The following is a 115,343-nucleotide window of genomic DNA, read 5'->3' on the forward strand; positions in this document are numbered from 1 at the left end:
TAATATATGACTCATAATCTAAAAGGAATACAAAACTACCATACCTTAGTAATACATAGTACAGACAATTCTTTTGGCTTTGGATATAGAAAAAATAACAACATTGATTCTGATAAATTTTTTATAAAACAATTTGATAATGACTTGTGCAACAACTTGATTGTTGAATTAAACAAATTCATTTCAAAAAAAAATTTACAAAAAGTAAACAAGATATCCGTCAGTATAGGGCCAGCAAATTTTAATGCTTCAAGACTTATTGTAGTTTTAGCTAGAACTATCTCACAACAAATAAATTGCCCTCTAGACAGTTTTAGTGCATTTCAAATAATGGCAAAAAGGATTGCATCAAAAAATAATGTTAATGCAAACAGAAAATCATTCTGGATTTACAAAAGATTAAAAAGAAAGGGTTTTATTGCAGGTAAATATGAGATTTGCAATATCGAAGGAAACAATGCAAACCTAGTCATTCGAGAAACAATTTTACCAAAAGTTATTAAAGAATTAAAAAGTAAAGAACTTTTTTTTGAGGCTGATTATAAGGATGAAGAAGATTTAATAGAATTATTAGATTTATCAAATAAAAATTTATTAAATGCAAATGTTGATTCATGGCAAAAAGTTCTGCCACTTTACCCTATTTCTCCAATTAACTAAGTATTCACCCAATCAAATTATTAATATTCTCTTGAAGTTCCTTTGTTAAAGAATTTAAATCATCTTTTAATGAGCTTTGTGGCGGTTGAATAGGTTTTCCAACTTTAATAATTATTTTTGAAAAGAAAGGTATAAAAAATTTAAATCTTATAAGTTTGTGTGAATTAACTATTGCAACAGGCAATAATAATTTTTGATTTTTAAATGCTAATAAAGCAGCACCTTGCTTTGGCTTATTAACTCTCCCATTTTTTTGACGGGTGCCATCAATAAAAATTCCAATGCAATTATTATTTGATAATTTATTACATGCAGTTTTAATTGTATTTTTATCAACAATTCCTCTCTTAACAGGATAAGCTCCACAAGCCTTTATAACGAAGCCAAGAAAAGGTATTTGAAAAAGTTCTGCCTTTGCCATAAAAGATATATTGCGTCCAAGAGCATGTCCTAATAAAGGGGGATCTAGTAAAGAACCATGATTAGAAACCATTATAAAACAATCTTTTTGGGGAATATTTTCTCTGCCTATTAAATGCCCTTTAAAAACAAATCTATAAATAGGTAGTACAAAAAATTTGCTAACTAATTGATATATTAATTTTTGAAAAAAATTATTTTTCATAATAATTAATAGGTTATTTGATCAGCAGATGAAACTTGAGAAATTTTTACATTCTTAAGATGTCTTTTTCCTAAACCGCTAAGTACATTAGAAGGGCCAATTTCTACAATATGAAGATCACTATCTTTTGCCATTAAATCCATTGTTTCGCGCCACCTTACCCCATTACACATTTGTTTTTCAAGTCTAATTTTAAGCTCATTTGGATCACTACAAAGTGAAGGTTCATAGTTACTTATGACTGGAAAAGAAGGATTTTTAAACTTAATTTGTTTTAAATACTCAGAGAATTGTGTTGAAGGCTCATCCATAAATGGTGAGTGAAATGCACCCGAAACATTTAATTTCAGGAATCTTTTACAAGAAATTTGATTCGATATATTATCTAACCCTTCATTAGAACCTGATAAGACAACTTGAGAGGAACTATTATCATTCGCAATTACAATATCATCAATTTTTTGTACTAATAATTCAAGTTGATCCCTATCAAAACCAATTACTGCTGCCATAGATCCTTTCCCAGCATGTACCATTAATTGAGATCTTACTTTTATAAGTGATACACAATCTTCAAATGAAAAAACATCAGCACAATAAAGTGCAGTGATTTCTCCAAGACTATGACCAGCAACATAGGTAGGCTTAAAACCATTATCTTTGAGTGCGTCCAGTAAAATCGATTCAACTAAAAAAAGACAAATTTGTGTATTGCTTGTATTGTTTAAATCACTAAGAGGATTTTCTGGTTCAGAGTTTAACTCACAAATTTCAAATAAATTTCTCTCAAATACCTCAGAAGCATAACTAAACCTCTCCTTTGTATTAGGTAAATTTTCAACTTGTTTTGCCATCCCAATTTTTTGCGAACCCTGTCCAGGGAATACCCATGCAACTGTCATAATGCTCCTATTTTGTTTTTAACCCCATTTAATGAGGGCAGCACCCCAACTTAACCCAGCACCGAAACCACTGGTGGCAATAATATCATTTTGTTTAATTTTATTGTTTTTAATCGCCTCGTCGATCATTAGAGGAATTGTTCCTGCTGAAGTATTTCCATATTTTTCTAAGTTGCTAAGAATTTTTTCTCTTGGAATTTTTAACTTATCTCCTACAGAATCTAATATTCTTTGATTGGCTTGATGCAATACAAGCCAATCAACTCTTTCAGAACTATAGTTCGTTTCTTTCAACAACTTCTTAAGAATTATGGGAACTTCTTTAACAGCAAATTTATAAACCTCCTGACCATTCATCTGTATTGGAGAAAAACCGCCTCTTAAAAAATCAATATTATCAATTATTGAATCCCTATCATTTTTGAATGGAAGATTAAGAAAAGAACCCCTCTCACCATCAGTTCTCATATTAAAACCTATGAAATTATCAAATTCATTTGTAGCTTCAATTGCTAATGCGCCCGCACCATCTCCGAAAAGTATACAGCTCCTTCTATCATTCCAATCAACAAAGCTTGATAATTGATCTGCACCGATAACAACAGCTCGTTTAAAATTTCCTCCCTTTAAAAATTGTGAGGCTGTTATTAAGGCAAATAAGAAACCACTACATGCCGCAGTTAAATCGAAAGCTACAGCATTGGAGGCACCCAATTTAGCTTGAATGGAAGGCGCCGAACCAAATAAATCATGAGGAGTAGAAGTAGCTAAAACAATTAAATCAATTGTATTAACATCCCAATTAGCCTTTTCAATCGCATTTAGTGCAGCCTTGTAACCCATATCAGTCACATTATCTCCTAAGCTAGAAATTCTTCTCTCAGAAATGCCAGTTCTAGATTTTATCCACTCATCACTCGTATCTACCTTTTTACTGATTTTTTGATTAGTTAGTATTTGATCAGGCACATAACTTCCACTTCCTTTAAATGAGACTCCAATCTGATTAAACTTTTTTTCTTCCAAAAGAGTTTTTAGTTACTTATATAAGTCAAACATAAATTTGACGCAATATGTTTTAGGAATTTAAAACTTGAAGCTTTTGAAGTTGATTTAAATTTTCCATAACGTTATGATTCACTGCAGAATGAGCCAATCGAAGAGCACTAACGACCGATAAAGACTTACTGCTGCCATGACCTATCACACAAATACCATTTACCCCAAGCAATAAGGCACCGCCATGTTCGGCATGATCTAACCTTTTCTTTATTCTTAAGAGATTACTTTTTAAAAAAGCCGAACCAACTTTTCCTCGCCTTCCTCTTGGAAGCTCAGATCTCAAAATATCCAATAAAACCCCTCCTACAGATTCAAGAAATTTTAATAATATATTACCGGTAAAACCATCACAGACGACTACATCAAAACTACCTGATAATACATCTCGACCTTCACAATTACCTCCGAAGTCAAAACTTTTTTCATTAGATAGTAGTTTAAATGTTTTAAGAGATAATTCATTACCTTTGCATTCTTCTTCTCCGATATTTAAAAGACCAATTCTTGGTTTTTTTACTTGCAAGACATCTTTGGCATAAATATTACCTAGAAGAGCAAACTGATGAAGATAGGAAGGTTTGCAATCAGTATTTGCACCAACATCTAAAACTAATACAGGACGAGTTTGATCCCTTGTCGGAAATAATGCACCTATGGCGGGTCTATCAATCCCTTTCAATCTTCCAATTCTAAATATGGCAGAAGCCATCATTGCTCCCGAATTACCCGCTGAGTAAACAGCTTGTGCTTTATTATTCCTTACTAAATCCATTGCAACATTTATGCTTGCATTTTTCCTTTTTCTGACTGCAGTAGCTTCTTCGTTCATCCCTATAGGATCTCCACTATCAATTAACTCAAGACGATTATTTTCTATTTCTTTTTCAAGTAATTCTCCTAAACCATTTTTTTCTGCTGCAATTCTTACTTTTTCAAGGTTGCCAACAAATTTTATGTTGATAGGAAATCTGCTAATCGCTTCAAGGCATCCTTCCAGGATTGGGCCGGGAGCATAATCTCCACCCATACCATCAACTGCAATCCAAATTCTATTAGATTGTGAATCAACTTCTTTATCTAGAATATTATCGTTATTTTGTAATCTTTTTAAAGGGTCAAAAACTAAAGGCTGTAATGTATTTTTAGCTATTGAACTAGCATTTGAAACAACACTACTAGCAGTATTCACAACAGATTCGGCGCTTGAAACTACATTACCCGCCACATTACCAGCAACATTACTAGCAACATTACTAGCTGTGCTCACAACAGCCCCAGCGCCAGAAACTACATTTCCTGCCACATTACTAGCTGTTATCGCAGAACTAGCAGCAGTATCTACTATTGAAGTTACAGCCGAATTTCTTTTATACCAAATAACTAATCTTCTGATAGCCCTGGGCTTATTAATTTTTTGTAGACTCTCTTTGCCCATTTATTTGCCGTCAAAAGGAGCAATATCCACAATCCTTTGAAAAAGATATCCTGTACCTCTTGCTGTTAGTATCAATTCAGGATTTGCTGGATCAGCCTCCAGTTTTGATCTTAATCTTGATATATGAACATCGACTACTCTTGTATCTACATGTCTCTCAGGCGTATATCCCCAAACCTCTTTTAAAATCTCTCCTCTACTAAATGGCTCTCCTGACCTGCTTACCAAAAGCTCTAAAAGACTAAATTCCATACCAGTTAACCTAATTCTCTCATCGCTTTTAAAAACTTGTCTACGATTTGTATCAATTTTTATATCAGTTACCAAAATCAATCCTGAATTAGGCATTCCAGGAATTTGATCTTTGTCAATTCTTCTTAAAACGCATCTAATTCTAGCTTCTAATTCCTTAGGACTAAATGGTTTCACAACATAATCATCAGCCCCTAATTCTAAACCTGTTATCCTGTCTGCAACATCTCCTAATGCAGTTAACATAACAATTGGAACATCAGAATCTTTCCTTAATTCTTGACAAACTCCATAGCCATCTAACTTTGGCATCATAACGTCGAGCACGACTAAATCAGGCTCATAATCTTTAAATAACTTTAGTGCTTCTTTACCATCACTTGCAGTTACAACTTTGTAGCCAATCATGGAGAGGCGCGTCTCCAGAATTCTTCTAATACTTGCCTCATCATCTGCGACAAGAATTGTTTCTTTAGTTTGACTAGATAGAGCCATTTGTTTCTATTAGCTAATCAGTAAGAGAATTAATTATTATCCTAATCTAACTTGTAGAGGGGCAATATCCCAAACATTATAGTTCTTTTACTTCATTCAAAAACTAAATGTCTAGCAAATTGTCGACTTTTATTTGTCAAAATTGCGGAACTGAAACTTCTCAGTACTTCGGGAAATGCCTTAATTGCAACTCATGGAATTCCATTGTTGAAGAAATTAAAAGCAAGAGATCTAAATTTCAAGATATTAAAAATAATAAGAAATCTATACCGTTTAATGAAATTTCATCAAAAAAAATATCAAGATTTACAAGTGGTTTTACGGAATTTGATCGGGTTCTTGGAGGTGGAATAGTACCTGGGTCTGTTGTTTTACTTGGAGGAGAACCTGGCATAGGTAAAAGCACAATAATTCTTCAATCAGCAGGAAAAATATCTCTCAATGAGAAAGTTTTATATATAACCGCAGAAGAATCTTTAGAACAAGTAAAAATTAGATGGGAAAGATTAAAACAAAACAGTATCGATTTAAAAATTTTTGCAGAAACCAATTTATCCATAATTATTGAAGAGATCAAACGTGTAAATCCAAATTTCGCAATTATTGATAGTATTCAAGCCATACATAATCATGAGATGGAAAGTTCTCCAGGATCAGTTTCTCAAGTTAGAGCATGTTCATCTGAATTACAAAATCTTGCCAAAGACAATAATATCGCGCTTCTAATAATTGGTCATGTAACCAAAGATGGAGCTTTAGCTGGTCCTAAAACTCTAGAACATTTAGTTGATACAGTAATAAACTTTGAAGGAGATAATATTTCCTCACACAGATTATTAAGAAGTATAAAAAATAGATTTGGATCGACTTTTGAAATTGGAATTTTTGAAATGCTTGAAGAGGGTTTAAAAGAGATAAAAAATCCGAGTTCAATTTTTACAAATAAAGAAAATATTTCAGGTGTAACAACTACGATTACAAATGAAGGCAGTCGACCATTAGCAGTTGATATACAAGCGCTGGTAAATAAAACTTTCTACAGCAACCCAAGACGAACTACAACTGGAATTAACATTAATAGATTACATCAAATTTTAGCTGTTATTGAAAAACACGTAGGGATAAAATTATCTGAATTTGATTGTTATATAGCTACTGGTGGGGGTTTTGAGATTAACGATCCGTCATCTGATTTAGCTGTAGCAATATCAATTTTATCAAGTTTGAAAAATATTCCTCCTTTGACCAGTAGCTCATTTATTGGGGAATTGGGTCTGAGCGGTCAGGTTAGAAAATCGAATAACCTTAGAACAAAGATAGAAGAGGCTGTAAGACTAGGGATCAAAAATATCATAGTGCCAAAATTAGAGGAGGAACTGAATAATAATTTTCAGAATTTAATAAATATCAAAGAGATTTCAAATATTAGAGAAGCATTTGACTATTCTTTATCAGAGTAAAAATATTAGAGATACATATCAATTGAACTTCTTCCTGAGTTTTTCAACCAATTCTCAATATCTAGATAACCACCTGGATATAGTCTCACTGCTTTAGACCAGACTTCAGCAGCTTTATCGAACCAAATATCTCTCTGATCTAAATCACCATTCTGTTCAGCAAATCTTCCTCTTTTTTCATAAATTAAACCTATATTTTTAAGGCATGATGGCTGTTTGGGATTTTCTACTAATGCTTTTTCATAAGTTTCAATTGACAAATCTTCCTCACCGTTACTCATATATATAATTGCCATATTTTTTAATGTCTCACCCCTATCAATTTTATTTTCTTCAAGAAGTAAACTCTCTTTGTAATACTCTAATGCTTCCGAATAATCCCCATTATTTTGTGCAGCTAGGCCATCTCTATAATAGATATATGCCTTTTTTTCTTTCTCTGCAATAGGCATTATTTTTACTATAGATTCAGCAATTACAGTAAAAGCTTTATCAATAAAATTGTCTCTGTTTTGATTACTAGGCACTGCTCTAAATCTAATAAAATTAATATAGTAATTTAAAAAATAACTATTTAAAAAGTCTATAACATTTATTATTATAGTTAAAAATGAGATTAAGCATTAATTTGCTTCTATCGTGAAAAAATATGGAAAGCATTCAATTAAGCATTAAAGGAATGAAGTGCGGAGGTTGTGTTAGCACCGTTGAAAAAATTTTGAATAATTCCGATGGTATTGAAAATGTTTCTGTTAACTTACTTACTGAAAGTGCCTATTTTGAAATCACTCAGAAACATTTCAAAATAGAAACAGTTCTCGAAAATTTAAAAGAGAATGGTTTCCCTTCAAAAATTTATATAAACGATTTTTCAAAAAAAATTAATAAAGCAGAATTAGAAAAAAAAAAGAAGTGGAATAACCAATGGAAAAAACTAACATTCGCCCTATTACTTTTATTATTTTCAGTTTTGGGTCATCTAGCAGAGGGAAGATATATAAATTTTCCAATATTAGGTAATATTTTTTTTCACGCTTCATTAGCAACATTAGCTCTATTACTTCCTGGCAGAGGAATAATTATTAATGGGTTTAAATCATTTATAAAGAACCGTCCGGATATGGATTCTTTAGTAGCTCTTGGAGTAACTAGCGCCTATACAACTAGTCTTCTATCCTTAATATTCCCTACCACTGGTTTTCCTTGTTTTTTTAATGAACCAGTTATGTTGTTAGGCTTTATTCTAATTGGGCGTTTCTTAGAAGAAAGAGCAAAATACCAAACTGGTTCATCAATTGGAGAGTTGTTAGATCTTCAACCTGAAATGGCAAATATCTACACAGAAGATAATCAAATAAAGTCAATAAGAGTAAATACTTTAAAACCCGATCAAGAGATTCAAGTTTTGGCAGGAGACAGAGTACCTGCTGATTGCATTGTTACGCAAGGAAATTCATATGTTGATGTTTCTCATATTACGGGAGAATCGAAACCTATCGAAGTAAAAAAAGGCGAAAATCTATCAAGTGGATCTTTAAATCTTAATTCAACTCTTAGACTTAAAGTCCAAAAGGTTGGAGGAGATTCTTCTCTTGCAAAACTAGTAAGTCTTATTGAATCTGTAAACGCGAGCAAACCTCCTATTCAGAGAATTGCCGATGAAATTGCAGGAAAATTCACTTACTTTGTTCTTATCTTTGCTACTTTAACCTTCTTCTTTTGGTGGAAGGGGGCAAGAAACATTTGGCCTGATTTATTAAGTCAAAATAATCAATTCATAACTCACTCAAGCCACACACTTCATAGTTCGCTTGGTAGTAATGCAGAAAATTTTCTAAGTTTAGCAATTCAACTGTCAATTGCTGTTTTAGTAATAGCTTGTCCTTGTGCATTAGGTTTAGCTACTCCAACTGTAATTACAGTCGCATCAGGTAAAGCAGCAAAAAAAGGGATTTTATTTAAAGGCGGGGACAAAATAGAAATGGCTTCAAAAATTAATCACATTATTTTTGATAAGACAGGTACATTAACAAAAGGTAAGCCTTTTATTGTTGATTATAAAAATAATAATGATCATTCATTTCTATTACAAATAGCTGCCAGTCTAGAAAAAGAAAGCAGACATCCAATCGCAGATGCCTTAATTCGAGAGGCAAAAAAACAAAATTTAAGCTTATTTAGAATAAAAAAAATTTTCACCCATTCAGGTAGAGGTATTTCTGGAGAACTTGATTCAATTGATGGACTTATAAATATTGGAAATATTGAATGGCTACTAAGCAAAGGAATAATTATTGATAGTAATGCACAAAAAGTCATTGAAAATGAAGAGACAAAAACGAACACTATCATTGGAGTAAGTATCAAAGATAAATTTTTAGGCTTTATCTTGTTAGGAGATTTACTCAGGGACGATTCAATTAAAACGGTTCAAAATTTAAGAGAAAAAAATTTTAAAATTAATATATTAAGTGGCGATAGAAAACAAACAGTTTTAGCTTTAGCAAAAAAAATTGGTTGTAAAGAATCAGAAGTCAAATGGGGTCTGCTTCCTCAAATGAAACTAAAGATTATAGAAAGTTTAAAAATAAATAATAAAGTGGCAATGATTGGCGATGGTATAAATGATGTTCCAGCCTTGGCATCCTCAGACTTAGGAATTGCAGTTGGTTCAGGAACTCAAATAGCCAAGGCAAATGCAGATGTAGTATTGATGGGAGATCAACTAAATGGATTACCCTACGCCCTTAATCTTGCAAAAAAAACTATACGAAAAATAAAACAAAATCTAACATGGGCTTTTGGTTACAACCTACTAGCTATACCTATAGCCGCCGGCATTTTATTTCCTAAATACGGTATTCTTCTTACTCCCTCAATAGCAGCATTATTGATGGCTACTAGCTCCATTACTGTTGTAATTAATGCTTTATCTTTGGAATAAATGAAAGGAAAATTTATCGTTATTGAGGGTATTGATGGATGTGGAAAGACTACTCAGATAGAAGAACTATCTAAATGGCTGCCTAATAGTGGTCTACTAAAGAAAGGGTCTAAATTAATCACAACAAGAGAGCCGGGAGGGAGTAATTTAGGAAAAAGACTTAGAGGACTGATTCTTGATAATAATGAAAATAACAAGCCCTCATCACTTGCGGAATTATTGCTTTATTCAGCAGATAGAGCTGAACACGTTTCCAAAATTATTTCACCTGCTTTAAATAATAATGATTGGGTTATAAGTGATAGATTTTCCGATTCCACCCTGGCTTATCAAGGTTATGGAAGAAATATAAATTTAGAAATAATTAAAAATATTGAATCTATTGTATGTCAAGGAGAATCTCCTGATTTAACTTTCTTCTTAGAAATTTCTCCAGAAGAAAGTTTATTCCGAAGAAAAAATGAAATTCCTGATAGAATAGAATCAGAAGGAATTAAATTTTTACAGAAAGTAAATGAAGGCTTCAAAATAATAGCCAAAGAAAAAAAATGGACTGTCATATCTGCCTCACAAAATATTAAAACTATTTCTAATCAAATTAAAGAGAATATACTGAACAATTTTTCTAATAAAAAATGATTGAGGTTAAAAAAAATAATTTTTTATTTAATGAAGAAGTCAATACCTTTCTGAGCAAAATAATTAAAAACAAATCTTTTGCTAATGGTTACATATTTTATGGTGCTGAAGGAGTAGGGAAAAAGCAAACTGCTCTTCAATTTATAAAAGATATTTTCAAACAATCTTCACAAAGCGAGAATGTTGAAGAGAAAATTACCAAAAATAACCATCCTGATTTTCTAATTATCGAACCTGAATCTCTTTTAGCAGCTAAAAATTCAAGAAGTTCCGATCTTGAAAAAACAATTAAAAGTGGATCTGAGATTATTAAGATTGCTCAAATACGTAATATCAAAACTTTTCTTGGCCAGAAATCAATAAACTCAGAAAAAAAAATTGTTTTAATTATTGATGCACACCTCCTAAACGAGGCAGCCTCAAACTGCCTTTTAAAAACCTTAGAAGAACCTAGCAATGGCATTTTTATTTTACTAACTTCTAAACTAAATCTTCTCTTAGATACGATTATTTCAAGATGTCAAATTGTCAGATTTAGATCCTTTTCTAGTAAACAAATAGAGTCTATTTTTAACGATTATTTAGATACTTCTAAATTAAAAATTAATACGAAATTAAAATTCGAAGATTTAATAAACTCTGCAAATGGATCTCCAAATCAATTATTGAAAAATATTGAAATTTGGAATGATTTTTCAGATGAAATTATAAGTAAATTAAATTCTCCAATAAAAAATAGTCTGGAAATATTAGAAATATCTAAATTAATATCTGAAAAATTAGAAATTTATCAACAGATTTTTTTAGTCAATTTAATTCAAACTATTTGGTGGAGAAAAACCAAAAACATCATTCTAGTTAAAAGACTTGAAAATTTAAAATATCTTTTAAAAAAAAATATTCAACCAAAGTTAGCATGGGAAACAACCTTTCTAAAAATTTCAATAGAAAATATAAGAGATTAATCTAAGGCAGAATTTATCAAATCAGGATTTTTTGCTTGAATAAACTCTTGCCTTGCAGTTTCAACTTGAGAACCAATTGGTAATTCAAGGCAATATCCTGCACCATATACAGTTTTTATATATATAGGCTTACGTGGATCAGGCTCTAATTTAGTGCGTAAGTGTCTAATGTGAACTCTTATTGTTTCTATATCATCATCAGGTTCATATCCCCATACTTCTTTGAGAATTAATGATGGAGAAACAGTTTGACCATGTCTCTGCAAAAGACAGTGAAGCAATTCAAATTCAAGGTGAGTTAATCTTACAGGAGATTCAAACCAAATAGCTTCAAACCTTTCAGGAACAAGAGTTAAAGGGCCATAGTTTAATATTTCTTGCTGGTTACTTGAATTCAATTGTGCTCTGTTGGTCCTTCTCAATAATGCTTTTATGCGTACATGCAATTCTTCTAGATCGAATGGTTTAGTAATGTAATCATCTGCTCCAGAATTAAACCCAGTGACCTTATCTTTGAGACCACCTAATGCGGTTATCATCAAAATAGGAATATTTGATGTTCTTTCATCTCTTCTAAGTCGCTGGCATAAAGTTAATCCATCAACACTTGGCAGCATTAAGTCCAAGAGTATTAAATCTGGTGAATATTGAAGAGCTAATGCTTGTCCTTTAATGCCATCTTCAGCTTTTTGGACATCGAAACCAGAATGTTCGAGATGTCTCGCCACCAAATCACGCATATCACGGTCGTCTTCTATTAGAAGGATTGAAATTTTCATATTGATAGACTATTAAGTAAAGATTAAGTTTTGATAATATGATTCTCTCAAGAATTTATAAAGATTGCTGAATTAATGTAAACAATTTTATCATATAGATTTATCAATTAACTAAGTTATAGCAATGGATTAGAAAGAAATTGCAAATTTTAAAAAAGTTTAAATTTCACAATTTCTTTCGATTCTATTTACTTTTTCTTAATAATCAGAGGGGAATTAGGAAAAATAGTGATTAAATTTGAAAAATATTTAATTCAAATTTTCATTTTTAAAGCATCTAAAAATAGAATTAAATTGTGATCCTATGTTGTCAAAGAGGAATTAACATAGTTCAGATTTTTTCATTTCTCCTAAATGTTTAAACTAATAATTTTGACTATATTAAAAAAAATTTAAGTATCTATGAAAAAGAAGTCTATTATCTATTCTGATTTATCAAAAAAACAACTAGAAAAACTCAAAGAGCTATACATTCAAAAAAAAATTGAATCGATGAGTCATCAAGACCTTAAGCAATATGTACTAGAAATTATTTCTCATCAGATAAACGATACTATTGGAAAAGAAGAGGAAATGGAAGCATGGGGAGAAATGTCAGATTTTTTTGCAGATCAATTTGAAATAATTATCCTAGAAATACAAACACAATACATTGACGATAAAAACGTACGTGAAACAGAAATAGATTCGCAAAAACAAAGAATAGAATTACTCGAAAGAAATAATACAGATCAAGAGAAAAAGGATATGTGGGATGACTAGAATTTACTGAATTGTGTAATTTAAAAGGTACAAACAAAAATATATCTTAATTTTATAGAACGAAAATCAATTAAATAATAAATTTTTTATGTGAGGAATAATTTAATTGTTCTAATTACTGTTCTTAAAACAAGCAATTCTTAATTTAGTTTTTAAAATATAGTTCAATTTATATCTGTCATTAATGTTCTATATACTGTTCTTGTTAATGTATTAAAAATACTTGGGGTTATCTTCGGATAACCACTTTTTGATAAGAAAAGGGGTCATAAAATAGTCACCTTCATTAAGGTGACCTTGGACAACTTTTTAAAATGTAAAAACTCCCCGGGCGAAAGATAGGCAGATCTCTCATAACCTTTTATAGACATTCATAGTCGATCAAATAATTTATATCTCATAGAAAAAACACTTAAAAACTAAAATTTTGATTCCTGAAGTTGCCTAAAAATAAAATAAGAGGGCATTTGTTTGCCCTCTTCGAGTCGTATGCACCTCGCTGTCCACAAAGTCGATGAAGTGCTTTTGACTCCTGAATTATTTCTACTCCTACTGAATAGAAAATGATAGTCGTGACAACCACAAAGCACTAATACTCGGGTAGAAATACCCTATGAATTTGAAGTAAAAAAGAGGACAATATAAGTGTAGATACAGGAGGTCTTATGAAAATCATTACTCCTTTCACTATTCTCAATCAAAACTTCCATGAAATGGATTTGATTAGAGATGCAATGAAGAGTAAAAGATTAGCAACTGAAAGATTGCATGAAGATTATAGAAAAATGTACAAAAATCATCAATTTGCCTATTGAAAATAGGCATTCTATTCACATTGCTTATTGTTCAATCTGTTGAACATACATTTGCTGTTCATGACCATTCCTTTGTAGTCGGGAAGATTTAGTTCTTTCAACCAAATAGAAATTTCCTGAGCAGCATCAGACTTTTTAGGCATATAAAAAATTACCTCTTTAGAAGGTTTTATTACTAGATAAGGAGGTATCTTGACTGAAATTTTCATAATTCAAATATATCTAATTGTTTGTTTTTGCAAGCAAAATATCTTGGACGTATAACCGAAAAGGATGGAGTCCAGAAGTTGCCTAAAACACATTTTTTAAAAGGCTACAACACATAAAAAACACATTTTCACCCAAAAACCTGAACTACTATGAAAATGTGTGATTCATGAGATATGACAAAAAGACCAGTTATGCCAATAAAAAAGACCCTTTTGGGGTCTTATGGTCATCTAATGATCTTGTAATTGAACTCCCCGGGCGGGATTCGAACCTGCGACCAATCGATTAACAGTCGATCGCTCTACCGCTGAGCTACCGAGGAATATAAAATGAATTTAGCTCTTTAAAGTGCCTTATGACAAGTACAAGAATTAATTATATTTAAATTCTGATGGTTTTTGCCAGATAGATAAAGAACCATTTTTCAACTCTGCCACTGCATCAGCATAAGTTAATTCTTCATAACGATGAGTGATCCACAAAGCAGATAAAGGTTTACTTTTGTCACTTGTGAGATTTTTAATAGTTTGCAAAACTTTTAATTGGCTGGTTTGATCAAGTAAAGCTGTAGGCTCATCCAAAAGAATAAAATTTCTATTACTAATAAGAGCACATGCAATAGTTAAGCGTTGTTTTTGTCCACCGCTTAAAGTATGAACTGGTCTTTTTTCAAAACCAGTCATTCCTACTTGATCAAGCACATATTCAATTTTTTTATTAATTTCATTTTGACTAATATTTTGATTAAGATTTATCAGAAGTTCAGTCCTGCAATTTGGCATCAATATTTGATGGTCAGGGTTTTGAAATACCATGCCAATATTAGCTTTTGAATTAACAAATCCATTTTTGGGTTTAATTATTCCATTAATTAATTTTAAAAAAGTACTTTTTCCGCTACCGTTTTTACCTATTACCATCCAAAATCCAGGTTTTTTTATTGAGAAATTACATTTAAAAATTAAATCTTCTTTTCCCCCCGGGTATGAGAAAGAAACATCTTTGAATTTAATATGAGGTATTTCATTTTCAAGAATATTTTGCATTAATTCTATTAATCTATGTCGAGAGAAAATCCTGGTCTTTTGGCTCCTCCAGCTACTGAAGATTTTTCATATATCTGAACCGAAATGATTTCTTTAGCTCTGACAGCAATTAATTTATCTTGCACTTTGTCACACCTTAATTCGATCAAGTTTGAGGATTCTAAAGTTTCATTCATAGAACTTTTTATTTCATCATAAATTTGTTTAACATCATCAAAATTTTTCTTCTGAATTGAAAATGGAAAAGGTGAATATCTCAGACTTAGCTCCAGCGAATACATAATCATTATAAAAACTACCTTTTATAATAGTAAATATTTTTACGCAGAAAGTTTTTTAATTAAATTCTTTTGAGAAAAGTATATAAAAGACCTTTAAATACAATTATCATGTAAATAGAAGACTTAATTTTGCAATTTAGATAATCATTTCATGGAAATAGCAAATAATATAACTTCTCTAGTTGGAAATACACCATTAGTTAAATTAAACCGGATTAGAAAGCATTTTAATTGTTATCCAGAAATAATAGCTAAACTAGAAAGCTTTAATCCATCAGCTTCCGTTAAGGATCGCATCGCTTATTCAATGTTATGCAAAGCAGAAGAAGATGGATTGATAAAACCAGATAAAACAACGTTAATTGAAGCAACAAGTGGAAATACTGGCATCGCATTAGCAATGGTTGCTGCAGCCAAAGGATATAAATTAATATTAACTATGCCAGATACAATGAGTATTGAAAGAAGGGCAATGTTGAGAGCATATGGAGCTGAATTACAGCTAACACCTGGGAAAGAAGGGATGCAAGGAGCTTTAGATTTAGCTAATGAGTTATCTTCAAGCATTAAAAATAGCTATCAATTTAATCAATTTGAAAACTTTGCTAATCCAGATATTCATGAAAGAACAACGGCTCAAGAAATATGGTCCCAGTCCAATAACAATTTAGATGGATTAGTTACTGGAGTTGGCACAGGTGGAACAATAACTGGTTGCGCACGTTTTTTGAAAAGAGTTAATCCAAATTGCAAAATTTATGCTGTAGAACCCAAAAAAAGCGCTGTGATTTCCGGAGAAAAAGCAGGATCTCATTCTATTCAAGGAATAGGAGCAGGTTTCATACCGAAAGTCCTAAATACTAAATTAATTGATGAAATTATAAAAATAGATGACGATGAAGCATTTTATTATGGGCGTTTATTAGCTCGCTTGGAAGGTCTTTTATCAGGAATCAGCAGTGGTGCGGCTTTAGCAGCAACCATTAAAATCGGCGAAAGAAAAGAACTTATGAACAAAAGATTGATAGTAATTCTCCCAAGTTTTGGTGAAAGATATTTATCAACAGCGATGTTTGAATCGAATACCTCTATTCAAGCCAGAAAAGATGGTTATCTTTAATCCGTAATTTATCAAAATGGGAAAAAATTTATATGAAGAACTAGGCCTCAAAAAAAATGCAACTAAAAGTGAAATTAAATCTTCATATCGTTCTTTAGTTAAGCAACATCATCCAGATGCAGGCGGAGAAAAAGAACGATTTCTTGCAATACAAAATGCTTGGGAAACTCTAAATGACCCCATAAAAAAAGAACAATATGATAGGAATTTTTTCTCTTCCAGTTCATCATTTGATTCATTAAATAACAATTGGGAGGAGAAACTTAATTCAAAAAAATATAATTCGTCAATTAAAGACAAAGAAGTTGAAACATGGATTAAAGAAATTTATGCTCCTATTAATAAATTAATTAGCCAAATAATTAAACCTTTGAACAATGAAATAAAAGAATTATCTGCGGATCCATATGATGACCAACTAATGGAGAATTTTTGTATTTATATAAGTCTTTCTCAAAAAAAAATAGAAAAAGTTGAGAAAATTTATAACAGAAAATTAGTCCCAAGTTCGATTTCAGCTTTAGGCCTCGATCTTTATCATTGTTTTTCACAAGTCAAAGATGCACTTTCAGAATTTGATAGATACACACAAGGATACGTGGATGATTACCTATTTGATGGTAAAGAAATGATTAAAGAAGCAAAAAGAATACAATCAAAGATTTCTACAGAGAAAAAAAATAAAAACTTTTAGATATAAAATTTTAAATATAAAAATTTATTGAATATATTCTTCAAGTTGATCTAATTTCAACCAAACGTCTGGGACAGGCCTGCGCCACCGAATCTGGGCATATTCCTCTTTAACTGAAAGAATCTCTCCAGGACCTTCAAAGACATAATTAGGTAAATCATCATCACTGGCTAGAGCCTCGATACTTTTTACGTATTTTTCTCTATCTACAAAAACTAAGCTTCCTTTCTTGAGAGGTTTCTTTTGAATAGAATCTGTCATTATTTAAGTCAACTAAGTAACTGAAATTTATTATACAAAAACTTGTTTGATAAATATTTAAAAAAATTGATAACAGAATAATAATTACAAACTTCAAAAAAATTTAATAGCCTTAAATAATAAATATCTTCAAAATATGCGTCTATTACTTCTTGGCTGCACTGGATTTATTGGTAAAGAATTAGTTCCAACACTATTAAATGAAAATCACGAAATATATATCGTGAGCAGAAAACCCATAAGTAAATTAAAACTTGATTTAGATTTCAATAAATTTAAATTTTTTCAAATAGATTTATCAAAAGAACAAAACTGGAATAATGAAAATCTTCTAAATATATTAAGAGAAACAGATGGAATTATTAATTTAATGGGAGAACCAATAGCAGAAAAAAAATGGACTTCTTCACAAAAACAAGAAATTGAAAATAGTCGTATTAAAACTACAGAATTTATGATGAAAACTCTTAAAAATTTCAAAATCAACCCAAAAGTGATTATAAATGGTTCAGCAATAGGTTATTACGGCACAAGTTTGTCTGATGAATTCACCGAAAATAGTATTGGAGGAAAAGACTTTTTAGCTAATCTTTGCAAACAATGGGAAGCGGTTGCAGCAGAAAAACCATTTTTCTCAAGACTAGTTATTTTCAGGATTGGAATAGTTCTAGAGGCAGATGGCGGAGCATTAGGGAAAATGCTTCCGATATTTAAAGTTGGGTTAGGAGGACCAATTGGAGATGGTCAGCAATGGATGAGTTGGATTCATAGAAGAGATTTATGCACATTAATTGCTCAAGCATTAGTTGATAAAAAGTATTCAGGAGTATTTAATGCTGTTGCACCAAATCCAGTATTAATGAGAGACTTTTCTCAGACTTTAGGCAAATGTCTTAATAGACCTAATTTACTTCCAGTGCCTGGAGCGGTTTTAAAAATATTGTTAGGCGATGGAGCAAAAGTTGTATTAGAAGGACAAAAAGTAATAAGCAGTAAACTCAAAAATTATAATTTTAAATATCCTCTTCTTGAGAAAGCAATTTACGCCTCCACCAAGAATTAATACCATTTACTAAAGCACCAATAATAAGAATCGTAATCAATGGAACAATAAGAGGATTCCAAACTATTTGAATAAAATTAATAAAAATAAATATCCCATTTAATTGCATGATGATTGCAAAAATAAAAAATATTGCAAAAAAAATTACTGTAAATAAGTTTATCAGCAACAAATTATCGATAATTTGCTTCAAGTTATTTTGATTATTTTTCTTAGTCATTTTTTATAACAATATTCATATCATCAACCATCTTAGGACAAGCTTTGTTTTCACCTAGTCTTTTTTTAGCATTTTCATTGCATGAGATCAGAAACTTCTTATTTAGCTTTATTAGATATATAACTTTAATAATCAATTTTATTGTCTGATTAATTTGATCATTCTTATCTTTATAATTGCTTGCACAAAAAACATATTTTCCAAGCAAACGTCTTTGCGCTTCTGCAAAAGATTTTGTAAATTGTGGACCTTTACCTTCAATCTGAATAACTGGTTTTCCTAAGCCAATAGCTTGTTCCGCAGCCGTTCCTGCCATACTAATACAGCATACACTTTTCAATAATATTTTTTCAAAATTATTCCAATATATATTCACCTCTAAAGATTTATATTGGAATTTCAAAAGATACTTCTCTTTTATTTTTTCTAGATATAACCATCTTCTTTTTTGAAATATCTCCTTTATTTTTGATGAAGATAAAGCATTAACTATTGCAAAATTAAATTCAATTTTTTTAAAGTATCTTAAATCTGACAGTTCCTCTAATACCTCCAAAATCAAAACAAAATTGTCTAGCATCTCTGGGAATCTACTACCTGGAAATAATCCAATACTTAATTTAGATTTGTTGAGTTCAATATCTCTAGAAAAAAACCTATCCATAAATGGATTACCCAAAAAAGATACTTCTTTCTTTAATTGAAAAGTTAAATCATTGGCTGTAAGAAAATCTCTGGCATATATTTTTTTTGACTTTTTTGAGAGCAAGAAAAATTTAGAGGGCCATGGCAATTTTAACTTCCCTTCATAATGACTGGAATAAGCAACTAGATATGTAAAAAAATCTTTGTCACAAATCCATGCGAAAAAAACTGGCACAATATCTCCAACTACAAAAAAGTAATCATATTTTTTTCTTATTTTATAAGTTAAGTATAATCTTTTTAGAAGATAAAATATTTCTCCCCCAAATATCTCAATTAGTCTCCCCTTAAAAGAATTGTAGCCAATTCCTCCAGTAATAAATTCTTTAGTTTTTCCAATAATCTTAATTTTTTCTTTTTGGTAATGGTTTCCTTTACCAACAATTGGCAAAGCATGTACAGAATAACCACTTTTTACGAATTGCTTAGCTATTAAACTCCCAGATAGATCTTCTCCATGCCCGTTACTTAGTATTAAAATTTTAAACAACTTAAAATTCCAACCATTTTTTAACTTTGGTTAACTCAGGCCAATCTGGATATCTAATTAATCCGTCTTCAACTGATTCTTGCAAATCATTTTTCACATCGGGCATCATCATAGACATTTTTTTTATTAACTCAATATGATCCCTAACACCTTTACTATTGGTAGCCAAAAGGGCTAAAGATAGATTCATTCTTGCTTGTGGATCTTGCTGATTTAATCGAACAGCTTGTCTGGCAGCTGCCAAAGCTTCTTCGTTATTTTTCAAAAGTAATTGAAGCCATGATAGACAAGTCCAGGCAGCAAAATGATTTGGTATTTGCTGTATAATTTTTTGAAAATCTTGAACGATTGGAATTAAATCTTGCCCAGCTTTGTATCTTGAAAGAGCTGCATTAAAATCCTCTTCGATGGGATTAATTTCTTTATTCATTACTAATTAAACTGCAAAAGAGCTTCCACAACCGCAAGTTTGAGAAGCATTAGGGTTTACAAAATTAAAGCCACCGCCAATTAATTCTTTACTAAAATCTAATTGCATACCATAAATATACAAGAGACTTTTAGGATCACAAACAACTTTAAAGCTTTGATCAGCTTTTAATGAATACTCATAAACTTTATCATCGGGATTTATCTCATTACATCCTATAAAATCCATCGTATAACTCATTCCACTACAACCGCCTGATCTTACGCCAACCCTGAGTGCTTTTTTATCACTTTGTCCCTTTAATAAATTTGAAATTTGCTCTATAGCATCATTCGTAATTAAGATACCTTTGCCATCATCGGAATTCTGAATTTCCTGTTTAACTTCTACATTTTCCATAAACAAAGAATTTCTACTATTTATAATATAAAAACATAAACGATAGGATGCATAGAACAAACAAAATCCAAACCTGATTTGTTATAATTTTAAGAAAAAGTGAAAATTGCAATAGTTGGTTCTGGGTTAGCTGGTCTCACAGCAGCTGTTAATTTAGTTGATGAAGGCCACGAAGTGGAAATATATGAGAGCAGGTCATTCTGGGGAGGTAAAGTCGGAAGTTGGGAAGATAAGGATGGCAATCACATAGAAATGGGTTTACATGTATTTTTTTACAATTACGCAAATCTATTCAAATTAATGAAAAAAGTGGGAGCTTTAGATAATTTACTCCCGAAAGATCATACTCATTTATTTATCAATAATGGTGGAAATTTGAAATCATTAGATTTCAGATTTCCCTTGGGTGCTCCATTTAATGGACTAAAAGCTTTTTTTACCACCGAACAACTCACTTGGGTAGATAAGTTCAGAAATGCCTTAGCTTTAGGGACAAGTCCAATAGTTAGAGGATTGATAGATTATGAAGGCGCAATGAAAATAATTAGAGATCTAGATAAAATTAGTTTTAAAGAATGGTTTTTAAACCATGGTGGAAGTGAAAAAAGTTTAGAAAGAATGTGGGATCCTATTGCATATGCTTTAGGTTTTATTAATTGCAAAGATATTTCAGCAAGATGTATGCTAACGATCTTCATGATGTTTGCCTCAAAAACAGAAGCCTCAAAACTTAATCTTTTAAAAGGATCTCCACATAAGTGGTTAACACAACCTATTGTCGACTACATCACAAACAAAGGAGCAAAAATCCATCTTAATCACAAGGTAGAAGAAATTATTTATGAGAAGGAATCCTCCTCTTATTCAGTTAATCAGTTAAAAATATCTTCTCCTGAAGGAATTAAGGCAGTGTTTGCAGATAAATTTCTAGCAGCCTGTGATGTTCCTGGAATAAAAAAAATAATTCCAAAAGAGTGGTATCAATTTAAAGAATTTGAAGGTCTAAACAAACTTAGAGCAGTTGCTGTTGCTACAATCCAATTAAGATACGACGGTTGGGTTACCGAATTACAAAAAGATAATACTGGAAACACACCAATTGGATTAGATAACCTTCTTTATTCTGCTGATGCGTCTTTCAGTTGCTTTGCAGATTTAGCATTAGCAAGTCCAGAAGATTATAGAAAAAAAGATATGGGATCACTTCTGCAATGTGTTTTGACTCCAGGCGATAGATGGATGGGAAGATCTACAGAAAGAATTACAAAAGAAATAGATAAAGAGGTTCGCCGTCTATTCCCATCCTCAAAAAACCTTAAATTGCTTTGGAGTAATGTAGTACAAATTCCACAATCACTCTATAGAGAATCTCCAGGTATGGAGCCTTTCAGACCCGATCAAAGAACATCCATATCTAATTTCTTTATGGCTGGTAGTTACACAAAACAAGATTACATAGACTCTATGGAGGGAGCTACAATGAGTGGTCATTTAGCTGCTGCTGCAATTTTAGAGAAGAAAGCAGAACTAGCAAAAAATCTTGCAGTAAGCTAATTTATGGGTACTTGGCTAAAACATGACGTAATAACAGTTGTTAATGCGCCTCTTGAAAATGTTTGGAATACATGGAGTGATTTAGACTCAATGTCACTTTGGATGAGCTGGATTGAATCTGTAAAAACAGTTGATGAAGAGACTAATACATTGCCAGATTTAACAGAATGGACTTTAGCTGCAAATGGCTTTAGGTTTAAATGGAAAGCTCAAATTACCGAAAGAGTCGAAAAAAACAAACTTAAATGGAAATCTATAGGGGGTTTACCAACTGAGGGTTCAGTGGTTTTTGAAAGTAAAAGTGATCAAATCACAATGGTAAACTTAGCCATAACTTATGAGCTACCTAAAATGATTGCGCGCTTTATGGAAGAAAATATACTAGGCAAAATGGTTACAAACGAATTACAAGCTAATATTGATAGGTTCAAAGATTTAGTTGAAAAGAACTATAGAAAAAATTTTTCTAACTAAATATATTAATTGCCACATCAAGTAGTCCTTCAAAAGTATATTTTTGTGCCTGACTATCAACTCTTCCAAAAATCTTTTTACATATTTTTGTTGTCTGAGGTCCAATAGTTAACAACTTAATTTGATCAAAATATTTCAACCATTGTATACCAAGTTTTTTTTCTAGTAAAAGAGCAGCATTTGATACGGTTTTACCGCTTGAGAAAATAATTGCGTCGACTCTTCGATTAGAAATAATATCAATTGTTTCTTCCGGAATTGTGTCAGGACATCTAGTTTCATATGCAGCAACCTCAAATACGCGGGAACCAGCCTTTCTAAATTGATCTGCAATTAGATCCCTACCACCTGTTTGAACTCTTGGTACAAAAACTCTAAGTCCATAACCAGATACTGGGAAATTATCAATTAAACTTTCAGCAACAAATTCTGGAGGTATGAAATCAGCCTTAATCCCTAAATCATCAAGAGTTTTTGAGGTTTTTTCTCCGACTACAGCGATTTTTGTTTTTTTAGCACACTCTTTTAATGAACTATTAAAATGATTTAGTCTTTTATCTACAAATTTGATCCCATTACTACTGGAAAAAATAATCCAATGAAAATCATTTATTTGATTTAATGCTTCGTCAAGAGGATTCAAATCATCAGGATCACCAATGCTTATTGCAGGCAAATCAAATACATTAGCGCCCTTGCTTGTAAATATCTTCTTTATATCTAATATCCCTTCTTTTGATCGAGTGATAATTATATTTCTTTGATCAAGGGGTAGATCAACTATTGGCATCCTTTTCCTCAAGATAATTATTTTGATTTTTATTTTTTAATTCATCAAGAAGTTTCAAGACTGATAATCCTTTATCAAGAACAACATCGTCTTTAAAAATTATCTCAGGAACTCTTCTCATTTCTATTCTTTTACCTAAACTATATCTTATAGAGCTTTTAGCAGTATTCAAATTTGCCACAATTTCTTTCCTCACTTTATCTTGAGCAGTTGAAGTTATGTAAATTTTACAGTGTTGCAAATCCCCTGATAAATCAATCTTAGAAATATTAACGAAATAATCTCTAATAAGATCATTTTCCAAATCATTCTGCAAAATAATGGTTATTTCTTTCTTCAAAAGAGAAGAAACTTTTGCAAGACGGTAATTGTTTGGCATTATGGTTGTAAATTATTCGGGTTTGTCATCGCTTGCAAGACAAAATAAACAGTTATGAAAGCACTTAAGACAGAAGATATCAATCCTACTATTGTGAGTGGATTTGATCTATTCTTGAATAAAGGTTCAAGCAATGCAACAAGTCCTCCAATAATAATGGATATTAAATACTTGGGATATCTTGCAACATTAGAGAAAAATTCGCCCATCAGCTCCACAAATAGATTACTTTTTTAGCTAAGTTTTAACAAACATTAAACAGCATGATCACATTATATCAATTTAGGCATAGTGCTTTTTGTTTAAAAACAAGAATGGCTCTGCATGCAAAAAAACTACAATATAGAGTTGAAGAAGTAACGCCTGGAATAGGTCAATTTGAAATCTTTAAATTATCAGGGCAAAAACAAGTCCCTGTAATAGTCGATAGTAATGATCAAATTATTCATGACTCATCAACAATCTGCGAATATATAGATAAAAAAAATGATAACAATCCACTTTTTCCTGAGGACCCAATATTATTTGCACAATGCAAACTAATTGAAGACTGGGCAGATACGACAATGGCTACAACTTGTAGAAAAACATTAATAAAATCTGCAATAGAAAATCCACAGCTAAGAACTGCATTACTTCCAGATGAAATACCTTCTTCAGTTAAAAGTATTGTTGATAAATTACCTTTTGATAATCTCAGTAAAATTTCTAATGTAGTTTTGTCTTCTAAAGATAATTTAGAACTCCAAAAATTACTGGAAGCTTTATCAAAATCCTTGATCAACAAAAAATATTTAGTTGGAGATAATTTATCAATTGCAGACATTTCAATTGCTGCTCAATTATCCCTTCTTAAATTTCCAAAGTCTGCAGGACCAATTCTTTCAGGAGAGGGGAGCCAAGAATATATAAATAACCCTTATTTAGAAAATCTTTTTATGTGGAGGAACAATTTAGAAGAATATCTTTTTAGTGCTAACTCTCAATAAATTCAAACTTCAATTTATATTTATTTGTTTTTATAGCATGAATAGAAGGATCGCCAACTTTTGAACCATAAGAAGCAACATATTGCACTCCACAAATTGATGGTTTGATTGAATTATCAACTTCAAATATTTCCTCAGGACATTTTTGAAATTTACTAATGGTCTCTACCTGATTAATCCTTGAAGCACCTGGCTTATGCACTGTTTGTATAACCAGCTCATCTGCGAAAAAAATATTATCATCTTGGATCTGATTTCTCCCTGTAATTCTTGAATCGATATAAAAATCATCTTTTAAATACGTAATTTGATTATTAATAGATTGAGGATCATTTACAACCTTGATTAAGGTGTCACCAAATATTGCTTTTCCAATAGATTCAGAATTTTTTGCACGATTACCAATAATTAAATCTGAATCATTCTTAAAGAAATTTACTTTATAAAAAACTGGCTCTTCTGCATCATTAATTATGTCTTGAGAAGTAACAAGCCAATTACCCTCGAACCATTTAGGATAAATTAAATCCTTAGAAGTATCAGATAATTTAAAATTTGGCAAATATAATTCTGGCCATTGATTTACACGATTTTCCAAAAACTCTTTTACGTTAGAATCTACTAGAGCAAAAGAACTTTCTAAAAAAACTCCTTGAAAAATCAAGCAAAGAATTAATCCAAGAAGAATTTTCATTATGTCAAATCCACTAATAAGAGCATCAGATCACTATGTATTATTAGAGCCAGATTCAAAAGAAAAAATTGTATCAAAACAAGAAGCAATTTTATGGTTGAAGAATTGGCTCAATAAGATAGAAACACAAACAATATATCAAAATATAAAAGATACTGATCAGGAATTTTTTGAAGAATTATTGGAAAGTACTTATGAATTAGAAATAAAATTAGGATACGTTATCAAATGGTTTGCGGTAAGAATTGAACCAGATTAATTAATTATTTCTTTGTGAATTGCATTAATTATTTTCATAGCAACTTCTCCAATATTTTCTTTTTTTACCTGGATTTTTAGATCTGCTTGAGAATATAAATTTTCTCTAGATTTTAAAATGCTCATATATAAATCATTTAGATTCTTGCCCTGTAGTAGTGGCCTTTTTTCAATTTCATTTTTCAATCTTTCAATTGCTATATCTTTGTCGAGATCTATCCAAGCAATTATTCCCTGTCTTAAGATTCCCCAGTTTTCTGATTTAGTAACTATCCCTCCTCCAGTTGATATGACTAATGAAGGAATTTTGATGGTTTCTTTGAGGCAGTTTGCTTCTAATTCACGGAAATTCTCTTCTCCCTCATCATTAAAAATTTGATTAATAGATTTTTTTGCCAACTTTTCTATTAATGAATCTAAATCAATATATTTATACTGCAATAATTCAGCCAGCTTCAAACCTGTTTGTGACTTACCACAACCCATCATACCTATTAAAAATATGCTTCTTCCCTTAATAGAACGGACTGTTTTTTCGATAATGGATTGTTCCATGAAGACAAAAGCGTATTTAAAACCTTAAGATAGTATTATTGCAGAAAGCTATGACTTCTACACAATCCAATTCATTACATGGAAAGGGGCGTGAATGCGTCATAACTCGACGCGCCTGCTTTAGTTCTAGTCATCGTTATTGGCTTCCTGAAAAAAGTCCAGAAGAAAATCTATCTCTTTTTGGAAAGTGTAGTTTTGCTCCGGGACATGGTCATAACTATGAACTCATTGTATCAATGGGTGGAGAACTAGACTCGGATGGAATGGTCTTAAATCTCTCTGATGTAAAACACTCTATTAAAAATGAGGTTACTGGACAATTAGATTTTCGTTTTTTAAATGATGTCTGGCCAGAATTTAATATTTATAATCAGGATGGAATACTCCCGACAACCGAAGCATTAGTTCAGGTCATTTGGAATCGTTTAAAAAATGATTTACCTCTTACAAATTTAAGACTTTATGAAAGCCCTACTTTATGGGCAGATTATTTTGGAAAAAACATGGAAGCTTTATTAACAGTTCAAAGTCATTTCAATGCAGCTCATAGATTAGCCAAAGATGAAATCTCCTTAAGTGAAAACAAAAAAATTTATGGTAAATGCGCAAGAATAAATGGACATGGTCATAACTATTTTCTTGATGTGACTGTTCGAGGACAAATAAATCCTAGGACGGGCATGATTTGTGATTTACCATCATTACAAGCAATTATTGATGATCTTATTGTTGAACAGTTTGATCATACTTTTTTAAATAAAGATATTGAATATTTCAAAACTTGCGTTCCAACATGTGAAAATATTGCATTACATATTTCTGATATCCTTTCATCTCCAATTAAAAATATTGGAGCAAATTTACACAAGATTAGACTCCAAGAAAGTCCTAATAATGCTGCTGAGATTTATGTTGAGCAAACCATACAAAATTCTCTACAAAAGAAACTTGAAAATTCATTAGTTGCTCAAACTTGAGTATTCCAAAAGTAACAATAGTTATAGCGTCGAGTCTTGATGGGCGAATTGCATTTCCTGAAGGTGGAGAGTCTCATCTTGGAAGCGAAGAAGATAAAAAAATGTTAAACCAAAACTTATCAATAGTTGATGCCACCATTTTTGGTTTAGGTACTTTAATAGCTCATCAATCAACTTACCTAATTAAGAATCTCAATAACAATGAGAAAGTAAAAATATCAAAAACACAACCAATATCTATAGTTGCTTCGAATAGCAAAAAATTTAACAGTAATTGGAAATACTTTCGTCAACCAATTAGAAGATGGCTAATAAGCTCAAGTAAAGTTGATAATTTATCGAATAAAGACTTCGAGAGACAGCTCTTTTTCGAAGATTCATGGGAGAAAACTTTAATTTCACTAAAAAAACAAGGAATAAATGATCTAGCTCTTTTAGGAGGTGCAAAACTTATAAATTCTTTTATAAAAGAGGATCTAATAACAGATATAAAAATTACAATAATTCCACAAATAATTGGAGGTAGATATACATGGATCCCTCCAGAACAAACAAATGAGATTTTTAATCTCAAAAGACTATGGGAAATAAAATCAATTGAAAATTTAATGAATAATGAAATTCACGTTCATTACAAAAAAATTTGAAATAAATTTAATAATAAATGAACCAAAAAATACATAAAGTTGAAGTCAAATTGTCAATTAAGGAAATCTCCAAGGATATATGGCAAGAATTAGCAAATGAAATCAATAATCCATTTTATGGATGGACCTGGCTTAAAAACCTTGAAATCTCAAAAAGTGTTTCAAGAGAAACGGGTTGGCAGCCTTTATATTTTGTTGCTTATAAAAATGAAGAAATAGTGGGAATTGCTCCACTTTTTTTAAAAAATCATAGCTATGGAGAATTCATTTTTGATCAATCATTTGCAAGATTAGCTCAAGAGCTGAATTTAAATTATTACCCTAAATTAATTGGAATGAGTCCTTATAGTCCTGTAAATGGATATCAATTTCTTTATAAAAAAAATAGAGATAAAAAAGAAATAACAAATTTGCTTATAAACCATATCGAAAGCTTTGCGATTACAAACAAAATTTTAAGTTGTAATTTCTTATACATTGATGAAAGCTGGGGCAACCATCTTAAATCTTTGGGATACCATGAATGGATAAATTCCATTAGTGAATGGAGGAATAATGGAGAAAAAACGTTTGATGATTTTCTTTCTAGATTTAACTCTAATCAGAGAAAAAATATAAAAAAAGAAAGAAAATCAATTACTAAACAAGATATTAAAGTAGAAATTTTTGATGAAGATGATATTAACCAAGAAATCCTCAAAAAAATGCATTATTTTTATGAACAACATTGTTCGAGGTGGGGAGTTTGGGGAAGTAAATATCTAACATCTACATTTTTCGAAAAAATTGTTGATAATAAAAAAAATCTTTTACTTTTTAGCGCATCAAAAAATAATACAAATGATATTTTTGCTATGTCAATGTGCGTTAAAAATAAAAACAACTTATGGGGTAGATATTGGGGTAGTCAAGAAGAAATATCTAATTTACATTTTGAATTATGCTATTACCAGCCTATTGAATGGGCAATAAAAAATGGTATTCATTTGTTTGATCCTGGAGCGGGGGGTAAACATAAAAGGCGGAGGGGGTTTTTTGCAAAAAACACCATTAGCTTGCATAAGTGGTTTGACAAAAATATGGAAAATATAATCTATCCTTGGCTAAATGAAGTTAATAAACAAACCGAGATGGAAATTGATTTTGAAAATAAATCTATACCCTTTAAATAAAAAATAATTTGGCTTTATCAAAGATTATATTAGTAATATAGTTTTATTTACTTCTAAGAATGGATTCTAGTAAAAGTTTTGCTGAAAAACTAAAGATTGATAATAATCTATCTAATCGATATATAGACTTAGATCCAAAAGGTTACTTTATTATAAAAGTAGATTTAAAAGAAAATAAAATAATTTTAGAACACTTTCTAAATAATATTAACGATGACGGATATGCGCTTGACCCAGACACAAATGAACCAATTAAATGCGACTCTCAAAATAAAAGAGTTAGTCATGAAGTTTTTGAAGGTATTAGTGCGAAACAACTTGGAATATTGATAACTGAAGAAAGAAATGACTTAATAACCAGATTCGACCATGCTCTATATTTAGGCAGGGAACTACAAAAAGCAGAAGAATGTTTATACAAACAATTACCATATATCCAAGATTAAGAAATTAAACGAAAAAAATCTAATCTTTTTATCTGATGTTAAATTAAATAAAAATAAAAAGATTAATGAACATCATTTTCTATTTTGCATTTATTGGTTTTGGTTTTGGAGCTGCTTTCGCATTAGATAAGCTATTAAGAGCAGTTAAATTAATTTAAAAACTACAAAATTTTAATAGTCTCTCCATACAAATCGTATTCATCACCAAAAGAAATATTTGCTTCAACAAATTTACCAATATAATTTTTCAGCTCGTCATTAGTATTAATAGATAAAATCACATTTCCATCGATTTCAGGCGAGAAATTGTAGGACCGACCTATTAATTCTTTATTATCTGATAGTTTTTCCACCAAAATCTTCATTTTTGATCCAATATATGACTGATTTTTATCTTTAGAGATATTTTGTTGGAGTGAAATAACGTTATCTTTTCTTGCCTCTGCAACTTCTGGTGATACTTTATTTGGCAAATCAAAAGCTGCAGTTCCTTCCTCAGGAGAAAAAATAAACACTCCCACATGATCAAATTTGTGCCTATCCAAAAATTCGAGAAGATGTTCAAAATGTTCTTTTTTTTCTCCTGGGAAACCAACAATGAGACTAGTTCTTAATACAGCAGATGGAATTTCTTCTCTAATTTTCTCCAAAATTGATTCATTCAAAGAAGCCTGCCAAGGTCTATTCATGCTCTTCAAAACATCTGGATGACTATGCTGGAGTGGCAAATCAAAGTAAGGTACTATATTCTCTGAATCTTTGAAAGCTCTAATAACTTCATCAGTTAAACCCGTAGGATAAGCATAATGTATCCTTATCCAAGGAATTGGAACTTTAGAAAGCTCATTCAAAAGTTTGGCTAATGATGGTTTTCCATAAATATCTTGACCATAATTAGTTGTTATTTGACTAATTAATATAATTTCTTGAATACCCTGCTTTGCAAGATTTTTAGCTTCTGTAACTATAGATTCTATTGTTCTACTTCTTTGAGGACCTCTCAACTTAGGAATAATACAAAAAGCACAATTATAATTGCAGCCTTCAGCAATACGAAGATAAGCAACAAATTTGTTTTTATCTACAAAACGAGGTATATCCTCATCTGCAATAAATTCCGGTATTTTTGAAACTTCATTAACAATTTCCCCTTTTTCTACTCTGTCTAAAACCTTAGCTATCTTTTGATAATCTCCTGTTCCAACCAAACCTTTTATTTCAGGGATTTCTTTTAGAAGTTCATCTTTAAAATGCTGAGCCATACAGCCTGCAACTATTACTTCCTTTCCTTGATTTGTATATTCTAGAATTTTTCTAATGGATTCTTCTCTAGCTGTTTCAATAAAACTACAAGTATTTACAACAACAACATTTGCATCATTTATATTACTATCAACTTCATAACCCTCTTTATCTACCAAGCCTTGCATATGTTCAGTATCAACAAGATTTTTCTCGCAACCAACATGACTGAATGCAATCTTAGATAGTTTTTTTTCTTTTACATTAAGACAATTTTTTTTCACAACACGAAAAATAAGAATTAAAAGATTGAAAAAGCATTTTGTAGATAACTCTCATGCCAAGATAATATTAGGATAGATAATGTAAATAACAAACTTTCATTTTGTATGGCCCTTAAGACTTTAAACAAAAGAAATAAAAAAGATTTGAAATGGCCAAAAATCATAATCGCAATTCTTAGTACCATAGGCATAGTTGACACTGGTTCGATTACTTTAAAAAATTGGGGAATATTTACTTCGCTTTCATGCCCAGGGATACAAAATGGTTGTGAAACAGTTTTAAATAGTCCTTGGGGTACTTTATTTGAAAGTAATCAAGTTAATATACCTCTCTCATTAGCTGGATTCATAACGTATTTATCAATATTAATTATCACAATAGTACTTTCGCTTAATTTAATTTCCCCAAAAGAAAAACTAAATAAGTTTTTATGGTGGTTAGTATTTTTAATATCTTGTGCATCATCAACATTTAGCTTTTTATTAATCAATATAATGTTTTTTAAGATTCAAGCATATTGCTTTTTTTGTATACTTTCAGCAATTTTATCGTTTTCTATCTTTATAATTTCTATGATTGGAGCAAAGTTTGAGAGTAGAGAACCTATGATTTTTAGAGGTTTCATTGTAGTCATTAGTGTCCTATTAGGGGGCTTAATTTGGTCAACAAACGTTGACCCATCTAATGCTATTGATGTTGCAAACCCAACTGAAAATGTTTCGCCAGTAATTACCACTTCGAGCTCTCCCCAGAAGGTAAAATTTGCAAAATTCTTAAATGAAAACAATATTGTTATGTATAGTGCATACTGGTGCCCGCACTGTCACGATCAGAAACAATTATTCGGTAAGGAAGCAGTTGAAGAATTAAAAGTAGTTGAATGTGCTAAAGATGGCAAAGATAACGAGTATGAGCTCTGCCAGAAAAAGGGGATAAGTGGATTTCCTTCTTGGGAAATAAATGGAGAAATTATTAGTGGTACTAGCGACTTGAATGAATTAGCGATAAAGACAGGTTATCAAGGAGATTCTAATTTTTGATAAATCTTTTTTGAATTTTTTGATCTAACTGTTGTCTAGTATGGCATTCCCAATTTTTATCTTTATCTGGAAAATCATCTCTATAATGCCCTCCTCTACTTTCTTCCCTAAATAGACAAGCTTTTAATAGAGTTATAGTTGTTATTTGTCTATTCTTCAAATCAAGTAAAAGATTTAATACTCTCCTATTGCGTTCACTAAGTTTAATTGTTTGATCAAATTTTATTTTTTCAAGACTATTTAGTAAATCATTTTTATGTAATTTATCGATATCACCTTGAATAAAATTTAGAAATTTACGCATATTTACCTTATTTCGAGATACACCTAAATTTAACCAACATAGTTTTCTCAGTTCATCAATTTGTTCAGCAATTTTGGAAATTTGATCTTCTTTAGGTTCTTCAATATCAAACTCTTGCAATGATCTATCAATTTTTGCAAATTCGGGAAGATCATTCAAAACAATTGCAGACATTTTTCTTGCGAAAACAAGACACTCCATCAGTGAATTACTTGCTAGTCTATTAGCACCATGAACGCCTGTAGAAGCAACTTCTCCAACTGCATATAATCCTTTTCTTGTAGAAGATGCATTTAGATCAGTTTTAACGCCTCCCATCCAATAGTGAGCTGCAGGAGCGACAGGTATAACTTCATTTAAAGGGTTAACTCCATAATCCTGACAGCGACTTAAGATCGTGGGGAAACGCTCTACAATTTTTTCTGGGTCAATATAACGAAGATCTAAGCCAACATGATCTACATTATTATCATACATATTTTTCATAATTGCTCTACTTACTTGATCTCTAGTCGCTAAATCACGATTTTCAAGATTTTTAACTGGACTTTCACCATTTTTATCAACTAAGATAGCTCCCTCTCCTCTAAGTGCCTCAGATATTAAAAAGCAAGGTGCACCATAAAATTTTAAAGCGGTTGGATGAAATTGCACGAACTCTAAATCTTCTATAGCGGCGCCTGCGTTCCATGCAAGAGCAATCCCTTCACCAGAGGATTGAGCAGGATTCGTTGTGTTAGTAAATAAATGCCCACCCCCACCTGTAGCCAAAACAACAGCTCTCGATTGAATCCAATATAAATTTGCTCCATCAAGAACCTGAACTCCTTTACATTCTTTATTTTCAATAAGAAGTTCAGTTACTCTTACACCCCTGCAGTGAAGAATATTTTTTTTATTCTCAATATGATCTTCTAGAACTTCAACTAATGCTCTTCCAGTACGATCTTTAACATGTAAGACTCTTCTTCGTGAATGAGCTGCTTCTAAAGTAGTAGCTAATTGATCAGAACTTTGATCAAAAATCATCCCTAAATTCTGCAACCTGTCTACACAACTTGGAGCTTCTTTAACCAGCATTTCTACAGCTTGAAAATCACATAATCCATCTCCTGCTTTTAAAGTATCCTCAGCATGAAGATCAAATGAATCATCTTGTCTAACAACAGATGCGATTCCCCCTTGAGCCCATCTACTGGAAGATACCTTACTAGTATTTCTATTTAAAAGAAGCACTTTTAAATTTGCGGGCAATTCAAGACAAGCCATAAGGCCAGCAGCTCCAGCACCTACAACGATTACATCCCACTTATTTATTGGAATTGGGTCTTGTGAAAATGGAGGCCTTAACATTAAACCAATCCACTAAGTGTTGGTTGCAGAATCGCTAAAACAATAAAAATACCATCAACAATTAATGTAGTTTGAATTACATAACTAGAAACTAAGAGTGCTTTACCACTAGTAGTATTAATTGTGGCAGAATCAAAAATTTCTTTTGAAATCAACCAAAGTATAAGGGCAACGATAATAATAATAGATAATGATTTTATTTGGATAAGATTTTCTGAGGTTTTTTGAAGAATTTGGGGTGCATTTTCAGAATCTGCTGTAATTACTTGCCTCCATTGATCCATTAACCCTAATAAAAATATTGTAATATCGGTAACTGCAGTTCCAAATAAAGAAGAGATATAGAAACTTGAACCTATTTTCCAATTAGTACCAATTCCAATTAAAGCTAATGGGAAAACTACAGCTTCAACAGGTATGTGGAGGATAGGAAATGGGCTTAACCATCCCCAGAACAAACATCCCCCAAGCCAACTGCCTGATACGCCAAGTAATAATGAACTTACAATAAACCACTTATTTGATCCCTTTTTATTCAAAACAAATGCCACTAAGAGAATAACAAATGTAAAAGAAAGAGCACTTAATGGTTCTAATCTAACCCAAGGGGCTTGCACAAAAATAGGTAAAATAACAAAAAAAGAAGACCATAATCTTAAAGATATGGGATTTGACAAAAAACTATCCTCGTATGAATCAACTGACTTATGAGAATCATAGTTGAACTTATCTTTTACTTCTAAATTTTTTGTAATTAATTCTTTCAATGAATAAGGGTTTAAAGTTACTTTAATTAATTTAAATCGTGTTTTAGAAAACTGCGTATGCAGTATTTTAATAAATCAAAGACCCTTAATCTCACTCCTGTATTTAATATTTTAAAAGTATTTAATACACTTTGAGGCATATATAAGATTAGAATAATGATAAAGAAAAATATTTGGCCTTAAATTGTGTGGCAAGAAATTAATTACAGAGAAGATACCAATCATCATTTGGTTCCTAATATTACTTATGAAATAAACCCTGCAGAAATTGAAAGTATTGAAGTTAATTCCATCGCTCAAGAAATAGGATTTGAATCAGGTGATTCAATTATTAGTATTAATGGGAAAAAACCAAGAGATTTAATTGATTATCAGATTCTCATTAGTGAAGAAATTTTAGAAATATCAGTTTTAGATAAAAATAAAGAAATTCATAATATAAGTATTGAAAAAGATCAAGATGTTAATTTAGGGATTAATTTTAAAGATGCATTATTTGATTCAATCAAACAATGCAATAATAAATGTCCATTTTGTTTTATAGATCAACAACCAAGTGGTAAAAGAAAAAGCCTTTATATAAAAGATGATGATTATAGATTAAGTTTTCTTTATGGCTCTTATTTAACTCTTACGAATTTAAAAAAAGAAGACTGGGAAAGAATTGCTATGCAAAAACTCTCCCCACTTTTTATATCAGTTCATGCTACAGATCCCGATACGAGAGAAAAATTATTAAAAAATAAAAAAGCAGGCCTGATCCTTGATCAAATTTCCTGGTTTGAAAAAAACTCTATTCAAATACATGCTCAAATTGTTGTTTGTCCAAATATAAATGATGGGGATATTCTTGAAAAATCAATTTTGGAACTAGCTGAATTCTACAAAAAAAATACTCAGACAGTACTTTCAGTTGCAATAGTTCCTGTAGGACTTACAAAATTTAGACCTGAGAATGATGGGTTGAAATCAATAAGCCCTGAATACGCAATAACAACGATTAAACAGGTTGAGAGAATTCAATCCTCTCTACAACTTACTCTTGGAACTCGTTTTTGTTGGCTTGCAGACGAATGGTATTTAATAGCTGGTATCAATTTACCTAGTTATAAAACCTACGAAAATATGCCACAAGAATCTAATGGAGTAGGATCAATTAGAAACTTTCTAAAGATATTAAGTGAGAAATCTAACAACCTGCCAAAAAAAATAAAGCAGCAAAAAACAGTCAGTTGGATTGTTGGTAAATTAGTTTATGAAGCCTTAATTCCTACAGTTAAAAAATTAAACTTAATTGATGGTTTGCAAATTAATTTATATGGTTTACCAAGTATTTATTGGGGTCAAGATCAAGTTGTTACGGGTCTTCTTACTGGAGAAGATTTAATTTACGGTCTGAAAAATAAGGATTTAGGAGAAGCTGTCTACATACCATCTATTATGTTAAAACTTAATACTGATTTATTTTTAGATGATAAAAATATTAAAGAAGTTGAAAATCAATTAAATACCAAGATTCACGTTCTTGATGATTCAAATGATATTATTAATACTTTGATTGGTTAATCGAATATCCTCGATACTATAAAACATGCTTAGAAGAGTAATAAATCCATTCTTATTCTTGCCAATTGCTCTAAGTATCAACTCTATTAATGTACTATCAAGCGAAGCAGAAAATAATATAGATAATACTTTAGGAGAAAATTCAAATAAACTTATTATTAATTATGAAGAAATTGAAAAAATTATTTTAAAAAATCAAGAGTTAAAATCACTACAAAATTTAGTGAATTCTGCTAACTTTAATGTTTTAAGCAAATTAGGTCAAATTTACCCATCCTTAGATCTGCAAGTAAATGGGTTACCAAAATATGTCTCAGGTAGGAATTACAGTAACAATTCTCCGACTTTAGAAACATCGCAATTTTCGGTTAATCCTTCTCTTAATATTAAGTGGGATTTGATTGACCCACTTAGAGGATCAGAAATTAAACTTGCCAAAGAAAACTACAAAATTGCAAAAAATAATTATGAGATTAAGAAAAAAGATTTAATACAAACAGCAAGAATGAGGTTTCACAAATACCAAAAGTCATATCAAGAAATTCAAAACAAAAAATTTACCCTTAATTTGTCAATTACTAGTTTAGATAATGCTCAAGCAAAATTAGATGCTGGAATTGGCACAAAATTTGAAGTTCTCGAAGCAGAGGCTCAATTATCGCGAGATAAACTATCTCTTAAAGAAAAAAAAATAGAACATAAAATAAATAAGATTTCTCTTAAGGAAATACTTAATGTCAAAGAGGATTTTGAAAGTAATAAAGAGCAAAATCTAATAGGTTTTTGGAATCATAAATTAAATAAAAATATTAATGAAGGTTTAGAGAAAAATCTTTCCTTAAAAAATGTTCGTCTTCAAACTTCAATCAAAAAAAGCCAAGCAAATAGTTTTTTAGCTCAAAATAAACCAAATATCTACCTCAGCAATACATTCTCTAGTGTATTTTCCAAGGGTGAGTCTCTATCAAATAATATTGACTATGGAGCATCTGGATCTAACTATACAAATACAGTAAGTCTAAATTTTGTATGGAGTATTTTTAATGGATCTCAGAATAAAAACTCTTATAAATCAAAAATAGCAGATGCAGAAGCTGAAGAGTATGCCTATAAAAATCTAAAAAATGTTTTAATCACAAATATTAGTAAAGCTTATTTGAATCTACAATTAAATAAAGAGCAAATAATTTCTTCTATTAAAGAAATTGAATCCAGTAAAGAGTCAGTAAGACTTTCAAGACTTAGATATGAAGTTGGAATATCAACTCTCAAAGATTTACTATTGAGACAAAGTGAATTAAGTAATGCAAAATCAAAAAATATTAATGCGATATATAATTACAACTTGAATCTAGATGAATTAGAAAGATTAACTTTTCTTGAAATAAGTAAAAATTGTTTTGATGACAATAATAATAAAATTAAAGATAGAGAATCTATTTGCAATATTCAAAAATGAATTTACCAAATTTAACTCATAATCAACTAAGTGAATTAGATTCTTTATTTGAATTAGTTAGTGCACGTCAAATTAAAGATTTTGGAAATATAAGTGCAAGCAACAAAGCTGACGGATCATTAATAACAAGTTGTGATTTATGGAGTGATAAAACGATAGTAGATGGATTGGCTTCAATAGCTCCAGGTGAAGGAGTCCTTAGCGAAGAAGGAGGTAAGTTAATTCCCAATACAAAAGCATATTGGGTGGTTGATCCACTTGATGGAACAACAAATTTTGCTGCAGGTATACCGTATTGGTCTATATCAGTGGCAAGGTTCGTTGATGGTAGACCACAATCTTCTTTTTTGATAATCCCTACTTTGAAAAAAAAGTTTGTATCAATTAAAGATAATGGTGTTTGGTTAAATAACCAAAAAATAGACCCCAAGCAAAGAAACAACCAAAGTGAATGCATTTCTTTGTGTAGTAGATCTATAAAAATTTTGCAAAAAAACCCAAACTCAGTATTTCCTGGCAAAATCAGACTTTTAGGTGTATCGAGTTTGAATCTAACGAGTGTAGCTATGGGGCAAACTTATGGAGCAATAGAATCAACCCCGAAGATATGGGACATTGCAGCTGCCTGGCTGTTATTAGAGGAACTTAATTGTTCTATAGAGTGGTTAGAAATAGATCCTTTGAATTTAGTTTCAGGCCAGAATTTGAGCGATGTTAATTTTCCATTAATTGCTTGCAGATCTGCAGAAAAAATTGAAATTCTAAAACCATGGGGTAATTTATTATTAGAAAAATAATTAAATCATAAAGAAATAATTGCTTGAAAAATTTCTTAATTAGATACAATAAGAAAATATATTGAGATAAATATTTGAATAAATTAAATATGCAGAGAAGCTCAACATGGATCTTGAAAAGTTTGTGGGGAGCTTGTGAAAGATGGAGCAAATCTGATTGTATTGATTTAAGTGCTGCATTTGCCTATTACACACTACAGTCATTTTTTCCTATTCTTCTAATTTCTCTTTCAATAGCATCATGGTTCCTCGGAAAACAAGAGGGGTTAGATCAACAAATCATTTCTGTTGCTGCACAGATTTTACCTCCTTCAGTAGTTGAATTAGTAGAATCAACATTATTTAATTTGATAGATCAAGGTTTTGGGGCAGGAATTCTAGGAGCTATGTTTTTACTATTTACAGCAGGAAATGCATATTTATCGCTCCAAAGAGGTTCAGATAGGCTATGGGAAGACGAACTCCCATCTAAAAAAGTTAATGCTGCTTGGAGAGAGCAAGCTTCAAGATTTCTAAGGAATAGAGTTGAAGCTTTTTTAATAGTATTCTTTATAGGTTTCCTGATGGTATTAGATCAAATTAGTGCAAATCTAAGAATGATCCCAAGTAATGTATTGGAAAATCTCTCAAAATCTAATAATTTAATTACTGATTTATTACTAAAGCTGCCGTTATTACAAGTTGGTCAATTTGCAATACCACTAATTGGATTTTCTCTAATGGCCCTTTTATTACAAGCCCTATTACCTAGTAGAAAAGTTCCTTTAAGACCACTTTTACCCGGATCTTTTCTTATTGGAATTGGCTTAACGACATTGAATCTGGCAGTAAGTAAAAGTATTCTCTCACTTGGAGCAAGATTTCAAGCGTATGGTTTTATTGGAGGTTTTCTAGTACTTACTTTATGGGTTTGGCTACTTGGAGTAATTTTATATTTTGGGCAATGTTGGAGCGTTGTTATTGCTAGTATGTCTTTAGTAAATAAAAAAAAAAATAAGAGGTAGTAATAAATACTATGAATTACTTTCTTAAAGCTAATTTGAATTTATTTACTTATTCATTAATTGCACTTGTAGCAATTTCTATTTTCGGGATAAACTTTTTCATAAGCTTTCTCAGTAATATCCTACTCCTATTATTTTTAATTCCTCTACTATTAGTAATTTTAGCGTTTATAAGTTTTTACTCTTACAAATCAAAAGTCAATACATGTGAAGCTTGTGGTGCAATATCCCTAGGCTTAAGTAAAACTTGCATGAATTGTGGGGCTAATCTAGAAAATATTAGTAATAACGATCAATTTAATAGAAAGCCTAGTGAAAGTATCATTGAAGTGAAGGCAGAAGAAGTGCAGTAAAATACTAACCTATTCCAATTTGTCTAAGAATACTTTGTCCAGTAATTAATTCAGTACCAAGCCCAATTAAAATACCCATCATTGCCATACGGCCATTCCAGGTTTCTGCAAAATTTACGAAGCCAAATCTCGTTTGATTGTCATTATTCATAATTAACTAAATCGTCTATCAAGTCATTTTAACGTTTTAAGGAAGAATTTATGATAAATAATAAATTATTTATTTAATATGTCTTACGCCATCAACAGGTCGATACGCATCTCCAGTTAATTCCTCATACACAATAGCTGGTAATCCTGTATCAAACATTGTTTGCAATGCCTCTTTTAACATAGGATTCCAACCACCAGTACTAACTTTTCCATGTCTTACAGTCCAGTCCCAAGTCCCTTGAAGATCTCTGGGTAATCTACCCTCTCTATCTCTTCGAGCGACTAAGTCTAAAGATTCAACTAAACCAACAATAACTGGTTCTTTACCATAAGAGGGGGTAAGACTTAGTTCAAGTCTAACTGGATCTTCTTTAACAATTTTCAAACGAAACCTTGGTGGCAACTTAAGAGATCGTATTACCCCCAAGACAATTTTTGTTTTTAATTCCAATTTTTTTCCTAAGTATAATTTGATTAGTCAGTTGTTGAGCCTTTTTCTTCTAATGTAGTGTCATTGTCATTAGAAAATCTTACTGTTAATAATTCCTCTTCTGTTATGTTTCCTGATTTATCTAAAAGTTCTGGATGTATTGTGTACTTATTTTGTTTAAACCTGGAATTACTGAATCTTTTATTTTTAGTATCAGATATACCCCAACCATTAGACATTACTTTAAAAGCTTTCCAGACTAAATAAGTTAATGCAGCGGAATATATGATTGGAAATAGAATAGTCATCAAACTTATAAATTAATTTATTATATGTCTAATATCATAGCCCGAAAAAAAGAAATTTTGCTATTTTAAATTAATAAATCATTCTCTTGATTAAATTAATTTATTTAGTAGTTATATTTAAATTACATTAATTTAGAGCATTAATCTTTCGAAGTACATTAGAAATTAAAAATTGACAACATACATCCAAAAATTATTACTAATCGCCTTATTCATTACGGTAGGCATTAAACTTCCTGCAAAAGTAATATCCCAACCATTAAGCAAATCAAAAATTAATGAGGTTAATATATTTTCAAAAAAATCTTTCATAACTGAAGCTGTAGAACGAACTGGTGCTGCTGTAGTGACAATTGATACTCAAAGATATGTTAAGACAAGAAAATTTCCAAGAAATTCTCAACTATTTCTGGACCCATATTTTGAAAGATTTTTTGGATTAGATTTACCTAATAACAATCAACAAAGGATAGAGCAAAGCCAAGGGAGCGGATTTATATTTGCAGATGGACTTATAATGACAAATGCTCATGTTGTTAATCGATCAGATAAGGTAATTGTTGGTTTAACAAATGGCAAAAAATTTAACGCTAAACTTATAGGGCAAGACTTTTTTACTGATTTAGCTGTACTAAAAATTGAAGGAAAAGGACCTTGGCCAAAAGCAAAATTGGGCGATTCAGCAAAGATTAAAGTTGGTGATTGGGCTATAGCAGTAGGAAATCCATTCGGACTGGAAAACACAGTTACACTTGGAATTATTAGTAATCTAAATAGAAACGTCACTCAATTAGGAATATATGATAAAAAACTTGAACTGATACAAACAGACGCTGCTATTAATCCTGGTAATTCTGGAGGTCCACTATTGAATAGCGATGGAGAAGTAATTGGTATTAATACCTTGATCAGATCAGGTCCAGGTGCTGGTTTGAGTTTCGCAATCCCAATTAATAAAGCTAAGGAAATTGCCTATCAACTTTTAAAAAATGGAAAAGTAATACATCCTATGATTGGGATTAGCCTAATAGAAGAAAGTAATTCTGAGAGAAAAGACAATGTTGTAAAAGTTGGATATATAGTACCTAACAGTCCAGCTCAAAAAAGTGGAATCGAGATAGATGATATTTTAATAAAAGTAGGCAATAAAGATATTGAAACCGCATCTGACGTTATAGACCAAATAAGTAAAAATGGTATTAATAAACAAATCAATATATTACTAAAGCGTAGAAATAAATTAATTAAATTAAAAGTAATACCAACTGATATAAGTAATATACAAAATAACTAAAAGATTTTATTGTCATTTTCTTTAAGTATTTCCACACACCTAGCAATACATTTACCATCCTGAATATTACAGGTTGTAATGCATTCAAAATAACTTTCAATAGGATCAGAAATTTGAAACTGTTTTTCTTGGAAATCGTAATTTTTCATATCAATCACAAAAACTTATTTTTGTATTTTTAAGATTAATCAAGGACCGTAAACTATGTAAAGATAAATGAGTGATCTTACTTAGCCAGATGCAAACTTTATTAAAAGTAATCAAATTTTATTATGGCTTTGAGTTTTTTCTAAAAAATATTCGTAATTACCACTGTATGAAAATAACTTCGAATCTTTAATTTCAACAATTTTATTTGCAACCTTTGAAATAAAATATCGATCATGAGAAATAAGTAATAATGAACCTTGATAATTTTTAATTGCTAATTCTAAATTTTCTTTAGATTGCAGATCCAAATGATTAGTAGGTTCATCTAATAGTAGAAAATTACTTGGATTCATAATCATAAGAGCCAATGCTAATCTTGCCTTTTCTCCACCACTGAGTTGTTTAATATATTTAAAAACAGTTTCATTTTGAAAACCAAAACCTCCTAAAAATGTTCTTACTTTTTTTTGGGACCATTCTGGAGACTGATCACATATTAAATCAATCACTCTTCTCTCAAGTGAAAGTGCTTCAGCCTGATTCTGTTCATAATAGCTAGTAATTATATTATGTTTACCAAGATTAATTTCTCCAATTTCAGGAGATATTTTTTTCATAATAATTTTAAGCAATGTAGACTTACCGCAGCCATTAGGCCCCAAAATTGCTATTTTCTCCCCCGCAGAAACCTTTAAATTAACATCTAAAAAAAGAATTTTATCTTCAAAACTGTGAGACAAATTTTTAATATTTAAAACTAATTTTCCTGAGCGCGGGCACTCTGGAAAATTAAAAACAGGACTTTTTGATTTTGCTATGGGAGCCTCAATTTTAGAAATCTTTTTTAATTGCTTTTCTCTACTCTTTGCTTGAGAACTTCTAGTTGCACTAGCTCTAAATCTATCTATATACCTCTTCTGTAACTCAATTTCTTTTTGTTGTAATTGATATGCCTTATTTTGTGATTCTTCATTTAAAGATTTCTGTTCGACAAAAAAAGAATAGTTCCCGTTATATATTTCAGATATTCCTCTATCTACAAAGATAATTTTTTTACATAATTTGTCTAAAAAATATCTATCATGGCTAATTATAACGACTGCAATCTTAAGGGAAGATAGATATTCTTCCAACCAAAAAATCGTCTCTAAATCTAAATGATTGGTTGGTTCATCCAGTAATAGTAAATCAGGTTTTTGCAAGATTATTTTTCCAAGTGCAACTTTCATCTGCCAACCCCCTGAAAAATTACCAACTAATTGATCAGCATCTTCTAAAGAAAAGCCTAATTTTGGTAATATTTTTTCTACATCAGATTGCATTTTATAACCACCTAAAGCTTCAAATTTTGCTTGATATTTTGCGAGCTGATTTACAAATATTTCAAGTTCATCGGGATGTATTTTTATATCCAATGATTTCATTTTATTCTCAATTTCTAAAAGTTTATTAGCAATAATTTGTATATCTTTAAAAGAACTTTCTAATTCCTGTCTCACTGAAAAATTCAAATTACAATCAAACTCCTGTTTTAAATGTGCAATTTTAGGATTTCCCTCTTTGATGATCGTTCCACTTGTTTGCTCTACCTCTCCAATTAAAATCTTAAATTGGGTTGATTTACCTGCACCATTAGAACCAACTAAGCCTACTTTTTCTCCTTTCTTTATCTCCCAATTAATATTTTTTAAAACAACATCCGTAGAATAAATTTTGCTTACACCTTCAAATCTAATCACTGTTTTAAAAATAGAATTTACAAAATCTGTGGCTTATTTACTAAAGAATATTTTGTGGAATAAAATCAAATCATGAAAAGAATAGAACAAATTGTAGTGATTTTCATAGCTGCAGCTCTTGCAATTCCAAGTTATTGGTTTTTTTGGACTCTAGCTGGTGGAGGTGGCTACAACAAAAGAATAAATCCTATGACTAATCCAAATCAAAATCATTCGAAACCTTTCCCTAAAGACCTCCTCGAGCCTTAATTAACCACATTTTAGTTGCCTCATCATCAATAGTACTCAAATATTCAATAACCTCTTCTTTAGTCACAGAAATATTTAACTCATTGCCAATATCGCATATTTTATCTAAAGCTTTTTGGGGATTAGTTAAAGCTGTCATAAACAAACTTTGTTTTTTTTTGGAATCGTTGGCTATTAACTTATAGAGCTTTTCAGCGTTACAGGACATTTTTAAAAATCTATTTATTAATAGATTATTACTTCAAGCTACAATTTGTTCATTATATTTATTAATAGATAAATCATTATCCTCATCTTTTATTTCTTTTGCAGAGGCATCTGCCATACTTCTTGCGTCTAAACATAGAACTTTTCTTAATTTCGCAAAGTTGGCTGCGTGAGATTTTCTACCATCTTTCTGAGCATAATATTCAGACTGCTGAAGAATATGGTGAAGATGAGTTAACAAATATGGACTAATTACAGCTGATACCAAAACATCACTATTTTCATTATCGTGAACGTCAGCATTAACTAATCTTTTTTTCTTTTTATCAATTATCGACCTTTTTGGAGAATCAAGTTTTCTTGAATTTTTCATGGGGTAATAAAAACAATTAATTGATACGGACATAAATTTCCATACTAATAATATACACAAAGATAGTATCCTTGACTAACTGTGTATACTTATAAGTAACAGTTATCAACTTTGACTCATGGCTACCCGTCAAAAATCAACTAATGGGAAGCCTAAATCCCCCAGAATCCAAGTAGTTCTTCCAGAATTAATTTGTCAACAATTAACTGTTTTAGCCAATAATGAATCAAGGACAGTTAGCAATATGGCAAAAGTTTTAATACAGGAGGGTATAAAAAAATACTTTGAGAAAGAGGATAAACCAATTTTCTCAGAAAATAATTTAAATACCGATAAATTTAGAGACGAACTTGAAAAGCAAAGCATCAAAAGATTAAAAGGAGCTCCGCAAAGAATTAGATATCTTAAAAAGTCTGATTAAAAATAGTTAATTCTGGGGCAATTTCTGTAAATCTGCAGTTTTTCCCATAACTACTAAAATGTTTCCTCTTTCCAATATATATTTTGCAGGAGGATTAACTGTTAACTCTTCCGCAGGGCCAGCTGCAAGAACATTTACTAAATAATTTTTCCTCAAATTTAAATCTCTCAAAGATCTGCCAATAAATTCCTCTGGAACTTTAATTTCATCTATACCAGTTTGGTTATCTAGTTCCAATCTTTCAATTAAATTTGGTCTTACTAGTTCTAAACCTAATCTTTCTCCTTGCATTCTGGAAGGAAAGACAACTTTGTCAGCACCTACTCTTTTTAACATTTTTTCATGCAAGTCACTTGTCGCTCTTGCTATTACTCTTTTTACTTTGCTACCTTCACTATCCTTGGCAATAAGTGTTGTAGTTATACTCGCTTCAATAGGTTCACTTATACCTACCACGACAGTACTCATTTCAAGAATTCCAGATTCTTTCATTGACTCTTCATCAGTACAATCTACAACTCTAGCTTCTATGGAAGGTTCCAATTGTCTCAAATCATCAATAGCTTTTTCGGAATAATCTGCAGCCAAAACGTCTGCACCATTACTTATCAGTTCTCTACAAACGGCAGTTCCAAATCTGCCAACGCCAACAACTGCAAAAGTGAGGAGTTCTTTTTCCCTTTTTTGAGACCACTGCCACCAATCAGCCATAATAAAACTCAATCAAACCTAAACATAAAGATCAGCCTTAGGATAGCCAATTCTCTTTTGTCTATCTATTCTACTCTTGTAAAGAGCCTGCCAAAGTGCACTTAATAGCAAAAGAATACCAAGTCTGCCCACAAACATACCAACAATAAGAATAAATTGGCCAAAATGATTTAATTTTGCAGTTAAACCAATATCAAAACCAACAGTTGCAAATGCAGATATACAAGTGAACAAAATTTCTAAGAATGTGAAAGATTCTTTTTTAATAAATGTATTAGTTGTACTTAACAGCATTGCCATTAAAAGAACGAAAAGCAAGGATCCTACTGTGATTCCAACTGCCTTTAAAATAACTTTATCTGAAATTAATCTATTGCTTATTATTACATCTTTCTGACCTCTTAAAGTTGATCTAGTTGCAGCCATTAAAGCAATAAATGTAGTTGTTTTTATGCCTCCACCAGTACCTCCGGTACTTGCTCCGATAAACATCAAAGTCATTAATAACAATAGACCAGTATCTGATATTGAATTCAAAGAGATTGGATAATTTGTAAAGCCTGCAGTTCTTGCACTTACTGTTTCAAAGATTGATGATAATAACCGTTCAAACAAAGTCAAATCATTAAAAAATTGACTATTAAGCAATGATTCAGTGATAAAGAATCCTAATGATCCGAACAATATTAGAGACAAACTTGTCCTAATAACTAGTCTGGAATGAAGACTTAATTTTTTATAAGAAAGATTTTGTTTATTACTCCAAATATCATCAATAACCCTCCAGCCCAATCCACCCATAACAATGAGAAAAACAAAAACACTATTCACTAAATAATTTGTTCTATAGTCTTGAAGACTATTTGACATTAAAGAAAATCCTGCATTGTTATATGCAGATATGCTATGAAAAATCGAAGACCATAGTCTTTCCCAATTATTTTGAATGTCTACAAATCCAAATGAATACAAAACAATTGCGCCCAATGATATGATACTAATCGCCGTAATAGCAATGCTTTGAAAGGTTCGACCAATTCCTCCAACTCCAAATTCATCTAAAGTCTTTCCTTTATCCAATCTAGTTCTTAGCTTTGTCCCCTTTACAACAAATCCTTGTAAAAAAGTTGTAATAGCCATTAATCCTAAGCCGCCTGATAAAAGCATTAAAGCCAAGAAAACTTGGCCAAAGAAATTTAAATCAACGCCAATATCTATTATGGTTAAACCGGTCACGGTTATAGCAGAAGTTGATGTAAAAAATGCTTCCCACAAACCAACCTTTGAAGATGAACATAATGGAGAACTCAAAATTAAAGTTCCAAGGCAAATAATAAAAAAGCCCGTAACAATAGTAAATTGAGGTACAGATAGCTTTTTGTAAGCATCTTTTAACTTATAAACCTTACTTTTGAATTTCACGATATTACCCGTAATTTAAAATTATCAATGCTGGCACAGTAAATGACATTATAAGTGTTAATCCAGCTCCGTATTTTGCGATATCAAAAAATCTATATCTTCCAGGACCATAAACCATTAAGTTGGTTTGATAACCCATTGGAGTCAAGAAAGATTGACTTGCACCGAATAAAACAAGCATTATTAAAGCGCTTGGCGAAATTTCTAAAACATTTGAGAATTCAATAGCAACAGGCAAAATCAAAGCAACTGAAGCAGCATTACTTATAAATTGTGTAAGAATAACTGTAGATACAAAAATTACAACCAGTGCAAAATAAAGAGGCATTCCATTAAGGGCAAAGTTTAGATTGACTGCAATTAAATCTGCTAATCCTGTTACCTGCATAGCTACACTAAAGCATGATAAAGATCCCAACAATAAAATGACGTCTAACCTAATTGATTTTTGTATCTCTGCAGGTCTTAAACATCCACAAGCAACCATAGCAATTACTGCCAAAAGAACTGAACCTACCAATGGAATATTAGAAACCGAAGGCAAAACCACCATTCCTATTGCAATTCCAATCGATATAGGTTTTTTTATCAAGAAAGGTAAATCATCTTCGAATTGATCTAAAATAAGCAAATCATTACTAGCTTGCAAACCTCTTATTGAATCTAATGGAGCTTGCAATAATAAAACATCTCCAGCCCTAAGAACGGCTTGGCCTAATCTCTCCTGAACAGTTTGTTGACCTCTTCTAAGTGCCAGAACTGTTGCATTATGGCGCTGCCTAAATCTTAATTCTCTTAAACTTGCACCAGCTAGAGTTGAGCCAGCTGGTAACAAGGCTTCAAATGTCTTAGTACCTTCATCATCTGAGAAAACATTAGTTCCATCGAAGGATGTTTTGTTTTCGCCTAAGAGAATTGTATGTTCCTGCTGCAGCCTAAATAAGTCTGCCCTTGTAACACGGATTATCAATCTATCATCTGGTTCAATCTTTCTATCAGCCAAAGGAGGAAGAATAACTTTTCCATTTCGTTGCAATTCCAGAACATCAACGTCAAATCGCCTTTGCAATCTACTATTTCTGACAGATTGTCCAACCAATTCTGAATTAGGAGGAATAGTAACTTCAGTAAAATATATATTCATATCACCATTTTTAATAAATTCCTTATCTCTCCCTCTATCTGGCAAAAGCAGATCAGAAACTAGAATCATATAGGTTGTACCTATAAGCCATACAGGAATTCCGATTGAGGTCAAGCTAAATAATTCCAAAGCCCCATAACCTAACTGTTGACTAATTTCACTTACGAGAAGATTTACTGAGCTACCCAATAATGTCAGAGTTCCGCCTAGTAAAGTAGCAAAAGAAAGCGGCAATAAAACTTTTGATGGAGATATATTTCTCCGTTCACACCAACCTTCAATTAAAGGCAACAAAGATGCCACTACGGGAGTATTAGGTACAATTCCAGATATTGGAGCAATTAAAAAAGCTATTAAAGAAATCAACTTCCTTGGCGTTCTAATACTTTCTGAAGAAATCAATTCTCTTACTCTGTCTAAAGCACCACTTTTAAATAATGCAGAAGAAACTGCAAATAAACCCATAAGGGTAATTAAGGATGGACTACCAAATCCAGCTAAAGCTTTTTCAGGAGAAAGAACTCCTGTAGCTATAAATATTCCAACACATAACAAACCGGTTAATTCTGGCGCAATGGTATTTTTAATAAACAAAATTATTGACATTATTAAAACAACTACCGTTATAAACGAATCAAAATTATTACTAACTACTGCAATGAAATTCATACGAAACTTATTTAACTCAATATACCCAAAAACAATATTTCAAAAAAGTTTAATTGGAATTATCTTTTTTGAGAAACTTTTTTAAAAAAGATTTTTTTTGGAATATCCATGAAGATGCAGATTTTAAGCTTTCAGTAATATCAGGCAACTTGGAAGCATATATAAGTCTTCTTGCCTCAAAAGCCAGTTTCCCCGAAAAAGTAACCCCAAGTCCAGAAATTGAGGCTTCCCCTATTCCTAGGCTAATCATTTCACCATTATCTTTAAATTCAAAGGGTAAAGTATCTTTTCCTTGAATTGAAAGTTCTAAATTATTAGCTAGATGATTTCCTTCCTGCATAGCGACTTGCGCAGTTATGGGTAAATCTTCCATCCCTTCAACAACTGAAATATCGCCAATAGCAAAACAGTTTTTATAGTTTTCTATTTGAAAATTATTATTAACTAAAATTCTTCCAAATTTTTTTGTTATTTGATCAGTTTCTAAATAAGACAAATTAGGTTTAACTCCTGCAGTATAAATAACAATATCTTTATCTAAAGAAGTGATTCCAACCTCACTTGAAATAATAATTTTAGTTTCTGAGACTTCTTTCACTGTAGAATTCAAAAGAATATTGATTTGTCTTTTTTCTAATGCCTTCTCTGCTTGTTCTCTATTGAAAATTTTGTTTTTATTAAGGATCTCATTTGATTTTTCTATTAAATTAATTTCAAATTGTTCTTTAAATATATCTTTAATTTTGCAAGCCAACTCGATGCCAGAAGGACCACCTCCAATTATAAATAACTTTCTATTGAAGGCAGTTTCTTGTGATTTTTTTAAAAAAGAATTTAATTTATTTAGATCGTGAAAATCATTAAAAAAATAACAATTTTCATCTACACCTTTTATTGAAAAACTATTTGGAACAGATCCTGTACAAATAACAAGATACTGATAACCTAATTTTAAATCGTCACTAAATTCAAGAATATTTTCTTTGAAGTCAATCTTGGTTAAACAATTTTTTAAAAAAGTTATACTGGCATCAGAAAAAATATTTGCAAATTTTGGGGTGGCTTCCCAGCTTCTTATTTCTTTACTTAAAACTTCGTACATTAAAGGTTTAAATATAAAGTTAGTTTTAGAATCAACTACAAGAATCGGTAAAGAAGGATTAAGTTTCTTTAAAGTTAAAGCAAATGTCATGCCTGCAAAACCTGCTCCAACTATTACTATTGGTTTTTGTCTTAATTTCATTTGAGAAATATTGTTATGCGTAAATGTATTATTAAACTATAAGAATAATTTTTAAATTGAGCGAAATAACATTAAACTCATCACCAAATTGAAGAATGATTGAAAACATCCAAAAAGATATTCAAACTAACATAAGAAAATATAATCAAGAGCTAGTAAATATCAAGCCTCAAGAAATGCTTACATGGGGTTATGAAAAGTTTGATAATCAATTTGCTATTACAACAAGTTTTGGTATACAGTCATCAGTCCTTTTAAATATGGTCAATAAATTACATCTCCAAAAAAAAATCAAAATATTTTGGATAGATACAGGTTATCTACCTGCAGAAACATACTATTACGCTGAAAAGCTTATTGAAGATTTATCTTTAGAAGTAGAAGTTCTGCAAAGTGAATTATCTCCAGCAAGAATGGAGGCTAAATACGGAAAACTTTGGGAAACAAGTAAAGAGAGTGATTTAGATAAGTATCACGAGTTAAGAAAGATAAAACCTTTAGAAAATGGTCTAGAAAAATATAATATTTCCTGCTGGGCAAGCGGTGTTAGATCAAGTCAAACGGAAAATAGAAACAGAATGAAATTCCTAGACGTAATTCGTCAAAGACTTTCTCTAAGACCTTTATTAAATTGGACAAATAAAGATATTTTTTATTACATGGAAGAGAATAATTTACCTGCTCATCCCCTTTTTATAAAAGGATATTCTTCTGTAGGCGATTGGCATTCAAGCGGTCCTGATGGAATCGAAACAAAAGGTAGAGATACAAGATTTAGAGGGATTAAACAAGAATGTGGGATACACACTAATAATTAAATTGATCATAGAACAATGGTCTCAGATATAAATTTTTTATTAGTAGGCAATAGTAGGCTTCATTGGGCAAAATATTCTAAAAATCGATCTCAATTTTTCCATACCAAAAAAGAGGAAAAAGTTCCCGAAAATATAAATCTTGATCAATTAATTTGGGCTTCTGTAGGAAAACTACCAAATTTTTTGCTGAAAAAAGAAAATGAAATAAAAACTAAAGATATTCAGTTATCAAATCTTCCTGATTATTTTGGAGTTGATAGAGCTCTTGCCTGCATTGCAGCTTTAAAAATTATTGAAAACCCTTTAAAAAAAGATTTACTAATTGCAGATTTTGGAACAATATTATCAATAACAAAATTGAACTCAAATGGATCAATCATTGGAGGACAACTTGTTCCAGGTTTTCTAACACAATTTAAATCAATGGAACAAAATACAACAAATCTTAAAGTTCCTAAGAAATATAATATTCCGAGCCAAGATTTTTTAATTAATACAGAAGAAGCAATTTTAAAAGGAGTAATCAACTCTCTTACTGGACTAATTAATAGTTTATTTAATCCCGCTCAGGATATTTTAGTAATCTGTGGAGGAGACTCTGAATTCCTTACGAAATCTATAAAGACTCAAAAACAAGACATTATCAATGCTCCTAATTTAGTTATGCAAGGGATGATTATTCATTACTTGTCCGTAATAAAATTACTTTAACCCAAGATCTGCAATTATATGATCAGCCATTATTGCTGCTTTTATCTTTAAGTAAATTTTTTCGACGTTACCATCAGTATCAATCAAAAAAGTATTTCTCATCATTCCCATATATTCTTTTCCCATGAACTTCTTAAGTCCATAGCTATCGTAATCAGAAGAAACTTTAAAAGGTTCAGGATCAGTTAAAAGAATAAAAGGTAATTTAAATTTTTCTATGAACTTCTGATGAGAGGAGGAATTATCTTTACTAATACCAAGCACAACAAAATTATTTTTTTGGAGTAAATCCCAATTCTCTTTAAAATTACAGGCTTCTTTAGTACATCCTGGAGTATTATCTTTTGGATAAAAATATAGTATTATTCTCTTACCTTTAAAATCACTAAGAGAAACTTCTTTCTCAGAAGAATCTTTTAATTTAAATTCTGGTGCTTTGTCGCCAACCTTAAGAGCCATTGAAATTATTAAATGAGTATGAATATAAAATACCAAAAATTTGGTTTTATGAGATTAAAGGTGTGCAAGATGTCGCAACGGCAGAAGAAATTAAAACTGCAAAAAGTCTATCAAGTTCAAGATCAAAGATTTTTTTAGAAACAAGAGCTTATTTACGACACTCACTTTCAACACTTTTTGATTTAGATCCTCTAGAAATTTCGATTAATGCTCATCCTGGAGAACCTCCAAGTTTACCCTCAGGCATGGGAAATATAAGTTTAAGTCATTGTAAAGATGCTATTACTATAGTCTGGCATAAAAGCAAAATAGGGATTGATATTGAAAGAACAGATAGAGATTTTAACCATGTAAAATTTGCAGAAAAATATTTTTTTCATACCAATCAATCTATTCATAATAATTATTTGACAAAAAAAATGATATTAAATCAATGGTGCGCTGTTGAAGCGGCTATAAAATGGGATCATGGAAAATTAGCTAAAGACATAAACCATTGGCAGTATTTTGAAAAGCCAAAAGAGTTAATTCATAAGAAGAAAAACATTCATTTAAATTATTCGCAAATTAACTTTTATAATTGGACTATTGCTTTAGCTTACGAAGAAAAAACTTCTTTAAATTCTGAGATTATTTGTTGTTCGAAAAATTTTTAATTTTCTTTTCTTTTAAGCAGTTCTTCATATCTACTTTTCTCCCATCCATTATTATTTGGTTCCCATATTTTTAGATCTCTTAAAGATTTAGGGAGATATTCTTGGGCGACCCAATTGCCTGGATGATTATGAGGATTAACATAACTATTAGAATTATTTTTTAAATGAAGTGGAACATCAAAAGCAGTGGTAGATTTTATTGTTTCAATTGCTTTAAAAATACTTTTCGTACTATTACTTTTTGAAGACATAGCCAAATATAAAGAAGCCTGCGTTAAAAAATATAATCCTTCTGGAAAACCGACTCTATCAAAAGCATCACAACAGGATTTTACAACTACTATTGCATTGGGATCAGCCATCCCAATATCTTCACTGGCAGATATGAGTAGTCTTCTAAAAATAAAATTAGGATCTTCACCAGCCTCCAGCATATTTGCAAGCCAGAATAAAGCTGCATCTGGATCAGAACCTCTTATGGACTTGATAAAAGCACTTATTACATCGTAATGATTTTGACCATTTTTATCGTAAACAATATTTTTCTTTTGAATTGCATCCTCTGCTATTGAGAGATTAATATTGATTTCTTTTGCATCATTTTCAGCAGTTGTTTCTATGGCCATCTCTAAGGCATTGATTAATATTCTTGCATCACCTCCAGAAAATTTAGTCAAATGACTTATTGCATCCTGGGTTAAATAAACCTTTTTTGAATCTTTTTGTTTTGAATAGTAGGATATTACTTTTTGTATTATTTTCTGCAAATCATTTTCAGCCAAAGGTAGTAATGTAAAAATTCGAGACCTACTAACAAGCGCTTTATTAACAGCAAAGAAAGGGTTTTCAGTTGTAGCACCAATAAAAGTGATAGTTCCATTTTCTATTGAAGGTAATAGAGCATCTTGCTGAACTGATGTAAATCTATGAACCTCATCGATAAATAAAATTGTTTTTCTGTTTGAATTTATTAATCTATCTTTTGCATTAGCAATTTCATTTCTTAATTCTTTAACACTTGATAATACTGCATTTAACTTAATTAATTTTGAACGCGTGTTAGAAGATATAATTTCAATTAGAGTAGTTTTTCCAACACCAGGAGGTCCAGAAAAAATAAAATTACTAATTTTATCGTTTAATATTGCACTTCTTAAGAGGGAAGTATCATTCAATATTGGTTGTTGACCAAAAAAATCTTCCAAATTCTTTGGTCTTAATTTATCTGCCAAAGGTGTATTGTTTTCTATTTTAGAATAATTAGTAAATAAATTTTCTGAATGCATATAAATAAAATCGAAAAATCATTACTTTCAATTCTATGTAATTACTGTAGGAGTTTCCATTTGAGTAAGTTTTGAGATATTTAATAAAGTATCTAAATCATTTATTAGAGGTTTCAAAGCGACCTGAGGATTTAACGAAAGATTCTGTTGAGGATTGAAAAATTTCTCAAAGTATAGTCTTAATGTTGCACCCTTAGTTCCAGTTCCAGAGAGACGCACAATTACTCGGGAATTATCATCAAGCACCAACCTTAAACCTTGATTTTCACTTATGGAATTATCAACAGGATCCAAATATGAAAAGTTATCTGCAATTTTAACTAAATGGCCAGCAAAATAAGTTCCTTTTAAATTTGCGAGCATAGAAGTTAGATTACCAAAGATTTGATTAGCAATATTTGAAGGAATTGCCTCGTAATCATGTCTTGAATAATAATTCCTACCAAATTGTTCCCAATGATTTTGCATCAAAGCGCTTACCGAGCATTTTTTCTCGGCTAAAATTTGCAACCAATAAAGAACTGCCCATAATCCGTCTTTCTCTCTTACATGATTACTACCTGTTCCGAAACTTTCTTCTCCACATAAAGTAATTAAATTAGAATCTAAAAGATTTCCAAAAAACTTCCAGCCAGTTGGAGTCTCGAAACAAGGTATATTTAATGCTCGAGCAACATTATCAACCGCTGAGCTAGTTGGCATAGATCGTGCCACACCTGAAATGCCGTCTTTATACCCAGGAACAAATTTGGTATTAGCAGTTATAACTGCAAGACTATCACTAGGATTTACAAAACATGCACTTCCTAAAATCATATTCCTATCACCATCTCCATCGCAAGCAGCACCAAAACTATAAGATTTTTTATTCAATAACAAATCAGCTAAGTGGGATGCGTAAGTAAGATTAGGATCAGGGTGTAAACCTCCAAAATCTTCTAACGGATTACCATTCATAACACAATCATGCTCAAGACCCATTTTTTCAACAAAAATATTTTTTGCATAAGGTCCCGTAACTGCATTCATTGCATCAAAAATTAACGAGAAATCTTTTTTTAGAAAATCACTAATTTGATCAAAATCAAAAATTTTTTGCATCAAATCAGAATAATCTTTCAATCCATCAATAATTTCTAGGGTAGTTTCCTCGTAAGAATAAGTTCCATATTCACTAAAATCAGGTAACTTAATTTTGCAAATTTTATAATTAGTTAGTAATTGTGAGGCCTTAAAAATCTTGTTGGTAATTATCTCAGGAGCTGGGCCACCATTGGAGATATTCAATTTAACTCCAAAATCCCCATCAATCCCGCCAGGATTATGACTTGCAGAGAGAATAATACCACCAACAGCGTTTTCTTTTCTAATTAAATGAGATGTCGCAGGAGTAGATAATAAACCGTATTTTGGGACAATAACCTTTTGAACTTTATGTGCAACACAAATTTGTACAATTTTTTCTATTGCTTCAATATTGCCATATCTGCCATCACCACCAACTACTAATGTTGAGTCTTTTAAATCTTCCAATGATTGTAAAATTGCTTCAATAAAAATTTCTAGATAATGTTCTTCCTGAAACTTTAAAGTACTTTTTCTTAAACCAGAAGTTCCTGGTTTTTGATCTAAAAAAGGAGAATTTATATTAATTTCTTTAACTTGAATCATATTTTTAGGAAACTTCCAAAAATCTAACTAAATTAATGAGGCATTTCGGAAGTTCTTAACATAGCGATAAACCATAATGAAGAAATTAATAATGCACTAAGAATTCCATAGTTAACACCAAATTTAGAAATTGTAATTGGAACAACTAATGGAAACGTTAATGCTCCAAACAAGGGTGTAAAAGCTACAATTTTTTTTAGCATTAATTTAATAAATTAATTTAATAAATTAGAACCATTCTGTTTCAGCTTTATCTTTTTCATTAGTATCGTCAAGTGGTGTTGTTCGGTCAAATTTCATTGATATGCTTTTTTCTTGCTCACCAGAAACATCAACAGCTTTAATATCATATTTCTGAGTCCCGTCTCTAAATGGAACTTGAATTTTAAAGGTACCATCAGCAGCAAGGGGTACCTCTTCTCCGCCTATTGTCAATTTTGCAGAAGGCTCTGTAGCTCCATAAACAATTAATTCAGCATCAGCAACGAGCCAAAAAGATCTATTTTTAACAATCCCACTTCCAGAATCATTTAAACCAGAAGACCATTTACCAGCCCCTGAATCTGTAAGATTATCATTGAGATTTGTTGAATTTACATTTTCCATAAATTCTTCAGAACCAATTTTTCTTCTGAGAGGGATGTTAGTTGCTGCTTGATATAACCTTTCATGCATACCATTTTCTTCTGAAATAACAGGAGTTGAGATGTCTGGGATTGACTCAGGATTAGAATCCAAATTAAAAGGAACAAATTTATCAAGGATTTGCTCAGAGGGACGAGATCCAGGCACATGGCTTACAGAAGAGAATGCCAATGACATCCAGTTAAAACCATATTTATAACCTAACTCAACTTTATAGTCTCTATCTGCAAGTGGGATTGGCAAGTACCACTCAGTACTATAACTATCAACTGCTATCTCTCTTAGTGTTCCTTGATTCAAATTACTTCCTTCAGAACCAGATGCATCAAATAATCGTAAACATAATTTGTTCGCTCCCAATGATTGTGCTTTTTCTCGATCCGCATCAGAAATTTGCCAGAAAACGTATGCCCAATCTGGATCTCGAGGTAGGAAAACTACATTTGTTTTAACTTCTTCATTGCTACTAAAAGTATTGGACTCAAAATTTTCTTCAAATTTTGGTTGGGATGAAATTGATAACGTTTGGGAAGATTTTTCTTGATATTTTAGTATTAAATCGACTAGTACAGCTTTTGTTTTACGGCTGTATAAAGGTACTGATAATTTACTTGCTTCTTGACGTAATTGTCTGAGGGTAAGTGAGAGTAATTGATCTTTATTCATGATCCCATCAGCCACTTTAAATTCTCCGTTTTTGTTTGGGATCAGTATGTTCTTTTTTTTAGGGAATTGTGTGTCTTTTTACCCTGTCGTCAGCATCCTCTGACTACTCAAAAATTCTCAAAATTCATACTTCTCGTCAAAACAGTTGGTATCAATACAATTAATCAATTTTCAATTTTTTTTAAATGTAAATTAATTTTCTTTTTTTTTAAATTTTATTACCTAAATTTGTTAACGACTCAACAAAAATATATTTTTTCTTCGGGATCAATTTTAAGGGCTTCTATCTTTCTTGAACTAGAAGTACTAGATCATCTATTTCTAAATCCTGAATATTTTTACCTATTTTTTTTGAAAAAGTAATTAGTTTGTTTGAAGTAGATTCTAATTGATGATAAAAAAGATCACTAAATTTTTTATCATCAAATTTTTTTGATTGATTATCACACCACTCTCTCAGGAGCTTTTTACTTTCAAAACTATTATCTGAATTGATAATTTTTAAAATCTGGAGACAATGAGCAAGTATTCTAATATGGTGCCTCTGCATTATTGTTAGATCAAGATTATCAATTTCTTGAATAGTTTGTATGTTTAAAGGGTTTGATAAGGGATCAAAATTATTTGACATTAATTTTTAGTTTTAATAAAGGAAAAAAACTCAATATTGGGGGTATCTTTCGTTAGAGTATATAGAGCATATTGTAATAAGTTATTTTGGATAACATGGTTAACGAAAATTTAGTTAAAGATGTAGTAAAGGAGCCTTACAAATATGGTTTCGTTACAGACATTGAAACTGAAAAAATTGCAAAGGGATTGAATGAGGACATAATAAGACTTATTTCACAAAAAAAAGAAGAGCCAAAATACCTCCTTGATTTTAGATTAAAAGCTTTTGAAAAATGGCAAAAAATGGATGAACCTGATTGGGCAGGATTGGGATACAAACAAATCGATTATCAAGATATTATTTATTATTCTGCTCCCAAACAAAAAGAAAAAATTTCCAGTTTAGATGAAGTTGATCCCAAACTTCTTGAGACTTTCGACAAATTGGGAATACCTCTTACTGAGCAAAAAAAACTTACAAATGTAGCAGTAGATGCTGTCTTTGATAGTGTTTCTATAGCTACAACATTTAGAGAGGAACTGGCTGAACATGGGGTTATATTTTGCTCAATCAGTGAAGCAGTAAAAAATCACTCTGATTTAATTGAAAAATATTTAGGTACAGTAGTTCCAGCTAGTGATAATTATTTTGCAGCACTAAATTCTGCTGTTTTTAGTGATGGTTCTTTTGTTTATATACCAAAAGGTGTTACATGTCCAATGGACCTATCTTCCTACTTCAGAATTAATAGTGGAGATTCTGGACAATTCGAGAGAACTCTAATCATTGCTGAAGAATCTAGTTCTGTAAGTTATTTAGAAGGCTGCACAGCACCTATGTTTGACACAAATACCTTACATGCTGCAGTTGTGGAACTCATAGCTCTAGACGATGCCTCTATAAAATATTCAACAGTACAAAATTGGTATGCGGGGGATGAAGAAGGTGTTGGAGGCATTTTTAATTTTGTCACTAAAAGAGGAAAATGTTTAGGTAAACGAAGTAAAATTAGCTGGTCTCAAGTTGAAACAGGGTCTTCAATTACATGGAAATATCCTAGCTGTCTCCTTTTAGGGGAAGAATCTGTGGGAGAATTTTATTCAGTAGCACTCACCAATAATCTTCAGCAAGCAGATACCGGCACAAAAATGATCCATATTGGCCCCAAAACCAAATCAACTATTGTTAGCAAAGGTATAAGTGCAGGTAATTCAACCAATAGCTACAGAGGCCTTGTCAAAATGGGAACAAAAGCAGCAGGATCAAGAAATTACAGTCAATGTGATTCAATGTTAATAGGAGATCAAGCTTCTGCAAATACATTTCCTTATATCAAATCACAACAACCCAATTCTGAAATTGAGCATGAAGCAAGCACATGTAGAATCTCTGAAGATCAACTTTTTTATCTCCAAAGCAGAGGTATAGAATTTGAGGAGGCAGTATCTATGATGGTCAGTGGTTTCTGCAGAGATGTATTTAATCAATTACCTATGGAATTTGCTGCTGAAGCTGATAAGTTACTAGCGCTTAAACTTGAGGGATCAGTAGGTTAATTCATCAATTTCTAAACTGATATGCAAAGTAAAATGAAAGAATCAGATCCAATATTAGAAGTTGAAAATCTCTTTGCATCTACTGATAATCTTCCAATTTTGAAGGGAGTTTCACTAACTGTCTATCCTGGAGAAATCCATGCCATAATGGGAAGAAATGGATGTGGCAAAAGTACTCTTTCGAAAATCATTGCAGGACACCCCTCGTATAATATTACAAGTGGCGACATAAAATTTTCAGGTGAAAATATCAACTCTTTGGAACCTGAAGAAAGATCTCAATCAGGAATTTTCCTTGGTTTCCAATATCCAATAGAAATTCCCGGCGTTAGTAATCTTGAGTTTCTTAGAGTTTCAACGAATGCTAGAAGGAAATTCCTTAACAAAGAAGAATTGGATACTTTTGATTTTGAGGAATTAGTTAAAGAAAAGTTAGAACTCGTTAAAATGGATCATGCATTCTTATCAAGGAGTGTAAATCAAGGATTTTCCGGGGGTGAAAAGAAAAGAAATGAAATTCTGCAAATGGCTTTGCTTGAACCCAAGATAGCAATATTAGATGAGACTGATTCTGGACTAGATATTGATGCTCTTAGAATAGTCGCATCAGGAATTAAAAAAATATCTAATGCACAGACTGGAATTATATTAATTACTCACTACCAAAGATTACTTGATGAAATTGAACCAACTTATGTCCACGTTATGGCAGATGGACAAATCATAAAAACTGGGGGAAGTGATCTTGCTTTAGAACTTGAAAAAAAAGGTTATGAATGGACTGATAACTTTGTAAAAGAGACTTAAATAGATGAAAATACTTGAAAAAATAAAAAATAATAAATTAATTAACAATCAGACAGAAATACAAAAAATCTGTCTTCATAAATTACAATCAAATCCCCTACCTAATCCTAAAAGTGAATTATGGAGACTTTCAAATAAAGCAAAATTTTCAAACTTTTTAAACTACTCGTTTAATGAAAAAAATACAAAATTTGATATACCTTATCCTGAAAGTTCTCAGAATACTGTTCGATTAATAATTGGTGAAAATTGCCAAATTAAATTAATAAAAGAAAACTATTCAATACTTCAATTAAGTGAAGATGAATTAAATAAATATATCAAAGAACAGATAGCTTGTTTTGATCAAAACGAAAATTGGAGTGACCTACTAAATCTGTCTTTAAGTTCTACAAAAAATTTCTTGGCATTAAAAATAAATGGATCAAAAATCCCTCCTATTGAAATTTTTAGTCATGCATCAAGTGATTTTTTAAACGCAAAAACCCTGGTAATATTTTTGGAAAAGAATTGCGATATTGAATTATTACAAGTAAATCTTGGGAAAGAAAACTCTTCATTATCCCAGTCAACATTTTTTTTATTAGAAGAAAATAGTTCCATAAATCATGGTGTTGTTTCTTACGGTGAAAACAGATCAAATTTACTAAATTCGCTCAATGTAATTCAACAACAAAATAGCGAATACAACTTAGGTTCCTTACATTTCAAATTCAATTATGCAAGATTTGAAATTAGTATTAAACAATCTGCAGGAAACGCTAAAACCAATATCAAAGGTATGCAAATAACCAAAAAAAATGAACAAATATCTACTTATACAAAAATAGACTTTAATGGTCCAGATGGATTTCTAGATCAAATCAACAAATCACTTGCTGACGATAAATCACATGCAATATTTGAAGGTTCAATAATAGTACCAAAAATTGCACAGAAAACTGATGCTTCTCAATTAAGCAGAAATTTACTTTTATCAAAACACGCACAAATAGATACCAAACCTCAATTAGAAATAATTGCTGATGATGTCAAATGCAAACATGGAGCCACAATTTCGCAATTAAACGAAGAAGAACTTTTTTATATGCGAACAAGAGGGATCACATTACCAGAAGCAAGTAAACTACAATTAAGTTCTTACTTTCAAGAAATAATTTCATTTATTCCCGTTTCAAAAGATAGATGGGATTTGCTTGATAAACTTTTAAATGAGAATTAATGGAAACGATTCAAAATTTTCCTGAAATAACTAAGAAAGACTTTCCTCTTTTAAATAAGCACTTAACAAGTAATGAGCAAGTCATTTATTTAGACCATGCTGCAACCACTCAGAAACCAATACAAGTCTTAAAAAAAATTGATGACTATTATAGAAACTTTAATGCCAATGTACATAGAGGCGCACATCAATTAAGCGCTAAAGCAACAGAAGAATTTGAAAATGCAAGATATTTAATTAGCAAATATATAAAAGCTAATTCAGCCAAAGAAATTATTTTCACAAGAAATGCTACTGAAGCAATAAATCTAGCGGCCAGATCATGGGGTGAATCTTCATTAAGAGAAAACGATGAAATTCTCTTATCAATAATGGAGCATCATAGCAATATTGTTCCATGGCAAATGGTTGCAGCAAAAAATAAATGCAAATTAAAATTTATAGGTATAGATAAAGATGGGAAATTAGATATAGACGATTTTAAATCAAAACTAACATCTAGAACTAAGCTTGTTAGCCTCGTACATATTAGTAATACGCTAGGTTGCTGTAATCCAATCAAAGAGATAACTAAATTAGCTAAACAAAAAGGATCTTTAGTATTAATAGACGCATGTCAAAGTTTGGCGCATCAAAAACTTGATGTTTGTGATCTTGATATTGATTTTTTAGCGGGATCCGGACATAAACTTTGCGGTCCTACAGGCATTGGTTTTCTCTGGTCGAGAAAAGAAATCCTAGAAAAAATTCCTCCCCTCTTTGGAGGTGGCGAAATGATTCAAGATGTTTATGAAGAGACAAGTACTTGGGCCGAGCTCCCGCATAAATTTGAAGCTGGAACTCCAGCCATTGCAGAAGCAATAGGTCTAGCAGAAGCAATCAATTACATAAACACTATTGGATTGAATGAAATTCATGAATATGAAAGAACTATTACTAAATATTTATTTGAAAAATTAAATCAAATAGAAAATATTGAAATTATAGGTCCATCACCGGAGATAGATCCAGATAGAGCATCACTTGCCACCTTTTATATCAAAAATATACATTCAAACGATATTGCTGAAATTCTTGATTCAAAAGGAATTTGCATCAGAAGTGGGCATCATTGCTGTCAACCTCTTCACAGATATATTGGAATTAAATCAACAGCAAGAATTAGCATGAATTTCACAACAAATAAGGAAGAAATTGATTTATTTATAGAAAAATTAAAAGATACTATTGATTTTCTAAAAAGAAATTCTTAAATATTCAAAGCATTTTCTAAAAATTCCTGAGATTTTTGCATTACCGCTTCTTTATTTTCAAAATTTTTAAACCCATGCCCTTCGTTTTCAAAAAAAATAACTTCTGAACATTTATTATTCTGAATCAAAATTTGTTGAATTTTTAGAGTTTGTTTATATGAAATAACTGTATCTTTTTTTCCATGAAACAATAAGATAGGTTTTTTTATTTTGTTAATGTGCTTTATTGGCGATCTATTTATATAATCATCATGATTCTTTTCATAATTTCCTACCAAAGAATTTAAATAATCTTTTTCAAACCTATGCGTGTTGTAATGCATATCCTTCAAATCAAGAACAGGATATTTACAAATTGCAGCTTTAAATATAGACCCATATAATAAACAATTTAGGGCGGTTAATCCACCAGCACTACTACCAAAAATTACCACTTTCTCACTATCAACTAGATCTGATTTGATTAATTCAAGAGCTAGTGCTTTGCAATCATAAGAATCAACAATACCCCACTTATGATTCAATCTATCTCTATATGCTTTACCAAATCCTGATGATCCTCCATAATTTACTTCAGCAACAAAAAATCCCTTCGAGGACCAAAATTGAACTTCAGAATTATAAGATCCATCAAAAAATGAAGTTGGTCCGCTATGAGCTCTAACGAGAAGTGGTGGCTTTATGAAATTATCTATAAGCGGTTTATAAAGAAAAGAATGAGTAGATTGATCTTCAAAACCTTTAAACCAAAATGTCTCAGGTTTTGAACAATCTTTTATATGGTCAATAAAAATCTGCTCAGAAAAATTTGATAAAACTTTTTCTGCAAAATCAATTTCAAATACAATTCCCAAAAAATCAGATCCATAACCTTTAAAAAGAACTTTTTCCCCAAAAACGCTGAAATCACTTATTGAAGTAAAAGGAGTAGAAAATTCTTTTACGAATTCAAGATCTTTATAGTGTTCAACTATTAAATTATTTTCTTTTTTTGCAAGGCAAAATAAATTTTTTTTAGTCCCTGAAAAAAATGTTATTCCAGAGACCCATTGTGGTACTCCATATTCAATCAAATTTCTTTCTACTCTTTTTTTTATAAAAATATTTTCAATTTCACGAACATCTAAAAATAATAAGTTCCACCATCCAGAACTATCCTCAGAACATACTAAAAGTGTTTCACTTATCCAATAGGGTTGAAAAAAAGAAACGTTTTTATTTTTATTAATATTTTTATGTGAAAAATTTTTTATTTTATTTAATTGACCGTAAACATCTATTTCAGCAAAAAAAAGATCATTTTTTTCCCAAGGCATATATGGACTACCCCACTCTATCCAGGAAAGTAAATTACCCTTTGGATTAGAAGATAAATCTCCAGCAAAATTATTGAATTTTTTTAGTATTTTAAGATCTTGATTTATTTCTTTTATATCTAGTGAGAAGAGAAAATCTCTTTTATTTATCTCAATTAAACCAATTAAAGTAGCCTTATTAATTAGGGAAAAACATCCATCAAAATTGCCCTCTATTGAATTAGTTAATTTTTTTTGGTTTCCTTTTGGCAAAACATAATTATCAGAATATTCAAGATTATTAATTTGAAAAACTTGAGTCCATAATGATTTAGATACTTGATCAATCCAAAATATATATATATTTTCACTATATTCAAAACATTTATATGACATGCCTCCATATCCATGAAAAGAGTTTTTGATACAAAACTTCTCTCCTGTAAGATTCTGAGGGCGCGATTTTTTTTTATTAAAAGGTCTTACAAAAATTGCATTTATTCCGTCTTTTTTCGCATTTATAGGTTCAATCCAGAAAATTAAATTTTTTACAAGTAATAACTCTCTTTGAGAATTTTTTGATTTATTGAGTTCTTCACTTTTGTGTTTAATGTGATTTTTCATTGAACTCATAGCATTCAAAGTTTCAAAATAATGTTATTATTTTTATAGCTTAACCCTTAATTACAGCAACAAATAGTGGCAAATCATTTTTCACATCTGGCAAGAAAATCAAGGAATAATGTTTCTACTACTAAGGTTATAAAAGAAGCTATTGATAATCCACCTTTAGAAATATACAAACTTGGAAGTAAGACTTTAAGAACTACCGCTAAAAGAATAAGTAAAGTTGACATCGATACAAGAAAACTTGCAAAAGAGATGCTCCAAAGCATGTATTCTGCAAAAGGGATAGGTTTAGCAGCTCCTCAAGTAGGTATTAGTAAAGAACTTTTAGTGATCGATATAAATTTTGAAGACTCTGCAGCAGAACCTCTAATTTTAATTAATCCAGAAATCACTGCTTATGGATCTACACTTAACTCTTATGAAGAGGGTTGCTTGAGTATTCCTGGTGTATATTTAAATGTCATCAGGCCATCTACCATAAAATTAAAGTTTAGAGATGAAATGGGAAGACCAAGAAAAATGAATGCTGATGGACTCTTAGCTAGATGTATTCAGCATGAGGTCGATCACTTAAAAGGCGTACTTTTTGTTGACAGAGTAACTTCAAAGGAAGACCTAAAAAAAGAGCTAACAAAAGAGGGTTATAAAATGAAAGATGTTCTCCCAATTAGTTAATTCAAAAATCTTAAATGACTGAAACTACAATTTTCTCCAAAATAATCAATGGAGAAATTCCATGCGAAAAGCTTCATGATGATGAATATTGTATTGCATTTAATGATATTTCAGCTCAAGCTCCAGTCCATTTTTTAGTGATCCCCAAAAAGCCCATAGTAAGTTTATATGAGTGTATGGTAGAGGATGTAAATTTACTAGGCCATCTATTGTTTATAGGAAGCAAAATAGCGAAGTCCAAAAACTTGAGTAATTGGAGAACTGTAATTAATACTGGAGAAGAATCCGGACAAACAGTTTTTCATTTACACATACATTTCTTATCAGGCAGAAAAATGAAATGGCCTCCAGGCTAAAACTCTCGAAAAAATTGTTTATTGGCTATAAGTAAGTAAAAAATAAAATGAATACACCAAATTCTTTAAATACACAATCCAAAAATTTATTAAATTTAATCTTAAAAAATTGGGAGGAATTAGACGATTCAATCAAAACTAAGTTAATAAAAATTTGGAGCGTTTTAACTTATAAATGGCAATTACAAATTTTATTTAATTTGCCTTTTCTGTTTTGGTGGGCATTAGATAAATCTTTTCCAAAAATACATGAGTTTGATGCAACAATCTTGAATTACCTAAATTTACCTGAGTGGGCACTTTCATTTATTGGCTTTGGTCAATAGAATGCTAAAAGTTATAATTTAATTTATAAAACTAGTCGAGTAATGAATAAAAAAGTTAATAATAAATCCAAAATATCGTACCAATTACAAAAATTAAGGAAACTATCTCAGCCATTTTTTCTTCCAATAGATCAATGCAATGGATTTCAATTCATATGGCTTTTGATTTCTCTTTTATTTTGCGTTGGTGGAGTAGTACTTGTTGGTCTTACAGGAATAATTAGTTTTTTTGAAAGCTTTCAACCAATTTTTCTTGAAAAGTATTTTGGAGGTGTAGTAAGTACTGTTAATTCAATTTGGGCTGGTAGCTGGGGATTACTTTTCTCTGCCTTATTTCTAATTGGATCAGGCAGCTTTTTTAGCTTAAGACGTCAATTAAAAAACCGTAGATGGTTGCATTGGTTATTCCTTGCGATAATTGTATTAATGCTTTTAGCTGTCAACGGAATAAACGCAGGTATTGGATTTATAGCAAGAGATTTAACAAATGCTTTAGTAGAAAAACAAGAAGATGGGTTTTATCGGATATTGGGGATTTACGCTTGTTGTTTCGCTGTGGCTCTACCAATACGTGTTTCCCAAATATTTTTTACATATAAGTTAGGAATAATTTGGAGAGAATGGCTTTCAAAAAGTTTAGTTAAAGATTACATGACTAATAAAGCTTATTACCAATTAAATCCCAACGATGAAGAACAAACTGATGTAGATAATCCTGATCAAAGGATCACAGATGATACCAGAGCTTTTACGGGGCAAAGCCTTTCTTTTACATTAGGTATTTTTGATGCACTACTAACATTTTCACTTAATATTCTTATTTTATGGAGTATTAGTACAACACTTACTCTTTCTTTATTTGGTTATGCAGCATTTGCAACTTCTATCCTTTTAATTGCTGGAAAAAATCTTGTAAAAATTGACTTTGATCAACTCAGATATGAAGCAGATTTTCGATATGGCTTAGTACATATTAGAGATAATGCTGAATCAATAGCCTTTTACTCTGGAGAAAATCCTGAGCGAAGTGAAACTGAAAGGCGCTTAGGAGAAGTAGTTAGAAACTTTAATTTATTGATTATATGGAGAGTAATAATCGACGTTATGAGAAGATCCATTAATTATGCAGGAAATTTCTTTCCATATTTAATAATGGCAATCCCTTACTTTAGAGGTGATATTGATTATGGACGCTTTATTCAGGCAAGCTTTGCATTTGGGATGGTCGAAGGTTCATTATTTTTCATAGTTAATCAAATAGAAGAACTAGCAAAATTTACTGCTGGGATTGGGAGACTAGAAGGATTTCAATCAAAAGTAGAATCTATTAGTCAAACTAGCCCAACAAGTAATCAAAACGTTATTTCAAATTACCCCTCAATTCTTATTAATAATGCTGACCTTTGCCCACCAGGATCAAATAAAACGATAATTAAAAATTTAAATTTAAGCATCGACAATAATCAATCACTTTTGGTTGTAGGACCATCTGGATGTGGAAAAACGTCATTACTAAGAATGATTAGTGGTTTATGGGAACCCGATCATGGAGTAATAAAAAAACCAAAAATTGGAGAATTATTATTCATACCTCAAAAACCCTACATGTTGCTAGGTTCTTTAAGAGAACAATTATGTTATCCCACAGAAGTTAAGAAATTTAGCGATGAACATCTTACTTCTGTGCTTCATGAAGTAAACTTAAACACTTTAGTAGATCGATATCCCAATCTTGATATCAAACAAGATTGGCCAAGAATTCTTTCATTAGGCGAGCAGCAAAGATTAGCTTTTGCAAGGCTCTTACTTAATTCTCCAAGATTTGCAGTACTTGATGAGGCTACAAGTGCTTTAGATATTGATACAGAAAAAAAACTATATAGTTTACTAAAGGAACGAGAACTTTCTCTTATTAGTGTTGGACATAGACCTAGCTTAAAAGATTTTCATGAAAATATATTAGAATTGAATGGAAAAGGAGACTGGAAATTATTGACTTCTGATAAGTATAATTTTAAGGACTAGAAAAAAAAATGAATCCTAAAGAAGAGCAAACTAATTCAGAAGTCACTAATTTAGATAATGAGAGTTGTGTAAAACAACAGCAAGATCCAAACTACATCAACGAACAAATTGGTGACAATAAATTAGATGAAAAATCTATAGAAATTAATGATGAATATAAATTTGGATGGAGTAGTTATTCTGAAATAACTAATGGAAGATTTGCAATGATTGGCTTTCTTACAATAATATTAATTGAATTGTTTAGTAAACAATCGTTTTTAAAATGGGCAGGAATCTTATAATTAATCATCAAATCTAGAACTGTTATCTCTAGGTTTCTTCTTGTTTGTTCCAACGTTATACCTACTATTTTGATTTTTTGAACTTGATCTAGCTGAGGAGCTTACTCTACGAATCTCACGTGGTTTTTTTGCTTGATTAGCATCTTTAAATGAAGCATCTTCTATTTGAGCTGGTGAAGTTTGCTGCCTAATAGGAGATCTAGTAGGTTTCTTTCTTGATGTAGAGGATTCATCAAGAGTGGAGATATTATCTTGTCTCGAAACTGTACGATTCATTCTGGGTCTTGAACCTGTTTTAACTTCATCGCGAGATAAATTTCGTCTCTCACCAAAGTTATTTGTTGCTGGTTGGCTAATATTTCTGTCTTGAGAAGTCTGCCTTCTTCTTCTTATAGGTTCATCATTTTCAAATTGACTTATTTCCCTTGTAGATGACCTGCTTCTACTTGCTGCTGCAGAGGGTATAGCTCTTGAAACATTCCTCCTACGAGATCTCCCCTCCGAATAGTCTTCTTCAAAGTCATCTTCTTGAGGTTTAAATCTTCTGGATGGTCTTTCTGATTCTTCAAACCTATCGTAATCGTCATTAAATCTGCCTCTAGAATTTCTGGGACCGTCAGAAATAGGGTCATCATCAAAATAAGATGACCTTCTAGCTTGATCAGTTGCAACTCCCCTTAATCGCACACTTTCATATGCGAAGAAAACTGTAGTTCCTGCTAATAAAAACTGACCAAACTGAAGGATAGGATCTAACCTCCAGCCTTGAAAAAATAATATTCCTCCGCACAAAAGTCCTATTGCTGCGAAGAAAACATCATAATCCCTTGCTAAGGCAGGCTTAAAGGACCTCAAAAAATAAAGGCCTCCTCCACATACTGCGAGAACTATACCAACAATACTGGCCCAATTGAGACTAGCATTGACCACATTCTTTCTCCAAAATTTATTTTTAAAGGGTTATTTATATCCCCTCTATATATAGTGTACTTAAAACTTCTACAAAAACTAGCGTCTTCCGGTAGAAGTACGATCTAAGGAATCTTTCTGGCTAACAAAAATCAAAAATGCAGTGGCTGGAATAACGATAATTACGGCAGCCGCAATAAAACTACCTATCATCCCAACTGCGGAATTATTTGCAACTTCAGCAGAAAAATCTGCGGCTAGTAATAAATTTGAGATTTGAAACACTTTTAAAATATTAAATTCTCAATTTATAATACGAATTAAATACGTTTCAATGGGTTATTTATTAAGATGAATTAAATAATTGTGATTTCCTTGCTTATCAACTCTCTTCAAATTTTAGATATTAGTTTAGGAATTTCTCTTTCATATCTAACTATAGTTTTTTTAATAAGATTAATACTTACTTGGTACCCCAAAATTGACTTAAGTAAAGGTTTATGGTTATTAATTTCAATACCTTCAAGCTCTATTCTTAACTTAACAAGAAAACTAATTCCTCCTATTGGAGGCGTTGATGTTGGACCAGTAATTTGGATCGGAGTTATAAGCTTTTTAAGAGAAATTTTAGTCGGTCAGCAAGGGCTTATAAAACTTGCATTACATACACATATTTCATAGAAATCATTTAGTTATTGCTCAGTAATTTGGCAATAATTCTTCTTCTACATATTTAGTATGTATCTTACCCTGCTTAAATTTGGATTTATTCAGTAAGGTGAGATGAAAGTTAATTGTTGTAGGAATGCCAGTTACTGCACATTCATTTAAAGCCCTATTCATACGCTTAATTGCAGTATTACGATCTTTTCCCCAGACTATTAATTTACCAATTAATGAGTCATAGAAAGGAGGTATTTCATAGCCTGTATAAACATGACTATCAACCCTTACACCGGGGCCACCAGGAGGAAGCCACCCAGTTATTTTGCCTGGTGATGGTCGGAAATTGTGAGAAGGATCTTCAGCATTGATTCTACACTCAATAGCATGGCCATTTAAATGGATATCATCCTGATTAAATTCCAAGTTTGCTCCGCTTGCGATTTTAATTTGCTCAGCTATTAAATCAACTCCCGTAACCATTTCAGTAACAGGATGTTCAACTTGAATCCTAGTATTCATTTCCATAAAATAAAAATTATCATCATCAACTAAAAATTCAACTGTACCAGCTCCTTCGTAACCGATACTTTTTGCAGCAGCAATAGCTGCATTCCCCATTTTTTTTCTTAACTCAGTATTAATTGCAGGACTAGGAGACTCTTCTAGTAACTTCTGATGTCTTCTTTGAACTGAACAATCTCGCTCTCCTAAATGAACAACATTACCGGACCTATCCGCCAAAATTTGAATTTCTACATGTCTTGGCTTCTTTATAAATTTCTCCATATATAAACCATCATTACCAAAAGCTGCTTCTGCTTCACCTTGAGCTGCTTTAAACATTTTTTCAAGATTATCAGAGTTTTCAACCAACCTCATACCTCTTCCACCTCCTCCAGCAGTTGCTTTAATAATTACCGGATAGCCGATTTCATCTGCTAATTTATAAGCCTCATCAACGTTAGATAACAAGCCTTTACTACCAGGTACTGTTGGAACTCCAACTGCTTCCATAGTTTCTTTTGCTGTAGATTTATCTCCCATAGATCTAATAGCTTTAGGAGATGGACCAATAAAAACTATGCCGTGATCGTTACACATCTCGGCAAATTTATCATTTTCAGCAAGAAATCCATACCCAGGATGAATAGCATCAACTCCTCTCGATGTAGCAGCAGCAAGTATATTTGGAATATTTAAATAACTCTTATTACTTAATGAATCTCCGACACAAACCGCTTCATCAGCAAGCTGAACATGCAATGCTTTTTTATCTACAGTGCTATAAACTGCTACGGTTGCAATACCTAGTTCCCTACAACTTCTGACAATTCGTAAAGCTATTTCTCCACGATTAGCAATTAAAACTTTTTCAACCATTATGAAAATTAAATTGAAGAAATGAAATGACTTAAAATAAAAAATTATTTGCCAAAGTATTCAACAAAATTTTTTAGTGATCAGAGGACATTTTTTACAATACAACCTCGAACGTTATATATGTATAAATATTTTTTTTATGCAATAGAAAAATTATTCATGATATTTAAAAATACTCTTTTAGAACTACATGCTTATTTCAGCCAATAATGTATGATATTTTAGAGGTTTTGGTATATCAAGGTTGCTAAAAACCCTTTGCGGACGTGGCGGAATTGGTAGACGCGCACGTCTAAGGAGCGTGTGGCTTCGGCCTTGCGAGTTCAAGTCTCGCCGTCCGCATTTAATGTATTCTGGTTTAACTGCAATGAAAAAAAAATCAGTTGCAGTAGTTATAATTTCCAATGGTCCTGGTGAATTAACTACATGGGTAAATCCTGTATTGGATGAGCTTAACAAAATAAATAAATCACTATGTGATGAAGATAGACAAGATTACACTCTTAGGTTAGTCCTTGTTCCTTGCCCAAATGCCACTGGTAAAGAATTTTTAGTTGCAAATTCATGGAATAAATTCGAATTAATTACAAAACCCCAAAGTTTTTGGAAATTATTAATTAAACCACATTCTTTTGCTAATTGGCCCAAAAAAGGTGTGGTTATTTTCCTTGGTGGGGATCAATTCTGGAGCATTTTATTAGCTAAAAGATTAGGTTATTTAAATATCACATATGCTGAATGGGTTTCGCGATGGCCTAAATGGACCAACGAAATTGCTGCTATGAATGTAAAAGTAAAAGAGTTGATACCTAAAAGATATAAATATAAATGTAAAGTAATTGGCGATTTGATGGCAGATATCAAACTTGATAGCGAAATATCATTAAGAAATAAAGACAAAAACTATGTAGCATTATTGCCTGGTTCCAAGAAAGCAAAGCTTTCTGTTGGAATTCCTTTCTTCTTAGAAGTTGCAGATCATATCGCTAAAGAAAATCAAAATATAAATTTTATAATTCCGATTGCCCCAACTACTGATAAAAGTGAATATTTATTTTTTCAAAGCAACAAAAATCCAATTGCTAAATATTATTCATCAAAGATCAAAACAATTAAAAACCTAAAAGACTCTCGTTTTGATTATGTAATTGAAACATCAAAAAATACAAAGATTTTTCTAATCAAGAAACATCCCTGCTATGAAATATTAAAAGAATGTGATCTTGCAATTACAACTGTAGGAGCAAATACTGCAGAATTAGCAGCAATTACTCTTCCAATGTTAGTTGTTCTACCAACTCAACATTTAACTATAATGAATGCATGGGATGGCATTTTTGGAATAATTGGAAAAATTTCATTCATAAATAGATTCCTAACTTTTATAATTAAAAATTTTTATTTAAAAAAAAAGAAGTTTTTTTCTTGGCCAAATATTAAAGCTAAAAGAATGATTGTTCCTGAAAGAATAGGTAATATTTCGCCAAGAAAAATTGCTAAAGAAGTATTATTTCTTATTAAAAATAGAGATCAATTAAAAAGCATTAGGGATAATCTACATAAAGAAAGAGGGGATAAAGGTGCTGCAAAAAAACTTGCTTCTATAATTATTAATTCAATACAAAAACTTTAATAAGTTACCAGGGATCATCAATTTCAAAGTTTTCAGATTTTTTATTATCTTGAACTAAATTTTGTTCATCTAGTGGTTCAATATCTAAAGTTTCAGTTGCATTTTGAATTGGTCTTTTTGAAGCAAAATTAGTAGTTGACTGTTTATTTTGATTAAAATCAACATTGTTTTTTTGATCTATCTGATTAACACTATTTTGATTCTCCATCTGATCAGAATAATCATTATCCATATATAGCTTTTTTCTGTTATTTATTTCCTTTGAAGAATCCTTTATTTCAACATATTCAAGTTCATCTTCATAATCATCTTCATAATCATCTTCATAATCATCTTGTTCAACAACTTCTTCATATTCCTCGATCAGATTGTTTTGCTGCTCTGATTCAGAACCTGAAAGTAACTGATTCTCAACAGGAACAAGATTTGCTGAGTATCCATTTGTTTCTCTTTCATCCCATGAAGAACCCCCTACTCCAAGTTTCTCAAGTAGTCCACTACTTAGCTGTTTCAATTTCTCTTCAGCACCTTCGTAAACAATAATCCTATCGGTACCACTACTTACAATTTCCTCCACAGGAATTTCCCAAGTACTTAAAACTCCCTCACCTAAAAGCGGAACACCAACAGCACCCATAACAAGAGATATCAAATCTCCAGTCTCAATATCAAAAGAAAAGCCAAGAACTCTTCCCAAAAGTTGTCCAGACTCTGTAATCACTTGACAATTAATTATCTTCCCATATCTTTCTGGAGAAAAAGTCTCACTCAAAGAATCAAGGGAGTCAACTAGAATGACATCTCCAACTTGCTTTATACTTTCTAAAGGCATCCATTTGGGCAAACCTGGTAAAAATCTTGTAAGTGGATTATCTCTTAGTCCCAAAGCGACCACCTCTCTTCTATCAATATCAACAACAACTTCGCCAACTAGGCCTAGCCTCCTCCCAGTATCAGTAGTAATCACTTGTGTACCCATTAATTCTGACCTTAACCATAAACGTTCGCTAGGAACAGAATTAGGGAGATTCTTATTAGCAGATGTGTTAGACAAGCTCATAAATTTCTTTTTATCATTCTGACGTATAAATTTAAAAAAGTGTGTTTATGCAGCATTTGGTAACCCAAGAACTTGAGTATTAGCACCTCTTGCTTGCGCAACCCCAATTGTTCGTTCAGACGCACTAATCATAGGCCTTCTATGACTTACGACTATAAATTGAGCATTTGATGACTGATTAGATATTAATTTTGACAATCTTTCAACATTTATACCATCTAAAAAACTATCAACCTCATCTAATGCATAAAAAGGTGAAGGTTTATACTTTTGCAAAGCAAATAAAAAACTTAAAGCAGTTAACGACTTTTCACCACCTGACATAGAGGCTAATCTTCTGACATTTTTTCCCTTAGGATGAGCTACTAAAGTTAATCCCCCTTCTAAAGGAGAATTAGGATTCTCAAGTTGAAGAAATCCATCTCCATCAGATAAATTTGCAAAAATTTCTCTAAAATGTTTATCAACTTCTGTAAATGCTTGCATAAAAGCCTCCTGACGCATCGTAGATACTGTTTCTATTCTCAACAATAATTCAGATCTTTCATTAGATAGAATTTCTAATTTTTCTCTTAAACCATTTAATCTATCAATTAATTCTTCTAATTCATCAAGGGCCAACATATTAACAGGTTCTAAGCTTTGTAATTTTGCATTTATAACCGAGATTTCTGCTTGCAAGGATTCAAGACTCTTCCCTTCATATTCTCCAAACTTTGGGTGAGGATTAGGTAGATTTTTTTTATAATTTTCTAATTTTATTTTCTCGCTCCTCATTTCTTCTTTAAGAGAATGCATATCCCTTTCAAGATATTCAAGCTTCAACAGATAGTTATTATATTCTTGCCTTTTATTTGAAATTGAAGAATTTAATTCATCTCTTTTCCTTCTCAATAAACCTAAATCCTGCTCCAGAGAATTTTTTTGTTTATCGAGATCTAAGAGCTCTTTTTTAAATTCATCTCTTTTTTCTATCCATTCACTATGAGAAATTGCAAGTTGTTTAATAGATTCCTGCAAGTTTTTTTCTTGTAGTAAAGTAATTTTTAATGAATTATTGATACGCTCTTTATTTAAAGCAAATTGATTCTTTTTATCTAGCAATGCATCTCTCTCCTTAATAAGTGATTCAAGTTTTTTATCAAGATTATTAAAATCATTATTAAAAGATATTAAGGATGATTTTTGATTTTTTTCATAATTAGCCTTCTGAATGGCTTGTAATTGATCAAACTTATCATGATAAGGCTTCAATTCATTTTTTAAATGATCTAACTCGTTAACTAATAAATTATTAGCTGCATCAAGTTTATTTAATCTCGATTTACAATCCTCCATTCTTTGAGAGACAGACTTGAGAGAGTCTTGATTTACTTCAATTTCTTTATTAAATGATGCACAATCTTCAATTATTTGACTGCGGTTAGAATTTAATTTACTAAGTCTATTATTTTTTTTTATCAAATCATTATTTGACTCTTTTAAAGCTTCTTCGATAACTAATAATCTCTCTTTTAAAGGACTTGAATCATCAATATCATTATTACTTCCAAACCTATAAGCCAAATCTTTATTTAACTTACTACCTCCTGTAATAGCACCACTTACTTCTAATAATTCACCACTTAAGGTAACCAACCTATTTTTTTGTTTAGATAATCTAGCTGAGGATAAATCCGAAAAAACCGAAGTATCTCCAAAAACATACCGAAAAACATCTGAATATACTTCATCAAAAGTAATTAGATTAATAGCTTTATCAATAAACCCATTCTCCCTGTTATTTTCAAATCTTGAAATTGCATTATTCTTTTTTTGACTTTTAATTCTATTTAAAGGTAAGAAAGTTAATCTTCCCGCTTTCTTCTTTTTAAGGATTTCAATTGCTTTAGCGGCAATATAATCATTGTCAACAACAATTTGTCCTAATCTATTTCCAGCAGCAATTTCTAATGCATATCTATTTTTCTCACTGACCTCTCCAAGTTGAGCTACATAACCATGTATACCCTCTAACCCTGCCTCTAACAGAATTCTGAGAGCATATGAACCTCTAGATTCGTTTAAAGCTTCCTTTCTGCTTTCGAATCTAGATAAATCCTTTTCAAGCCTTAATTGCTCATTGTTTAGCCTTGATTTAGTTTTAATTAATAAATCAATTTCATTTTTTAAAGATTTAATTTCTGAGCTATTACTTGCTAAGTTTTTATTCTTTGTGTCCGATGTCTCTTTTTTTCTTTGATTTCCCTCAAAAAGTTTCTGCTTTTCAAAGCCTAAGGCATCAATCTGGGAGAGTATCTCATCTTTTTGAATATTATTATGAACAATTTCTTCTTCAACCTTCCTTCTTTTAATTTCTAAAGGATTAATTTGATTTTTTATACTTTCAAGCTCAGCATTTAATTTAATACTTTGTTTTGAGAATTCTCCAGATTCTCCAGCCGCATCAGAAAGTTTTTTTCTTGATAGTTTATGTTTTAAAGTGAGATCATCAATTTGCAAGTTCAATTGATTTAAACAATTATCATCAAATTTTTCTTGTTTCATCTTTTCTAACTCGATATTCTTCTTAGAAATTACAATTTCATCTCTCTGCTTTTGTAATTTAATACCTTCTTCTTTATTCAAACTTGATATCCTATCTAGTTCTCTCAAGCTAGAATTAATACTTCCAATATCAGAATTCACTTTTATCAAAGTATCCTCTCCTTTCTCTTTAAGTTCTTCAACCAATATTTTCAAAGCATCTTCTAAAACTAATATTTCTTTACTAATGGATTGTTTTTGGTCATTAAATAATATTTTATTTTTTTCAATTTCAGTTTCTTTTTTCTCTATAGATTCAATATGCTTAACTTGTTTATCAAATATAAGAACTTTCTCTAAATCCATCAGAATCAGAAGTTTTGCCTTTAACTCCTTATATCGCTTAGCTTTTTCACATTCTTTTTCAAGCTTATTTTTACTAGATTGTAATTCATTTTCTAAAATTTCACATCTTTCTTGTCTTTCGAAAACGTCATTTAGTTTTGCATTAGTTTGTTCTATTCTTGTATCAAAAAGTGCTACTCCCGCTAATTCATCAATAAGATTTCTCCTCTCTTTATTATTCATTGATACTATTCTTGTTACATCACCCTGCATAACAACATTGCTACCCTCAGGATCAACACTAATATCCCTCAATATTTTCTGTATTTGTTGCAAGGTACATTGTTTTCCATCAGAAGTATAAGTCGAAGCATAAGAGCCACCTGGCATAAGCCTTAATTTCCTGGTAACTAACCATTCTTTTTGACCTTTATTAAGGGTAATTTCTTCTTCTTCTAGTTCCAAAGGGGGAAGGTCCTCTCTAGGAGACCAATCTTGAATATTAAATTTTACCGATACAGATGTTTCTGATGACTTACCCTCTTTAACTTTTGAGTTATTTATTAGATCTGGTAATCTTTCAGCCCTCATCCCTCTACTATTAGCTAGCCCTAAACAAAATAAAATTCCATCTAAAATATTACTTTTCCCAGAACCGTTAGGACCTGTAACCACGGTAAAACCTTCTTCAAGAGGAATTTTTACATTTCCCCCAAAAGATTTAAAATTTTCAAATTCGACCTGATTGATATGTACCAATCTCAAGTCTAAATAGCTAAATAAGAATAACTAATTTGCAAAAATTCTCAATAGAAATATTACGTTTATTTATAAATGAATATTAATAATTTTTGGTCAATCTACAAAAATTAGCCGAAACTTCAAACAAACCACAAAGAAGCTCACCATCCAAAATGAATAGATAATATTCAGGATTCAATTTATCAGAAACGTTTTTAAATATTCCATGATCAATTCTTTTTACATACCCTCTATTATCAGAAAGTTCATGTTCTATTCTGGATAGCCATACAAGTCTATGATTTGGCTGCTTAGAAATTTCTACAGAAGCTTGATTTAATAAAGGTAGTTTTAAAAATTTCCAAGTTAAACAGTCTATTCCATTTTCAATAAGAAAATCATAATGTATATCTACAGAATTAGTAGAGTAAACTTTATGTTCAAGTAAAACCCATCTATTCATTATCTAGTTGATAAATAAATCGAATATATTTTCAAAACAAAGTTGAGATAAAGATATATTTTCTTAGAAATGGTTCCTGTTATTTAATTACTTGCATCAGGAACAAATCTTAAAGCTATGAATAGCAAACTTCCAGCTCCTGCGATTGCTGCCGCTACTAATCCGAAATCTGTAGGGATTGTGCGAGATGCAAAAATTAATGACGCAAATGTAATATCCATGATGAAATTTAAACTGATTTAATAAATTCAGTAATAGCTTAACAAAACCTTCTTGCAGAACAGAGTAGATAAATAAAATGTAAATAAACTTTTATATGTTTTTATTTTATATAAATCGCACAATTCTTTAGATAAGGGTTCCAAATTAAGAAAATAGGGTCTAATCTTAAAATAAATAAGTTTAAATAATGGAGATTCACCATCCTCCCAAAGAAGTAGAAGAAAAAGAAGATAACTCTAATCTTCCTGAAAAAGAAGTTATTTCTGAGCAATGGTTACTCGAGAAAATTGACAATTTAATACCTTTAATAAAAGAAAAATGGCCTAACATTGCACAAAAAACCCTTGAAGCCACAAAAGGTAGTATTGATGATTTAGTTGAAGTAATAGCTAGCCATAGTGGAACCTCAGCAATTAGAATAAAAAGTCAACTATTTGAAATCATTGATTCAATAAGTGAAAACAATTGGGAAATAACAGAAAAAATTGAGCCTATCGAAAGTCAATTAGAGGAATTATTAGAAGAACTTAATAATACACTGAGACCAAAAATAGAAAGTCCAATAAGAAAAAAACCTCTATTATCTATTGCTATTGCTGCTGGTATTGGTTTACTAATAGGAACTCTCCTAAACAGTGGCAGAAAATAATATGGAAAAACCAAAAAATAAAAACTTTACAAATACCGCCTCCAGAATTTCAGCGATTGCAAGTTCAGTGATGGATTTGCATGTGAGAATAGCTCTTCAAGAAGTAGATAGAGAAAAAAGAAGATTAATTAGTGGTGGAATATTTTTAGCAATTGGAAGCATATTATTGTTGTTAGTCCTAATTAGCATCCATATAATTTTTTATCTTTTTCTCACAAAATATAATAACTGGAATATCGAATATAATTTATTAATAATAATATTTATCGATTTATTTCTTGCAGGCTTAAGTTTGAAGCTTGGAGGAAAATTAGCCAAAGGGCCGTATCTTCCACAAACATTAGAGGGTTTAGGTAAGACAACAAAAGCCGTTTTAGGAAAAAAATAAGTTACCTTATTAAATATTTTATCCATCTACAATCTATTCCTCCATTACTAATGGGAATTTTCAATGAAGATTTCATTTTCAAATATTTTGTTAATTTTGGATTTCCACTTAGCAGCCAAAACTCCCAACCTGAAAAATTATTCTTTAGGAAGATTCCCATTTGTTCGTATAAAGAAATCCATTCATTTTCATCACCTAATTTTTTGCCGTATGGAGGATTACACACAACGATACCAGGTGTAGATTTCAATTGGAGTTCTAAAAAATCATGATTTATAAGTTCAATATAATTTTCTAGTCCAGCCAATGATATGTTTACTTTTGCCTGCTCAAAAACCTTTTTATTAATTTCACAGCCTATTATTGTTGGTAATTTTTCATAATTTATAATTTTATTTTTTGCCTTATTTTTTTCATTAAGATAAATATCCCTCCTAAAATCCAACCAATTCTCAAAAAGATATACTTGATCAATATTTATGGGTACTTCAAGAAATTGGTTAACTGCCTCAATTAAAAAAGTTCCCGAGCCACACATAAAATCAATTAATGGGACTTTGCCATTCCATTGAGTCATATTTATCAATCCAGAAGCTAAATTTTCTTTTAATGGGGCATTTCCAACTGCGGGTCTATAGCCTCTTTTGTGTAAGCTTTCCACGCTGCTTTGAAGACTAATAATTGCTTTATTATTATTTAGATGAAGATGAATGATAAAGTCAGGATCATTTAAAGAAATATTTGATCTTTTATTCCAAACTGCCTTTTGCAAATCAGTTATAGAATTTTTTACTTCAAGAGCAGTAAAATGTGTATGACTTAAGGAAGATGTTTTCCCAGTTACTTGAACATTAAACGTTTTTTCATAGTGCAACCAATTTAACCAATCAAATGAATCTTTAACCCCCTCATATAAAGATTGCTTGTCATAGCAATTAAAACTGGTAATCTCCCTATAAAAACGAAAAGCTAATCTGGAATAAAAATGAACTCTATAAAAGGTTTCAAAATCACATTCAAAATTGATAAATCTTTTATGAGTCTTAATGTTAAAGCCACCTAAATTTGAAATTTCCTTAGCTAAGTATATTTCTAATCCCTCTGGAGCGGATGCCACTACGTTCATATACGATAAAAATTTAAAAAAACTATTCAATACTCATTTTGCCTGTCAGAATATAAATGTCCAATTGGACTAGGTGATCTCAACCGATGTTTCGGACAGCGGTTCGATTCCGCTCAACTCCACTATTTGGGGTTGTAATGGTTTCGACGGGGCATAAGGAAGGTGACTGAAGCCGGCTCGGTTAGAGCAAAAACACAAACGCTAACAAAATCGTTAGTTTCTCCCGTCAAACAGCACCAGTTGCTGCTTGATCCTAAAGGAGATGGGGTCATATCAGCCTTATCAACCAAATGATACGAGGAGTCTGGAAGGACTCCACTTTTTTAAATAAATAAAATGTTGTAGTAGATAATTTATTAGTGTGTAAATATTGCTGCAATTGCTTGTATTAAAAGGAATTTTTTTAATTTAATAAGTATAAATACTGAGAAGATAAGTTTTAAATTAATTTATCTTATTAAAAACTCCAATAATGCAAAATGGAAAATAATAAAAAACTAAATGACTTGATCATAAATCTCAAGCCTAAAGTTATTAGATTTACTGGTGAGAAATTTCCCACTGAACTATGGAATAGTAGTTGTCAAATAAAAAAAAATAAGAAGATATCTACCTAAAAATACAATTAGATACTAGAAAAAGGATTTTTAGGCATTTTTTTTAAACAATTTTTTGAAACTTCCTGTAGTATTTTAAATTCATTTTTATTTAAATTCCAATTGAATACATTCGATACATCTATAACTTGAGATTTTTTTCGCATTCCAACGAGTGGAATTGTTCCTTGATAACAACACCAATTAATTGCTACTTGCGCTTGGGAAACTGATCTATGATTCGCAATCCTTTTTAGACACCTCCGCAATTCATATGTTGGTTTTTTATAGTTTTCAAATAAAGCATTACGAATAAAACTTTTTTCTTTATATTCTTCTTGATCTGGATCAATACAAAGTACTCCAAATGACAAAGGACTATAAGCAAAGAAATCAATATTATTTTCTTCGCAAATTTTTTTTACCTGATATTGTTTTCCTAATTCGGGAGCAAGCAAAGAAAACTGTATCTGAACACTTTTCAGGCTCTGATCTCTTTTTGCCAAGAAATCAATTAATTTAGTCAATCTTTTAGGGCCTATATTTGATAAGCCGATTTGAAAATCAAAGCCTTGATCTTTTAAATCACAAAGATTATTCAACAGTCCTAATTCTTGCCAAGGACTATATTTAGCAGTTGACCAATGTAATTGCACTATATCTAATTTGTTATTTAGTCTTTCTAAACTTTTCAAAAAAGGTTTATTAAAACCTCTATTACCGATTCTCCACGGATAAGGTGCTAGTTTGGTTGCTACTTGAATTCTTTTTTTCTTTGCTGAAGGAGTATTTAATAAAAATTTGCCTATCAATAATTCACTTCTACCTTGAAAATTCCCAGTACCATAAGAATCTGCAGTATCAATTAGATCAAAACCTCTTCGTAATGCTTCATTAAATGTCTCACGTAAATCATCGTCATTTGTAGATTGATAATTCCAAAAAAGCTTATTCCCCCAAGACCATGTACCTAATCCTATTCTTTTCTTCACTAGCCTATACAAATAAGTGACTTTATAAGGTTATCTATTAATATTAACTTTTTAAAATATTTCAAAAAATAAGTTTTAAATAATTAAAAATCAAATTCTCTTGACATTAAGAAATTATTCTCCAAAGTAAGGGAAATAAAATAAAAAATTGTTCATTACCGTTTGCGGACAAAAAGGTGGAGTAGCCAAAACTTGCACAAGTATTCATCTTGCTAGCGTTTGGCATTCTGAAGGTAAAAAAGTTTGTATAGTCGATGCCGACAAGAATAGATCTGCATTAGCGTACGCATCGAGAGGCAATCTTCCATTTCCAGTTTTCCCAGTCAGTTCTGCTGCTAAAGCATCAAGATCATCAGAAATTGTTATAACTGATGGACAGGCTAGCAGCGATGAAGAAGAACTTAAACACTTAGCGTATGGTTCAGATTTAGTTATCTTACCTACAACTGCAAAAGCAAGATCAGTAGAGTTGACTGTTGAATTAGCTAATTTATTAAAAAATTTAAAGGTTAACCATGCAGTAGTAATAGTTAAGGTTGATTTTAGACAGCAAAAAGCAGCGCAACAAGCCAAAGCAGCTCTAGAAAATTTTGGTTTATATGTTTTTGATACATTTATACCCTTACTTTCAGCATTTGATAAAGCAGAAGCCTCAGGTAATGCAGTATTTGAAGCTGTAGACGATTTAGGTAGATCAGATCCTCGTCGAATGACGGGCTGGTCTGCTTATTGTTCAATTGCCTCACAAATTCCATGCCTGATTTCGAAGCCCTCATCCGACACCAACAACTTAAACAACCAACAACCAATCAGCGCTTAAAAGTAGTTGATTCACCTAATTTTGAAAAAGAAAAAAAAGAAGAAACAATAATTACAAAATCTGGATTATTAGTTAATTTTTTTGGAGGTTTTGTTGGTTCAGTAATTGGAACTTTAACAATACTATTTCTTTATATAAATGAATATCTACCAATAGATTTCCTAAAACTTAAGTAGTATATTCGCTATTTATTTCAACATACTTTTTAGAAAGATCGCATCCCCAAGCAGTACCTTTAGATGCGCCAGAATTGAGATTAATAGTAATTTTTACAATATCATCAACTAAATATCTACCTTTCATTCTTGATTTCATATACTCAGTGACTTTTTGCGAGTCATAATTATTTACCTTGCCCTTTTCCAAAATCTGAGCATCACCAATATACAAATCAACATCATTTAAGTTGAATTTAACTCCAGATTTACCTCCAGCAGAGATAATTCTCCCCCAATTAGGATCACAGCCATGTATGGCGGTTTTTACCAACGCAGAATTACAGATAGATTTTGCGAGCATAATTGCATCATCAGTATTTTTTGCTCCTTGAACCAAAACTTCTAATAGACAATTTGCTCCCTCACCATCCCTTGCAATACTTTTTGCCAAGTTTTGACAAACAATATCAATCCCTTTTTGAATAATTGGAAAAAACCTTTTTTCAATTTTCTCTCCTGCATTTATTCCGATACAAGAATCATTTGTGCTTGTCTCTCCATCAACTGATATTGCATTAAAAGATTTCTTAACCGCATTAGAAATCATTTTGTCCCATTCTTCTTTTTGAATACTTGCATCACAGGTTAAAAAAGCAAGCATTGTAGCCATATTGGGATAAATCATTCCTGAACCTTTTGCAAATCCTGCTATTTTTATTTTTCTTCCTTGAATAATCGTCTCTATTAAAACTTTTTTCAAAGTCAAATCAGTAGTTAAAATTGCTTCTGCTGCATTTTGAAAATTATTGAGGTTTAGATCACTAACTAAATTAGGTAAATTTTTTACTAAATCATTGATTTGAATAGGAACACCAATTACACCAGTTGAGCACATTAAAACTTCTTCTTCTTTTATTCCTAAAAGTTTCGCAATCTTGGCAGTAGCAATTTTAATATGTTGAATTCCAAGATTTCCAGTGCAAGCATTTGCTTGACCAGAATTAATTAGTATTGCTCGGACAAAACCAGAAGCTCTTTTAATCCTTTCCTCACAAATATCCACACATGAAGCGCGAACTATTGATTGGGTAAACATCCCACTAAAAATACTGCCTTCTGGAGCGAGTATTAGTGCTAAATCTTTTTTATTAGAAGCTTTTAATCCAGCAGATATCCCAGCAAAAAGAAACCCCTTGGGTGTTGCCTTACTGTCATCAACAAAGGACCAATTGTAATCTAACTGGCTCAAACTTTTTGGTATTTTTAATTCATACTAACTGCTCTTTAATACTAAAGAAACAGGTACTTAGATTATTATTAAATATATGGATATTCTTAGAAAATTAAAAAATAACCAAAGAAGAATTGGTTTAACAGGAGGTATTGCTAGTGGAAAGACCACAATAACAAATTACATTAGAGAACATAAAAACATTCCGATATTAGATGCAGATAATTTATCAAGAGAATTGATCAAACCAAATACATACGGATATAAAAAAATTTTAGAATATTTTGGGAATCAAATAATTGATAATAAGAAAAATACAGAGAAGGCTATAAACAGAAAACTTTTAAGAAACATTATTTTTAAACATCCAAAAAGTAAAGAATGGATTGAAAAACTGCTTCACCCCCTAGTTAAAGAAAAAATGATCGAAGAATGCACTCGATACATGAACAATCAAACTATTGTAATGGTTATTCCATTATTATTTGAAGCAAAATTTGAAGATATATGCACTGAAATTTGGCTTGTTGAATGTCCAATAGAAATACAAAAACAAAGACTAATTAAACGAGATAAAATTAGTGAAAAAGAAGCATACGAATCAATAAATCTTCAATTAAGCTTTGAAGAAAAAAGAAAATTTTCAGACATTATTTTAGATAATTCAGATAATCAAAATAAATGGATTAAGACAATAAGAGAGCTTCTTTGATGATTTAGCCATTCAACTTTTCCACAAGAAGTTTATTTGCAAGTTTAGGGTCAGCTTTGCCTTTTGTTCTTTTCATAAGTTGACCAACAAAAAACCCAAGTAATTTGGTTTTACCATTTTTAAATGCTTGTACTTCATTTGGATATTCAGTTATAAGTTCATTAATTATTGGCAAAATACTTGAAGAATCAGATATCATTGCTAACCCTTTTTCTTCGACAAGATTTTTCGGAGAAATATTTTTTTGGACAAGTTCAGGTAAAATTTCTTTTGCAATTTTCCCACTGATAGTTTTATTTGAGATCATGCTAATCATTTCAGCAAGATTTTCAGGACTAAGCTTCAATTCACTAAAACTAAGTTTATTTGATTTTAAATAGCCAACAATATCACTTGTTATCCAATTTGAAGCAAGTTTGGGCTCAGCACCATAAGCTACTGTTTCTTCAAAAAAGTTTGCCATGCTTATTTCATCAGAAATTACCCTTGCATCATATGCGGACAATCCAAATTGACTCACATATTTATTTCTTTTCTTTGAAGGTAATTCAGGTAATTCTTTAAACCATATTTCTTTTTGGGCTTTTGTTATTTCAATCGGTCCTAAGTCAGGATCAGGAAAATATCTATAATCACTGCTTCCTTCTTTTAATCTCATACTTTTTGTTAATTGCTTAGCTTCATCCCAAAGCCTTGTTTCTTGGAAAATTTTTCCTCCATTTTCATAAACTTCTATTTGTCTGGCTATTTCATAATCACAAGCTTTTTGAATTGCAGAAAATGAATTCATATTCTTAATTTCTACTTTGGTACCAAAAGGAGCATTAGGTCCTTTTCTAACTGAAATATTGACATCACATCTTAATGAACCCTCCTGCATATTTCCATCGGATACTCCAAGATATCTAACTGTTCTTCTAATCTCAGAAGCATATTCTGATGCCTCTTTACCTGTCCTTATATCTGGTTTACTTACAATTTCACAAAGTGCTATCCCAGCACGATTGTAATCAACTAAGGAATACTTAGAACCAGCTAATCTGTCGCTACCTGAATGAACTAACTTACCGGCATCTTCTTCCATATGCAGCCTTTCTATTCCAATTTTTTTAACATAAGTTTCTTTGTCCTTTTCTATTATTTCAACCTCTAACCAGCCATTTTCAGCTAGTGGCTCATCAAATTGTGAAATTTGATAATTTTTAGGCAAATCAGGATAAAAATATTGTTTTCTATCAAATTTACAATGTTCTGCGACATTTAAATTTAATGCTAATGAAGTTTTTACAGCATACTCCAGAACAGTCTCATTCAAAACTGGAAGAGTTCCTGGTAACCCACAAACTACAGGATCTATATGCGTATTAGGTGCATCACCAAAAGCTGTTGACGCAGATGTGAATATTTTACTTTTCGTATTAAGCTGTACATGAGTTTCCAAACCAATCACAGCTTCCCAAGATTCCAAATTGTTCATTATCAAAAGTCTCTTCATTAATATTATTGGATATAAATGAAAAGAGGACCAAAACACAAATAAAATATTAATTATTAAATGACACAAGAAACCAAAAATTCAATATTAATTATTGGCGGGGGACTTTTAGGTTTATCTATTGCTTATGAATTTTCTAGAAATAACTTCAAAGTTTTAGTTTTAAGCAAAAACAGAAATGAATCAGCTGGATTTGTTGCTGCTGGAATGTTAGCTACTCATGCCGAAGGGCTCGAAAATGAATTACTAAAATTTGGCCAAGAAAGCCAAAGTCTAATTCCAAAGTGGATAAAAAGTATTGAACAAGATAGCAATATTAAATGCGGTTTAAAAAAATGTGGCATAATAGTTCCTTTTAAAAACAAAGAAGATCTTGAAGAGTTTCCTACTTATGAATATGGAAAATATTTAAATCACGAAGATCTTCAAAAAGAAATTAATGGAATGAATTCTATTTGGAAACATGGTTTACTTTTTGAACAAGATGGTCAAATAGATAATCGAAGAAGACTGATGCGTGCTCTTGAGAGAGCATGCTCCTTGCACGGAGTCGAATTTCAAGAAGGATCAGAAGTAGAGGATTTGACATTAGAAAAAAACAAAATTACAGGTGCAACAGTTTTATGTGCCACTGGGGAACTAAAAAAAATTAAATGCGAAAAAGCAATTATATGCGGCGGTGCTTGGAGTAAAAAAATTTTTAATAAGATTCCAGTCTTTCCTGTAAAGGGACAAATGCTATCAATACAAGGTCCAACAAATTTTTTGAAAAGAGTTATTTTTGGTCCAAAAACTTATTTAGTTCCCCGTGATGATGGACTTATTATCGTTGGAGCGACAGTTGAAAAAGATTCTAAATTTAATCAGGGTAATACTCCTCATGGAATAAAACAACTGCAAGAAGGTATTTGCTCCTTATTACCAGAAGCTATTAATTGGCCACAAATGGAACATTGGTGGGGATTTAGACCTTGCACACCAGACCTAAAACCAATAATAGGAAAGTCAAAAATTGAAAACCTTATTATAGCTACAGGACATTACAGAAATGGAGTTTTGTTTTCTGCAATAACAAGTGATCTTCTCTTGAAAATAGTTGAAAATAAGAGGCTCAAAGATACAGAAAAAATCTTTTTAGAGAAATTTAGTTTAAATAGATTCGATGTTTAAATTTTAATTTTCAGATCGCCATTTAGCATCAGAAGTTTCCCACTCACATAATTCCTTTTCGTTAAACCATAGATCAATTTCAAATTTTGCAGTATCTTCTCCATCAGAACCATGAATAATATTCCTCCCAATATCAATAGCTAAATCACCTCTAATTGTTCCTGGCTCTGCTTCAAGAGGTTTTGTTGCACCTATAATTTTTCTAGCACTCAAAATAACTCCTTCGCCTTCCCACACCATTGCGACAACAGGACCACTTGAAATAAAGTTTACTAAATCACCAAAAAAGGGTCTTTCTTTATGGACGCCATAATGATTTTGAGCAAGATCTTTTGAAGGGATTAATTGCTTTAATCCAACCAATTTAAATCCTTTTTTTTCAAATCTGCCAATAATCTCAGCAACATATCCTCTTTGAACTCCATCTGGTTTAATTGCAATAAAGGTTCTCTCTTGGGTCATTTAGTTAATAATCACTCTATGTATATTCAACTTTTGGGTGGTAACTTGGCAAGTAATCATTAAAATAAAAGATATTGTTTTGAGTTATTTTCAAAAACATCTATTAATCACTTAGACATAAATTGACCAATTTTGAGCCGAAAAAATTAAAGAATATTTGGACTATTGAAGATAGTATTTCGACTTACAACATAGACAAATGGGGGGATAGATATTTTTCTATAAATTCCAAAGGAAATATTTCAGTAACTAAAGATATAAAATCTGAAAATAAGATTGATCTTTACAAACTTGTCAAAGAACTTAAAAGTAGAGAAATAAATTCTCCATTAATCATAAGATTTAACGATATCTTGAAAGATCGAATAAATGCACTACATGATGCTTTTTTAAAAGCTATAAAAACCTACAAATATGAGAATATTTATCAAGGCGTTTTCCCTGTCAAATGTAATCAACAGAAAAATGTACTAGAAAAAATAATAGAGTTTGGGAGCCAATGGAATTTTGGTTTAGAAGTGGGAAGTAAATCAGAACTATTAATTGGCCTTGCACTTCTTGAAAACCAAAGTTCATTATTAATATGCAACGGATATAAAGATAAGAAATATATTGAGATTGCTACTTTGGCCAGAAAACTCGGCAAAAATCCAATAATAGTTATTGAACAACGAGATGAGGTAAAAAGAATTATTCAAGTAGTTCAAGAACTTAACGCGACTCCATTGATAGGAATTAGAGCAAAGTTATCAAGTAAAAGTAGTGGTAGATGGGGCAAATCTATTGGAGATAATTCCAAATTTGGATTATCAATCCCAGAAATTATTTCGACAATAAAAGAACTTAAAGAAGCAAATCTTATAAACGAAATGAAATTGCTCCATTTTCATATAGGAAGTCAAATAAGTGATATTGCTGTTATCAAAGATGCATTACAAGAAGCGAGTCAAATATATGTTGAACTATGCAAACTAGGAGCCCCAATGCAATATATCGACGTTGGAGGAGGATTGGGAATAGATTTTGATGGAACTAAAACCTCCTCCAACACCTCTACTAATTATTCTCTTCAAAATTATGCTAACGATGTAATTGCAACCATTAAAGATTCATGTGAATTAAATAATATCAAGCATCCAACCATAATTTCAGAAAGTGGAAGAGCAATAATTAGTCATTGTTCTGTTTTAATTTTTAATGTCCTAGGAACAAGCCATGTAAATTCTAAAATACAAATTTTTGATAAAAAAGATCAACAATTAATCGTTTCAAATTTACTTGAAACTTTCAATGAATTAAAAAAACTTAAAAATAAAAAAATAAATTTATCTCAAATAATTGAACTATGGAATGATGCAAAAAAGTTTAAAGAAGATTGCTTAGTTGCCTTTAGATTAGGATTTTTAAGTTTAGAAGAACGCGGTTATGCAGAGGAACTGACCTGGGCTTGCGCAAAAGAAATTTCTAATAACTTGAATAATGATGAAATCAATCACCCTGATTTATCTGAAATTACTGAAACTCTTGCATCAACTTATTATGCAAATTTATCTATCTTTAAATCTATTCCCGATAGCTGGGCAATCAATCAGATTTTTCCAATAGTACCAATTCATAGGCACTTAGAAGAACCTTTTTGCAAAGGCAACTTTGCAGATTTAACTTGTGATTCAGATGGGAAACTAAATAATTTTATTGATGATGGGAAGATTAAATCATTACTCAATTTACATAAGCCAGAACTAGATAAAGATTATCTAATTGGAATTTTTATGACTGGAGCCTATCAAGAAGCATTGGGAAACTTGCACAATTTATTTGGAAATACAAATGTTGTTCATATAGATATAAATCAAGATAATACATATAAGGTCAAAAATATTATTAGAGAGGACAGTAAATCTGAAATTTTACAATTATTAGATTACAGTTCAGCTTCTTTGGTTGAATCTATAAGAATTAATACTGAATCTGCAATTGATCAAAAAAAATTAACCATTGAAGAAGCAAGGAAATTAATTGACCAAATCGAAATGAGTCTCAGAAAAAGTAGTTATTTATCTGAATAACTTTCTAATGTTTTTTGCAAATGATTTTTAGCATAATCTAAAGCCTCACTTAACTTATCAATATCTTTAGCACCTGCTTGAGCAAAGTTAGGCTTCCCTCCTCCACCTCCCGAACAAATTCTTGCAATCTCATTTATTAATTTACCGGCATGCAATCCTATTTTTACTGCATCATCACTTAAAGAAACTACAAATAACAACTTTCTGTTTTCTGGATTTGGTATTCCCCCAAGGATCACTATTGCTTTGTCGCCTAAATGAGAAGTTAAATGCAGTGCTGCAGATTGCAAAGAATTTCCATCTAAACCATCAATCTGATTTACTAAAATTGAAAAAGAACTCACTGTTTCTGCTGATGATTGAAGAGAAGAATATTTAAAATATGCAATTTCATCTTTCATTTTTTGAATCTGTTTATTCTTATTTATTAGTTCTGATTGCAGATTATTAACCCTATCAAAAAGTTGTCCTGGATTTGCTTTTAACAAATCACTTAGTTGATTAACCAAAGAATTTCTTTCACTGAAATAGTCGAAAGCTGATTGGCCTGATAATGCTTCTATCCTACGTACGCCAGATGAGATTCCTTCTTCACTAATAATTTTAAAACAACCTAATTCAGATGTAGTTTTAACATGTGTACCACCACATAGTTCCATAGATACACCAGGTACATCTACAACTCTTACCTCATCACCGTATTTCTCTCCAAACATTGCCAATGCGCCCCTCTCTAAAGCTTCACTTTTAGGCATATGTTTGATAACAAGTGAATGATTCTGAATAATCCAAGAATTTATAAGAGACTCAACTTTCCTAATTTGATCTTCTGATACTGGCTGAGAGGCATTAAAATCAAATCTTAATTTATTAAATGCGACCAATGAACCTTTTTGACTAACATTCTTATTAACGACTTCTTTGAGAGCAGATTGTAATAAATGTGTAGCTGTATGATTTGCAGAAGCCCTAGCTCTCTTTGCGGGGTTAACAATAGTTTTAACTATTTGTCCAACAGTAAATATTCCATTTTTCACTATTCCATAGTGCAAGAAGACATTTTTTTTACGAATAACTTTATCAACGATTACTTCTGCATCTATGGTACAAATTATTCCATTGTCTCCAACTTGGCCCCCAGATTCTCCATAAAAAGAAGTTTGATCAAGAACAATTTGAACTCTTTGGCCTTCAAATGCCTTCTTGACTAAATTTGAATCAAGAAAAATACCTTGAATTTTTGCTTCTGAATCTAGGGAAACTTCACCATTAAAAATAGTTTTACTGAATGAATCTATTTCTCGTTCTAATGAACCCTCAAGAGTTAAATCAATATTACTTGAAGCAGCTTTAGCTCTCTCTTTTTGTACATCCATTTCTTTCTTAAAACCTTCTACATCAACGTTGATATTATGTTCTTCGGCAATTTCTTCTGTCAGTTCTAATGGAAAACCATAAGTATCATAGAGTTCAAAAGCTTTAAAACCAGAAATTAATTTCTGTCCTGAAGAAATTATCTCATCTAGCAATTTCTCTCCCCTCTCGAGAGTTTCTCTAAATCTTTCCTCCTCAATTTTTATCTCACTCAATATTAATTCATTATTATTTTTTAAATCTGGATAATTATTTTCCATTAATTTAATCCCTACTCTTGCGATATCTGACAAGAACTCTTTTTTTATGCCTAATAATCTCCCATGACGAACCATTCTTCTGATGAGCCTTCTTAATATATATCCTCTTCCAAGATTGCTTGCTAAAACTCCGTCAGAAATTAAATGTATGACGGCTCTTGTATGATCACCGAGAATTTTGAAAGAGATTTTAGTTCTCTCATCTGAAGAAAAATAATCGATACTTGAAATCTCAGAAGCCTTCTGAATAATCGGAAATATCAAATCAGTTTCGTAGTTATTGCTTTTCTTTTGCAGAATTTGCGCCATTCTCTCGAGACCCATTCCCGTATCAATATTTTTAAATTTTAAATCTGTTAATTTTCCATTAGAGTCACGATTATATTGCATAAATACAAGATTATAAAATTCAATAAAACGATCTCCATCCTCTAAGTCAAAATCGTTCAAACCTTTCTCAGGATTGAAATCATAATAAAGTTCAGAACAAGGACCACATGGGCCAGTTTTTCCTGAGGACCAAAAATTATCCTTTTCACCAAGTTTTACTATTCTATCTGGATGAATACCAATTTCTTCTTTCCAAATTTTCTCCGACTCCTCGTCTTCGTGAAAGACACTTACGATTATATTTGAACTAGAAAGTTGATAAATATTAGTAACTAATTCCCAAGCCCACTGAATTGCTTCTCGTTTAAAGTAATCTCCAAAAGAGAAATTTCCAAGCATTTCAAAAAAAGTATGGTGTCTTGCTGTAACTCCAACATTTTCTATATCATTTGTTCTTATACACTTTTGACTAGAAGTAGCCCTTTTTGATGGTCTCTCTTTTAAACCCAAAAAAACTGGTTTAAAAGGCAGCATTCCAGCAATTGTGAGCATAACCGTGGGATCATCCGGAATTAAAGATGCACTTGGAATAATTTTATGTAGTTTTTCACTGTAAAAATTTAAAAAAGCATTTCTTATCTCATCTCCAGTAATTATTTTTTTAACTAGTTGAGATGTCATTTATCCAGAATGAGAAGAATAAAAATTAAAGAAAAGCGTAATTTCGGTTATTTCGCAAAAATGATCACACGGATCTATATTCTATATAACTAAAGTTATTTTATAAAGCGAATTATCTTATGATAGCCTCTGCCCAGACCAGTAATCCTAAATTGGCACAAATAAATAACAAGTTGACAGTTCAATCTCAATACTTCGCTAATGATTCTTATGCCATTAGATCTCTTGATTGGGATCGTAGCAGATTTGATATTGAATTTGGTTTAAGAAATGGAACTACCTACAATAGTTTTATTATTAAAGGCGAAAAAATAGCAATTATTGATACTAGTCACGCAAAGTTTGAAGAATTATGGTTTGAAGAATTACTGAAAAAAGTCAATCCGCAAGAAGTTGATTATCTAATTACAAGCCATACAGAACCTGATCATTCTGGTTTAATAGGTAATCTTTTAGAATTAAACCAAAATATCACAGTAGTTGGATCAAAATTAGCCCTTAAATTCATTGAAGACCAAATACATATTCCCTTTAAGCGTCTAGAGGTTAAGAGTGGAGAGTTTTTAAATCTCGGAACAAATCCTAATAGTGGTTTAGAACATAACATTGAATTTATAAGTGCACCAAATTTACATTGGCCAGATACTATATTTTCATATGATCACAGCACGCATGTGCTTTATACATGCGATGCATTTGGACTCCATTATTGTTCTGACGAATTTTTTGACACTGATCAAAAAGAAATATACGATGATTTCCGTTTTTATTACGATTGCCTAATGGGTCCAAACGCTAGAAGCGTTCTTCAGGCAATTAAAAGAATAGATAAGCTACCTGAATTAAAAACAATAGCCGTAGGTCATGGTCCTTTGCTTCATAATCAAGTCAATTTTTGGAAAGGAAAATATCTAGAATGGAGTAGTAATAAAAGTAAGGGAAACGAATTTGCAGCAGTTTGCTACATAAGCGATTATGGCTACTGTGATCGACTAAGCCAAGCAATATCTCATGGAATAAGTAAAGCAGATGCTCAAGTCCAATTAATTGATTTAAGATCTTCTGACCCTCAAGAATTGACAGGTTTAATTTCAGAAGCAAAAGCAGTGATTATTCCCACATGGCCAGTTCATTCAGATAATGAATTCAAAGAATCTCTGGGTACTTTGTTTGCGGCATTAAAGCCTAAACAATTTACAGCTGTTTATGATGCATTTGGAGGAAATGATGAGCCAATAGATTCTCTAGCAAGTAAGTTAAGAGAACTGGGACAGAAAGAAGCCTTCTCGCCTCTAAGAGTTAAAAATATTCCAGATCCTATTATTTATCAACAATTCGAGGAAGCTGGAACTGATTTAGGTCAATTGATTAATAAAAAGAAAAATATTGCCTCCATTAAGAGCCTTGATTCTAATTTAGATAAAGCTTTAGGCAGATTAAGTGGAGGATTATATGTAGTAACAGCTAGCCAAGGAGAAGGTTCGACATTCAGACAAAGTGCAATGGTCGCTAGTTGGGTGAGTCAAGCAAGTTTTTCTCCACCAGGTATTACAGTTGCAGTAGCAAAAGATAGAGCTATTGAATCATACATGCAAGTTGGAAAAGGTTTCGTTGTGAATATATTGAGGGAAGACAACTATCAAAAAATGTTTAGACATTTTTTAAAAAGATTTGCTCCTGGTGCTGATAGATTTGCGGACGTAGATGTAATTAGTCACATCGCAGAAGGAGGACCAGTTCTTTCAGACTCACTTGCTTTTTTAGATTGTAAAGTGACTTCAAGACTAGAGACTCCAGATCATTGGATAATTTACGGAATCGTTAAAAACGGTAATGTCTCTGACTTATCATGCAAAACAGCTGTTCATCACAGGAAAGTTGCCAATCACTATTAATTGTTAGCTATTGAAAATTTAAAACTTAAATTTTTTTTACGCTTCATTAGTTCAAGCAAGAGCCCATATATAAAAAAAATAATTCCTGTCATTTCAAGCAATTCTTCGATCCCCGAAATTGCTTCATACCAAAATCCTCGCCGTGATATTTCTCCTGCCGTAACGAGCCAACTATTAAATGCCTCCATCCCTATAGCTCCAGTGACATAAATGACACCTGATGCAAGTGAAATTTGGAACATTCTCCTTCCTTGAGAAATAAAGAAGGGGAAAAACTTGATTGCAAAATATGCTGCGATCGCTCCATAAGGCAAAACCCATATAGAAGCAAGAGACGGGTGCACATATTGCCTTAACTCTGGAATTACAAATAATTCATGTATTTGGAAAATCTCGTCGATTGTAAGAAATAAAAATATCCTACTTAAAATTATCCAGTTTTGTCTTTTCACTTTTCCGCTCAATTCACCTAGTTTATTAAGTAAAAATGAAGCCATACCTAATAGCATGCCGCTGTAAAAAGCAGTTAGATTAAACTCTTCATCTAGATTGATGGCATCGAAGAAATCTTGGTAAAAATTTTCTCTAACTTCTGCAAAATTAATTAATGCTTCGCTTATACAGTGTAAAACAAAGAAAGTCAAAGCTACTCTGAATAATAGAATACATATTTGATATGGACTGAAAGTACCAAGTTTAAATTCTTTTTCCAATTATTTTAAAATGTTTTAGTTAGTGTAACTGTAACGGCAAAAATCGAAGAAGCTTATATTTATTATCTTTAATATAAAAGTAATTAAAAATTTACCATTTTATCTGTCCACTTAATAGCAAAAGATGATATGGAAAAAGCATTCAATCTGGAGTAGACAAAATCAAGAATCAACTTCATCCATTGCAAACGCCACAAGGAATATAACCGTATTAGTTCTTAAGTAGGTATAATCAACTCAAAAATAGGTTTTCCTAGGAATTACATGCTCGGGTCGATTTGTAAATTTGAGTTTAGAATCTCCTCATCCATAATGATCGGCTATTAAGTTTCAAATCATTACTAGAAAACAAAACTTTGAAAATGTCAGAAATTAATACAAACTTAATCTCAAAAAATCAAAATTTTTCAAAATTTGAAATTACTAAAAATTTTACTTGTATACGATTTATAGATCAAAATAAAGAAAGATTTGAACTTGAGTTTAGTCTCGAAAAAGGAACCTCCTTCAACACCTTTTTAATTAAAAGTAAAGAGAAACTTTTTATTATTCACCCACCGGAAAAAAAATATTTAAATGCATTTATTGATATAATTTCCGATTTCTTTAATCAATTTAAATTTCATAAAATAAACATCATCACTGGTCATATTAATCCACAAATCATAGAAACTATAAAAAATACTAGTACACACTTTCAAAACTTAACTATTACTTGCTCTAATCCTGGCTTTAAACTTATTAGCGAACTTTGGAATCAAAGAAATCCTAACTTAAAAGACTTCGTTGAAATTCAATTACCCAAAATAAACTTAGTCAAAAAAGAACTTAATTTAGAATTAGATAATATTTCACTAGAGTTAATTCCTATTCCAACAGCGCGTTGGCCTGGAGGCCTAATAATTTATGAACGCAATCAAGAAATACTTTTAAGTGAAAAAATATTCTCTGCGCACATTGCATCAAAATATTGGTCTGAGACAAATCGAATAAGTACAGAAATTGATAGAAAGCACTTTTATGATTGTCTGATGGCACCAATGTCTAATCAGGTGGTATCAATAACTGAAAAACTTGCAGATTATGACATTAAAACTATTGCACCATTGCACGGTCCAGCCATTGAATATAGCTTAAAAAGCTTTTTAAATGACTACATTAGATGGGGTGAAAATCTGTCAACAAATAATCCTAAAATCGCTCTTATTTACGCGAGTGCATATGGTAATACAGCCTCCATAGGTGATGCTTTAGCCAAAGGAATAAATAGAACTTCTGTTGAAGTAGAAAGTATTAATTGCGAATTTACATCAAATGATGTTCTTATAAAATCCATCCAAAATGCTGATGGATATTTAATAGGATCTCCGACACTTGGAGGTCACGCCCCAACGCCTATTGTAAGTGCACTAGGGACATTGTTATCAGAAGGGAATAGAGATAAACCAGTCGGAATTTTCGGTAGTTTTGGTTGGAGTGGCGAAGCGATAGATTTACTTGAATCGAAATTAAAAGACGGAGGTTTTCAGTTTAGTTTTGACCCTATAAGAATTAAATTTAGTCCGAATAAACCAAAAATTAAAGAACTAGAAGAAATAGGGACTCACTTTGGGAGAAAAATTTTAAAGAAAGCTAAGAAAAAAATCCGAAAATCAGATACTGGAATGATTACAAGTAAAACGGATCCAAAGTTACAAGCTCTTGGAAGGGTAATTGGCTCACTTTGTGTTCTAACTGCCTCTAAAGGAAAAGATGAGAATAATATCAAAGGAGCTATGCTTGCATCCTGGGTTAGTCAGGCAAGTTTTTCCCCACCGGGATTAAGTATTGCAGTAGCAAAAGATAGATCAGTAGAGTCTCTACTTCAAATTGGAGATTCATTTGCCTTAAATATTTTAAGTGAAAAAGATTTTAAAGAACCTTTGAAAAGATTCACAAAACCTTTTTCGCCAGGTGAAGATAGATTCGAAGGTTTAAATATTGAATTAACTCCTAATAAACAAATAATAATTCCTAACTCTTTAGCGTGGTTGGATGCTTCTGTTAAAGAAAGAATGGAATGTGGAGATCATTGGGTAATATACGCTGAAGTGCTACACGGTAATATACTAAAGTCTGATTGTCTAACAGCAGTACATCACCGTAAAACTGGTGCTAACTATTAAAATTATTTATTATCGTATTTATGACTGAATCAAAGGGCCTAATAATTATTTCAGCTAGTTGTGGGAAAAATCTTGAACTTTCTGAGAAATTCCTTGAAAAAAGTAATGAACTTAAAATTAGTTCTGAAATTTTAGATCTTACCACTCTTGACATTCCATTATTTAATCCAAGAATTCACAGCAAAGAAAATATTCCAAATGAAATAGAAGAATTAAAAAAAAAGCTTTTTAAGATTGAAAGGTGGGTGATTTGTGCGCCTGAATATAATGGATCAATACCTCCTATTCTCTCCAACTTCATCGCATGGCTTTCTATTTCTGGAGATGACTTTAGGAATTTATTTAATGGTCAACCGATTGCAATAGCAACATTTTCAGGTGGCATAGGGTTAGAACTGCTGACCTCATTACGCATTCAATTAGTGCATTTAGGAAGTCAAGTATTAGGGAGACAACTTTTGTCCTCATATAGTAAACCTATAGATACAAAAACAATCGAAGATATTATTCAAAGACTTTTACAAATGAAAAAATTAAAAACATAAACTTTAAAACAAAAATTTTTATTAATTCTTTTCATTCCAAACTTTTAAAATTTGTTTAGCCATAGGAAGAGCATGTACCGAACCCCCACCAGGAGTATTTTGTGCAAATGCTACTACAAGCAACTCACTCTTTTCCGAAGGAGCAAAGCAAACAAACCAAGCATGATCTAAGCCACCTTCACCATCTTCAGCAGTTCCTGTCTTACCTGACACTGGAGGTAAGTTTGAAACCCCATAATTAATTGATACTCCTGTTCCAGACTCTACTACTTTCCTGAGACCACTTTTTATCAATTGAATATTTTGTGGATCAATATCAATTGGAATACGTTTTTTATCTAAAAGACTTTCTACATTTTTTTTAGTCAAATGAGGAGTAACTAGATAACCTCCATTAGCAATTGCTGCATAGGCTCTAGCTATTTGAATTGGAGTTACTTGAACAACAAATTGACCAATAGACATACTTGCAATATCTTCTGGAACCCAAGGGGTTCTTCCTGGTTGCCCCCATCCTCTACCTTCTTTTGCCCATTCACTACTGGCTACTAATCCTATATTTTCCTGTTCAGAAATTTCGATCCCAGATAAAGAATTAAAACCAAGCTTTCGGGAGACCTTATGAATTTCATCAACTCCTACTCCGTAACCTACTTGATAAAAAAATGTATTACTAGACACTCTTAAAGCATCTTCATAACCTATTACCCCAAAGCCTAAATCATTGTGCTCTCTAAAACATTGATTCCCATAAGTTATACATGGTTTGGTATCTAACATGGTATCTCTAGGAAATTTTCCACTTTCCAAGCCCGCTAAAGCAGTTACAATTTTCCAAACACTTCCTGGATCATAAGCATTTAAAGCTCTATTAAAGAGGGGTTTTTCAGGAGAGTTAAATATATTATTATATTCTTTTTCAGGCTTAAAATCCTGTGAAAAAAAATTCAAATCAAAATTAGGCCTACTTACCATTGCTCTTATTGCACCATCTCTTGGATCCATCACTATTATTGCTCCAGCTTTTTTGTCTTTAAGAGCTTCCTCAGCAACCAATTGCAGATTAAGGTCTAGTGTTAGTTGAATATCATTACCTTGTACTGGAGGTCTGATACCCAATGATCTTTGAAATTTACCTAATGAATTCACTTCAACCATTTCTCCGCCCCATTCACCTCTTATAAAATCTTCGTAAACAGCTTCAATTCCTGTTCTTCCTATTAAGTCATTTAATTTATAACCCTTCTTAGATAAGAATTTATATTCTGATTCAGTAATTGGCTGAGTATAACCAATTACATGAGCAGCAAGGGATTTATGAGGATAAGACCTAATTAATTTAGTTGCTATTTCAAAACTAATTAAATTAGCTTCATTTTCCTTGAACTTTATTAATTGATCTACATTTAAATCATCAAGAATAATTACTGAAAGTTTTTGATTTTTTAGACCATCAGAATATTTTTTTTGAATTAAATTTTTATCAATATTTAACAAGTTAGAAATAGTTGATTTATGTTTTTCCCAATTGCTTTTATTAACAGATTGAGGCTTTATTATTACAGAATATTTAACTCTACTATCTGCTAAAACATAACCATTTTTATCTAATATTCTTCCTCGTATTGGTTGTGAAGCAATCAGTCTGATCCTATTCTCATCTGACATCTCCTTAAAAGATTCATAATTTAAAAGTTGTATAAAAATTAACCTAAATAGAATCAATAAAAATGAAATAGAAGAAAAAATAAGTAAGACTAAAGGTTGTCTCTTCAATGAAATAGGTTTTTTATTAGGACTGATTTTGGTCAAAAAAATAAAATTTATTTAAAAATTGTTTTTTCCAATAAAGCAATGGTTGATTTTATCTCTTTTAGTCTAGTTATTAAATCTTCATAATCACCTTCTTCATTGTTCAGATTAAGGTCATCATTTTCAATATTATTTGAATTCAAATTATCACTCATAAAACTTATAATTTTTTAAGCAATTGTTCAATTTAATGTAATCTTAAATAAGAAATATATTTTTTCAAAATTATATTAACTTAGATACTGAAAAAATATCAAAAAAAATTAATTTAATATATCTATATTTTGTTCAAAATAAGGATTACAACTATTCTTTGATATCCCTAAAGACCATCCAATAAATGAAGAAATAAATATTGTGACGATTAACGGCAAAATGGCTTGTTGAGTATTTTCAAGGCTAAACCATTCCCTCCAGCTACTAAAAAATCTTTCTCTTTGAAATTTTCTTTTTTCATTTTTTAATAATCTTGCTTTTTTAGCAAAAGATTTTGTTACCCACTTTTCGAAAGGAATCTTTTTTATAATCGCCATTTTTCTCTCCACTTCTAATAACTGTCCGGCACTAAGAAAAGGGTGAAATGTACTTATCAATTCAAGAGTTTTTAAAAACATCTCAACTGTTGCATCTTTTATAAGCTTTTGTTCATGACTTAAATCAGCCCAATCTATTTCCGGATAAAAACGGTTCCTATTTGGTGAAATTTGATCCTCTGACATTTGACCAGGTTCTCTGAGCCATCTATTAGTATTTTCATCAAATCTCCGCCAATATAAAAAAGGATTAATAAAAATTGTCTTGCCAGATACTTTGACTACATCTTGTTGAAGATGATTAGTTATCTTTCCTTCAAAATTTTTCGATTTTATCAAAAGTCTAAATTAATAATCTAATTAAAGATTATCTTTTATTCAATATTTTTCCAGAAATATGAGAATTATCCTATGAATATTAAGTTATCGATAACTGCCAACGCTTCTTTAAATAATTACAGTATTCACAATTTAAAGATGGTTTTGGAAAAACATCCGAACGTAATAAATTGACCGCATCGATTATCTTATTTTCTACCCATGAAGTAGAACAATCTAATTTAATAAGATGTGCATCAAATTTTAATTGGTTATTAAATAACTCTTCATTTTTTTTTCCATTGAAATATAAAAGATAAGCTTCTTTAGCTACTTGAAAACCATTTTTTCTAAATAACCACTGATACATTTCCAATTGTCTCTTATAAGCTTTTGCATATTCATATTTATTAAAAGTCTCAGACCAATCAAAATTATTTCTAGAAGTTGCTTTTACATCAATAATAATAAGATCACCATTTTTTTTCTGCCAAATATCATCCACAGCTCCACCAAAATCATAGTTGTATTCAATTGACGTATATCTTATTCCTTGAAAATTACTTCTCCAACGTTCTAAATCTTTGTGTTTAAAAGGCACAGCATCAATACCATATTTAATAAAGAGAGGATGCGGCTCCTGAATTTTCCTGTAATAATCAAATTCATTTTTACACAAATTATCTACAGCGATATTTAGAGTAAAAGGTAATGATGGTGGTTTTATTTTATATTTTTGATCAAGTACACAACATCTTGGACAACTAAGATATTTCTCAACAGTCGATCTACTTAATTTTATAATTTTGCTCATTACAATTAATACCTCATTTAAAAATATTTCTTAAATAAAATAAAAAGATTAAATTTTTTGGAAAATTTGTTAACTTACTCCCATTCAATGGCCCCTCCCAATTTTGACGCTTCACAGTCATTGATATCATTGACTTCTTTGAAGTGATAAATCCTGTGACAAACCCGTGACAAACCTATTAGTTCCATTTTTGATAAAAAAAGGCAATTTTCCGTCACTCCCACTCAATAGTTCCAGGAGGTTTACTTGTAATATCATAAACAACTCTATTGACTGAAATTACTTCGTTTACGATTCTATTTGCAATCCTCTCCAAAATCTGAAAAGGAATTTTTGACCAATCGGCTGTCATACCATCTTCACTAGATACACAACGTAAAACTATTGGCCATGCATATGTCCGTTTATCACCCATAACTCCTACAGTTTTTACAGGTAACAATACTGCGAAAGCTTGCCAAATTTCATTGTAAAGACCTGCTTTTTTAATTTCGTCTCGTACTATCCAGTCTGCATCTCTTAAACAATCAAGTTTTTCATTATTCACCTCTCCTAAAATTCTTATAGCTAATCCTGGCCCTGGGAATGGATGCCTTTTTATAATTTCATCCGGCAAACCTAAAGCACCACCGACCTTTCGGACTTCATCCTTAAAAAGCTTTCTTAATGGCTCAACTAATTTAAATTGTAAATCTTTTGGCAATCCACCCACATTATGATGACTTTTTATTTTTACAGCTATTCTTTCACCAGTTTTAGGATCGATATTAGTCCCAGCACTTTCAATCACATCAGGATAGAGGGTACCTTGAGCTAAATACTGAAAAGGTCCCAATCTATTGCTTTCTTCTTCAAATACTCTAATAAATTCTTCACCAATAATTTTCCTTTTTTGTTCTGGATCAGTAATCCCTTTTAATTTGGAAATAAACCTTTCCCTTGCATTAATATATTCAACTTTTATGTGAAATTTCTTATCAAAAAAATTCATTAAAAATTCTGGTTCACCTTTTCTCATAAAACCTTGGTCTATAAACATGCATGTGAGCTGATTTCCAATTGCTTTATTGAGAAGAAAAGCAAGAGTTGAGGAATCAACTCCTCCTGACAAGGCAAGCAAAACTTTTTTATTGCCAACTTGTTCTCTTATCCTGGGAATAGTTTCATCTATATAGGTTTCCGTTGTCCAATCAGCGGCACAACAAGAAATTTTATGGACGAAATTTTTAATTACCGTCATCCCGTACTCTGAATGGATAACTTCAGGATGAAATTGCACGCCAAATAATTTCTTTAAATCATTTGAAATTGCTGCATGGAGTGTATTCTCTGTATGAGCAATTTTATTAAATCCATCAGGCAAAAAATTAATAGAATCGCCATGACTCATCCACATTATAGATTTATCTTCTACATCAAAAAATAGGTCAGATTCTTTGTCTATATTTATTGGTGCTCTACCATATTCAGCTTTTTTAGTTGCTGAAATAACAGATCCTCCAAGTTCTTTGACCATTAATTGCATTCCATAGCATATGCCAAGAATAGGAATTCCTAAATTAAAAATTTTTTTATCACATTTAGGGGCATTTTGCTCATATACAGAATTTGGGCCTCCACTCAAAATGATCCCCTTAGGATTAATATTATTAATTTCCTCAATTGAAATGCAATTACTTACTACAAGAGAAAAAACATTAGTTTCTCTAATTCTCCTTGCAATCAATTCAGAATATTGAGATCCAAAATCTAAAATTAATATTGAAGGATCTCGTTCTTTTTTTAAAGATGTTTGACTCATGTATAAAAGTTAACTCAATTTATTTACAAAAGCATAATGAATCATAAATTAATCTCATTGAAAATAAGAAATATACTTATTACCATAACTTCCAGCCCATCTTATTTTCCTTTTTCTATCAAAAATGATTGATGCGATTTCCATATCAGTTTTTACATACCTATTTACATAATTAAAAGAACGTTTTTCGATCGTATTTGATAAATTCTTGAATAGTTTATCAGCTGTAAATTTATTAAATCCTTCAAGAAGTAGCAATGCATTTTCAAGATTATCTAACTTAGATAATTTAACTATTATTTCAGATGGAACTCTTTCTTGAACAGCTAAATAAACAAGAATCTCAATTCTTCCGTCAGCCAAATGATTATGTGTATGAAAAATACCTCCTGCTAATTTAATTAGTTTCCCATGATATCCAAAAAGAATTACAGTTTTAACTTTTTTTATTGCAGCATCAACTAATAATGGTCCTATCCAATTTCCAACTTTGATAATTGGCAAATTTATATTATGAGTTTTAGCCAAATTTAACCCATTTTCGCCAATAACAAAAACAACTTCTCCTTTAAAATCATTTTGAATTAACTTTGCTAGTTTATTTCTAGCCTCTTCTAATTGATCAGGCGAAGCACTCGAATAAGTATCAGCAGAAGTACCAATAATAGATAATCCATCAACAATACCAAATGACTTATTACTAGTTCTCTCAGCTAAAAACACCCCATTTGGGAAAATAATTTCTAATTTCAAATTAAAGCCCTCAGGAATAATATCCAATAAATTTTCATATATAACTTCTTTTGCAAAATTAGAAATGCATATCTCTGATGTATCTTCTTTTATACCTACACCATATCCAGCAATAATATTTATTGGATTTTTTGAAACAGGATTATCAAAAGAAATTTTTTCTAAAGAGGCTATTGTCCATATTTCTAAGTTTTGCGTAATATCAAGATCTAACCCAGACTTTGCAAAGGTAATCCCTAATGCATGCGAGTCATCTTTAAATAAACCAACAGAATGAATCTCGATTTTAATTTCTTTTTTTTCGTTATGAATTTTTATTAGTTCATAATTCTCAAATGGTAACCCTACTAGTTTTTTTAATGCTGACCTAGCAGCTCCAGCAACCCACAAAGGTAAAGAAAATCCTTTTTTCAAATCAAGTAATTGAAAAATATACAATGAGAACTAATCTAAGAATGACCTATTTACTAAAAAGTGGCCATACAACAAAAATTATCATTGATGATTCCTGGACCTACACCAGTTCCAGAAAAAGTTTTACAAGCATTAGGTAGACATCCAATAGGTCATCGCACTAAAGAATTTCAAGAACTCGTTGAGAGTACTACTAAGAATTTACAATGGCTTCATCAAACTCAAAATGATGTTCTAACAATTACTGGAAGTGGTACTGCTGCAATGGAAGCTGGAATAGTCAGTACTTTAAGTAGAGGTGATAAAGTCATTTGTGGAGAAAATGGAAAATTTGGTGAAAGATGGGTAAAAGTTGCTAAGGAATTTGGATTAGAAGTAATAGAAATTCATTCCGAATGGGGTACTCCACTCAATCCAGAAGAATTCAAAAAAATATTAGAAGAAGATAAAAAAAAAGAAATTAAAGCAGTTATTTTAACTCACTCTGAAACCTCAACAGGTGTAATTAATGATCTAAAAACTATAAGCTCATATATTCGTAAGCACAACATAGCATTATCTATTATTGACTGCGTAACAAGTCTTGGAGCTTGCAATGTTCCAGTAGATGAATGGCAATTAGATATTGTTGCTTCAGGATCACAAAAAGGATATATGATCCCGCCAGGCCTTAGTTTTATAGCAATTAGCCAAAAAGCATGGAAAGCCGCAGAAAAATCTAATTTACCTAAATTTTATTTAAATTTAAAATCATACAAAAAAAGTCTTTTAAGTAATAGTAATCCATATACTCCAGCAGTGAATTTAGTTTTTGCTTTGGATGAAGCTTTAAAAATGATGCGAGAAGAAGGACTAGAAAATATTTTCCTCAGACATAATAAACATAAGTTAGCCATGAGCCAAGCTGTAAAAGCTTTAAATCTAAAATTATTTGCTGATGAAAAATTTTTAAGTCCTTCAATTACTGCAATTAATACTGAGACAATGGATGCTGAAGAATTTAGAAAAACAATAAAAAATAATTTTGATATCCTGCTTGCAGGTGGTCAAGATCACTTAAAAGGAAAGATATTTAGAGTCGGACATTTAGGATATGTTAACGATAGAGATATCATTACAGTGATTTCTGCTATTAGTAAAACACTTCTTGATTTAGGGAAAATAACAACTAAAGAGGCTGGAGAAGCTTTGTTAGTGGCATCAAAAAATCTTAAATAAAATTCAATTAAGTTCCTGGCTCTTCAATATTTCCACCTAATTCTACAATTTTCTTTCTAAGAATGATTGATTTTTTTTCATCTCCTCTTGTTTGAGCTATTGCTAAAGCAAACTCTAATTTTTCGAGTTGGTGTCCACCCTCAAAAAAAGATAATTTTTTCTTTATACGATTTTTATTAGCTTTGTATGAAATTTGTGAAGACATAAGAATTCATCTTTTATTAACATTATGCCAATAAAAGTAGACATTATGAGAGAAAAACAAAAATATAATTTGAATGTAAACCCAAGCGAAAAAAATTTTTTCTAATATTATGTCCAAACATCTTCTAAATTCATGCCAAACATAAATCTAATCTATTATCTAATTGCGGGCGGAATTTTCGGCGCTCTAGCCCTAAAAACGGGTATTCCTGCAGCTCCTCTTGCAGGGGCTTTAATAGGTACCAGTATCCTAAGCATCACTGGCAAAGTCGATGTAGCAAATTGGCCAAGTGGCACAAGAACAATATTAGAAATAGGAATAGGAACAGTCATTGGTACATCATTAACTAAGGACTCATTAGTTGATCTTCAAAGTCTATGGAGACCTGCTATTTTGATAACTTTTACTTTAGTTATTACAGGCTTAGCAATTGGATTATGGACGAGTAGATTACTAAATATAGATGTGATTACAACAATTCTAGGAGCTGCACCAGGAGGCATAAGCGGCATGAGTCTTGTAGGTTCAGAATATGGAGTGGGAGCTGCAGTTGCAACACTTCACGCAGTAAGATTGATTACCGTGCTTCTGATTCTTCCTTTAGTAGTTAAGTGCTTGAATTTATTTGGCATAATTAAATCTTAAATTTCTATAGACATATTCTCAAAAAAAGATATTTTTAAATAGGGTATGTAAGTTTAATGCAACGATCAAAGAAGAAAAAACTAATATGTTTAGCTTTGGGAATATTTGCTCCTTTTACTCTTACTACATACAAAGTAAAAGCAAGTTCATTTGGAGCTGAAATTTTTTGTACCATGAGAGATGGCGGAAATGACCATGAAAGCAGCTGGGATGCAGCATATTCGTATATAAAAAAACAAAAAGGGGGGTGGTTCAAAGTTTCGCCAAAAAATGCAGCAGCTCAAATAACTGAAACAGTTATAAGAGAAAAAGAAAAATTTAGTTATTGCATTGAATATTTAGATAATCTTCACCCAAATAGAAAACTATTAAGAGATTTAGAAAGAGAAGAAGAAAGAAAAGAAAAAGAAGCTAAAGATAGAGAAAACAAAAGAAAAAGATTGGAAAAAGAATTGGAGGAAACAAATGATGAATTTAGTGAAGATACCTTTGAAAGATATAGTTATTGATTAAGTTTTAAAAAAGTAAAATTTTTAAAAAAGATTTTAGTAAATTCTTTTGGTATCCACCAATACTAAATTATATTTTTAGGACTAATTATGACTAAAAAATAAAAAATCAATATTGACTTTTGATATATTCAAGCCATTATTTATTTAATTAAATAGTCTGAATGCATATTAGTGATGCGGTTTTTTTAGAGGATTTATGTCCTAAGTTCAGATTTAGACAATGGCGAAAGTCAATACATAGATTTACCGGAAAAAGTTGCATATATTGCGGGAAACCATCTGAATCTATTGATCATGTATTACCCCGAAGCCAAGGCGGCTTAAGTACAACAGAAAATTGCGTACCTGCTTGTCTTTCTTGTAATGGAGATAAATCAGATGAAAATGCTTTGTATTGGTATAGAAAGCAAAAATTTTATGATCCAAGAAGAGCAATGGCAATAAGAGCTTGGTTAGAGGGAGATTTAAGATTAGCTTTAAGGTTATTGCAATGGGCTAATCCTAATTTTAAGGTAACTAAGAAAAATTATGAAGAAGATGAATCAGAATATAAAGCAGCTTAACTACCAAACATTACATATTTTCCTGGAATTGTGAATCTCACATATATTTCCCAATTCTCTTGGCGATTCTGGGAATATTAAAATTATCGAAAATGAAAAGAAAAGTACAAATAATTTTTGATAGAATTTAAAATTAATTAAACTGGATTCTTTTTCTGTTAGACAACTATAACTTTTGCTAATGCAAAAAGTTTTTGATTTTAAACCAGGCTTAAGAACTGTCTTCATCATTTATTAATACATATGTACTACTATAGCGACACATGAAGAATCACACAAGTTCACTTAATAGTAAAAGTAAATTTTTAATCTTGGGATGTGGTTTCAGTGGTAATTTCTTTGCAAAAAAGATAAGAGAATTAGGTTATACCGCTTTGACAAGTTCTAGATCTGATAAAAAAGATCCTCATAGTTTCGTATTCAATAGTGAAAACGGCATAGTTCCTAATAAAAAAATTTTTGATGGAGTCACGCATATTCTTAGTTGCATACCCCCCGACAAAAATGGAAATGACCCAGTATTAAAATGTCTTAAAAATCAGCTAAAAAGTTTATCCCTTGAATGGGTTGGCTATTTATCTACAACAGGAGTTTATGGGAACACCAAGGGTAATTGGGTTTCTGAAATTGACGAACCAAACCCTTTTCAAAAAAGAAGTCATAAGAGGTTAAACTGTGAAAAAGAATGGATCGAATCTGGTTTACCGGTACAAATTTTTAGGTTACCGGGTATTTATGGACCTGGACGATCCACTTTTGAAGCAATAGAGAATAAAAAAATTCGTGTTATATCAAAAAAAAATCAAGTATTTTCAAGAATTCATGTAGCTGATATTACAAATGCAATTATATATCTATTACAAAATAAAAATTCCTTAAAGTTTTACCAAATTATTAATATTGCAGATGATGAACCCTGTTCTCAGCTAGAAGTTATTCAATATTGCTACGACTTACTTGGCTTAGCAATGCCAAAGCCAATATTATTTGATGATGCAAAAGAAGAATTATCACCCATAGCTCAATCTTTTTGGATGGAAAATAGAAGAGTTTCGAATAAACTTTTATGCGAAACACTCGGATATAAATTAATTTATAAGAACTATAAAAAAGGCTTAAAAAATTGCTATCTAAATAATTAAAGAAAATTAAAAATTTTTTATGAATTTTCAGAATGCAAATAAAACATTGAAAGTAGTATTAAGTGTCGGAGATGAGTCAGGTATTGGACCTGAAATAATCTTAAAAGCACTTTGCTCTACTGAGATACCAGAAAATATTGACTTTATATTAGTAGGATCAAAAAAAAGTCTACAAAATACATATGAACATCTTAAATCCTTAGGATTAGAAAACCTAGCAAATCCTAAAAACTTACAAATACATGATCTAGAAATTTCTTCATTAGATAATAACCTTAAATTAAGTTGTGGAAATTCAAGTTTCTATTACCTAAAAAAAGCAATTGAAATTGTAAAGCAATACCGTAATTCGGCACTTGTAACTGGACCAATTTGCAAAAAATCATGGTCACTTGCAGGTCATCACTTCTCTGGGCAAACTGAAGTATTAGCGAAATCATGCGGCGTAAAAAATGTTGGAATGTTATTCACAGCAAAATCACCAATTACAGGTTGGAGATTTAATACTTTACTAGCTACAACCCACATTGCTCTTTGTGAGGTTCCCAAACAATTAACTGCAGAATTAATCCACTCTAAATTAGATCTTTTCAAAGATTTTTGTAATATCTATTCTGATAAACCTATCTTAAAAGTAGCAGGATTAAACCCTCATGCCGGCGAGGAAGGTATTTTAGGTAATGAAGAAAAAGATTGGCTCAATGATGCATTAATTGCATGGAATAAAAAGAATAGAGGAATTAAAGTATTAGGTCCTTTATCACCAGATAGTTGCTGGAATTCTTCCGTAAAAGCCTGGAGTGACAAAAATGCTGAAAAGCACGACGGCATTCTTGCTATGTACCATGATCAAGGTTTAATACCAATGAAGGTGATAGCTTTTAATTACTCAGTAAATACCACAATCGGTTTACCTTTTATAAGAACATCTCCGGATCATGGAACGGGATTTGATATTGCAGGCAAAGGAATTGCTCAATCTCAGAGCATGATTGAGGCTATAAAGGCTGCTGTAGAAATGACTAACAATTCAAGACTGCTTAACACGCATTAAAACTTGACCAAATTCAACTGGTGTCCCATTTTCAACGAGAATCTCTACTATTTCAGCATTAAACTCAGATTCTATTTCATTCATTAACTTCATTGCTTCCAAAATACAAATAGTTTGACCGACTTTAACGTTATTTCCTACTTCAACGAAGGGGTCCTCACCAGGGGCTGCAGCTCTATAAAATGTCCCTACCATAGGAGAAGTAATTTCAATTAGGTCAGAACGTCCAGGAGGCGCTACCTGAGGGGCTTCAGGCTCATTAACAACTGAGACATTATCATTTATAGTTTTTTGATTAGGAATTTTTTGCTTATCAAATGAAGTATTAGAAACTAAATTATTAACAACTTGATTGTGATCAAATAAATTTCTTTTTATTTCAAGTTTAAAATCTTCTCCCTCTAGCGAGAACTCTTGTATATCACTTGTAGAGATTTTCTCTATTAAGCGATTTAAGTCTTCATGATCTAATTTCATAGCCATTAATTTTCACGTCCAAGATAACTGTCATTACGAGTATCGACTTTAATCATTTCTCCCACAGAAATAAATAAAGGAACCATAACTTGAGCACCTGTTTCTAGAATAGCTGGTTTAGTGCCCCCACTAGCAGTATCACCTTTAACTCCAGGATCAGTCTCTGTAACTTTCAAACTAATCGATATTGGAAGTTCTACTTCTAAAACTTTACCATTGTGGAAAATTACATTAACCTCCATTCCCTCTTTCAAATACTTTGCGCCTCTACCAATTTGTTGAGAGGTGAGTCTTGTCTCTTCAAAACTTATCATATCCATAAAAACATAATCACCAGACTCCACATAAGTATGCTGCAGGTTAGACTTTTCAAGGACAGCCTGCTGTACTGATTCTCCGGCTCGAAATGTTTTTTCAACCACGTTGCCGCTTTGAACTGATTTTAATTTTGTTCGCACGAAAGCAGAACCCTTACCAGGCTTGACATGTAGAAATTCTACAACACGCCAAACTTGTCCATCCAATTCGATGGTAGTACCTGTGCGAAAATCGTTACTGGAAATCATTCCTGTATTACATCCCCAAGGATCATAAACCTGCAAGAGTGCTATGCAAAAATTCTTATCAAATCAGAACAAACTTTTCTTAATTCTTTCAATTGTAATTTTACAGATTTTTCTCTTTAAACCGATTCAAGTACTAGCTGATTTACCTACTGGAAATGCAGTAAAAGACCCTAGTGCAATTCTCAGAAACGCACTCCCTATCAAGCAAGTTGAGTTGCAAGAAATTCAACACAAATTGGAAGAAACTAGTGACCTTGTAAGAGGAGGAAGATGGCCTGCTCTTACAAAAACTGTTACAAAATGTCAATCTTTACTAAAAAAGTACCAAGGCAAAATTATTCAAGAATTACCAAAAGATAAAAAGAAAATTGCTGAAAAAACATTTTTAGAGCTCAAAGAGAATTTTAATAGCCTCCAAGATTTCTCTAAATCAAAGGATAAATACTCATTTATAGCAACCCGCAGAGATGCTTTAAATAAAATAGGTGGATTAGAAGAATATTTTCTACCAAATAAATTTCCTTACTCTATTCCCGAGGAATTTGATAATTTACCAAGATTACTAGGCAGAGCAAAAGTCAATATAAAAACCTCTAAAGGAGATATGCAAGCTATTGTGGATGGATTTAACGCCCCACTCACAGCAGGAGCATTTGTAGATTTATCTTCAAAAAACTTTTACAAAGATTTACCTATTAACAGAGCAGAAGAATTTTTTGTACTACAAACAGGTGATCCAATTGGTGAAGCTATTGGTTACATAGATCCTGAAACAAACGAAGAACGTCACGTACCCCTAGAAATTAGGATTCCTGATGAAAAAAATACTTTTTATAATCAAACTTTTGAAGATTTAGGTCTTTACACAGAGACACCAACATTACCTTTTGCAACACTTGGAACTCTTGGATGGTCCCATTCAAATACTGCAGTTGATGATGGTTCATCGCAATTTTTCTTCTTTTTATATGAAGCAGAATTAAATCCAGCAGGTCGAAATTTAATTGACGGAAGGAATGCTGCGTTTGGTTACGTTATAGATGGATTTGATGTATTAGAAGAGCTTTCAAAAGATGACACAATCATTTCAATTGATGTTTTAGAAGGGATTGAAAACCTCAAATTAAATGCATAAAGAAATATTAGAAGACATAGGGGAAAAAGAATTAATAAGTAGGCTAGGAAAATTTATGCCTAAAAATCAAGTTGAGGATGATTGCGCTTTAATCAAGACTAAAAATGAAAATTTACTTGTTAACACTGATTCTTTAGTAGAGGATGTACATTTCAATGACATAACTATTTGTCCTCAAGACCTTGGATGGAAAGCAGTGGTTAGCAACATTTCTGACTTATTATCAAGTGGAAGCAAGCAGACTATAGGTATTACGATAAGTTTAGTTTTACCTACTAGAACTGAGTGGATTTGGGTTGAAGAATTATACAAAGGAATAAATAAAGCATTAAATGAATATGGCGGGATAATTCTTGGCGGAGATTGCTCAAAAGGGAATGAAAAAATCATTTCAATCACTGCCATTGGGGTTCAAGGTGAACTTGAATTACGAAGAAACGCATGTAAATCAGGAGACATAATCTTAACTACAGGAATTCATGGTCTTAGCAAACTAGGATTTATGGTGCAAAATAAAATTAATTTCGAAAATAAATTTTCCCTTAACAAAAAATTAATCAGTAAGTCCATTGAACATTTTTGTCGCCCTAAAGTCTACCCAAATTTTCTAAATAGTCTTCTCAAAACTCGTTCAAATAAAAAAATAAAGAAAATAGGATGCACTGATAGCAGTGATGGTCTATTTCAAGCCTTACAAGATTTAGCAATAGCTAGCAACTGTAAAGCGATCATTAATTATGAAAAAATACCTAAAGATAAGTATTGGCCTGAAGGAGATCAATGGGACGAATATTATTTTTTTGGAGGTGAAGATTACGAATTAGTATTCTCCTTACCAAAAAAATGGGCAGAGAATTTATCTAAACTTGATAAAGATATTAACGAAATTGGCTTTTTTGCTGATGGTGAACCATCAATAGAATTTAAAGATAATAAAAAAAACAAATTATTTAATAACACACCTTTCAAACACTTTTAGTTATTCCCAATTTTTAGCAACAATCTCTGCTAAATCTACAACTCTCTGACTATAGCCCCACTCATTGTCATACCATGCAAGGACCTTTACAAGGTTATCTCCAATACACATAGTAAGGTCGCTATCTACTATTGATGATTCATTGGTACCTGCATAATCGCTTGACACCAATGGTTCATCTCCATACTTTATAATTCCTTTCATTGAGTTTAAAGATGCTTCCTTTAGAGCATTATTGACATCTTCGGTTGTGACAGATTTAGAAGATTCAAAGACGAAATCTACTGCTGAAACGTTAGGAGTTGGAACTCTCATTGCAATTCCTGTTAATTTGCCTTTCATTTCTGGGTAAACTAGTGCTACAGCTTTTGCTGCACCTGTAGAAGTAGGAACGATATTTGTAGCGGCTGCTCTAGCCCTTCTTAAATCTCTATGGCTATTATCTAAAATTCTTTGATCCCCTGTATAACTATGAATTGTAGTCATCAAACCTTTGTTAATCCCAAAAGTTTGATCTAAAACTTTAACCACTGGAGCTAAACAGTTTGTTGTACAACTAGCATTACTCAAAATATCATAATCTTTGTGTTTATATGTATCAGCATTAACTCCAACCACATAAGTGCCGACGCCATCGCCTTTACCAGGAGCAGTTAAAATTACTTTTTTTGCTCCTACATCTAAGTGCTTACTTGCACCTACGTCTGTATTAAAAACTCCAGTAGATTCAATAACTAAATCCACACCCCAGTCTTTCCAGGGAAGATTCAATGGGTTTCTATCAGAGAAACACTTAATTGTCTTGTTATTAATTACAAAAGTATCGTCAGTATATTGAATATCAACTCCATCAAGTTGACCAAGGACTGAGTCGTACTTTAATAAATGAGCATTAGTTTTGGGATCTGAGGTGACGTTAATTCCAACTACTTCAATATTGGTGTAAGCCCCTCTACTAAGCCAACAACGCATAAAGTTTCGACCAATTCTGCCAAAGCCGTTAATTGCAACACGCAAAGTCATAACTAATAATTTCTAAATGATTAACCTAAGTTGCTGATCATACTGAATTTTGTGCAATAACGTAAGGTTTTTTTGATTTATTAAGCAAATAAGTCTAGTTTTGTATTAATTCAAGGAAGAAAAACATTTTTTTTTAAGAAAAAATAGCAAAATTTTGCCCAGAAGTTATTTTGATTTAAGTAAAAGATAAACATTGGATAAAGAATCACTGCTGAAAAGTCATTTCCATTTTATTGGGATAGGAGGTATTGGAATGTCAGCATTAGCAATTGGTTTACTCAAAAAAGGTTGTTCAGTTTCAGGATCTGATTTAGTTAGAAATGATGAAACTAATCAATTAGAGCAATTAGGTGCAGTAATCTTTACTTCTCAAGTTCAACAAAATATTGAATTTGTGATTTCAAAATTTACCAACAAATTGATTAATTTTGTTGTAAGCTCGGCAATTAAGCCAGAAAATGAAGAATTTTCATACTGCAGAGAAAAAAATTTATCAATAAGACATCGTTCAGAGATACTTGCAATGCTAATGCGTAATTACACCGCATTGGCTGTAGCAGGCAGTCACGGGAAAACATCGACCAGTACATTTCTTTCTACAATACTTGAGTTATGTACTCATAATTCTTCTTCAATAACTGGAGGAATTATTCCTATCTACAACTCTAATTGTCATTTAGAAAATACAAAATACTTAGTTGCTGAAGTTGATGAATCTGATGGGACAATTAATCAATATAAATCTGATATTGGAATAATAAATAACATTGATTTTGATCATTGCGATCACTTTTCTAATTTAAGTGAAGTAATATCTTCTTTTAAATGTTTTGCGAAAAATTCTAAAAAATTATTACTTAATTTTGATTGTGTAATCACAAGAAATAATTTTTATTCTAATACTAAATGGTCAAACACTACAGCCAAGAACGTAGCTTATGCAATAATCCCGACTCAAATTAATTCAAAGTATATCATTGGAAAATATTATGAAAATGGAAGTTTTATTAGTAGTTTAAATATTCCAATTCCAGGATTACACAATCTATCTAATATCACCGCAGCGATTGCAGCTTCAAGAATGATAGGTGTAGATTTTATAGAAATTAAGAAAAATATAAAATATCTTAAACTGCCAAAAAAAAGATTTGAATTCAGAGGCCAGATCAATGAGAGACTTTTATATGATGATTATGCACATCACCCAAACGAAATAAAAGAGACGATTAAATTAGGAAGATTATTTATTAAGCAAAAACATAATAACGAATTTCAAAAAAGTAGATTAATAGTAATATTTCAACCTCATAGATACTC

The 115,343-nt window shown here is 31.3% G+C and carries 125 protein-coding genes and 2 tRNA genes (1 of these 127 cut by a window edge); 61 read left to right on the plus strand and 66 right to left on the minus strand.

Features of this window, described 5'->3' with window-relative positions; all coding sequences use genetic code 11:
• Positions 1-6 precede the first annotated feature (6 nt).
• A complete protein-coding gene (locus tag EU95_RS00675; RefSeq protein ID WP_032522939.1) occupies positions 7-660 on the plus strand; it encodes a molecular chaperone in 654 nt (217 codons plus the stop codon).
• A 4-nt stretch (positions 661-664) separates the two neighbouring features.
• Here EU95_RS00675 and EU95_RS00670 read toward each other — a convergent pair whose 3' ends face one another.
• Genes EU95_RS00670 through rpaB form a run of 5 tightly spaced genes read right to left on the minus strand, consistent with a single transcriptional unit; the run spans position 665 to position 5,431 of the window.
• The gene (locus EU95_RS00670; protein ID WP_032522940.1) at positions 665-1,285 is read right to left on the minus strand and encodes a lysophospholipid acyltransferase family protein; all 621 of its coding nucleotides are present in this window, start codon (positions 1,283-1,285) and stop codon (positions 665-667) included.
• A 5-nt stretch (positions 1,286-1,290) separates the two neighbouring features.
• On the minus strand, positions 1,291-2,187 hold the full coding sequence (fabD, locus tag EU95_RS00665) for an ACP S-malonyltransferase (protein WP_032522941.1): 897 nt from the start codon (positions 2,185-2,187) through the stop codon (positions 1,291-1,293).
• 18 nt (positions 2,188-2,205) lie between these two features.
• Positions 2,206-3,213, minus strand: coding sequence for a beta-ketoacyl-ACP synthase III (locus tag EU95_RS00660; protein ID WP_032522942.1), 1,008 nt, complete (start codon positions 3,211-3,213; stop codon positions 2,206-2,208).
• A gap of 52 nt (positions 3,214-3,265) precedes the next feature.
• On the minus strand, positions 3,266-4,684 hold the full coding sequence (gene plsX / locus EU95_RS00655; RefSeq protein WP_032522943.1) for a phosphate acyltransferase PlsX: 1,419 nt from the start codon (positions 4,682-4,684) through the stop codon (positions 3,266-3,268).
• Positions 4,685-5,431, minus strand: coding sequence for a response regulator transcription factor RpaB (gene rpaB, locus EU95_RS00650; protein ID WP_032522944.1), 747 nt, complete (start codon positions 5,429-5,431; stop codon positions 4,685-4,687). It abuts the gene before it with no gap.
• Positions 5,432-5,538: 107 nt separating this feature from the next.
• Here rpaB and radA point away from each other — a divergent pair, with 107 nt between their 5' ends.
• Entirely contained in the window at positions 5,539-6,891 is a 1,353-nt protein-coding gene (gene radA / locus EU95_RS00645; RefSeq protein WP_032522945.1) for a DNA repair protein RadA, read from the plus strand.
• Between the two features lie 5 nt (positions 6,892-6,896).
• Here the strand turns inward: radA and EU95_RS00640 are convergent, their stop codons facing one another.
• Positions 6,897-7,418: a photosystem I assembly protein Ycf3 gene (locus tag EU95_RS00640; RefSeq protein ID WP_032522946.1), complete on the minus strand. Its 522-nt coding sequence runs from the start codon at positions 7,416-7,418 to the stop codon at positions 6,897-6,899.
• Positions 7,419-7,540: 122 nt separating this feature from the next.
• Between EU95_RS00640 and EU95_RS00635 the strand changes: the two genes are divergently transcribed.
• Genes EU95_RS00635 through EU95_RS00625 form a run of 3 tightly spaced genes read left to right on the plus strand, consistent with a single transcriptional unit; the run spans position 7,541 to position 11,439 of the window.
• Positions 7,541-9,835 carry a heavy metal translocating P-type ATPase gene (locus EU95_RS00635; RefSeq protein WP_032522947.1) on the plus strand — a complete coding sequence of 765 codons (2,295 nt, stop codon included), beginning with the start codon at positions 7,541-7,543 and terminating at the stop codon, positions 9,833-9,835.
• Positions 9,836-10,474 (plus strand): dTMP kinase, encoded by a 639-nt coding sequence (gene tmk / locus EU95_RS00630; RefSeq protein ID WP_032522948.1) that lies wholly within the window; start codon positions 9,836-9,838, stop codon positions 10,472-10,474.
• A complete protein-coding gene (locus EU95_RS00625; protein WP_032522949.1) occupies positions 10,471-11,439 on the plus strand; it encodes a DNA polymerase III subunit delta' in 969 nt (322 codons plus the stop codon). Before tmk ends, EU95_RS00625 begins: the two co-directional genes overlap by 4 nt.
• On the opposite strand, the gene EU95_RS00620 is transcribed toward EU95_RS00625, so the two are convergent.
• Positions 11,436-12,218: a response regulator transcription factor gene (locus EU95_RS00620; protein WP_032522950.1), complete on the minus strand. Its 783-nt coding sequence runs from the start codon at positions 12,216-12,218 to the stop codon at positions 11,436-11,438. The genes EU95_RS00625 and EU95_RS00620 overlap by 4 nt on opposite strands.
• A gap of 402 nt (positions 12,219-12,620) precedes the next feature.
• Here EU95_RS00620 and EU95_RS00615 point away from each other — a divergent pair, with 402 nt between their 5' ends.
• Both EU95_RS00615 and EU95_RS10015 read left to right on the plus strand, forming a co-directional pair.
• Positions 12,621-12,980 carry a DUF7326 family protein gene (locus EU95_RS00615; RefSeq protein WP_032522951.1) on the plus strand — a complete coding sequence of 120 codons (360 nt, stop codon included), beginning with the start codon at positions 12,621-12,623 and terminating at the stop codon, positions 12,978-12,980.
• A gap of 665 nt (positions 12,981-13,645) precedes the next feature.
• The gene (locus EU95_RS10015) at positions 13,646-13,795 is read left to right on the plus strand and encodes a hypothetical protein (protein ID WP_193742503.1); all 150 of its coding nucleotides are present in this window, start codon (positions 13,646-13,648) and stop codon (positions 13,793-13,795) included.
• 11 nt (positions 13,796-13,806) lie between these two features.
• On the opposite strand, the gene EU95_RS0109190 is transcribed toward EU95_RS10015, so the two are convergent.
• From EU95_RS0109190 to EU95_RS0109195, 4 genes are all read right to left on the minus strand, one after another.
• The gene (locus EU95_RS0109190; protein ID WP_032522952.1) at positions 13,807-14,004 is read right to left on the minus strand and encodes a hypothetical protein; all 198 of its coding nucleotides are present in this window, start codon (positions 14,002-14,004) and stop codon (positions 13,807-13,809) included.
• A gap of 251 nt (positions 14,005-14,255) precedes the next feature.
• Positions 14,256-14,327: transfer RNA gene (locus tag EU95_RS00610), tRNA-Asn, on the minus strand.
• A 49-nt stretch (positions 14,328-14,376) separates the two neighbouring features.
• Positions 14,377-15,051: an ABC transporter ATP-binding protein gene (locus tag EU95_RS00605; RefSeq protein WP_032522953.1), complete on the minus strand. Its 675-nt coding sequence runs from the start codon at positions 15,049-15,051 to the stop codon at positions 14,377-14,379.
• An 8-nt stretch (positions 15,052-15,059) separates the two neighbouring features.
• A complete protein-coding gene (locus tag EU95_RS0109195; protein ID WP_032522954.1) occupies positions 15,060-15,332 on the minus strand; it encodes a hypothetical protein in 273 nt (90 codons plus the stop codon).
• A 151-nt stretch (positions 15,333-15,483) separates the two neighbouring features.
• Here EU95_RS0109195 and cysK point away from each other — a divergent pair, with 151 nt between their 5' ends.
• Complete coding sequence (gene cysK / locus EU95_RS00600) at positions 15,484-16,452, plus strand: cysteine synthase A (RefSeq protein ID WP_032522955.1); 969 nt, start codon at positions 15,484-15,486, stop codon at positions 16,450-16,452.
• Positions 16,453-16,468: 16 nt separating this feature from the next.
• Positions 16,469-17,146 (plus strand): DnaJ domain-containing protein, encoded by a 678-nt coding sequence (locus tag EU95_RS00595; RefSeq protein ID WP_032522956.1) that lies wholly within the window; start codon positions 16,469-16,471, stop codon positions 17,144-17,146.
• Between the two features lie 24 nt (positions 17,147-17,170).
• On the opposite strand, the gene EU95_RS00590 is transcribed toward EU95_RS00595, so the two are convergent.
• A complete protein-coding gene (locus EU95_RS00590; protein WP_032522957.1) occupies positions 17,171-17,407 on the minus strand; it encodes an NAD(P)H-quinone oxidoreductase subunit O in 237 nt (78 codons plus the stop codon).
• Positions 17,408-17,543: 136 nt separating this feature from the next.
• On the opposite strand from EU95_RS00590, the gene EU95_RS0109200 reads away from it, so the two are divergent.
• Positions 17,544-18,470, plus strand: coding sequence for a TIGR01777 family oxidoreductase (locus EU95_RS0109200; protein ID WP_032522958.1), 927 nt, complete (start codon positions 17,544-17,546; stop codon positions 18,468-18,470).
• Here EU95_RS0109200 and EU95_RS10185 read toward each other — a convergent pair.
• The 4 genes from EU95_RS10185 to EU95_RS00575 are packed head-to-tail and all read right to left on the minus strand — an operon-like array spanning position 18,421 to position 20,714.
• On the minus strand, positions 18,421-18,690 hold the full coding sequence (locus EU95_RS10185; protein ID WP_072014846.1) for a hypothetical protein: 270 nt from the start codon (positions 18,688-18,690) through the stop codon (positions 18,421-18,423). The genes EU95_RS0109200 and EU95_RS10185 overlap by 50 nt on opposite strands.
• The gene (locus tag EU95_RS00585) at positions 18,683-19,885 is read right to left on the minus strand and encodes a lipid-A-disaccharide synthase-related protein (protein WP_032522959.1); all 1,203 of its coding nucleotides are present in this window, start codon (positions 19,883-19,885) and stop codon (positions 18,683-18,685) included. Before EU95_RS00585 ends, EU95_RS10185 begins: the two co-directional genes overlap by 8 nt.
• Before the next feature lies 1 nt (position 19,886).
• Positions 19,887-20,315, minus strand: coding sequence for a hypothetical protein (locus tag EU95_RS00580; RefSeq protein ID WP_032522960.1), 429 nt, complete (start codon positions 20,313-20,315; stop codon positions 19,887-19,889).
• A 6-nt stretch (positions 20,316-20,321) separates the two neighbouring features.
• A complete protein-coding gene (locus tag EU95_RS00575) occupies positions 20,322-20,714 on the minus strand; it encodes a HesB/IscA family protein (protein WP_032522961.1) in 393 nt (130 codons plus the stop codon).
• 99 nt (positions 20,715-20,813) lie between these two features.
• On the opposite strand from EU95_RS00575, the gene zds reads away from it, so the two are divergent.
• Both zds and EU95_RS00565 read left to right on the plus strand, forming a co-directional pair.
• Positions 20,814-22,268, plus strand: a complete 1,455-nt coding sequence (gene zds, locus EU95_RS00570) for a 9,9'-di-cis-zeta-carotene desaturase (protein ID WP_032522962.1) — start codon at positions 20,814-20,816, stop codon at positions 22,266-22,268.
• Between the two features lie 3 nt (positions 22,269-22,271).
• Positions 22,272-22,742: an SRPBCC family protein gene (locus EU95_RS00565; RefSeq protein WP_032522963.1), complete on the plus strand. Its 471-nt coding sequence runs from the start codon at positions 22,272-22,274 to the stop codon at positions 22,740-22,742.
• On the opposite strand, the gene EU95_RS00560 is transcribed toward EU95_RS00565, so the two are convergent.
• From EU95_RS00560 to EU95_RS00550, 3 genes are read right to left on the minus strand one after another with little or no spacing between them, the layout of a single operon-like run.
• The gene (locus tag EU95_RS00560) at positions 22,735-23,532 is read right to left on the minus strand and encodes a uroporphyrinogen-III synthase (protein WP_032522964.1); all 798 of its coding nucleotides are present in this window, start codon (positions 23,530-23,532) and stop codon (positions 22,735-22,737) included. The genes EU95_RS00565 and EU95_RS00560 overlap by 8 nt on opposite strands.
• A complete protein-coding gene (rbfA, locus tag EU95_RS00555) occupies positions 23,519-23,911 on the minus strand; it encodes a 30S ribosome-binding factor RbfA (protein WP_032522965.1) in 393 nt (130 codons plus the stop codon). Before rbfA ends, EU95_RS00560 begins: the two co-directional genes overlap by 14 nt.
• A complete protein-coding gene (locus tag EU95_RS00550; RefSeq protein WP_241466748.1) occupies positions 23,911-24,069 on the minus strand; it encodes a DUF751 domain-containing protein in 159 nt (52 codons plus the stop codon). The genes rbfA and EU95_RS00550 overlap by 1 nt, the downstream gene beginning before the upstream one ends.
• A 105-nt stretch (positions 24,070-24,174) precedes the next feature.
• Between EU95_RS00550 and EU95_RS00545 the strand changes: the two genes are divergently transcribed.
• Positions 24,175-24,900: a glutathione S-transferase family protein gene (locus EU95_RS00545; RefSeq protein ID WP_032522967.1), complete on the plus strand. Its 726-nt coding sequence runs from the start codon at positions 24,175-24,177 to the stop codon at positions 24,898-24,900.
• Here the strand turns inward: EU95_RS00545 and EU95_RS00540 are convergent.
• Positions 24,887-25,594 carry a DUF6816 family protein gene (locus EU95_RS00540; RefSeq protein ID WP_080728122.1) on the minus strand — a complete coding sequence of 236 codons (708 nt, stop codon included), beginning with the start codon at positions 25,592-25,594 and terminating at the stop codon, positions 24,887-24,889. The genes EU95_RS00545 and EU95_RS00540 overlap by 14 nt on opposite strands.
• Before the next feature lies 1 nt (position 25,595).
• On the opposite strand from EU95_RS00540, the gene EU95_RS00535 reads away from it, so the two are divergent.
• The gene (locus EU95_RS00535) at positions 25,596-25,853 is read left to right on the plus strand and encodes a chlororespiratory reduction protein 7 (RefSeq protein WP_032522970.1); all 258 of its coding nucleotides are present in this window, start codon (positions 25,596-25,598) and stop codon (positions 25,851-25,853) included.
• On the opposite strand, the gene EU95_RS00530 is transcribed toward EU95_RS00535, so the two are convergent.
• Complete coding sequence (locus EU95_RS00530) at positions 25,850-26,407, minus strand: shikimate kinase (protein WP_032522971.1); 558 nt, start codon at positions 26,405-26,407, stop codon at positions 25,850-25,852. The two genes, EU95_RS00535 and EU95_RS00530, sit on opposite strands and share 4 nt — an antisense overlap.
• Positions 26,408-26,457: 50 nt before the next feature.
• Between EU95_RS00530 and EU95_RS00525 the strand changes: the two genes are divergently transcribed.
• The 5 genes from EU95_RS00525 (at position 26,458) to petL (ending at position 29,807) form a co-directional block, all read left to right on the plus strand.
• Positions 26,458-27,384: a 6-pyruvoyl trahydropterin synthase family protein gene (locus EU95_RS00525; protein ID WP_032523078.1), complete on the plus strand. Its 927-nt coding sequence runs from the start codon at positions 26,458-26,460 to the stop codon at positions 27,382-27,384.
• Positions 27,381-28,031 carry a dihydrofolate reductase family protein gene (locus EU95_RS00520; RefSeq protein WP_032522972.1) on the plus strand — a complete coding sequence of 217 codons (651 nt, stop codon included), beginning with the start codon at positions 27,381-27,383 and terminating at the stop codon, positions 28,029-28,031. Before EU95_RS00525 ends, EU95_RS00520 begins: the two co-directional genes overlap by 4 nt.
• 17 nt (positions 28,032-28,048) lie before the next feature.
• Complete coding sequence (locus EU95_RS00515; RefSeq protein WP_032522973.1) at positions 28,049-29,203, plus strand: peptidogalycan biosysnthesis protein; 1,155 nt, start codon at positions 28,049-28,051, stop codon at positions 29,201-29,203.
• A gap of 59 nt (positions 29,204-29,262) precedes the next feature.
• Positions 29,263-29,649: a DUF4346 domain-containing protein gene (locus EU95_RS00510; protein WP_032522974.1), complete on the plus strand. Its 387-nt coding sequence runs from the start codon at positions 29,263-29,265 to the stop codon at positions 29,647-29,649.
• A 65-nt stretch (positions 29,650-29,714) separates the two neighbouring features.
• Entirely contained in the window at positions 29,715-29,807 is a 93-nt protein-coding gene (petL, locus tag EU95_RS0109205) for a cytochrome b6-f complex subunit PetL (RefSeq protein ID WP_011375671.1), read from the plus strand.
• A gap of 3 nt (positions 29,808-29,810) precedes the next feature.
• Here petL and rimO read toward each other — a convergent pair whose 3' ends face one another.
• On the minus strand, positions 29,811-31,175 hold the full coding sequence (rimO, locus tag EU95_RS00505; protein WP_032522976.1) for a 30S ribosomal protein S12 methylthiotransferase RimO: 1,365 nt from the start codon (positions 31,173-31,175) through the stop codon (positions 29,811-29,813).
• 105 nt (positions 31,176-31,280) lie between these two features.
• Between rimO and EU95_RS0109210 the strand changes: the two genes are divergently transcribed.
• The gene (locus EU95_RS0109210) at positions 31,281-32,216 is read left to right on the plus strand and encodes a vitamin K epoxide reductase family protein (protein WP_032522977.1); all 936 of its coding nucleotides are present in this window, start codon (positions 31,281-31,283) and stop codon (positions 32,214-32,216) included.
• On the opposite strand, the gene nadB is transcribed toward EU95_RS0109210, so the two are convergent.
• Both nadB and EU95_RS00495 read right to left on the minus strand, forming a co-directional pair.
• Positions 32,206-33,873: an L-aspartate oxidase gene (gene nadB, locus EU95_RS00500; RefSeq protein WP_032522978.1), complete on the minus strand. Its 1,668-nt coding sequence runs from the start codon at positions 33,871-33,873 to the stop codon at positions 32,206-32,208. The two genes, EU95_RS0109210 and nadB, sit on opposite strands and share 11 nt — an antisense overlap.
• Entirely contained in the window at positions 33,873-34,640 is a 768-nt protein-coding gene (locus EU95_RS00495) for a DUF3120 domain-containing protein (RefSeq protein ID WP_032522979.1), read from the minus strand. Before EU95_RS00495 ends, nadB begins: the two co-directional genes overlap by 1 nt.
• Before the next feature lie 186 nt (positions 34,641-34,826).
• On the opposite strand from EU95_RS00495, the gene EU95_RS00490 reads away from it, so the two are divergent.
• The 5 genes from EU95_RS00490 (at position 34,827) to EU95_RS0109215 (ending at position 39,819) form a co-directional block, all read left to right on the plus strand.
• Positions 34,827-36,206: a TIGR03279 family radical SAM protein gene (locus tag EU95_RS00490; RefSeq protein ID WP_032522980.1), complete on the plus strand. Its 1,380-nt coding sequence runs from the start codon at positions 34,827-34,829 to the stop codon at positions 36,204-36,206.
• Between the two features lie 25 nt (positions 36,207-36,231).
• A complete protein-coding gene (locus tag EU95_RS00485; protein WP_032522981.1) occupies positions 36,232-37,665 on the plus strand; it encodes a TolC family protein in 1,434 nt (477 codons plus the stop codon).
• Entirely contained in the window at positions 37,662-38,462 is an 801-nt protein-coding gene (locus EU95_RS00480; RefSeq protein ID WP_032523079.1) for an inositol monophosphatase family protein, read from the plus strand. Before EU95_RS00485 ends, EU95_RS00480 begins: the two co-directional genes overlap by 4 nt.
• Before the next feature lie 89 nt (positions 38,463-38,551).
• Complete coding sequence (locus tag EU95_RS00475; protein ID WP_032523080.1) at positions 38,552-39,466, plus strand: YihY/virulence factor BrkB family protein; 915 nt, start codon at positions 38,552-38,554, stop codon at positions 39,464-39,466.
• An 11-nt stretch (positions 39,467-39,477) separates the two neighbouring features.
• Positions 39,478-39,819 carry a hypothetical protein gene (locus EU95_RS0109215; RefSeq protein ID WP_032522982.1) on the plus strand — a complete coding sequence of 114 codons (342 nt, stop codon included), beginning with the start codon at positions 39,478-39,480 and terminating at the stop codon, positions 39,817-39,819.
• Positions 39,820-39,823: 4 nt separating this feature from the next.
• Here the strand turns inward: EU95_RS0109215 and EU95_RS00470 are convergent, their stop codons facing one another.
• The 3 genes from EU95_RS00470 to EU95_RS0109220 all read right to left on the minus strand — a co-directional run bounded on the left by EU95_RS00470 (position 39,824) and on the right by EU95_RS0109220 (position 40,710).
• Positions 39,824-39,970 carry a high light inducible protein gene (locus EU95_RS00470; protein WP_032522983.1) on the minus strand — a complete coding sequence of 49 codons (147 nt, stop codon included), beginning with the start codon at positions 39,968-39,970 and terminating at the stop codon, positions 39,824-39,826.
• 69 nt (positions 39,971-40,039) lie between these two features.
• Complete coding sequence (locus tag EU95_RS00465) at positions 40,040-40,423, minus strand: hypothetical protein (RefSeq protein WP_032522984.1); 384 nt, start codon at positions 40,421-40,423, stop codon at positions 40,040-40,042.
• A 23-nt stretch (positions 40,424-40,446) separates the two neighbouring features.
• A complete protein-coding gene (locus EU95_RS0109220) occupies positions 40,447-40,710 on the minus strand; it encodes a DUF2973 domain-containing protein (protein WP_032522985.1) in 264 nt (87 codons plus the stop codon).
• A 172-nt stretch (positions 40,711-40,882) separates the two neighbouring features.
• Here EU95_RS0109220 and EU95_RS00460 point away from each other — a divergent pair, with 172 nt between their 5' ends.
• The gene (locus EU95_RS00460) at positions 40,883-42,004 is read left to right on the plus strand and encodes a trypsin-like peptidase domain-containing protein (RefSeq protein ID WP_032522986.1); all 1,122 of its coding nucleotides are present in this window, start codon (positions 40,883-40,885) and stop codon (positions 42,002-42,004) included.
• Here the strand turns inward: EU95_RS00460 and EU95_RS10020 are convergent.
• Positions 42,001-42,153, minus strand: coding sequence for a hypothetical protein (locus EU95_RS10020; protein WP_193742504.1), 153 nt, complete (start codon positions 42,151-42,153; stop codon positions 42,001-42,003). The genes EU95_RS00460 and EU95_RS10020 overlap by 4 nt on opposite strands.
• A 111-nt stretch (positions 42,154-42,264) precedes the next feature.
• Positions 42,265-43,893 (minus strand): ABC-F family ATP-binding cassette domain-containing protein, encoded by a 1,629-nt coding sequence (locus EU95_RS00455; protein WP_032522987.1) that lies wholly within the window; start codon positions 43,891-43,893, stop codon positions 42,265-42,267.
• Between the two features lie 72 nt (positions 43,894-43,965).
• Here EU95_RS00455 and EU95_RS10025 point away from each other — a divergent pair, with 72 nt between their 5' ends.
• Entirely contained in the window at positions 43,966-44,142 is a 177-nt protein-coding gene (locus EU95_RS10025; protein WP_193742505.1) for a hypothetical protein, read from the plus strand.
• Here EU95_RS10025 and EU95_RS0109225 read toward each other — a convergent pair.
• Both EU95_RS0109225 and EU95_RS00450 read right to left on the minus strand, forming a co-directional pair.
• The gene (locus EU95_RS0109225) at positions 44,120-44,350 is read right to left on the minus strand and encodes a hypothetical protein (protein WP_032522988.1); all 231 of its coding nucleotides are present in this window, start codon (positions 44,348-44,350) and stop codon (positions 44,120-44,122) included. The two genes, EU95_RS10025 and EU95_RS0109225, sit on opposite strands and share 23 nt — an antisense overlap.
• Positions 44,351-44,383: 33 nt before the next feature.
• Positions 44,384-44,722 carry a hypothetical protein gene (locus EU95_RS00450; protein WP_032522989.1) on the minus strand — a complete coding sequence of 113 codons (339 nt, stop codon included), beginning with the start codon at positions 44,720-44,722 and terminating at the stop codon, positions 44,384-44,386.
• 118 nt (positions 44,723-44,840) lie between these two features.
• Here EU95_RS00450 and EU95_RS00445 point away from each other — a divergent pair, with 118 nt between their 5' ends.
• Positions 44,841-45,143 carry a ribbon-helix-helix domain-containing protein gene (locus tag EU95_RS00445; protein WP_032522990.1) on the plus strand — a complete coding sequence of 101 codons (303 nt, stop codon included), beginning with the start codon at positions 44,841-44,843 and terminating at the stop codon, positions 45,141-45,143.
• 6 nt (positions 45,144-45,149) lie between these two features.
• On the opposite strand, the gene EU95_RS00440 is transcribed toward EU95_RS00445, so the two are convergent.
• From EU95_RS00440 to EU95_RS00425, 4 genes are read right to left on the minus strand one after another with little or no spacing between them, the layout of a single operon-like run.
• Positions 45,150-45,854: a potassium channel family protein gene (locus EU95_RS00440; RefSeq protein ID WP_032522991.1), complete on the minus strand. Its 705-nt coding sequence runs from the start codon at positions 45,852-45,854 to the stop codon at positions 45,150-45,152.
• 18 nt (positions 45,855-45,872) lie between these two features.
• Positions 45,873-47,276, minus strand: a complete 1,404-nt coding sequence (locus EU95_RS00435; protein ID WP_032522992.1) for a potassium transporter TrkG — start codon at positions 47,274-47,276, stop codon at positions 45,873-45,875.
• Positions 47,277-47,280: 4 nt separating this feature from the next.
• A complete protein-coding gene (locus EU95_RS00430; RefSeq protein WP_032522993.1) occupies positions 47,281-49,089 on the minus strand; it encodes an SLC13 family permease in 1,809 nt (602 codons plus the stop codon).
• Between the two features lie 49 nt (positions 49,090-49,138).
• Entirely contained in the window at positions 49,139-50,332 is a 1,194-nt protein-coding gene (locus EU95_RS00425) for an NAD(P)/FAD-dependent oxidoreductase (RefSeq protein WP_032522994.1), read from the minus strand.
• A 95-nt stretch (positions 50,333-50,427) separates the two neighbouring features.
• Here EU95_RS00425 and EU95_RS00420 point away from each other — a divergent pair, with 95 nt between their 5' ends.
• The gene (locus tag EU95_RS00420; protein WP_032522995.1) at positions 50,428-51,150 is read left to right on the plus strand and encodes a phosphoadenylyl-sulfate reductase; all 723 of its coding nucleotides are present in this window, start codon (positions 50,428-50,430) and stop codon (positions 51,148-51,150) included.
• A 15-nt stretch (positions 51,151-51,165) separates the two neighbouring features.
• Positions 51,166-51,861: a type III pantothenate kinase gene (locus EU95_RS00415; protein ID WP_032522996.1), complete on the plus strand. Its 696-nt coding sequence runs from the start codon at positions 51,166-51,168 to the stop codon at positions 51,859-51,861.
• Here the strand turns inward: EU95_RS00415 and bcp are convergent.
• Positions 51,853-52,320, minus strand: a complete 468-nt coding sequence (gene bcp / locus EU95_RS00410) for a thioredoxin-dependent thiol peroxidase (RefSeq protein WP_032523081.1) — start codon at positions 52,318-52,320, stop codon at positions 51,853-51,855. The genes EU95_RS00415 and bcp overlap by 9 nt on opposite strands.
• Here bcp and EU95_RS00405 point away from each other — a divergent pair.
• Positions 52,320-52,976: a 4'-phosphopantetheinyl transferase family protein gene (locus tag EU95_RS00405; protein WP_032522997.1), complete on the plus strand. Its 657-nt coding sequence runs from the start codon at positions 52,320-52,322 to the stop codon at positions 52,974-52,976. The two genes, bcp and EU95_RS00405, sit on opposite strands and share 1 nt — an antisense overlap.
• Here EU95_RS00405 and EU95_RS00400 read toward each other — a convergent pair.
• The 5 genes from EU95_RS00400 to EU95_RS00385 form a co-directional block, all read right to left on the minus strand.
• Positions 52,973-54,262, minus strand: a complete 1,290-nt coding sequence (locus tag EU95_RS00400; RefSeq protein WP_032522998.1) for a replication-associated recombination protein A — start codon at positions 54,260-54,262, stop codon at positions 52,973-52,975. The two genes, EU95_RS00405 and EU95_RS00400, sit on opposite strands and share 4 nt — an antisense overlap.
• 33 nt (positions 54,263-54,295) lie before the next feature.
• Positions 54,296-55,933: an alpha-D-glucose phosphate-specific phosphoglucomutase gene (locus EU95_RS00395; protein ID WP_032522999.1), complete on the minus strand. Its 1,638-nt coding sequence runs from the start codon at positions 55,931-55,933 to the stop codon at positions 54,296-54,298.
• A gap of 32 nt (positions 55,934-55,965) precedes the next feature.
• Positions 55,966-56,136, minus strand: coding sequence for a hypothetical protein (locus EU95_RS09655; protein WP_032523000.1), 171 nt, complete (start codon positions 56,134-56,136; stop codon positions 55,966-55,968).
• A gap of 25 nt (positions 56,137-56,161) precedes the next feature.
• Positions 56,162-57,259: a DUF4912 domain-containing protein gene (locus EU95_RS00390; RefSeq protein WP_032523001.1), complete on the minus strand. Its 1,098-nt coding sequence runs from the start codon at positions 57,257-57,259 to the stop codon at positions 56,162-56,164.
• A gap of 268 nt (positions 57,260-57,527) precedes the next feature.
• Entirely contained in the window at positions 57,528-57,875 is a 348-nt protein-coding gene (locus tag EU95_RS00385) for a hypothetical protein (RefSeq protein ID WP_032523002.1), read from the minus strand.
• 95 nt (positions 57,876-57,970) lie between these two features.
• Here EU95_RS00385 and sufB point away from each other — a divergent pair, with 95 nt between their 5' ends.
• The 4 genes from sufB to EU95_RS00365 are packed head-to-tail and all read left to right on the plus strand — an operon-like array spanning position 57,971 to position 62,695.
• Positions 57,971-59,413, plus strand: a complete 1,443-nt coding sequence (sufB, locus tag EU95_RS00380) for a Fe-S cluster assembly protein SufB (RefSeq protein WP_032523003.1) — start codon at positions 57,971-57,973, stop codon at positions 59,411-59,413.
• A gap of 21 nt (positions 59,414-59,434) precedes the next feature.
• The gene (sufC, locus tag EU95_RS00375; protein ID WP_032523004.1) at positions 59,435-60,220 is read left to right on the plus strand and encodes a Fe-S cluster assembly ATPase SufC; all 786 of its coding nucleotides are present in this window, start codon (positions 59,435-59,437) and stop codon (positions 60,218-60,220) included.
• A 4-nt stretch (positions 60,221-60,224) separates the two neighbouring features.
• Positions 60,225-61,442, plus strand: coding sequence for a SufD family Fe-S cluster assembly protein (locus tag EU95_RS00370; RefSeq protein ID WP_032523006.1), 1,218 nt, complete (start codon positions 60,225-60,227; stop codon positions 61,440-61,442).
• Positions 61,442-62,695, plus strand: coding sequence for an aminotransferase class V-fold PLP-dependent enzyme (locus EU95_RS00365; RefSeq protein ID WP_032523007.1), 1,254 nt, complete (start codon positions 61,442-61,444; stop codon positions 62,693-62,695). Before EU95_RS00370 ends, EU95_RS00365 begins: the two co-directional genes overlap by 1 nt.
• On the opposite strand, the gene EU95_RS00360 is transcribed toward EU95_RS00365, so the two are convergent.
• Positions 62,692-64,623, minus strand: a complete 1,932-nt coding sequence (locus EU95_RS00360) for an alpha/beta hydrolase family protein (protein ID WP_032523008.1) — start codon at positions 64,621-64,623, stop codon at positions 62,692-62,694. The genes EU95_RS00365 and EU95_RS00360 overlap by 4 nt on opposite strands.
• A gap of 66 nt (positions 64,624-64,689) precedes the next feature.
• Between EU95_RS00360 and def the strand changes: the two genes are divergently transcribed.
• Genes def through EU95_RS00335 form a run of 5 tightly spaced genes read left to right on the plus strand, consistent with a single transcriptional unit; the run spans position 64,690 to position 68,286 of the window.
• The gene (def, locus tag EU95_RS00355; RefSeq protein ID WP_032523010.1) at positions 64,690-65,295 is read left to right on the plus strand and encodes a peptide deformylase; all 606 of its coding nucleotides are present in this window, start codon (positions 64,690-64,692) and stop codon (positions 65,293-65,295) included.
• A 14-nt stretch (positions 65,296-65,309) separates the two neighbouring features.
• On the plus strand, positions 65,310-65,651 hold the full coding sequence (locus tag EU95_RS00350; protein ID WP_032523012.1) for a histidine triad nucleotide-binding protein: 342 nt from the start codon (positions 65,310-65,312) through the stop codon (positions 65,649-65,651).
• 47 nt (positions 65,652-65,698) lie between these two features.
• Positions 65,699-65,977 (plus strand): hypothetical protein, encoded by a 279-nt coding sequence (locus EU95_RS00345; RefSeq protein WP_032523013.1) that lies wholly within the window; start codon positions 65,699-65,701, stop codon positions 65,975-65,977.
• A gap of 42 nt (positions 65,978-66,019) precedes the next feature.
• On the plus strand, positions 66,020-68,002 hold the full coding sequence (locus EU95_RS00340; protein WP_032523014.1) for an ABC transporter ATP-binding protein/permease: 1,983 nt from the start codon (positions 66,020-66,022) through the stop codon (positions 68,000-68,002).
• Positions 68,003-68,010: 8 nt separating this feature from the next.
• Positions 68,011-68,286, plus strand: a complete 276-nt coding sequence (locus EU95_RS00335) for a chlorophyll a/b-binding protein (RefSeq protein WP_032523015.1) — start codon at positions 68,011-68,013, stop codon at positions 68,284-68,286.
• On the opposite strand, the gene EU95_RS00330 is transcribed toward EU95_RS00335, so the two are convergent.
• Both EU95_RS00330 and psbX read right to left on the minus strand, forming a co-directional pair.
• Positions 68,287-69,216, minus strand: coding sequence for a Ycf66 family protein (locus tag EU95_RS00330; RefSeq protein WP_032523016.1), 930 nt, complete (start codon positions 69,214-69,216; stop codon positions 68,287-68,289). It lies immediately after the preceding gene.
• A 78-nt stretch (positions 69,217-69,294) separates the two neighbouring features.
• Positions 69,295-69,480: a photosystem II reaction center X protein gene (gene psbX / locus EU95_RS00325; protein WP_032523017.1), complete on the minus strand. Its 186-nt coding sequence runs from the start codon at positions 69,478-69,480 to the stop codon at positions 69,295-69,297.
• 90 nt (positions 69,481-69,570) lie between these two features.
• Between psbX and EU95_RS00320 the strand changes: the two genes are divergently transcribed.
• Complete coding sequence (locus EU95_RS00320; protein WP_032523018.1) at positions 69,571-69,876, plus strand: YggT family protein; 306 nt, start codon at positions 69,571-69,573, stop codon at positions 69,874-69,876.
• Between the two features lie 18 nt (positions 69,877-69,894).
• On the opposite strand, the gene accC is transcribed toward EU95_RS00320, so the two are convergent.
• Positions 69,895-71,241, minus strand: a complete 1,347-nt coding sequence (accC, locus tag EU95_RS00315) for an acetyl-CoA carboxylase biotin carboxylase subunit (protein ID WP_032523019.1) — start codon at positions 71,239-71,241, stop codon at positions 69,895-69,897.
• 260 nt (positions 71,242-71,501) lie between these two features.
• Between accC and EU95_RS00310 the strand changes: the two genes are divergently transcribed.
• Positions 71,502-71,583, plus strand: a tRNA-Leu gene (locus EU95_RS00310).
• Positions 71,584-71,587: 4 nt separating this feature from the next.
• Positions 71,588-72,874 carry a hypothetical protein gene (locus tag EU95_RS00305; RefSeq protein ID WP_032523020.1) on the plus strand — a complete coding sequence of 429 codons (1,287 nt, stop codon included), beginning with the start codon at positions 71,588-71,590 and terminating at the stop codon, positions 72,872-72,874.
• Positions 72,875-72,878: 4 nt separating this feature from the next.
• Here EU95_RS00305 and EU95_RS00300 read toward each other — a convergent pair whose 3' ends face one another.
• The 4 genes from EU95_RS00300 to EU95_RS09660 all read right to left on the minus strand — a co-directional run bounded on the left by EU95_RS00300 (position 72,879) and on the right by EU95_RS09660 (position 78,230).
• Positions 72,879-73,934, minus strand: a complete 1,056-nt coding sequence (locus EU95_RS00300; RefSeq protein WP_032523021.1) for a PRC-barrel domain-containing protein — start codon at positions 73,932-73,934, stop codon at positions 72,879-72,881.
• 45 nt (positions 73,935-73,979) lie between these two features.
• The gene (smc, locus tag EU95_RS00295; protein ID WP_032523022.1) at positions 73,980-77,570 is read right to left on the minus strand and encodes a chromosome segregation protein SMC; all 3,591 of its coding nucleotides are present in this window, start codon (positions 77,568-77,570) and stop codon (positions 73,980-73,982) included.
• Between the two features lie 76 nt (positions 77,571-77,646).
• On the minus strand, positions 77,647-78,009 hold the full coding sequence (locus EU95_RS00290) for a hypothetical protein (protein ID WP_032523023.1): 363 nt from the start codon (positions 78,007-78,009) through the stop codon (positions 77,647-77,649).
• 83 nt (positions 78,010-78,092) lie between these two features.
• Positions 78,093-78,230 carry a hypothetical protein gene (locus EU95_RS09660; RefSeq protein ID WP_002806908.1) on the minus strand — a complete coding sequence of 46 codons (138 nt, stop codon included), beginning with the start codon at positions 78,228-78,230 and terminating at the stop codon, positions 78,093-78,095.
• A gap of 188 nt (positions 78,231-78,418) precedes the next feature.
• Here EU95_RS09660 and EU95_RS00285 point away from each other — a divergent pair, with 188 nt between their 5' ends.
• Positions 78,419-78,880 carry a DUF883 C-terminal domain-containing protein gene (locus EU95_RS00285; protein ID WP_032523024.1) on the plus strand — a complete coding sequence of 154 codons (462 nt, stop codon included), beginning with the start codon at positions 78,419-78,421 and terminating at the stop codon, positions 78,878-78,880.
• A gap of 1 nt (position 78,881) precedes the next feature.
• Positions 78,882-79,268, plus strand: a complete 387-nt coding sequence (locus EU95_RS00280) for a phage holin family protein (RefSeq protein ID WP_032523082.1) — start codon at positions 78,882-78,884, stop codon at positions 79,266-79,268.
• 1 nt (position 79,269) lies between these two features.
• Here the strand turns inward: EU95_RS00280 and EU95_RS00275 are convergent, their stop codons facing one another.
• On the minus strand, positions 79,270-80,394 hold the full coding sequence (locus EU95_RS00275) for a THUMP domain-containing class I SAM-dependent RNA methyltransferase (RefSeq protein WP_032523025.1): 1,125 nt from the start codon (positions 80,392-80,394) through the stop codon (positions 79,270-79,272).
• Positions 80,395-81,019: 625 nt separating this feature from the next.
• Complete coding sequence (locus tag EU95_RS00270; RefSeq protein WP_032523026.1) at positions 81,020-81,982, minus strand: aldo/keto reductase; 963 nt, start codon at positions 81,980-81,982, stop codon at positions 81,020-81,022.
• 148 nt (positions 81,983-82,130) lie between these two features.
• Between EU95_RS00270 and EU95_RS0109235 the strand changes: the two genes are divergently transcribed.
• Positions 82,131-82,802 (plus strand): AAA family ATPase, encoded by a 672-nt coding sequence (locus tag EU95_RS0109235; protein ID WP_032523027.1) that lies wholly within the window; start codon positions 82,131-82,133, stop codon positions 82,800-82,802.
• Between the two features lie 168 nt (positions 82,803-82,970).
• On the opposite strand, the gene argJ is transcribed toward EU95_RS0109235, so the two are convergent.
• A complete protein-coding gene (gene argJ / locus EU95_RS00265; protein ID WP_032523028.1) occupies positions 82,971-84,209 on the minus strand; it encodes a bifunctional glutamate N-acetyltransferase/amino-acid acetyltransferase ArgJ in 1,239 nt (412 codons plus the stop codon).
• A 76-nt stretch (positions 84,210-84,285) separates the two neighbouring features.
• Between argJ and coaE the strand changes: the two genes are divergently transcribed.
• Complete coding sequence (gene coaE / locus EU95_RS00260) at positions 84,286-84,903, plus strand: dephospho-CoA kinase (RefSeq protein ID WP_032523029.1); 618 nt, start codon at positions 84,286-84,288, stop codon at positions 84,901-84,903.
• 4 nt (positions 84,904-84,907) lie between these two features.
• On the opposite strand, the gene gatB is transcribed toward coaE, so the two are convergent.
• Positions 84,908-86,380, minus strand: coding sequence for an Asp-tRNA(Asn)/Glu-tRNA(Gln) amidotransferase subunit GatB (gene gatB, locus EU95_RS00255; protein ID WP_032523030.1), 1,473 nt, complete (start codon positions 86,378-86,380; stop codon positions 84,908-84,910).
• A 78-nt stretch (positions 86,381-86,458) separates the two neighbouring features.
• Between gatB and thiO the strand changes: the two genes are divergently transcribed.
• The gene (gene thiO, locus EU95_RS00250; RefSeq protein ID WP_032523031.1) at positions 86,459-87,568 is read left to right on the plus strand and encodes a glycine oxidase ThiO; all 1,110 of its coding nucleotides are present in this window, start codon (positions 86,459-86,461) and stop codon (positions 87,566-87,568) included.
• Positions 87,569-87,571: 3 nt separating this feature from the next.
• On the opposite strand, the gene ndk is transcribed toward thiO, so the two are convergent.
• A complete protein-coding gene (gene ndk / locus EU95_RS00245) occupies positions 87,572-88,030 on the minus strand; it encodes a nucleoside-diphosphate kinase (protein WP_032523032.1) in 459 nt (152 codons plus the stop codon).
• A gap of 122 nt (positions 88,031-88,152) precedes the next feature.
• Between ndk and speA the strand changes: the two genes are divergently transcribed.
• On the plus strand, positions 88,153-90,099 hold the full coding sequence (gene speA / locus EU95_RS00240) for a biosynthetic arginine decarboxylase (RefSeq protein ID WP_032523033.1): 1,947 nt from the start codon (positions 88,153-88,155) through the stop codon (positions 90,097-90,099).
• Here the strand turns inward: speA and alaS are convergent.
• Complete coding sequence (alaS, locus tag EU95_RS00235; RefSeq protein ID WP_032523034.1) at positions 90,084-92,744, minus strand: alanine--tRNA ligase; 2,661 nt, start codon at positions 92,742-92,744, stop codon at positions 90,084-90,086. The genes speA and alaS overlap by 16 nt on opposite strands.
• A 119-nt stretch (positions 92,745-92,863) precedes the next feature.
• On the opposite strand from alaS, the gene EU95_RS00230 reads away from it, so the two are divergent.
• Positions 92,864-94,639, plus strand: a complete 1,776-nt coding sequence (locus EU95_RS00230; RefSeq protein WP_032523035.1) for a diflavin flavoprotein — start codon at positions 92,864-92,866, stop codon at positions 94,637-94,639.
• Here EU95_RS00230 and EU95_RS0109240 read toward each other — a convergent pair.
• Positions 94,636-95,352, minus strand: coding sequence for a hypothetical protein (locus tag EU95_RS0109240; RefSeq protein WP_052046868.1), 717 nt, complete (start codon positions 95,350-95,352; stop codon positions 94,636-94,638). The genes EU95_RS00230 and EU95_RS0109240 overlap by 4 nt on opposite strands.
• Positions 95,353-95,714: 362 nt before the next feature.
• On the opposite strand from EU95_RS0109240, the gene EU95_RS00225 reads away from it, so the two are divergent.
• Positions 95,715-97,517, plus strand: a complete 1,803-nt coding sequence (locus EU95_RS00225; RefSeq protein ID WP_032523037.1) for a diflavin flavoprotein — start codon at positions 95,715-95,717, stop codon at positions 97,515-97,517.
• 20 nt (positions 97,518-97,537) lie between these two features.
• Positions 97,538-98,062: an NAD(P)H-dependent oxidoreductase gene (locus tag EU95_RS00220; protein ID WP_032523038.1), complete on the plus strand. Its 525-nt coding sequence runs from the start codon at positions 97,538-97,540 to the stop codon at positions 98,060-98,062.
• 21 nt (positions 98,063-98,083) lie between these two features.
• Here EU95_RS00220 and mrdA read toward each other — a convergent pair whose 3' ends face one another.
• The 6 genes from mrdA to cbiD all read right to left on the minus strand — a co-directional run bounded on the left by mrdA (position 98,084) and on the right by cbiD (position 104,507).
• On the minus strand, positions 98,084-99,874 hold the full coding sequence (mrdA, locus tag EU95_RS00215; RefSeq protein ID WP_072014847.1) for a penicillin-binding protein 2: 1,791 nt from the start codon (positions 99,872-99,874) through the stop codon (positions 98,084-98,086).
• Between the two features lie 11 nt (positions 99,875-99,885).
• Entirely contained in the window at positions 99,886-100,029 is a 144-nt protein-coding gene (locus tag EU95_RS10030) for a hypothetical protein (protein WP_193742506.1), read from the minus strand.
• Between the two features lie 108 nt (positions 100,030-100,137).
• On the minus strand, positions 100,138-100,746 hold the full coding sequence (locus EU95_RS00210; RefSeq protein ID WP_032523039.1) for a hypothetical protein: 609 nt from the start codon (positions 100,744-100,746) through the stop codon (positions 100,138-100,140).
• Between the two features lie 79 nt (positions 100,747-100,825).
• Positions 100,826-101,539, minus strand: a complete 714-nt coding sequence (locus EU95_RS0109245; RefSeq protein WP_032523040.1) for a PD-(D/E)XK nuclease family protein — start codon at positions 101,537-101,539, stop codon at positions 100,826-100,828.
• Positions 101,540-101,753: 214 nt separating this feature from the next.
• A complete protein-coding gene (gene guaA, locus EU95_RS00205; RefSeq protein WP_032523041.1) occupies positions 101,754-103,340 on the minus strand; it encodes a glutamine-hydrolyzing GMP synthase in 1,587 nt (528 codons plus the stop codon).
• Between the two features lie 54 nt (positions 103,341-103,394).
• The gene (gene cbiD, locus EU95_RS00200) at positions 103,395-104,507 is read right to left on the minus strand and encodes a cobalt-precorrin-5B (C(1))-methyltransferase CbiD (RefSeq protein WP_032523085.1); all 1,113 of its coding nucleotides are present in this window, start codon (positions 104,505-104,507) and stop codon (positions 103,395-103,397) included.
• A gap of 87 nt (positions 104,508-104,594) precedes the next feature.
• On the opposite strand from cbiD, the gene EU95_RS00195 reads away from it, so the two are divergent.
• Positions 104,595-105,725 carry a pyridoxal-phosphate-dependent aminotransferase family protein gene (locus tag EU95_RS00195; RefSeq protein ID WP_032523042.1) on the plus strand — a complete coding sequence of 377 codons (1,131 nt, stop codon included), beginning with the start codon at positions 104,595-104,597 and terminating at the stop codon, positions 105,723-105,725.
• A 7-nt stretch (positions 105,726-105,732) separates the two neighbouring features.
• On the opposite strand, the gene EU95_RS00190 is transcribed toward EU95_RS00195, so the two are convergent.
• A complete protein-coding gene (locus EU95_RS00190) occupies positions 105,733-105,930 on the minus strand; it encodes a hypothetical protein (RefSeq protein WP_032523043.1) in 198 nt (65 codons plus the stop codon).
• Positions 105,931-106,062: 132 nt separating this feature from the next.
• On the opposite strand from EU95_RS00190, the gene EU95_RS00185 reads away from it, so the two are divergent.
• From EU95_RS00185 to pdxA, 5 genes are all read left to right on the plus strand, one after another.
• Positions 106,063-106,575 carry an AbrB family transcriptional regulator gene (locus tag EU95_RS00185; protein ID WP_032523044.1) on the plus strand — a complete coding sequence of 171 codons (513 nt, stop codon included), beginning with the start codon at positions 106,063-106,065 and terminating at the stop codon, positions 106,573-106,575.
• A 56-nt stretch (positions 106,576-106,631) separates the two neighbouring features.
• A complete protein-coding gene (locus EU95_RS00180; RefSeq protein ID WP_032523045.1) occupies positions 106,632-107,084 on the plus strand; it encodes a DUF6554 family protein in 453 nt (150 codons plus the stop codon).
• A gap of 164 nt (positions 107,085-107,248) precedes the next feature.
• Complete coding sequence (locus EU95_RS00175) at positions 107,249-107,650, plus strand: HNH endonuclease (RefSeq protein WP_032523046.1); 402 nt, start codon at positions 107,249-107,251, stop codon at positions 107,648-107,650.
• Between the two features lie 263 nt (positions 107,651-107,913).
• Positions 107,914-108,792: an NAD-dependent epimerase/dehydratase family protein gene (locus EU95_RS00165; protein ID WP_032523048.1), complete on the plus strand. Its 879-nt coding sequence runs from the start codon at positions 107,914-107,916 to the stop codon at positions 108,790-108,792.
• Between the two features lie 19 nt (positions 108,793-108,811).
• Positions 108,812-109,846 (plus strand): 4-hydroxythreonine-4-phosphate dehydrogenase PdxA, encoded by a 1,035-nt coding sequence (gene pdxA / locus EU95_RS00160; protein ID WP_032523049.1) that lies wholly within the window; start codon positions 108,812-108,814, stop codon positions 109,844-109,846.
• Here pdxA and accB read toward each other — a convergent pair.
• A complete protein-coding gene (gene accB / locus EU95_RS00155; RefSeq protein ID WP_032523050.1) occupies positions 109,823-110,329 on the minus strand; it encodes an acetyl-CoA carboxylase biotin carboxyl carrier protein in 507 nt (168 codons plus the stop codon). The genes pdxA and accB overlap by 24 nt on opposite strands.
• The gene (efp, locus tag EU95_RS00150; protein WP_032523086.1) at positions 110,329-110,889 is read right to left on the minus strand and encodes an elongation factor P; all 561 of its coding nucleotides are present in this window, start codon (positions 110,887-110,889) and stop codon (positions 110,329-110,331) included. The genes accB and efp overlap by 1 nt, the downstream gene beginning before the upstream one ends.
• 43 nt (positions 110,890-110,932) lie before the next feature.
• Here efp and EU95_RS00145 point away from each other — a divergent pair, with 43 nt between their 5' ends.
• Complete coding sequence (locus tag EU95_RS00145) at positions 110,933-112,024, plus strand: peptidylprolyl isomerase (RefSeq protein ID WP_032523051.1); 1,092 nt, start codon at positions 110,933-110,935, stop codon at positions 112,022-112,024.
• Positions 112,017-113,003 carry a thiamine-phosphate kinase gene (gene thiL, locus EU95_RS00140; protein ID WP_032523053.1) on the plus strand — a complete coding sequence of 329 codons (987 nt, stop codon included), beginning with the start codon at positions 112,017-112,019 and terminating at the stop codon, positions 113,001-113,003. The genes EU95_RS00145 and thiL overlap by 8 nt, the downstream gene beginning before the upstream one ends.
• Here thiL and gap read toward each other — a convergent pair whose 3' ends face one another.
• Positions 113,004-114,026 carry a type I glyceraldehyde-3-phosphate dehydrogenase gene (gap, locus tag EU95_RS00135; protein ID WP_032523054.1) on the minus strand — a complete coding sequence of 341 codons (1,023 nt, stop codon included), beginning with the start codon at positions 114,024-114,026 and terminating at the stop codon, positions 113,004-113,006. It abuts the gene before it with no gap.
• 193 nt (positions 114,027-114,219) lie between these two features.
• On the opposite strand from gap, the gene murC reads away from it, so the two are divergent.
• A protein-coding gene (gene murC / locus EU95_RS00130) for a UDP-N-acetylmuramate--L-alanine ligase (protein WP_032523055.1) crosses the window boundary here: on the plus strand, positions 114,220-115,343 show its 5' portion. Its footprint extends 283 nt past the window's final position; only the first 1,124 of its 1,407 coding nucleotides appear in the window; its start codon is at positions 114,220-114,222; its stop codon lies beyond the right edge, outside the window.

It is taken from the genome of Prochlorococcus marinus str. MIT 9201, assembly GCF_000759955.1.
Taxonomy (GTDB): domain Bacteria; phylum Cyanobacteriota; class Cyanobacteriia; order PCC-6307; family Cyanobiaceae; genus Prochlorococcus_A; species Prochlorococcus_A marinus_G.

What these genes read in the sequence shown, in the direction of transcription:
- EU95_RS00675 (WP_032522939.1), top strand. Translation starts at nt 7, where the DNA reads ATGACTCATAATCTAAAAGGAATACAAAACTACCATACCTTAGTAATA.
- EU95_RS00670 (WP_032522940.1), bottom strand. Translation starts at nt 1,285, where the DNA reads ATGAAAAATAATTTTTTTCAAAAATTAATATATCAATTAGTTAGCAAA.
- fabD (WP_032522941.1), bottom strand. Translation starts at nt 2,187, where the DNA reads ATGACAGTTGCATGGGTATTCCCTGGACAGGGTTCGCAAAAAATTGGG.
- plsX (WP_032522943.1), bottom strand. Translation starts at nt 4,684, where the DNA reads ATGGGCAAAGAGAGTCTACAAAAAATTAATAAGCCCAGGGCTATCAGA.
- rpaB (WP_032522944.1), bottom strand. Translation starts at nt 5,431, where the DNA reads ATGGCTCTATCTAGTCAAACTAAAGAAACAATTCTTGTCGCAGATGAT.
- radA (WP_032522945.1), top strand. Translation starts at nt 5,539, where the DNA reads ATGTCTAGCAAATTGTCGACTTTTATTTGTCAAAATTGCGGAACTGAA.
- EU95_RS00635 (WP_032522947.1), top strand. Translation starts at nt 7,541, where the DNA reads ATGGAAAGCATTCAATTAAGCATTAAAGGAATGAAGTGCGGAGGTTGT.
- tmk (WP_032522948.1), top strand. Translation starts at nt 9,836, where the DNA reads ATGAAAGGAAAATTTATCGTTATTGAGGGTATTGATGGATGTGGAAAG.
- EU95_RS00625 (WP_032522949.1), top strand. Translation starts at nt 10,471, where the DNA reads ATGATTGAGGTTAAAAAAAATAATTTTTTATTTAATGAAGAAGTCAAT.
- EU95_RS00620 (WP_032522950.1), bottom strand. Translation starts at nt 12,218, where the DNA reads ATGAAAATTTCAATCCTTCTAATAGAAGACGACCGTGATATGCGTGAT.
- EU95_RS00615 (WP_032522951.1), top strand. Translation starts at nt 12,621, where the DNA reads ATGAAAAAGAAGTCTATTATCTATTCTGATTTATCAAAAAAACAACTA.
- EU95_RS10015 (WP_193742503.1), top strand. Translation starts at nt 13,646, where the DNA reads ATGAAAATCATTACTCCTTTCACTATTCTCAATCAAAACTTCCATGAA.
- EU95_RS0109190 (WP_032522952.1), bottom strand. Translation starts at nt 14,004, where the DNA reads ATGAAAATTTCAGTCAAGATACCTCCTTATCTAGTAATAAAACCTTCT.
- EU95_RS00605 (WP_032522953.1), bottom strand. Translation starts at nt 15,051, where the DNA reads ATGCAAAATATTCTTGAAAATGAAATACCTCATATTAAATTCAAAGAT.
- EU95_RS0109195 (WP_032522954.1), bottom strand. Translation starts at nt 15,332, where the DNA reads ATGTATTCGCTGGAGCTAAGTCTGAGATATTCACCTTTTCCATTTTCA.
- cysK (WP_032522955.1), top strand. Translation starts at nt 15,484, where the DNA reads ATGGAAATAGCAAATAATATAACTTCTCTAGTTGGAAATACACCATTA.
- EU95_RS00595 (WP_032522956.1), top strand. Translation starts at nt 16,469, where the DNA reads ATGGGAAAAAATTTATATGAAGAACTAGGCCTCAAAAAAAATGCAACT.
- EU95_RS00590 (WP_032522957.1), bottom strand. Translation starts at nt 17,407, where the DNA reads ATGACAGATTCTATTCAAAAGAAACCTCTCAAGAAAGGAAGCTTAGTT.
- EU95_RS0109200 (WP_032522958.1), top strand. Translation starts at nt 17,544, where the DNA reads ATGCGTCTATTACTTCTTGGCTGCACTGGATTTATTGGTAAAGAATTA.
- EU95_RS10185 (WP_072014846.1), bottom strand. Translation starts at nt 18,690, where the DNA reads ATGACTAAGAAAAATAATCAAAATAACTTGAAGCAAATTATCGATAAT.
- EU95_RS00580 (WP_032522960.1), bottom strand. Translation starts at nt 20,315, where the DNA reads ATGAATAAAGAAATTAATCCCATCGAAGAGGATTTTAATGCAGCTCTT.
- EU95_RS00575 (WP_032522961.1), bottom strand. Translation starts at nt 20,714, where the DNA reads ATGGAAAATGTAGAAGTTAAACAGGAAATTCAGAATTCCGATGATGGC.
- EU95_RS00565 (WP_032522963.1), top strand. Translation starts at nt 22,272, where the DNA reads ATGGGTACTTGGCTAAAACATGACGTAATAACAGTTGTTAATGCGCCT.
- EU95_RS00560 (WP_032522964.1), bottom strand. Translation starts at nt 23,532, where the DNA reads ATGCCAATAGTTGATCTACCCCTTGATCAAAGAAATATAATTATCACT.
- rbfA (WP_032522965.1), bottom strand. Translation starts at nt 23,911, where the DNA reads ATGCCAAACAATTACCGTCTTGCAAAAGTTTCTTCTCTTTTGAAGAAA.
- EU95_RS00545 (WP_032522967.1), top strand. Translation starts at nt 24,175, where the DNA reads ATGATCACATTATATCAATTTAGGCATAGTGCTTTTTGTTTAAAAACA.
- EU95_RS00540 (WP_080728122.1), bottom strand. Translation starts at nt 25,594, where the DNA reads ATGAAAATTCTTCTTGGATTAATTCTTTGCTTGATTTTTCAAGGAGTT.
- EU95_RS00535 (WP_032522970.1), top strand. Translation starts at nt 25,596, where the DNA reads ATGTCAAATCCACTAATAAGAGCATCAGATCACTATGTATTATTAGAG.
- EU95_RS00530 (WP_032522971.1), bottom strand. Translation starts at nt 26,407, where the DNA reads ATGGAACAATCCATTATCGAAAAAACAGTCCGTTCTATTAAGGGAAGA.
- EU95_RS00525 (WP_032523078.1), top strand. Translation starts at nt 26,458, where the DNA reads ATGACTTCTACACAATCCAATTCATTACATGGAAAGGGGCGTGAATGC.
- EU95_RS00515 (WP_032522973.1), top strand. Translation starts at nt 28,049, where the DNA reads ATGAACCAAAAAATACATAAAGTTGAAGTCAAATTGTCAATTAAGGAA.
- EU95_RS00510 (WP_032522974.1), top strand. Translation starts at nt 29,263, where the DNA reads ATGGATTCTAGTAAAAGTTTTGCTGAAAAACTAAAGATTGATAATAAT.
- petL (WP_011375671.1), top strand. Translation starts at nt 29,715, where the DNA reads ATGAACATCATTTTCTATTTTGCATTTATTGGTTTTGGTTTTGGAGCT.
- EU95_RS0109210 (WP_032522977.1), top strand. Translation starts at nt 31,281, where the DNA reads ATGGCCCTTAAGACTTTAAACAAAAGAAATAAAAAAGATTTGAAATGG.
- nadB (WP_032522978.1), bottom strand. Translation starts at nt 33,873, where the DNA reads ATGTTAAGGCCTCCATTTTCACAAGACCCAATTCCAATAAATAAGTGG.
- EU95_RS00485 (WP_032522981.1), top strand. Translation starts at nt 36,232, where the DNA reads ATGCTTAGAAGAGTAATAAATCCATTCTTATTCTTGCCAATTGCTCTA.
- EU95_RS00480 (WP_032523079.1), top strand. Translation starts at nt 37,662, where the DNA reads ATGAATTTACCAAATTTAACTCATAATCAACTAAGTGAATTAGATTCT.
- EU95_RS00475 (WP_032523080.1), top strand. Translation starts at nt 38,552, where the DNA reads ATGCAGAGAAGCTCAACATGGATCTTGAAAAGTTTGTGGGGAGCTTGT.
- EU95_RS0109215 (WP_032522982.1), top strand. Translation starts at nt 39,478, where the DNA reads ATGAATTACTTTCTTAAAGCTAATTTGAATTTATTTACTTATTCATTA.
- EU95_RS00470 (WP_032522983.1), bottom strand. Translation starts at nt 39,970, where the DNA reads ATGAATAATGACAATCAAACGAGATTTGGCTTCGTAAATTTTGCAGAA.
- EU95_RS0109220 (WP_032522985.1), bottom strand. Translation starts at nt 40,710, where the DNA reads ATGACTATTCTATTTCCAATCATATATTCCGCTGCATTAACTTATTTA.
- EU95_RS10020 (WP_193742504.1), bottom strand. Translation starts at nt 42,153, where the DNA reads ATGAAAAATTACGATTTCCAAGAAAAACAGTTTCAAATTTCTGATCCT.
- EU95_RS10025 (WP_193742505.1), top strand. Translation starts at nt 43,966, where the DNA reads ATGAAAAGAATAGAACAAATTGTAGTGATTTTCATAGCTGCAGCTCTT.
- EU95_RS0109225 (WP_032522988.1), bottom strand. Translation starts at nt 44,350, where the DNA reads ATGTCCTGTAACGCTGAAAAGCTCTATAAGTTAATAGCCAACGATTCC.
- EU95_RS00450 (WP_032522989.1), bottom strand. Translation starts at nt 44,722, where the DNA reads ATGAAAAATTCAAGAAAACTTGATTCTCCAAAAAGGTCGATAATTGAT.
- EU95_RS00445 (WP_032522990.1), top strand. Translation starts at nt 44,841, where the DNA reads ATGGCTACCCGTCAAAAATCAACTAATGGGAAGCCTAAATCCCCCAGA.
- EU95_RS00440 (WP_032522991.1), bottom strand. Translation starts at nt 45,854, where the DNA reads ATGGCTGATTGGTGGCAGTGGTCTCAAAAAAGGGAAAAAGAACTCCTC.
- EU95_RS00430 (WP_032522993.1), bottom strand. Translation starts at nt 49,089, where the DNA reads ATGAATTTCATTGCAGTAGTTAGTAATAATTTTGATTCGTTTATAACG.
- EU95_RS00425 (WP_032522994.1), bottom strand. Translation starts at nt 50,332, where the DNA reads ATGAAATTAAGACAAAAACCAATAGTAATAGTTGGAGCAGGTTTTGCA.
- EU95_RS00420 (WP_032522995.1), top strand. Translation starts at nt 50,428, where the DNA reads ATGATTGAAAACATCCAAAAAGATATTCAAACTAACATAAGAAAATAT.
- EU95_RS00415 (WP_032522996.1), top strand. Translation starts at nt 51,166, where the DNA reads ATGGTCTCAGATATAAATTTTTTATTAGTAGGCAATAGTAGGCTTCAT.
- bcp (WP_032523081.1), bottom strand. Translation starts at nt 52,320, where the DNA reads ATGGCTCTTAAGGTTGGCGACAAAGCACCAGAATTTAAATTAAAAGAT.
- EU95_RS00400 (WP_032522998.1), bottom strand. Translation starts at nt 54,262, where the DNA reads ATGCATTCAGAAAATTTATTTACTAATTATTCTAAAATAGAAAACAAT.
- EU95_RS00395 (WP_032522999.1), bottom strand. Translation starts at nt 55,933, where the DNA reads ATGATTCAAGTTAAAGAAATTAATATAAATTCTCCTTTTTTAGATCAA.
- EU95_RS09655 (WP_032523000.1), bottom strand. Translation starts at nt 56,136, where the DNA reads ATGCTAAAAAAAATTGTAGCTTTTACACCCTTGTTTGGAGCATTAACG.
- EU95_RS00385 (WP_032523002.1), bottom strand. Translation starts at nt 57,875, where the DNA reads ATGTCAAATAATTTTGATCCCTTATCAAACCCTTTAAACATACAAACT.
- sufB (WP_032523003.1), top strand. Translation starts at nt 57,971, where the DNA reads ATGGTTAACGAAAATTTAGTTAAAGATGTAGTAAAGGAGCCTTACAAA.
- sufC (WP_032523004.1), top strand. Translation starts at nt 59,435, where the DNA reads ATGCAAAGTAAAATGAAAGAATCAGATCCAATATTAGAAGTTGAAAAT.
- EU95_RS00370 (WP_032523006.1), top strand. Translation starts at nt 60,225, where the DNA reads ATGAAAATACTTGAAAAAATAAAAAATAATAAATTAATTAACAATCAG.
- EU95_RS00365 (WP_032523007.1), top strand. Translation starts at nt 61,442, where the DNA reads ATGGAAACGATTCAAAATTTTCCTGAAATAACTAAGAAAGACTTTCCT.
- EU95_RS00360 (WP_032523008.1), bottom strand. Translation starts at nt 64,623, where the DNA reads ATGAGTTCAATGAAAAATCACATTAAACACAAAAGTGAAGAACTCAAT.
- EU95_RS00350 (WP_032523012.1), top strand. Translation starts at nt 65,310, where the DNA reads ATGACTGAAACTACAATTTTCTCCAAAATAATCAATGGAGAAATTCCA.
- EU95_RS00345 (WP_032523013.1), top strand. Translation starts at nt 65,699, where the DNA reads ATGAATACACCAAATTCTTTAAATACACAATCCAAAAATTTATTAAAT.
- EU95_RS00340 (WP_032523014.1), top strand. Translation starts at nt 66,020, where the DNA reads ATGAATAAAAAAGTTAATAATAAATCCAAAATATCGTACCAATTACAA.
- EU95_RS00335 (WP_032523015.1), top strand. Translation starts at nt 68,011, where the DNA reads ATGAATCCTAAAGAAGAGCAAACTAATTCAGAAGTCACTAATTTAGAT.
- accC (WP_032523019.1), bottom strand. Translation starts at nt 71,241, where the DNA reads ATGGTTGAAAAAGTTTTAATTGCTAATCGTGGAGAAATAGCTTTACGA.
- EU95_RS00305 (WP_032523020.1), top strand. Translation starts at nt 71,588, where the DNA reads ATGTATTCTGGTTTAACTGCAATGAAAAAAAAATCAGTTGCAGTAGTT.
- EU95_RS00300 (WP_032523021.1), bottom strand. Translation starts at nt 73,934, where the DNA reads ATGAGCTTGTCTAACACATCTGCTAATAAGAATCTCCCTAATTCTGTT.
- EU95_RS00290 (WP_032523023.1), bottom strand. Translation starts at nt 78,009, where the DNA reads ATGAATAGATGGGTTTTACTTGAACATAAAGTTTACTCTACTAATTCT.
- EU95_RS09660 (WP_002806908.1), bottom strand. Translation starts at nt 78,230, where the DNA reads ATGGATATTACATTTGCGTCATTAATTTTTGCATCTCGCACAATCCCT.
- EU95_RS00285 (WP_032523024.1), top strand. Translation starts at nt 78,419, where the DNA reads ATGGAGATTCACCATCCTCCCAAAGAAGTAGAAGAAAAAGAAGATAAC.
- EU95_RS00280 (WP_032523082.1), top strand. Translation starts at nt 78,882, where the DNA reads ATGGAAAAACCAAAAAATAAAAACTTTACAAATACCGCCTCCAGAATT.
- EU95_RS00275 (WP_032523025.1), bottom strand. Translation starts at nt 80,394, where the DNA reads ATGAACGTAGTGGCATCCGCTCCAGAGGGATTAGAAATATACTTAGCT.
- coaE (WP_032523029.1), top strand. Translation starts at nt 84,286, where the DNA reads ATGGATATTCTTAGAAAATTAAAAAATAACCAAAGAAGAATTGGTTTA.
- gatB (WP_032523030.1), bottom strand. Translation starts at nt 86,380, where the DNA reads ATGAACAATTTGGAATCTTGGGAAGCTGTGATTGGTTTGGAAACTCAT.
- thiO (WP_032523031.1), top strand. Translation starts at nt 86,459, where the DNA reads ATGACACAAGAAACCAAAAATTCAATATTAATTATTGGCGGGGGACTT.
- ndk (WP_032523032.1), bottom strand. Translation starts at nt 88,030, where the DNA reads ATGACCCAAGAGAGAACCTTTATTGCAATTAAACCAGATGGAGTTCAA.
- alaS (WP_032523034.1), bottom strand. Translation starts at nt 92,744, where the DNA reads ATGACATCTCAACTAGTTAAAAAAATAATTACTGGAGATGAGATAAGA.
- EU95_RS00230 (WP_032523035.1), top strand. Translation starts at nt 92,864, where the DNA reads ATGATAGCCTCTGCCCAGACCAGTAATCCTAAATTGGCACAAATAAAT.
- EU95_RS00225 (WP_032523037.1), top strand. Translation starts at nt 95,715, where the DNA reads ATGTCAGAAATTAATACAAACTTAATCTCAAAAAATCAAAATTTTTCA.
- EU95_RS00220 (WP_032523038.1), top strand. Translation starts at nt 97,538, where the DNA reads ATGACTGAATCAAAGGGCCTAATAATTATTTCAGCTAGTTGTGGGAAA.
- EU95_RS10030 (WP_193742506.1), bottom strand. Translation starts at nt 100,029, where the DNA reads ATGAGTGATAATTTGAATTCAAATAATATTGAAAATGATGACCTTAAT.
- EU95_RS0109245 (WP_032523040.1), bottom strand. Translation starts at nt 101,539, where the DNA reads ATGAGCAAAATTATAAAATTAAGTAGATCGACTGTTGAGAAATATCTT.
- guaA (WP_032523041.1), bottom strand. Translation starts at nt 103,340, where the DNA reads ATGAGTCAAACATCTTTAAAAAAAGAACGAGATCCTTCAATATTAATT.
- EU95_RS00195 (WP_032523042.1), top strand. Translation starts at nt 104,595, where the DNA reads ATGATTCCTGGACCTACACCAGTTCCAGAAAAAGTTTTACAAGCATTA.
- EU95_RS00190 (WP_032523043.1), bottom strand. Translation starts at nt 105,930, where the DNA reads ATGTCTTCACAAATTTCATACAAAGCTAATAAAAATCGTATAAAGAAA.
- EU95_RS00185 (WP_032523044.1), top strand. Translation starts at nt 106,063, where the DNA reads ATGCCAAACATAAATCTAATCTATTATCTAATTGCGGGCGGAATTTTC.
- EU95_RS00180 (WP_032523045.1), top strand. Translation starts at nt 106,632, where the DNA reads ATGCAACGATCAAAGAAGAAAAAACTAATATGTTTAGCTTTGGGAATA.
- EU95_RS00175 (WP_032523046.1), top strand. Translation starts at nt 107,249, where the DNA reads ATGCATATTAGTGATGCGGTTTTTTTAGAGGATTTATGTCCTAAGTTC.
- EU95_RS00165 (WP_032523048.1), top strand. Translation starts at nt 107,914, where the DNA reads ATGAAGAATCACACAAGTTCACTTAATAGTAAAAGTAAATTTTTAATC.
- pdxA (WP_032523049.1), top strand. Translation starts at nt 108,812, where the DNA reads ATGAATTTTCAGAATGCAAATAAAACATTGAAAGTAGTATTAAGTGTC.
- accB (WP_032523050.1), bottom strand. Translation starts at nt 110,329, where the DNA reads ATGGCTATGAAATTAGATCATGAAGACTTAAATCGCTTAATAGAGAAA.
- efp (WP_032523086.1), bottom strand. Translation starts at nt 110,889, where the DNA reads ATGATTTCCAGTAACGATTTTCGCACAGGTACTACCATCGAATTGGAT.
- EU95_RS00145 (WP_032523051.1), top strand. Translation starts at nt 110,933, where the DNA reads ATGCAAAAATTCTTATCAAATCAGAACAAACTTTTCTTAATTCTTTCA.
- thiL (WP_032523053.1), top strand. Translation starts at nt 112,017, where the DNA reads ATGCATAAAGAAATATTAGAAGACATAGGGGAAAAAGAATTAATAAGT.
- gap (WP_032523054.1), bottom strand. Translation starts at nt 114,026, where the DNA reads ATGACTTTGCGTGTTGCAATTAACGGCTTTGGCAGAATTGGTCGAAAC.